This is a genomic window from Brevundimonas sp. TWP2-3-4b1 (assembly GCF_049897665.1).
Classification (GTDB): Bacteria; Pseudomonadota; Alphaproteobacteria; order Caulobacterales; family Caulobacteraceae; genus Brevundimonas; species Brevundimonas subvibrioides_B.
This window is the reverse complement of sequence record NZ_JAFCWQ010000001.1, coordinates 220,148-333,550: the sequence shown is the minus strand read 5'-3', so window position 1 is coordinate 333,550 and position 113,403 is coordinate 220,148. Positions and strand designations below refer to the sequence as shown.

At 68.0% G+C, this 113,403-nt stretch carries 107 protein-coding genes (2 of these 107 only partly in view); 44 read left to right on the top strand and 63 right to left on the bottom strand.

Going from position 1 to position 113,403, the window contains the following annotated elements:
- The 3 genes in view from hutI to ACP7A5_RS01655 are tightly spaced (at most 2 nt apart) and all read right to left on the bottom strand, a layout consistent with a single transcriptional unit that may run on beyond the window.
- Positions 1-513, bottom strand: the beginning of a protein-coding gene (hutI, locus tag ACP7A5_RS01665; RefSeq protein ID WP_426040276.1) for an imidazolonepropionase. It extends 693 nt beyond the left edge of the window; 513 of the gene's 1,206 nt are visible here — the first part of the coding sequence; it begins with the start codon at positions 511-513; its stop codon lies beyond the left edge, outside the window.
- On the bottom strand, positions 510-1,400 hold the full coding sequence (locus ACP7A5_RS01660) for an agmatinase family protein (protein ID WP_426040275.1): 891 nt from the start codon (positions 1,398-1,400) through the stop codon (positions 510-512). Before ACP7A5_RS01660 ends, hutI begins: the two co-directional genes overlap by 4 nt.
- Before the next feature lie 2 nt (positions 1,401-1,402).
- Positions 1,403-1,813, bottom strand: a complete 411-nt coding sequence (locus ACP7A5_RS01655; RefSeq protein WP_426040413.1) for a hypothetical protein — start codon at positions 1,811-1,813, stop codon at positions 1,403-1,405.
- Here ACP7A5_RS01655 and ACP7A5_RS01650 point away from each other — a divergent pair.
- Complete coding sequence (locus ACP7A5_RS01650) at positions 1,698-2,033, top strand: hypothetical protein (RefSeq protein WP_426040274.1); 336 nt, start codon at positions 1,698-1,700, stop codon at positions 2,031-2,033. The genes ACP7A5_RS01655 and ACP7A5_RS01650 overlap by 116 nt on opposite strands.
- A gap of 24 nt (positions 2,034-2,057) precedes the next feature.
- On the top strand, positions 2,058-2,372 hold the full coding sequence (locus ACP7A5_RS01645; RefSeq protein WP_426040273.1) for a hypothetical protein: 315 nt from the start codon (positions 2,058-2,060) through the stop codon (positions 2,370-2,372).
- Here ACP7A5_RS01645 and ACP7A5_RS01640 read toward each other — a convergent pair.
- The 12 genes from ACP7A5_RS01640 to ACP7A5_RS01585 are packed head-to-tail and all read right to left on the bottom strand — an operon-like array spanning position 2,324 to position 11,946.
- Positions 2,324-2,923, bottom strand: a complete 600-nt coding sequence (locus tag ACP7A5_RS01640; protein ID WP_426040272.1) for a response regulator — start codon at positions 2,921-2,923, stop codon at positions 2,324-2,326. The genes ACP7A5_RS01645 and ACP7A5_RS01640 overlap by 49 nt on opposite strands.
- Positions 2,924-2,927: 4 nt before the next feature.
- Entirely contained in the window at positions 2,928-3,269 is a 342-nt protein-coding gene (locus ACP7A5_RS01635; RefSeq protein ID WP_426040271.1) for a hypothetical protein, read from the bottom strand.
- Positions 3,269-3,808, bottom strand: a complete 540-nt coding sequence (locus tag ACP7A5_RS01630) for a chemotaxis protein CheD (RefSeq protein ID WP_426040406.1) — start codon at positions 3,806-3,808, stop codon at positions 3,269-3,271. The genes ACP7A5_RS01635 and ACP7A5_RS01630 overlap by 1 nt, the downstream gene beginning before the upstream one ends.
- Positions 3,808-4,197 carry a response regulator gene (locus ACP7A5_RS01625; protein WP_303693930.1) on the bottom strand — a complete coding sequence of 130 codons (390 nt, stop codon included), beginning with the start codon at positions 4,195-4,197 and terminating at the stop codon, positions 3,808-3,810. Before ACP7A5_RS01625 ends, ACP7A5_RS01630 begins: the two co-directional genes overlap by 1 nt.
- 9 nt (positions 4,198-4,206) lie before the next feature.
- A complete protein-coding gene (locus tag ACP7A5_RS01620) occupies positions 4,207-5,247 on the bottom strand; it encodes a protein-glutamate methylesterase/protein-glutamine glutaminase (RefSeq protein WP_426040270.1) in 1,041 nt (346 codons plus the stop codon).
- Positions 5,244-6,128: a CheR family methyltransferase gene (locus tag ACP7A5_RS01615; protein ID WP_426040269.1), complete on the bottom strand. Its 885-nt coding sequence runs from the start codon at positions 6,126-6,128 to the stop codon at positions 5,244-5,246. The genes ACP7A5_RS01620 and ACP7A5_RS01615 overlap by 4 nt, the downstream gene beginning before the upstream one ends.
- Positions 6,125-6,583, bottom strand: a complete 459-nt coding sequence (locus tag ACP7A5_RS01610) for a chemotaxis protein CheW (protein ID WP_426040268.1) — start codon at positions 6,581-6,583, stop codon at positions 6,125-6,127. Before ACP7A5_RS01610 ends, ACP7A5_RS01615 begins: the two co-directional genes overlap by 4 nt.
- Before the next feature lie 2 nt (positions 6,584-6,585).
- The gene (locus tag ACP7A5_RS01605; RefSeq protein WP_426040267.1) at positions 6,586-8,904 is read right to left on the bottom strand and encodes a chemotaxis protein CheA; all 2,319 of its coding nucleotides are present in this window, start codon (positions 8,902-8,904) and stop codon (positions 6,586-6,588) included.
- Positions 8,905-8,907: 3 nt separating this feature from the next.
- A complete protein-coding gene (locus tag ACP7A5_RS01600; protein ID WP_303693935.1) occupies positions 8,908-9,273 on the bottom strand; it encodes a response regulator in 366 nt (121 codons plus the stop codon).
- On the bottom strand, positions 9,270-9,548 hold the full coding sequence (locus ACP7A5_RS01595) for an STAS domain-containing protein (RefSeq protein ID WP_426040266.1): 279 nt from the start codon (positions 9,546-9,548) through the stop codon (positions 9,270-9,272). Before ACP7A5_RS01595 ends, ACP7A5_RS01600 begins: the two co-directional genes overlap by 4 nt.
- The gene (locus ACP7A5_RS01590; protein ID WP_426040265.1) at positions 9,548-11,359 is read right to left on the bottom strand and encodes a methyl-accepting chemotaxis protein; all 1,812 of its coding nucleotides are present in this window, start codon (positions 11,357-11,359) and stop codon (positions 9,548-9,550) included. The genes ACP7A5_RS01595 and ACP7A5_RS01590 overlap by 1 nt, the downstream gene beginning before the upstream one ends.
- Complete coding sequence (locus ACP7A5_RS01585) at positions 11,356-11,946, bottom strand: hypothetical protein (RefSeq protein ID WP_426040264.1); 591 nt, start codon at positions 11,944-11,946, stop codon at positions 11,356-11,358. Before ACP7A5_RS01585 ends, ACP7A5_RS01590 begins: the two co-directional genes overlap by 4 nt.
- Positions 11,947-12,480: 534 nt before the next feature.
- On the opposite strand from ACP7A5_RS01585, the gene ACP7A5_RS01580 reads away from it, so the two are divergent.
- The 16 genes from ACP7A5_RS01580 to ACP7A5_RS01505 all read left to right on the top strand — a co-directional run bounded on the left by ACP7A5_RS01580 (position 12,481) and on the right by ACP7A5_RS01505 (position 29,840).
- Positions 12,481-13,974: a PAS domain-containing sensor histidine kinase gene (locus ACP7A5_RS01580; RefSeq protein WP_426040263.1), complete on the top strand. Its 1,494-nt coding sequence runs from the start codon at positions 12,481-12,483 to the stop codon at positions 13,972-13,974.
- A complete protein-coding gene (locus ACP7A5_RS01575) occupies positions 13,971-14,582 on the top strand; it encodes a response regulator transcription factor (RefSeq protein ID WP_426040262.1) in 612 nt (203 codons plus the stop codon). Before ACP7A5_RS01580 ends, ACP7A5_RS01575 begins: the two co-directional genes overlap by 4 nt.
- A gap of 84 nt (positions 14,583-14,666) precedes the next feature.
- Positions 14,667-15,368: a pyrimidine utilization protein B gene (gene rutB / locus ACP7A5_RS01570; RefSeq protein ID WP_426040261.1), complete on the top strand. Its 702-nt coding sequence runs from the start codon at positions 14,667-14,669 to the stop codon at positions 15,366-15,368.
- Positions 15,369-15,761, top strand: a complete 393-nt coding sequence (gene rutC / locus ACP7A5_RS01565) for a pyrimidine utilization protein C (RefSeq protein WP_426040260.1) — start codon at positions 15,369-15,371, stop codon at positions 15,759-15,761.
- A gap of 50 nt (positions 15,762-15,811) precedes the next feature.
- A complete protein-coding gene (locus tag ACP7A5_RS01560) occupies positions 15,812-16,117 on the top strand; it encodes a DUF3147 family protein (protein ID WP_426040259.1) in 306 nt (101 codons plus the stop codon).
- Positions 16,105-16,914, top strand: a complete 810-nt coding sequence (rutD, locus tag ACP7A5_RS01555; RefSeq protein WP_426040405.1) for a pyrimidine utilization protein D — start codon at positions 16,105-16,107, stop codon at positions 16,912-16,914. Before ACP7A5_RS01560 ends, rutD begins: the two co-directional genes overlap by 13 nt.
- A 12-nt stretch (positions 16,915-16,926) precedes the next feature.
- On the top strand, positions 16,927-18,000 hold the full coding sequence (gene rutA / locus ACP7A5_RS01550) for a pyrimidine utilization protein A (RefSeq protein WP_426040404.1): 1,074 nt from the start codon (positions 16,927-16,929) through the stop codon (positions 17,998-18,000).
- Between the two features lie 3 nt (positions 18,001-18,003).
- Positions 18,004-18,837, top strand: coding sequence for an enoyl-CoA hydratase-related protein (locus tag ACP7A5_RS01545; protein WP_426040258.1), 834 nt, complete (start codon positions 18,004-18,006; stop codon positions 18,835-18,837).
- Between the two features lie 183 nt (positions 18,838-19,020).
- A complete protein-coding gene (locus ACP7A5_RS01540; protein WP_426040257.1) occupies positions 19,021-20,658 on the top strand; it encodes a TldD/PmbA family protein in 1,638 nt (545 codons plus the stop codon).
- A 22-nt stretch (positions 20,659-20,680) separates the two neighbouring features.
- The gene (locus tag ACP7A5_RS01535; RefSeq protein WP_426040256.1) at positions 20,681-22,009 is read left to right on the top strand and encodes a TldD/PmbA family protein; all 1,329 of its coding nucleotides are present in this window, start codon (positions 20,681-20,683) and stop codon (positions 22,007-22,009) included.
- A gap of 28 nt (positions 22,010-22,037) precedes the next feature.
- Positions 22,038-22,745, top strand: a complete 708-nt coding sequence (locus tag ACP7A5_RS01530) for a DUF4159 domain-containing protein (protein WP_426040403.1) — start codon at positions 22,038-22,040, stop codon at positions 22,743-22,745.
- A 31-nt stretch (positions 22,746-22,776) separates the two neighbouring features.
- Positions 22,777-23,775: an AAA family ATPase gene (locus tag ACP7A5_RS01525; protein WP_426040255.1), complete on the top strand. Its 999-nt coding sequence runs from the start codon at positions 22,777-22,779 to the stop codon at positions 23,773-23,775.
- An 8-nt stretch (positions 23,776-23,783) separates the two neighbouring features.
- Positions 23,784-24,671, top strand: coding sequence for a DUF58 domain-containing protein (locus tag ACP7A5_RS01520; RefSeq protein ID WP_426040254.1), 888 nt, complete (start codon positions 23,784-23,786; stop codon positions 24,669-24,671).
- Complete coding sequence (locus ACP7A5_RS01515) at positions 24,668-25,819, top strand: BatA domain-containing protein (RefSeq protein ID WP_426040253.1); 1,152 nt, start codon at positions 24,668-24,670, stop codon at positions 25,817-25,819. Before ACP7A5_RS01520 ends, ACP7A5_RS01515 begins: the two co-directional genes overlap by 4 nt.
- The gene (locus ACP7A5_RS01510) at positions 25,816-27,981 is read left to right on the top strand and encodes a DUF4175 family protein (protein WP_426040252.1); all 2,166 of its coding nucleotides are present in this window, start codon (positions 25,816-25,818) and stop codon (positions 27,979-27,981) included. Before ACP7A5_RS01515 ends, ACP7A5_RS01510 begins: the two co-directional genes overlap by 4 nt.
- Positions 27,978-29,840, top strand: a complete 1,863-nt coding sequence (locus tag ACP7A5_RS01505; protein WP_426040251.1) for a hypothetical protein — start codon at positions 27,978-27,980, stop codon at positions 29,838-29,840. Before ACP7A5_RS01510 ends, ACP7A5_RS01505 begins: the two co-directional genes overlap by 4 nt.
- Positions 29,841-30,026: 186 nt before the next feature.
- On the opposite strand, the gene ACP7A5_RS01500 is transcribed toward ACP7A5_RS01505, so the two are convergent.
- On the bottom strand, positions 30,027-32,474 hold the full coding sequence (locus ACP7A5_RS01500; protein WP_426040402.1) for a S9 family peptidase: 2,448 nt from the start codon (positions 32,472-32,474) through the stop codon (positions 30,027-30,029).
- A 161-nt stretch (positions 32,475-32,635) separates the two neighbouring features.
- On the opposite strand from ACP7A5_RS01500, the gene ACP7A5_RS01495 reads away from it, so the two are divergent.
- The 3 genes from ACP7A5_RS01495 to ACP7A5_RS01485 are packed head-to-tail and all read left to right on the top strand — an operon-like array spanning position 32,636 to position 35,823.
- On the top strand, positions 32,636-33,643 hold the full coding sequence (locus ACP7A5_RS01495; protein WP_426040250.1) for a cysteine synthase A: 1,008 nt from the start codon (positions 32,636-32,638) through the stop codon (positions 33,641-33,643).
- Positions 33,640-34,584 carry a transcriptional regulator GcvA gene (gcvA, locus tag ACP7A5_RS01490; RefSeq protein ID WP_426040249.1) on the top strand — a complete coding sequence of 315 codons (945 nt, stop codon included), beginning with the start codon at positions 33,640-33,642 and terminating at the stop codon, positions 34,582-34,584. Before ACP7A5_RS01495 ends, gcvA begins: the two co-directional genes overlap by 4 nt.
- 9 nt (positions 34,585-34,593) lie before the next feature.
- A complete protein-coding gene (locus tag ACP7A5_RS01485; protein WP_426040248.1) occupies positions 34,594-35,823 on the top strand; it encodes an NAD(P)/FAD-dependent oxidoreductase in 1,230 nt (409 codons plus the stop codon).
- A 21-nt stretch (positions 35,824-35,844) separates the two neighbouring features.
- On the opposite strand, the gene ACP7A5_RS01480 is transcribed toward ACP7A5_RS01485, so the two are convergent.
- The 9 genes from ACP7A5_RS01480 to ACP7A5_RS01440 all read right to left on the bottom strand — a co-directional run bounded on the left by ACP7A5_RS01480 (position 35,845) and on the right by ACP7A5_RS01440 (position 42,933).
- Positions 35,845-36,570 (bottom strand): alternative oxidase, encoded by a 726-nt coding sequence (locus ACP7A5_RS01480; RefSeq protein WP_426040247.1) that lies wholly within the window; start codon positions 36,568-36,570, stop codon positions 35,845-35,847.
- 147 nt (positions 36,571-36,717) lie between these two features.
- Positions 36,718-38,139 carry an NAD(P)(+) transhydrogenase (Re/Si-specific) subunit beta gene (locus ACP7A5_RS01475; RefSeq protein ID WP_426040246.1) on the bottom strand — a complete coding sequence of 474 codons (1,422 nt, stop codon included), beginning with the start codon at positions 38,137-38,139 and terminating at the stop codon, positions 36,718-36,720.
- A 37-nt stretch (positions 38,140-38,176) separates the two neighbouring features.
- Positions 38,177-38,563, bottom strand: a complete 387-nt coding sequence (locus ACP7A5_RS01470; protein WP_426040245.1) for a hypothetical protein — start codon at positions 38,561-38,563, stop codon at positions 38,177-38,179.
- A complete protein-coding gene (locus tag ACP7A5_RS01465; RefSeq protein WP_426040244.1) occupies positions 38,560-38,868 on the bottom strand; it encodes a hypothetical protein in 309 nt (102 codons plus the stop codon). The genes ACP7A5_RS01470 and ACP7A5_RS01465 overlap by 4 nt, the downstream gene beginning before the upstream one ends.
- Positions 38,868-39,212, bottom strand: a complete 345-nt coding sequence (locus tag ACP7A5_RS01460; protein ID WP_298160825.1) for an NAD(P) transhydrogenase subunit alpha — start codon at positions 39,210-39,212, stop codon at positions 38,868-38,870. Before ACP7A5_RS01460 ends, ACP7A5_RS01465 begins: the two co-directional genes overlap by 1 nt.
- Positions 39,212-39,454: a hypothetical protein gene (locus tag ACP7A5_RS01455; RefSeq protein WP_426040243.1), complete on the bottom strand. Its 243-nt coding sequence runs from the start codon at positions 39,452-39,454 to the stop codon at positions 39,212-39,214. Before ACP7A5_RS01455 ends, ACP7A5_RS01460 begins: the two co-directional genes overlap by 1 nt.
- Positions 39,451-40,584, bottom strand: a complete 1,134-nt coding sequence (locus ACP7A5_RS01450) for a Re/Si-specific NAD(P)(+) transhydrogenase subunit alpha (RefSeq protein ID WP_426040242.1) — start codon at positions 40,582-40,584, stop codon at positions 39,451-39,453. Before ACP7A5_RS01450 ends, ACP7A5_RS01455 begins: the two co-directional genes overlap by 4 nt.
- A gap of 180 nt (positions 40,585-40,764) precedes the next feature.
- Positions 40,765-41,028, bottom strand: a complete 264-nt coding sequence (locus ACP7A5_RS01445; protein ID WP_426040241.1) for an aa3-type cytochrome c oxidase subunit IV — start codon at positions 41,026-41,028, stop codon at positions 40,765-40,767.
- A gap of 201 nt (positions 41,029-41,229) precedes the next feature.
- On the bottom strand, positions 41,230-42,933 hold the full coding sequence (locus tag ACP7A5_RS01440) for a M3 family oligoendopeptidase (RefSeq protein ID WP_426040401.1): 1,704 nt from the start codon (positions 42,931-42,933) through the stop codon (positions 41,230-41,232).
- Between the two features lie 215 nt (positions 42,934-43,148).
- Here ACP7A5_RS01440 and ACP7A5_RS01435 point away from each other — a divergent pair, with 215 nt between their 5' ends.
- The 3 genes from ACP7A5_RS01435 (at position 43,149) to ACP7A5_RS01425 (ending at position 47,034) form a co-directional block, all read left to right on the top strand.
- Positions 43,149-43,622, top strand: coding sequence for a DUF1203 domain-containing protein (locus tag ACP7A5_RS01435; protein ID WP_426040240.1), 474 nt, complete (start codon positions 43,149-43,151; stop codon positions 43,620-43,622).
- Between the two features lie 52 nt (positions 43,623-43,674).
- Positions 43,675-45,468, top strand: a complete 1,794-nt coding sequence (locus ACP7A5_RS01430; RefSeq protein WP_426040239.1) for a DUF4153 domain-containing protein — start codon at positions 43,675-43,677, stop codon at positions 45,466-45,468.
- Between the two features lie 123 nt (positions 45,469-45,591).
- Positions 45,592-47,034, top strand: coding sequence for a sigma-54-dependent transcriptional regulator (locus tag ACP7A5_RS01425; protein ID WP_426040238.1), 1,443 nt, complete (start codon positions 45,592-45,594; stop codon positions 47,032-47,034).
- Here the strand turns inward: ACP7A5_RS01425 and ACP7A5_RS01420 are convergent.
- On the bottom strand, positions 47,018-47,512 hold the full coding sequence (locus ACP7A5_RS01420; protein ID WP_426040400.1) for a GNAT family N-acetyltransferase: 495 nt from the start codon (positions 47,510-47,512) through the stop codon (positions 47,018-47,020). The genes ACP7A5_RS01425 and ACP7A5_RS01420 overlap by 17 nt on opposite strands.
- Here ACP7A5_RS01420 and ACP7A5_RS01415 point away from each other — a divergent pair.
- Positions 47,453-47,746 (top strand): hypothetical protein, encoded by a 294-nt coding sequence (locus tag ACP7A5_RS01415; RefSeq protein WP_426040412.1) that lies wholly within the window; start codon positions 47,453-47,455, stop codon positions 47,744-47,746. The genes ACP7A5_RS01420 and ACP7A5_RS01415 overlap by 60 nt on opposite strands.
- An 87-nt stretch (positions 47,747-47,833) precedes the next feature.
- Positions 47,834-50,518, top strand: a complete 2,685-nt coding sequence (locus ACP7A5_RS01410) for a TonB-dependent receptor (RefSeq protein WP_426040237.1) — start codon at positions 47,834-47,836, stop codon at positions 50,516-50,518.
- Positions 50,519-50,598: 80 nt separating this feature from the next.
- Here the strand turns inward: ACP7A5_RS01410 and ACP7A5_RS01405 are convergent, their stop codons facing one another.
- The 9 genes from ACP7A5_RS01405 to ACP7A5_RS01365 all read right to left on the bottom strand — a co-directional run bounded on the left by ACP7A5_RS01405 (position 50,599) and on the right by ACP7A5_RS01365 (position 58,322).
- A complete protein-coding gene (locus ACP7A5_RS01405) occupies positions 50,599-51,129 on the bottom strand; it encodes a GNAT family N-acetyltransferase (protein WP_426040236.1) in 531 nt (176 codons plus the stop codon).
- A 133-nt stretch (positions 51,130-51,262) separates the two neighbouring features.
- Positions 51,263-52,183: a hypothetical protein gene (locus ACP7A5_RS01400; RefSeq protein ID WP_426040235.1), complete on the bottom strand. Its 921-nt coding sequence runs from the start codon at positions 52,181-52,183 to the stop codon at positions 51,263-51,265.
- An 801-nt stretch (positions 52,184-52,984) separates the two neighbouring features.
- Entirely contained in the window at positions 52,985-53,260 is a 276-nt protein-coding gene (locus tag ACP7A5_RS01395) for a DUF2312 domain-containing protein (RefSeq protein ID WP_303693971.1), read from the bottom strand.
- A 209-nt stretch (positions 53,261-53,469) separates the two neighbouring features.
- On the bottom strand, positions 53,470-53,595 hold the full coding sequence (ykgO, locus tag ACP7A5_RS01390; RefSeq protein WP_008263184.1) for a type B 50S ribosomal protein L36: 126 nt from the start codon (positions 53,593-53,595) through the stop codon (positions 53,470-53,472).
- 160 nt (positions 53,596-53,755) lie between these two features.
- Positions 53,756-54,412: an SMC-Scp complex subunit ScpB gene (gene scpB / locus ACP7A5_RS01385; protein WP_426040234.1), complete on the bottom strand. Its 657-nt coding sequence runs from the start codon at positions 54,410-54,412 to the stop codon at positions 53,756-53,758.
- A complete protein-coding gene (locus ACP7A5_RS01380; RefSeq protein ID WP_303693973.1) occupies positions 54,409-55,227 on the bottom strand; it encodes a segregation and condensation protein A in 819 nt (272 codons plus the stop codon). Before ACP7A5_RS01380 ends, scpB begins: the two co-directional genes overlap by 4 nt.
- A 9-nt stretch (positions 55,228-55,236) precedes the next feature.
- Positions 55,237-56,310, bottom strand: coding sequence for a beta-N-acetylhexosaminidase (gene nagZ / locus ACP7A5_RS01375; RefSeq protein WP_426040233.1), 1,074 nt, complete (start codon positions 56,308-56,310; stop codon positions 55,237-55,239).
- A gap of 4 nt (positions 56,311-56,314) precedes the next feature.
- Positions 56,315-57,055, bottom strand: coding sequence for an SPOR domain-containing protein (locus tag ACP7A5_RS01370; protein WP_426040232.1), 741 nt, complete (start codon positions 57,053-57,055; stop codon positions 56,315-56,317).
- A gap of 79 nt (positions 57,056-57,134) precedes the next feature.
- Positions 57,135-58,322 (bottom strand): deoxyguanosinetriphosphate triphosphohydrolase, encoded by a 1,188-nt coding sequence (locus ACP7A5_RS01365; RefSeq protein WP_426040231.1) that lies wholly within the window; start codon positions 58,320-58,322, stop codon positions 57,135-57,137.
- A 54-nt stretch (positions 58,323-58,376) separates the two neighbouring features.
- Here ACP7A5_RS01365 and ACP7A5_RS01360 point away from each other — a divergent pair, with 54 nt between their 5' ends.
- The gene (locus ACP7A5_RS01360) at positions 58,377-58,757 is read left to right on the top strand and encodes a HesB/IscA family protein (protein ID WP_426040230.1); all 381 of its coding nucleotides are present in this window, start codon (positions 58,377-58,379) and stop codon (positions 58,755-58,757) included.
- A 151-nt stretch (positions 58,758-58,908) separates the two neighbouring features.
- On the opposite strand, the gene ACP7A5_RS01355 is transcribed toward ACP7A5_RS01360, so the two are convergent.
- A complete protein-coding gene (locus ACP7A5_RS01355; RefSeq protein WP_426040229.1) occupies positions 58,909-59,937 on the bottom strand; it encodes a glycosyltransferase family 9 protein in 1,029 nt (342 codons plus the stop codon).
- A 129-nt stretch (positions 59,938-60,066) separates the two neighbouring features.
- Here ACP7A5_RS01355 and ACP7A5_RS01350 point away from each other — a divergent pair, with 129 nt between their 5' ends.
- The 4 genes from ACP7A5_RS01350 to ACP7A5_RS01335 all read left to right on the top strand — a co-directional run bounded on the left by ACP7A5_RS01350 (position 60,067) and on the right by ACP7A5_RS01335 (position 63,307).
- Positions 60,067-60,849 carry a YgfZ/GcvT domain-containing protein gene (locus tag ACP7A5_RS01350; protein WP_426040228.1) on the top strand — a complete coding sequence of 261 codons (783 nt, stop codon included), beginning with the start codon at positions 60,067-60,069 and terminating at the stop codon, positions 60,847-60,849.
- A 144-nt stretch (positions 60,850-60,993) separates the two neighbouring features.
- Positions 60,994-61,986, top strand: a complete 993-nt coding sequence (locus tag ACP7A5_RS01345; RefSeq protein WP_426040227.1) for a ferritin-like domain-containing protein — start codon at positions 60,994-60,996, stop codon at positions 61,984-61,986.
- 80 nt (positions 61,987-62,066) lie between these two features.
- Positions 62,067-62,651, top strand: coding sequence for a DNA-3-methyladenine glycosylase I (locus tag ACP7A5_RS01340; RefSeq protein WP_426040226.1), 585 nt, complete (start codon positions 62,067-62,069; stop codon positions 62,649-62,651).
- Positions 62,648-63,307: a ribonuclease HII gene (locus ACP7A5_RS01335; protein ID WP_426040225.1), complete on the top strand. Its 660-nt coding sequence runs from the start codon at positions 62,648-62,650 to the stop codon at positions 63,305-63,307. Before ACP7A5_RS01340 ends, ACP7A5_RS01335 begins: the two co-directional genes overlap by 4 nt.
- Here the strand turns inward: ACP7A5_RS01335 and ACP7A5_RS01330 are convergent.
- From ACP7A5_RS01330 to ACP7A5_RS01315, 4 genes are all read right to left on the bottom strand, one after another.
- Positions 63,304-63,576: a hypothetical protein gene (locus ACP7A5_RS01330; RefSeq protein ID WP_426040224.1), complete on the bottom strand. Its 273-nt coding sequence runs from the start codon at positions 63,574-63,576 to the stop codon at positions 63,304-63,306. The two genes, ACP7A5_RS01335 and ACP7A5_RS01330, sit on opposite strands and share 4 nt — an antisense overlap.
- A gap of 56 nt (positions 63,577-63,632) precedes the next feature.
- Positions 63,633-64,667, bottom strand: a complete 1,035-nt coding sequence (locus ACP7A5_RS01325) for a DNA adenine methylase (protein WP_426040223.1) — start codon at positions 64,665-64,667, stop codon at positions 63,633-63,635.
- A 144-nt stretch (positions 64,668-64,811) separates the two neighbouring features.
- A complete protein-coding gene (pyk, locus tag ACP7A5_RS01320; RefSeq protein ID WP_426040222.1) occupies positions 64,812-66,245 on the bottom strand; it encodes a pyruvate kinase in 1,434 nt (477 codons plus the stop codon).
- A 103-nt stretch (positions 66,246-66,348) separates the two neighbouring features.
- Positions 66,349-68,115 (bottom strand): alkaline phosphatase family protein, encoded by a 1,767-nt coding sequence (locus ACP7A5_RS01315; RefSeq protein WP_426040221.1) that lies wholly within the window; start codon positions 68,113-68,115, stop codon positions 66,349-66,351.
- A 127-nt stretch (positions 68,116-68,242) separates the two neighbouring features.
- Between ACP7A5_RS01315 and ACP7A5_RS01310 the strand changes: the two genes are divergently transcribed.
- Positions 68,243-68,674, top strand: coding sequence for a c-type cytochrome (locus tag ACP7A5_RS01310; protein WP_426040220.1), 432 nt, complete (start codon positions 68,243-68,245; stop codon positions 68,672-68,674).
- Between the two features lie 16 nt (positions 68,675-68,690).
- Here ACP7A5_RS01310 and ACP7A5_RS01305 read toward each other — a convergent pair whose 3' ends face one another.
- The 4 genes from ACP7A5_RS01305 to ACP7A5_RS01290 all read right to left on the bottom strand — a co-directional run bounded on the left by ACP7A5_RS01305 (position 68,691) and on the right by ACP7A5_RS01290 (position 73,818).
- Positions 68,691-70,199, bottom strand: coding sequence for a UxaA family hydrolase (locus ACP7A5_RS01305; protein WP_426040219.1), 1,509 nt, complete (start codon positions 70,197-70,199; stop codon positions 68,691-68,693).
- A gap of 34 nt (positions 70,200-70,233) precedes the next feature.
- Positions 70,234-71,430, bottom strand: a complete 1,197-nt coding sequence (locus ACP7A5_RS01300; protein ID WP_426040218.1) for a TMEM43 family protein — start codon at positions 71,428-71,430, stop codon at positions 70,234-70,236.
- Between the two features lie 109 nt (positions 71,431-71,539).
- Positions 71,540-72,508 (bottom strand): NAD-dependent epimerase/dehydratase family protein, encoded by a 969-nt coding sequence (locus ACP7A5_RS01295; protein WP_426040217.1) that lies wholly within the window; start codon positions 72,506-72,508, stop codon positions 71,540-71,542.
- 5 nt (positions 72,509-72,513) lie between these two features.
- Entirely contained in the window at positions 72,514-73,818 is a 1,305-nt protein-coding gene (locus ACP7A5_RS01290; protein WP_426040216.1) for a UDP-glucose dehydrogenase family protein, read from the bottom strand.
- 128 nt (positions 73,819-73,946) lie between these two features.
- Between ACP7A5_RS01290 and ACP7A5_RS01285 the strand changes: the two genes are divergently transcribed.
- Positions 73,947-74,816, top strand: a complete 870-nt coding sequence (locus ACP7A5_RS01285) for a WecB/TagA/CpsF family glycosyltransferase (RefSeq protein ID WP_426040215.1) — start codon at positions 73,947-73,949, stop codon at positions 74,814-74,816.
- Here ACP7A5_RS01285 and ACP7A5_RS01280 read toward each other — a convergent pair.
- The 4 genes from ACP7A5_RS01280 to ACP7A5_RS01265 form a co-directional block, all read right to left on the bottom strand.
- Positions 74,813-75,619: a metallophosphoesterase gene (locus ACP7A5_RS01280; protein WP_426040214.1), complete on the bottom strand. Its 807-nt coding sequence runs from the start codon at positions 75,617-75,619 to the stop codon at positions 74,813-74,815. The two genes, ACP7A5_RS01285 and ACP7A5_RS01280, sit on opposite strands and share 4 nt — an antisense overlap.
- Before the next feature lie 71 nt (positions 75,620-75,690).
- Positions 75,691-76,851, bottom strand: coding sequence for a glutathionylspermidine synthase family protein (locus ACP7A5_RS01275; RefSeq protein ID WP_303694249.1), 1,161 nt, complete (start codon positions 76,849-76,851; stop codon positions 75,691-75,693).
- Between the two features lie 141 nt (positions 76,852-76,992).
- On the bottom strand, positions 76,993-77,733 hold the full coding sequence (locus ACP7A5_RS01270) for a PspA/IM30 family protein (RefSeq protein WP_426040213.1): 741 nt from the start codon (positions 77,731-77,733) through the stop codon (positions 76,993-76,995).
- A 16-nt stretch (positions 77,734-77,749) separates the two neighbouring features.
- Entirely contained in the window at positions 77,750-78,445 is a 696-nt protein-coding gene (locus tag ACP7A5_RS01265) for a YjfI family protein (protein WP_426040212.1), read from the bottom strand.
- 94 nt (positions 78,446-78,539) lie between these two features.
- On the opposite strand from ACP7A5_RS01265, the gene ACP7A5_RS01260 reads away from it, so the two are divergent.
- Genes ACP7A5_RS01260 through ACP7A5_RS01250 form a run of 3 tightly spaced genes read left to right on the top strand, consistent with a single transcriptional unit; the run spans position 78,540 to position 80,256 of the window.
- Positions 78,540-79,202, top strand: a complete 663-nt coding sequence (locus ACP7A5_RS01260; protein ID WP_426040211.1) for a YjfK family protein — start codon at positions 78,540-78,542, stop codon at positions 79,200-79,202.
- Positions 79,203-79,232: 30 nt separating this feature from the next.
- Positions 79,233-79,643 (top strand): DUF350 domain-containing protein, encoded by a 411-nt coding sequence (locus ACP7A5_RS01255; protein ID WP_425992936.1) that lies wholly within the window; start codon positions 79,233-79,235, stop codon positions 79,641-79,643.
- Positions 79,644-79,650: 7 nt separating this feature from the next.
- Positions 79,651-80,256, top strand: a complete 606-nt coding sequence (locus tag ACP7A5_RS01250) for a DUF1190 domain-containing protein (protein WP_426040210.1) — start codon at positions 79,651-79,653, stop codon at positions 80,254-80,256.
- Between the two features lie 188 nt (positions 80,257-80,444).
- Here ACP7A5_RS01250 and ACP7A5_RS01245 read toward each other — a convergent pair whose 3' ends face one another.
- Together ACP7A5_RS01245 and ACP7A5_RS01240 are read right to left on the bottom strand one after the other, a co-directional pair.
- Positions 80,445-81,731 carry a sugar MFS transporter gene (locus ACP7A5_RS01245; protein WP_426040209.1) on the bottom strand — a complete coding sequence of 429 codons (1,287 nt, stop codon included), beginning with the start codon at positions 81,729-81,731 and terminating at the stop codon, positions 80,445-80,447.
- A 210-nt stretch (positions 81,732-81,941) separates the two neighbouring features.
- Positions 81,942-84,728, bottom strand: coding sequence for a TonB-dependent receptor (locus ACP7A5_RS01240; RefSeq protein WP_426040208.1), 2,787 nt, complete (start codon positions 84,726-84,728; stop codon positions 81,942-81,944).
- Between the two features lie 286 nt (positions 84,729-85,014).
- Between ACP7A5_RS01240 and ACP7A5_RS01235 the strand changes: the two genes are divergently transcribed.
- Together ACP7A5_RS01235 and ACP7A5_RS01230 are read left to right on the top strand one after the other, a co-directional pair.
- Positions 85,015-86,820 (top strand): alpha-amylase family glycosyl hydrolase, encoded by a 1,806-nt coding sequence (locus tag ACP7A5_RS01235; RefSeq protein ID WP_426040207.1) that lies wholly within the window; start codon positions 85,015-85,017, stop codon positions 86,818-86,820.
- A gap of 11 nt (positions 86,821-86,831) precedes the next feature.
- Entirely contained in the window at positions 86,832-88,469 is a 1,638-nt protein-coding gene (locus ACP7A5_RS01230; protein ID WP_426040399.1) for an alpha-amylase family glycosyl hydrolase, read from the top strand.
- Between the two features lie 185 nt (positions 88,470-88,654).
- Here ACP7A5_RS01230 and ACP7A5_RS01225 read toward each other — a convergent pair whose 3' ends face one another.
- Positions 88,655-89,668, bottom strand: coding sequence for a LacI family DNA-binding transcriptional regulator (locus tag ACP7A5_RS01225; protein WP_426040206.1), 1,014 nt, complete (start codon positions 89,666-89,668; stop codon positions 88,655-88,657).
- Between the two features lie 253 nt (positions 89,669-89,921).
- Here ACP7A5_RS01225 and ACP7A5_RS01220 point away from each other — a divergent pair, with 253 nt between their 5' ends.
- The 4 genes from ACP7A5_RS01220 to ACP7A5_RS01205 are packed head-to-tail and all read left to right on the top strand — an operon-like array spanning position 89,922 to position 96,821.
- Complete coding sequence (locus ACP7A5_RS01220) at positions 89,922-91,982, top strand: glycoside hydrolase family 97 protein (RefSeq protein WP_426040205.1); 2,061 nt, start codon at positions 89,922-89,924, stop codon at positions 91,980-91,982.
- Between the two features lie 53 nt (positions 91,983-92,035).
- Positions 92,036-93,502 carry an MFS transporter gene (locus ACP7A5_RS01215; RefSeq protein WP_426040398.1) on the top strand — a complete coding sequence of 489 codons (1,467 nt, stop codon included), beginning with the start codon at positions 92,036-92,038 and terminating at the stop codon, positions 93,500-93,502.
- On the top strand, positions 93,499-94,425 hold the full coding sequence (locus ACP7A5_RS01210) for an alpha/beta hydrolase (protein ID WP_426040204.1): 927 nt from the start codon (positions 93,499-93,501) through the stop codon (positions 94,423-94,425). The genes ACP7A5_RS01215 and ACP7A5_RS01210 overlap by 4 nt, the downstream gene beginning before the upstream one ends.
- An 11-nt stretch (positions 94,426-94,436) precedes the next feature.
- Complete coding sequence (locus ACP7A5_RS01205) at positions 94,437-96,821, top strand: glucan 1,4-alpha-glucosidase (RefSeq protein WP_426040203.1); 2,385 nt, start codon at positions 94,437-94,439, stop codon at positions 96,819-96,821.
- A 58-nt stretch (positions 96,822-96,879) separates the two neighbouring features.
- Here ACP7A5_RS01205 and ACP7A5_RS01200 read toward each other — a convergent pair whose 3' ends face one another.
- The 12 genes from ACP7A5_RS01200 to ACP7A5_RS01145 all read right to left on the bottom strand — a co-directional run bounded on the left by ACP7A5_RS01200 (position 96,880) and on the right by ACP7A5_RS01145 (position 109,452).
- A complete protein-coding gene (locus ACP7A5_RS01200) occupies positions 96,880-97,566 on the bottom strand; it encodes a TorF family putative porin (protein ID WP_426040202.1) in 687 nt (228 codons plus the stop codon).
- Positions 97,567-97,647: 81 nt separating this feature from the next.
- Entirely contained in the window at positions 97,648-99,114 is a 1,467-nt protein-coding gene (locus ACP7A5_RS01195; RefSeq protein ID WP_426040201.1) for an ammonium transporter, read from the bottom strand.
- A 192-nt stretch (positions 99,115-99,306) separates the two neighbouring features.
- Complete coding sequence (leuB, locus tag ACP7A5_RS01190) at positions 99,307-100,407, bottom strand: 3-isopropylmalate dehydrogenase (protein ID WP_426040397.1); 1,101 nt, start codon at positions 100,405-100,407, stop codon at positions 99,307-99,309.
- Complete coding sequence (gene leuD, locus ACP7A5_RS01185) at positions 100,407-100,997, bottom strand: 3-isopropylmalate dehydratase small subunit (RefSeq protein WP_426040200.1); 591 nt, start codon at positions 100,995-100,997, stop codon at positions 100,407-100,409. Before leuD ends, leuB begins: the two co-directional genes overlap by 1 nt.
- Complete coding sequence (gene leuC, locus ACP7A5_RS01180; protein ID WP_426040199.1) at positions 100,990-102,408, bottom strand: 3-isopropylmalate dehydratase large subunit; 1,419 nt, start codon at positions 102,406-102,408, stop codon at positions 100,990-100,992. The genes leuD and leuC overlap by 8 nt, the downstream gene beginning before the upstream one ends.
- A complete protein-coding gene (locus tag ACP7A5_RS01175) occupies positions 102,395-103,615 on the bottom strand; it encodes a 2-isopropylmalate synthase (protein WP_426040198.1) in 1,221 nt (406 codons plus the stop codon). Before ACP7A5_RS01175 ends, leuC begins: the two co-directional genes overlap by 14 nt.
- Positions 103,612-103,878, bottom strand: a complete 267-nt coding sequence (locus ACP7A5_RS01170; RefSeq protein WP_426040197.1) for an ACT domain-containing protein — start codon at positions 103,876-103,878, stop codon at positions 103,612-103,614. The genes ACP7A5_RS01175 and ACP7A5_RS01170 overlap by 4 nt, the downstream gene beginning before the upstream one ends.
- The gene (ilvG, locus tag ACP7A5_RS01165) at positions 103,878-105,620 is read right to left on the bottom strand and encodes an acetolactate synthase 2 catalytic subunit (RefSeq protein ID WP_426040196.1); all 1,743 of its coding nucleotides are present in this window, start codon (positions 105,618-105,620) and stop codon (positions 103,878-103,880) included. Before ilvG ends, ACP7A5_RS01170 begins: the two co-directional genes overlap by 1 nt.
- A gap of 33 nt (positions 105,621-105,653) precedes the next feature.
- Positions 105,654-106,664, bottom strand: a complete 1,011-nt coding sequence (gene ilvC / locus ACP7A5_RS01160) for a ketol-acid reductoisomerase (protein WP_426040195.1) — start codon at positions 106,662-106,664, stop codon at positions 105,654-105,656.
- Positions 106,665-106,667: 3 nt separating this feature from the next.
- Positions 106,668-108,407: a dihydroxy-acid dehydratase gene (locus ACP7A5_RS01155; RefSeq protein WP_426040194.1), complete on the bottom strand. Its 1,740-nt coding sequence runs from the start codon at positions 108,405-108,407 to the stop codon at positions 106,668-106,670.
- A gap of 99 nt (positions 108,408-108,506) precedes the next feature.
- Entirely contained in the window at positions 108,507-108,659 is a 153-nt protein-coding gene (locus ACP7A5_RS01150; protein ID WP_426040193.1) for a hypothetical protein, read from the bottom strand.
- A gap of 226 nt (positions 108,660-108,885) precedes the next feature.
- A complete protein-coding gene (locus ACP7A5_RS01145) occupies positions 108,886-109,452 on the bottom strand; it encodes a TetR/AcrR family transcriptional regulator (protein ID WP_426040192.1) in 567 nt (188 codons plus the stop codon).
- A 163-nt stretch (positions 109,453-109,615) separates the two neighbouring features.
- On the opposite strand from ACP7A5_RS01145, the gene ACP7A5_RS01140 reads away from it, so the two are divergent.
- A complete protein-coding gene (locus ACP7A5_RS01140; protein WP_426040191.1) occupies positions 109,616-110,830 on the top strand; it encodes an efflux RND transporter periplasmic adaptor subunit in 1,215 nt (404 codons plus the stop codon).
- A 10-nt stretch (positions 110,831-110,840) separates the two neighbouring features.
- On the top strand, positions 110,841-113,403 hold the 5' portion of the coding sequence (locus tag ACP7A5_RS01135) for an efflux RND transporter permease subunit (RefSeq protein WP_426040190.1). 710 nt of this gene lie beyond the right edge of the window; 2,563 of the gene's 3,273 nt are visible here — the first part of the coding sequence; the start codon lies at positions 110,841-110,843; its stop codon lies off the right edge, out of view.

Sequence of the window (113,403 nt, the reverse complement as noted above, 5' to 3'; positions counted from 1 at the left end):
ACCGAGGTAGGAGGTGCGGACGCGGACGCCGGCCTCGCGCCCGATGCGACGGGCGACGCGCAGCATCTTGAGTTCGGCATCGTGGTCGAGGCCGTAGCCGGACTTGATCTCGACGGTTGTGACGCCGGTCGCCTTGAGCCCCTCCAGCCGGGACAGGGCGGAGGCGTAGAGGTCGTCCTCGGACGCCGCACGGGTCGCGGTCATGGACGAGACGATGCCCCCTCCGGCGCGCGCGATCTCCGCATAGGTGGCGCCGTTGAGACGCTGTTCGAACTCGCCCGAACGGTCGCCGCCGAAGACGAGATGGGTATGGCAGTCGATCAGGCCCGGCGTGACCCAGCGGCCGTCGAGCCGGTGAATTTGCGCGGCATCGTGCGGGGGCTGATCGGCGCGCGGCCCGACCCAGGCAATGCGACCGTCACGGACAAGCAGCGCCGCGTCCTCGATGGCCCCGTAGGGCTCACCACCCTCGACCATAGTGGCGACGTGACAGTCGGTGATGAGGGTGGTCATCGCGTTTCGAACCCGGCCAGCAGTTCGCAGAACCAGCGTCCCGCCGTCAGGGAACCGAGGTCGCCGATGTCCAGCGACGGATCGTATTCGGTCAGGTCCACGGCGCGGACCTTCGGATGGGCGCCAATGACGCGCGTGGCGTCGAAGAAGTCGTGGACCGAAACGCCGCCCGGGCGGGCGCCGGGACTTGCGGGCCACTGGCTGCGGTCGATCACATCAATGTCGAAATCGATGTAGAGGACGTCGCAGAGGGCGGACAGTCGCTCCAGTTCCTCGGCGACGACGGCGACCAGACCGCGCTCGCGGCACTCACGCGCCATGCGGACGCTGATGCCCGCCACCCTGGCCTTCTCATGAGCGCGGCGGGTGTTGGCGAAAGGGGCGAGGCCCACCTGGCTGATGTGTTTTCCGTCCAGGCCGTCGTCGAGCAGGGCCTGGATCGGATTGCCGTTGGTCAGGCCCTGATCCGTATCGCGCAGGTCGAAATGGGCGTCGAGCGTCAGTGCCCCGACGCGGTCAAGACCCAGGCCATGGACGCCCGGTCGGGTAATGGCGTTATTGCCGCCGATGAGGATGGTCAGGCCTCGGTGCGCCTGGGCCTTCACCGCGTCGCGCACAGGGATGAAGGCGTCGGCGGGCGACACCGCCTTCAACGGCACATCGCCTGCGTCGTGCACCCGCAGGCCCAGCTCCCTGCCAGTCTCGACGTCATAGGTGGACAGGCGCGGCAGGACGGCCCGGAACGCTTTCGGACCGAGATCGCAGCGGCCGGGCGTCAGCGACCGTTCGTTCAGCGGCGCGCCGATCAAGGCCACGGGCGCATCCGGATGATCTCCGACCAGATCCGCGACGGAGCGCCAGCCGAGAGCTTCTGACGTATGGCTCATGATCATCCCTTGGTCGGAGAAAAGCGCGCCACCAGATCATAGGCGGCGCCGGGGAAGGTTTGGAAAGCCCAGGTCACGCCGAATAGAGCCGTCTCGGTCGGGACGCAGAAGCCTGGCCGCCACTCGCCCGAGGCGACACGACGCTCGATGTCGCCGGCAATCCGGCGGTGAAGCGGTTCAGGCGTTTGCGGTTCAGGGTTTTGCGGCGCGTGATCCATGCGCCGAACGTGCCGCTTGCCCGAATTAATGTCTAGACATAACACTGGGGACCACGACAGACAGCCTGCTGCAGGCCGCATGGAGGATTCGATGGCCGCCACGCGCAACACCCGTGTCGTCCGTGCCCCTCGCGGGACCGAGATGGCGGCCCGGACCTGGGCCTCTGGGGCGGCGCTGCGGATGCTGATGAACAATCTCGATCCCGAGGCGGCCGAGCGGCCGGAGGACCGAATTCCAGCCCCAAGGCTGACGGAGGGCGCCCTAGCGGCTCTGGTTGATCGAGCGCAGCCCGGCCAGCAAGGTCTCGCTGGTGCGTCCGGCGCGGCATCCGCTCGCCAGGATCAGGCGCAACGCCTGGGTGTGGACCCGGATCGACGGCCAGTGCCTGGTCTCGGCCTGGAGCATCCGGTCTGACACCTCGCACAGACTGTAGGCCGCATGGAAGAGCGGGCCGGTGTCGAAATAGCCCGCCACATCCACGATCGACGATGCCAGGGCGTAGACGGGCGGTCCGGCATCCATGGCCGCCTCGGCGCACAGGGCGTCGAGCGCGTCCAGCGTTGCGACCACGGCGGCCATGGCGTCGTCGCGATGAGTTTCCAGCCTTGCGGTCGCCTGCCGCTCGAGGTCGCGGACCTGGCTGCCGCCCGGATCCTGAAGTTGCCGCGCCAGCGTGCTCTTGATCTTGAACGTCCGGGCTTCGCTCACAGTGCGACCTTCATCGGCTTCATCAACATATCGATAGAGGACTGATCGATGTTCGCCTCGGTGGCGGCGCCAACGTGTTCGGACAGATCGCCGCTACGCCGGCCCGGCATTCCCACCGGCGGACCCAGGCTGCGCACCCGACGATCCGGCCCCACATAGGTGTCGCATTCGACCAGGTTCCGCTCGTCGGCGCCCAGCCACAGGATGCGTTGCAAGAGGACGTTCGGCGTCAGCGGCTTGGTGACGACGAAGCTCGCCCCGCAGTCGCGCCCCTTCTGCACCTTCGACTGGGCGGCGTGTCCGGTCAGCAGGATCACCGGCGTGTAGCGTATCGATGGGTTGGTCTCGCGCCGCAGCCAGCGCGTGAAGTCATAGCCGTCCATCTCCGGCATCGAACAGTCGATCAGGGCCAGATCGACGTCGCGCGTCTCAATGATCGACACGGCCTCGGGCGTGGACCCGCACTTGATCTGCTGCTTGACCCCGAAGCCGTGGAAGATCGAGCTCAGCATATCGAGCGAATTCTGATTGTGATCGACCAGGAGCACTTTCGAGCGCGCCAGGTTGACCCGGTCCGGGGTGGAAGGACGCGCCATGGCTTCAGTCGAACAGGGTCAGTTCGCCGGATGGCGCGGACATCGAGGGACGGATACCGGGGTCACCGACGAGACGGTCGTAGAGGTCCGAAAGGGTCAGGGCGTGCAGGGCAGTGGCCAGAGGCGCGCCGGCGCCCAGGGCGGCGGCCAGACCACTGAGTCCGTCGAGGCGCTGGATCAGGAGGTCGAAGTCCTGGACGCTGGACATGGCCTCGGCGCGGCGCTCGGCCGGGCAGTCCGTCATCAGCTCGGACGTCAGGTCCGCGAGGTCTTCGAGACGCTCGCGGATTTCCGCCAGTTCGTTGGAGACGGCGACCAGCAGGTCGCGGCTTTTAGGCTGGGACATCAGAACAGCTCCACGGCGCCGGTGGCGACCGGTTCGATGCGGGGGCGCGCCTGGACCGGCACATGGCCGTCCGTGACCGCGCGTTGCAGGGCCCGCCCGGTGGCGGGCCAGTAGTGAAGGCGGCGACCGCCCGGGCCGCGCAGGCTGCCGCCGACGACGGGAATGCCTTCGTCGCGCAGGAAGCGTTCGGCGAAGTCGGCGTTCTGCAGCCCGACGTCGCGCAGACTGTCGAACATCCGGCCGCCGCCGAACAGCTTGGCCTCCAGCCGGTCGCGACGCGCCCCGGCCTTCATCACATCGTTGATCAGCAGTTCCATCGCATAGGCGCCGTAGCGGCGGCCTGCGTCAGTGCCCGCCCCCGCGCCTTCCGGCAGCAGGAAGTGGTTCATGCCGCCGACGCCGGTATCGGGGTCGCGCAAACACATGGCAACGCAGCTGCCCAGGATGGTGGTCAGCATCACGTTCCGGTCGGACGTCACATGGTGCTCGCCCTGGCCCACGTGGATTCGCTGTTCGGTCGCCAGGGCGTCGGCGGACATCATGTCAGGGGCCCGAACACGCCTTCCAGCTTCTCTTTCAGCTGGGCGACGGTGAAGGGTTTGACCAGGTAGTTGTTGACCCCGAACTGAACGGCGCGCTGGACCAGTTCCTTGTCGGCCCGGCCGGTCAGCATGATGAAGGCGGCGCCCTGGGTCGGCGGGTGAGAGCGCACGGCGCGCAACAGGCCCAGCCCGTCTAGCTTGGGCATGTTGAAGTCGGAAATCACCAGGTGCGCGGGTTTGGTGATCATCTCGCGCAGGCCGGCTTCGCCGTCGGGCGCCTCGCGGAACTCACGAAAACCGATCTGTTGCAGGCTGTTGCGGATGAGGCTGCGCATCGACATCTGGTCGTCGACGATGAGGACATGAATGGCGGAAGCGGCGGGCATCAAAAATCCTCAGGCGATTGTCTGTGCGCGGGACGAGGCGCACAGATCGAGAATGGCGGATGAAAGACGGTTGAGCGGGAGCTGGCGTTCGACGGCGCTGATCTCGTGGGCGATGCGCGGCATGCCGTAGACGACGCAGCTGGCCTCATCCTGACCCAGGGTGTGGGCGCCGGCGTTGCGCATCTCGAGCAGACCTTGCGCGCCGTCGCGGCCCATGCCGGTCAGGATGACGCCGGTCATAGGTTTGCGCAGGCGGGCGATCGATCGGAACAGGACGTCGACCGACGGGCGGTGGCCGCTGACCGTGTCGCCCTGGCTCAGGCGGCAACGCGGCGTCGCGCCCGAAACCTCGAGATGGGCGACGCCGCCCGGGGCCAGATAGACGTGACCGGGCATCAGGGTCGCGCCGTCGACGGCCTCGCTGACCGTGGCGGCGGACATCTTGTCGAGGCGGGCGGCGAAACTGGGCGTGAAGGTCGCAGGCATGTGCTGGGTGATCACCGTCGCCGGGCAGTTGGCCGGGAAGGCGGACACGATGGTGATCAGGGCTTCCACGCCGCCGGTCGAGGCGCCGATGGCCAGGATATGGTCGGCGCCCGGGCGGTAATCGGTGCGCGGACGCGGCGCTTCGACGGCCTCGCGGGCCCGGACGCGGGAGCGGGCGGCGGTCTTCACCTTCAGGGTCAGTTCAGCGAAGGCCTCGACGGCGGTAACGCCGGCGCCGGGTTTGCCGACCGCATCGATCGCGCCCATCTCCAGCGCTCTGAGGGTGACCTCGGCGCCGGCCTGGGTCAGGGTCGAGACCATGACCACGGGCATGGGGCGCAGGCGCATGATCTTCTCGAGGAACTCCAGCCCGTTCATGTTGGGCATCTCGACGTCGAGCGTGATGACGTCGGGGTTCAGGTCCTTGATCAGGGCGCGGGCTTCCAGCGGATCGGCGGCCGAGCCGATGACCTCGATCTCAGGATCGCGACGCAGGGCGGCCGTGATCAGGCCGCGCATCGTGGGCGAGTCGTCGACGACCAGAACACGGATGGGCGCACTCATGGCGCCAGCCTGTAGGTTGTGAGGCCGGCGGGGGTCAGCTGGTTGACGGCGGACCCGCTGACCCGTTCCGAATGACCGATGTAGAGGGTGGCGCCGGGCGTCATCAACGGGGTGAACCGCTTCCACACCCGCTCCTGGGTCGCGTCGTCGAAATAGATCACCACGTTGCGGCAGAAGATGACGTCGAACTTGTGCCGCATGGGCCAGTTGCCGATCAGGTTCAACTCACGGAACGAGACGAGCTCGCGCAACGCGGCATTGGCCGACAGCATGTCGCGGCCCTGGGCCGGCGCCTTCTCGAAGAAGCGGTTGCGCAGCATCGGCGGCGCGGCGTCAAGATGTTCGGCGGAATAGACGCCGGCGATGCCCTCGGCGACCATGTTCGGATCGATGTCGGTGGCCAGGATGCGGAAGTCGAGATCGTTGGCTTCCGGCAGGACCGCCAGCGCGGTCATGGCCATGGAATAGGGCTCCTGCCCGTTCGAACAGGCGGCCGACCACAGGCGGACCCGCTCGCCCCGACGGGCGCGCTCGGCCAGACCGGGCATGACCTGGTCGCGCAGGTGTTCGAAATGGTGGGGCTCGCGGAAGAAGCGGGTGACGTTGGTCGTCAGGGCGGCCGTCATCAACTGGCGCTCGTCCACGCCGTCCACGCCCTGCACCAGTTCGCAGTAGTCGCGGAAGCTGCGCAGACCCAGGGTCCGCAGCCGCTTGGCGAGGCGCGAATAGACCAACGCGGCCTTGCCGTCGTTCAGGGCGATACCGGCATAGCTGTGCAGGATTTCGGCGATGTGGCGGAAGTCCTCGGCGGTGAAGACGAACTCGCCTTCGACCAGGGATTCACGCCCGGCGGCCCTTCGTGATCCTGAATCCGACGTCATGCGGCTTCGGCTTCGACTTCTGGAACGATCCGGTCGAGCTCGATCAGGCTGATCAGGCGGCCCTCGAGGGCGAACAGGCCTTTGACGAAGGACTTCACCTGTTCGCTGGCGACATCCGGCGTCGGCTGCAGCGCTTCGTCGATCAGCTGGATAATGTCCGACACGGCGTCGACCAGCAGGCCGACCATCCGGCCGCCGATATGGGCCACCATGATGACGTGGCGCTCGGACGGTTCTGAAGTGCGCAGGCCGAAGCGGGCGCCGAGGTCGATGATCGGCAGGACGGCGCCGCGAAGGTTGATGACGCCCTTCATGAAGCCGGGCGCGCGGGGAAGCGGCGTCGCCGGGGTCCAGCCGCGGATCTCCCGCACGGACATGATGTCCACGCAGAACTCCTGCTCTCCGATGCGGAAGGCGATCAGCTCACGGGCGGCTGCGTTGATGGCTTCGGTCATGATCAGCTCGCGATTCTCAGTTCGGAACGCGCCGCCTCGTGCCGCACGAACCGGCGGCGCGAACTGGCGACAATGGCGTCGACGTCCAGGATCAGGGCGACGCGGCCGTCGCCCAGGATGGTCGCGGCAGCGACGCCCTCAACCTGCTGGTAGTTGGTCTCAAGGCTCTTGATGACCACCTGGCGCTGGCCCTGGATGGCGTCGAACAGCAGGGCGGCGCGCGTGCCGCCCTCGGTCTCGATGACCACGGCGACGCCGGTGCCGGCCTCGACGGGTACGTCGCGGAAGCCCATGCCCAGGGCCACGTCGATCAGGGGCACGAACTGGTCGCGGAAGCGGATCACCGGGTCGTGGCCGCCGACGTAGTGGATGTCTTCCAGACGCGGGGTCAGGCTCTCGACGATGGCGGTCAGGGGGGCGACCAGGGTCTGGTCGGCGCCGGTGACGACCATGCCGTCCAGCACCGCGAGCGTCAGCGGCAGGCTAAGGGTAAAGGTCGAGCCCTTGCCCGGGGTGGAGGCGATCGTGATGCGGCCCCCCAGCGCCTGGATCGAGCGACGCACCACATCCATGCCCACACCCCGGCCCGAGACGTCGGAGATGACTTCGGCGGTCGAGAAGCCGGGCAGGAAGATCAGGTTGTCGATCTCGTCGTCGGTCAGGACCGCGTCCTCGGCGATCAGGCCGCGGGACACGGCGATTCCTTTCACCCGTTCGCGGTTGATGCCGCGACCGTCGTCGGAGATCTCGATGACGATCCGGCCCGAGCGGTGCAGGGCGGCGAGGCGCACCGTGCCTTCCACCGGCTTGCCGGCGGCGGCGCGATCTTCCGGTCCCTCCAGACCGTGGTCGATGGCGTTGCGCAGCATGTGGGTGATCGGTTCGGCCAGGCGTTCGACCACGGTCTTGTCGACCTCGGTGTCCTCGCCGGCGGTGACGAGGCGGACACGTTTGCCGGTCATCTCGCCGACTTCGCGGACGAGGCGCGGCATGCGCTGGAACACCGACTTCACCGGCTGGGCGCGGATAGCCATAACGCTGTCCTGGATCTCGCGGGTCAGCAGTTCGAGGTCTTCCAGACCGACCGAGATGCCGGACGACCGGGCCAGGCCGCTCTCGATCACGCGCTGGGCCAGCATGGCCTGCTGGATGACCAGTTCGCCAACGACGTTGATCAGGCGATCGACGCGGTCGAGATCGACGCGGATGGTGACGGCGGCGGGCGCAGCGGGCGCGTTGGCGGCACCCGGGGTCGCGGCGTTGGCGACGGTTGCGGCCGGGGCGGGTTCCGGGGTCGGCGCCAGCGCGGCGGCCGGCTGAACGACGGGGGCGACCTGGGCGACCGGGGCCGGCTCGGGCTCGGGCTCGGGCTCGGGCTCGGCGACCACAACGACCTCGGCCTGGGCGCGGGCCAGCAGGGCGGCGATGTCGGAGTCGGGAGCGGGCGCGGGCTCGGCTTCGACGGCTTCTGTTGCCGCAGAAGCCGGACGGATCGACAGGTCGCAGTCGCCTTCGACGAAGTCGAAGACGTTGTGGATCGCGGCCTCTCCGGCGTCGGTCGTCAGCTCGATGGTCCAGGACAGATAGGACTCCTCGGCCTCCAGGGCGTCCAGGTGCGGCACGGCGGAGACGTCCAGATCGACGGTCATCTCGCCGAGATGCGAGAGCTCGCGCAGCAGCAGGCCGGTCTCGTTGGCGTTGACGTACATCCGGCCGTGCGGACGGAAGACGATGCGCCAGGCGTTGGCGGCAGGGGCAGCGGCGGGTGCAGCCGGTTCAGCCGGCGTATCCAGAGCGGCGAAGTTGAAGGCGACGGGGCGGAAGCCGAACTCGTCGGCGCCGTCGTCCACCGGCGCGGCTGCGACCGGGGCGAAGGCGGGTTCGATGTCGGCGCCCCCGGCGATGGCGGCCGGGCCGGCCTCGCCGTGCGTCAGGGCCTCCAGTTCGGCCACCAGACCGGCCGAACGGGCCTCGTCGACTGGCGCGCCCTGACCGCGAGCGGCGGCGATATGGTCGGCCAGCACGTCCGAGGCGCGCAACAGGGTCTTGACCGTGACGTCGTCGCACGGCTTCCGCTCCGAACGGATCTCGTCCAGCAGGGTCTCGAAGACGTGGGCGAACCGCACCAGGGCGTCGAGGCCGAAGGCCCCTGCTCCGCCCTTGACCGAATGGACCGCGCGGAAGACGGCGTTGACCGTCTCCATGTCCGCGCTGCCCTGCTCGATGGCGAGCAGGCCCGTTTCCAGGTCGGCGAGAAGCTCGTCGCACTCCTGGAAGAAGACGACCTTGATCGCCTCGAAGGGATCGACCGCGTCAGTCATGGATCAGGCCGCCACGCGACGGACGGCGTCGATCAGCCTGGCCGGGTCGAACGGCTTGACGATCCAGCCAGTGGCCCCGGCATCGCGGGCGCGCTGCTTCTTCACGGCATCGCTCTCGGTCGTGAGCACCAGCACGGGCGTGGCGCGATGGTTGGGGTCCGCTCGGACGCCCTCGATCACGCCGAAGCCGTCCATGCGGGGCATGTTGATGTCGGTGATGATGACGTCGGCCCCCTCGGCCGCCAGCGTCTCCAGCCCGTCTATGCCGTCGACGGCCTGGATGACGCGGTAGCCCGCCTCGACCAGGGCCATCATCAGCATCTCGCGCATGGTGCGGCTGTCATCGATGGTCAGCACGGTCTTGATCACGAGAGGGCTCCCAGCGGGCGATCGGCCGAGGCCGCCCCGAATGCGTTCCATTGATCGGCGAACTCACGCGACACATCGCCGATCTTCATCACATGACCGTCGGTGGCCCAGGTCTGCTGCGCCGAGATCAGGACCTGGAGGCACAGACCGCCGAGACGCTCGACGCGCGAGGCGTCGATGACGACCGGCTGACCGCGCATCGGCAGCAGGGCCGCTTTCAGCGCGTCGGCCTGGGCCAGGTCGAGCACAGGCGGAAGGGACAGGGAGGCGCTCATCAGAACTCCTCCCAGCCGTCTTCGGACGCGACCGGCTGGGGCTTGCGGGCGGCGCCGCCGGACCCGACGGTGCGCATCTGGGCGACCGGACGATTGGCCGGGCGGGACTGGGGACGGGGCGCGCTACGCGCTGCCGGGGCCTCGGCCACGGCGCCGATCTGGAAGCGCGACACCGAGTTGGCCAGGGTCGCGGCTTCCTGCGACAGCGAGTGGCTGGCGGCGGTGGATTCCTCGACCATCGCAGCATTTTGCTGAGTGACCTGGTCCATCTGGTTGACGGCGGTGTTGACCTGCTGAAGGCCGGTAGCCTGTTCCTGGGCGGAGGCGGCGATCTCGGACACCAGGCCGTCGATCTCCGCGACGCGGCTGACGATGCGTTGCAGCGCCTCGCCCGTCTGGCCGACCAGGGCGACGCCGGCGTTGACCTGGCTGGTCGAGGCCGAGATCAGCACCTTGATCTCCTTGGCCGCCTCCGCCGAGCGCTGGGCCAGGGCCCGGACCTCGGAGGCGACCACCGCGAAGCCGCGGCCGGCGTCTCCGGCGCGCGCGGCCTCGACCCCGGCGTTCAGGGCCAGCAGGTTGGTCTGGAAGGCGATCTCGTCGATCACGCCGATGATCTGGCTGATCTCCTGGGCGGACTTCTCGATCGCGCCCATGGCGCCGACGGCGTCGCGGACGACATTGCCCGAGGTCTCGGCGTCGCCCTTGGCGGCCTGCACCGTATCGGAGGCCTGGCGGGCGCCCGAGGCCGTGCGGTTCACCGTGGCCGTGATCTCGTCCAGGGCGGCGGCGGTCTCCTCCAGCGAGGCGGCCTGTTGTTCCGTGCGGCGCGACAGGTCGTCAGAGGCCTGGGCAATCTCGCTGGCGCCGGAGCGGATGGCCGAGACATTGGTCATCACCACCGACATGGTGTCCTTCAGTGCGACCATGGCGGCGTTGAAGTCGTCCTGCAGTTTCGCATATTCGACCGGCAGGCCGTCGCTGACGCGGTCGGCCCGGGCCTTGGCCTCGACCAGATCGGCGTCGGCCGCGATCTTGGCGATGGCGGCGTCGCGGAAGACCACGACGGCGTCCGCCATCTCGCCCAGCTCGTCGCTCTGTCCGACGGCCGGGACGGTGATGCCGTTGTCGCCGTCGGCGAGACGTCGCATGGCGGCGGTCATGGCCTGCAGAGGGGCGGAGACGCGGTGCAGGACCACACGGGTGGCGAAGGCCAGCAGGCCGACCGCGAACAGGGCGATGACGCCCATCACGATCAGCGAGATCTCGAAGGCGCGGGCGGCGGCGGCGCCGTCCTCACGGGCGACCTGGACCTGGAGATCGACCAGGTGGCCGACATGAGCGCTGATCGGGTCGATGGCCGCGTAGAGTTGGGTGTCGATGAACGCGGACAACCCCGCCGTATCGCCGGAGCGCAGCAGGGCCTCAAGCCGGGCGACCGCGGCGTCGGCGGCCGGCAGGGCGGCGGTCGCCTGATCGACCAGTTCCTGCTCTGCCGGCGTCATCTCGGTGGACCGGTAGGCGTCCCAGTTCTCGGCGATCGTCGATTTGGCGGAGGTGATGGAAGCGAGAGCCTGGGTCGGGGTCACGGAGCCGGCCCGCGCCTTTTGGGCGGTATCGACGATGTTGACGGCGTACATGTCGACAGCGGCCTTGAGCTGCTGCATCGGCACGACGCGATCGGAGATGATCGACTGCATCCGGCGATCCATGATCGACGCAGAGACCCAGCCGCTGACGCCGATCGCCACCATGCCCACGGCAAGGGCTCCTAGGCAGATCAGGAGCCGTGCTTTGATGGTCAGCTTCATACCGAGTCCTCGTTCTTCGAACCACGGAAGATGGATCGTGCGCCGTAGCCATGGCCGTCGGTGTCGTACCAGCGCACGTCGAGGGCCAGATCGTGCGGCAGCTTGCGCTTAACGCCGACGTTCCAGGCCGTGTATTCGGCGGCGCGGTCCCCCGCTGCGGCCGTGGCCTTGGTGTTCTCGTCTCGCGCGATCCCGCCCTGGAATTCGACCCACCAGGCTTCCTTTGTCGAGACGAGTCCGTCCGCCGTGTAGTTGATGTGGAACCGCGTCGAGACCGTGCCGACCTGGCCTGAAAGGTCCGACGGATACCCGGTAATATCGAAGCCGTTGCGGGACAGTTCGATCGAGCCCGAGGCGCTCGCCTCGCCGTTGCTTCTTCCAACACCCTTGGAGACGTACTGGCTGGCCACGCCCAGGGTACCCGTGAGGCGTGGCCCGGCCGGAGCAGGCGCCGCGGTGGGGCCTTCTGCCAGAGCCGCGCCGGCGATCGACAGTGAGAAGACCGTCAGGGCCGCACCCGCGATACGACCCGCAAGCGGGCCCCCGAGCCGGCGTGGCGATCCGCCCCTGTTGATCGTCCCGTGCATCCAGCCAGCTCCAAAGTTGATTATGAAGTATGGTTTCTGGCTAGACCGATCTTGATTATCGTTGGTAAACAGTCGGTTAGGTATAAATACGTAATCGCAAGGCGGCCCGTTTACTCCGGAACAACCGGGCAGGGCGCGACCGGCCTGTCTGTGCGGACACCGGTTACCCGCATGCGGCCGCGAAAGCCGGGCCCCGTCCCTGCCCCAGGCCCGAATGACTGCGGCGCGAGACGGGTTCACCCACGGGGCGCGACGTCTGCCGACTGAGGCCCAGTTCAGCGATCCGCAACTTCCGCGATGGACGAATCAGGGTTCGTGCGGCCAACACTCTGATTATTCACCAAGGAATGAATGCCATGGGCCCGAACCCCCTCCAGCCGGACGTGGAGACCGCGCCGCTCTCGGGCTGTTCCCGGGAGGTTGCGCCGTGGGGTGACGGCGTCTTCGGCCCGCGATGCCGGTCAGGGACACGCCGCCTCGTGACGCGGACGAACTGCCGCAGGCCCCACAGCACCGAATGCGTTTAGCGGGATCATGGCTGAGTTGACCCGCCCCGGCCTCCGACGCGTCGACCGGCTCTGGCCGCGATTGACGGACGTCGTCGCCAAGGTCGTCCGCTGGGCGTCGCGGGGCGCAAACGGCTACATGCTCTCGACCGCTTCGGTCGCCCTCGGCGTTGTCGCCCTCCGCCTCGGGGTCGTGGGCCGGTTTCAGTATCTGCCGCTGATCCCCGCCGTCCTGGCGCCGGCGCTTCTGGGGTCGCGCGGCCCCACCATCCTGGCGATCGGGCTGGCGGTGATGTCCAACATCATTCTGGTTCAGCGCGAGGAATTGGGCGACACGATCGTCTACGCCCTGTCGTTCGCCGCCATCGGGCTGGCCGTCGGCGAGATGGCGACCGCGCGCCGCTCCGGGAAGGCCAGCGCAGCGGCGCTGGCGTCGGAGCTGAAGCGGCGCGACGCGACGCTCCAGGCCATGCTGGCCTCGACGCCTGTGGCGACCCTGGATGCGCAAGGCCTCGTCCTGACCATGAGCCGGCCGGCCTGCGCGCTTTTTCGGACAACCGAGCACGAGGCCGCCGGCCGGACCTTCAAGGATTTCGTGGCGTCCTTTGATGCCTGGGCAGCGGATACAGGCGGCAAGGGTGATTCCCCGCTGCGACGGTATTGGATGGCCCGCCGCTCCGACGGCAATCTTTTCCCGGTGGGAATCAGGGTGGCCTATGTCGATGCCCATACAAGGCCCTCCCGGGTCGTGCTGACCCTGACCGACCTCACCGACCGGCATGCCGCGGAGGCCAGGAATCAAGAGCTCAGCGAACAGCTGAACCAGGTCTGGCCTTTGAATTCCCTCGGCGAAATGGCCGCGATCCTGTCCCACGAGCTGAACCAGCCCCTGAGCGCCGCGGCGATCTACATGCAGGCGGCCCAGACCGATCTGGCGCGGACCCCTTTCATCGACAACGCCAGCCGCACCCTGGACCTGGCCAAGGGACAGGCCCTCCGGGCGGGCGAGGTCATCCGCCACGCCCGCGACCTGCTGAAGGTGGGGTCAAAGGCGCTGAAGCCCGAGCGCATGACGTCGATGCTGTTCGAAATCGGGCCCATGCTGAAGCTGATCGCGCCCGCAGCCGATGCGATGATCAGAATCGATATCTGTGGCGACAACGACCTCGTCATGGCCGATCGCATCCCGTTCCAGCAGGCTGTGATCAATCTTGTCCGAAACGCCGTCGAGGCGGTCAGCGGCCGCGATCGCCGCGAGGTCCATGTCCTCGGCCATGTCGTCTCGGCGACGCACTATGAGATCCGGGTCGAGGACAGCGGCCCCGGCGTGCCCCCCGAGGAGATCGAGCGAATCTTCACGCCGCTGACCACCACCAAGGCCGACGGCATGGGCCTGGGCCTGTCGGTCACACGGACGATCGTCGAGGCCCACCACAGCGCCCTGACCGTCGCGACCAGCCCCCTGGGCGGCGCGGTCTTCGCCTTTCGTCTCCAACGCGCGCAGGAAAGCCGGCAGCCATGATCTTGCCCTCTACCTTCGTGATCGAGGACGATTTCGCGGTCCGCGACGCCCTGGTGACCCTGCTCCGGGCCGAAGGCGTGCCGGCCCGGGGCTTTGCCAGCGGGACCGATTTCTTCGACCGGATGCCAGCCGACGCGGTCGCCTGCGTCGTCACCGATCTTCGCATGCCCGGACTGGACGGCGTCGAGGTCGTGCGCCGCGTCGCCGAAATGAAGGGCAATGCCTGGCCCATCATCGTCATAACCGGCCATGGCGACGTCGCCGCGGCGGTCGAGCTGATGAAGTCGGGCGTCGTCGACTTCATCGAGAAGCCGTTCGATCCCCCACGTCTGCTCGAAGCGGTGCGTGGCTGTCTGGTTCATCTGATGAACGATGGCGGCGCGCGTCAAATCCGGCAGGAGGCCGCCGGACGCATCGCCCAACTGAGCCAGCGCGAAAAGCAGGTGTTCCGCGCCCTGGTCGAGGGCCGGTCCAACAAGGAGATCGCGGCGGAACTGAGTATCAGCCCGCGCACGGTCGAGATCTTCCGCGCCAAGGTCATGACCAAGATGCAGGCGAACAGCCTGTCGGACCTGGTCCGGATGGGACTGGCGTCTCCGCCGGAATAGGGGTCAGGGCGCGCAGCCGATGCGCCACGACATAAGTCGCTCCAGCCGACTTGGCGTCGCCCGCGCATCTGTCATGGTGGAGGGATGGCCACCCTCGCCCTGCCCTGCCGACCCGAGCCGCTGGAGATCGATCCGGCGAAGACCGCGGTCATCGTCATCGACATGCAGAACGCCTACGCCTCGCCCGGCGGCTATCTGGATCTCGCCGGTTTCGACATCTCCGGCGCGGCCAGGGTGATCGAGAACACCAGGGGGGTGCTCGAGGTCGCGCGCCGTGCGGGCGTCCAGGTCATCTTTTTCCAGAACGGCTGGGACCCCGCCTATGTCGAGGCCGGTGGCCCCGGCTCACCCAACTGGCACAAGTCCAATGCGCTGAAGACCATGCGCGCCCGGCCCGAACTGGCGGGGACGCTCCTCGCCCGCGGAACGTGGGACTACGAACTGGTCGACGCGCTCAAGCCGCAGCCGGGCGACATCTGCCTGCACAAGACCCGCTACTCCGGCTTCTTCAACTCCCAGCTCGACAGCGTCCTGCGCTCGCGCGGCATCCGCAATCTCGTCTTCGTCGGCATCGCCACCAACGTCTGCGTGGAGTCCACGCTCCGCGACGGCTTCTTCCTCGAATATTTCGGCATTGTGCTGGAGGACGCCACCCATCAGGCGGGGCCGGAGTTCGTCCAGCAGGCCGCGATCTATAACATCGAGACATTCTTCGGCTGGGTCTCCAGCGTCGCCGACTTCAAGGGCGTCGTCGGTCAGATTCCGCCCAAATCACAGGAGGCCTGAATGCCCAAGACCGTCATTACCCCGCCCGGCGCCGTCACCCCGATCGCCCCCTTCTCGCCCGGCACGCTCGCCGATGGCGTGGTCTATGTCTCGGGCACCCTGGCCTTCGACAAGGACAACAACGTTGCCTGCGTCGGCGACGCCGAGGGTCAGACCCGCATCGTGCTGGAAACCATCAAGTCGGTGATCGAGACCGCCGGCGGGACCATGGACGATGTGACCATGAACCACATCTTCCTCAAGGACTGGTCAGACTACGCCGCCCTGAACAAGATTTATGCGGAGTATTTCCCCGGCGACAAGCCGGCGCGGTTCTGCATCGTCTGCGGCCTCGTCCGCCCCGACTTCCTCGTCGAGATCGCCACCATCGCCCACATCGGCAAACGCGCCTGAGCCCGCTCGCGACCCTGCTGATCAAGGCCGTCGTCTCCGCGATCCTGATCGTGGCGGCGTCCGAGGTCGCGCGGCGCCAGCCGGGCATCGGCGCCCTGATCGCGTCCCTGCCCCTGGTGTCGGTGCTGGGCATGATCTGGCTGTGGTCGGCCAAGCCCGATCCGGAGACCATGGCGCAGCACGCCCAGGCGACCTTCTGGTATGTCCTGCCGTCCCTGCCGATGTTCCTGCTGATCCCGATGCTGCTGAGGCGGGGGATGGCGTTCTGGCCCGCACTCGGGCTCGGCTGCGCCCTGACCATCGGCCTCTATCTGGCGATGACGACCGTCGGTCCGCGCTTTGGATTGAAGCTGTGAACAGCGGAACTGCCGACGGTCTCTATTGGGAAATGCACGACGGCCCGGCGGGCGCGACGTCAGTTTTACTGTCGGCGGGCCTCGGCGGATCGGCCGCCTTCTGGGCCCCGCAGATGGACGCCCTGACCGAGCGCTTCCGCGTCATCCTCTACGACCACCGCGGAACGGGCCGCAGCGACCGCAGCCTGAAACCCGGCCACTCTGTCGCCGCGATGGCCGAGGATATGGTCGCCGTCCTCGACGCCACGGACACGGCCAGGGCCCACATCGTCGGCCATGCGGCGGGCGGCAATGCCGGGCTGCAGCTGGCGCTCGACCATCCCGAACGGCTCGACAAGCTGGTCGTCGTCAACGGCTGGTCGCGGCCGGACCCGCATGTCGCCCGCTGCTTCGCCGCCCGCATTCGCCTGCTCGAGGCCTTTGGGCCCACCGCCTATGTCGAGGCCCAGGCGGTGTTCCTCTATCCGCCCGACTGGATCAGCGAGAACGACGCCCTGGTGAAGACGCAGGAACACCATCACATCCAGACCTTCCCCCGCACCGACGTCATGCTGGCCCGGATCGGCGCCCTGCTGGCCTTCGACATCGACGACCGGCTCGGAGAAATTCCGCACCCGGTTCTGGTCGCCTCCTCGGCCGACGACATGCTGGTTCCGCCGCTTCTGTCGCGGCGTCTGGCCGAGGGTTTGCCCAGCGCGACGCTCGATGTCGTTCCCTGGGGCGGACACGCCTTTACGGCGACGGTTTCCGGTGCGTTCAATGCGCGCTTGGTCGCCTTTCTGAACGGCGACGGCTGAGGGGCGATGATCATGGAAGTCGGCGTCTTCGTACCGATCAATAACAACGGCTGGCTGATCTCCGAGACTGCGCCGCAGTACATGCCCTCGTTCGACATGAACAAGCGCATCGCCCAGCGGGCCGAGCACTACGGCCTCGATTTCCTGCTTTCGATGATCAAGCTGCGGGGGTTCGGCGGCAAGACGGCGTTCTGGGAATACGGTTTGGAGAGCTTCACCCTGATGGCCGGCCTCGCGGCCGTCACCGACAGGATCAAGATCTATGCGACCTGCCCGACCCTGGTCATCCCCCCGGCCTTCGCCGCGCGGATGTGCAACACGATCGACTCGATCAGCCACGGCCGCTTCGGCCTGAACCTGATCACCGGCTGGCAGAAGCCGGAATACTCCCAGATGGGCCTGTGGCCCGGCGAGGAGCATTTCCGTAACCGCTACCAGATGCTCGACGAATACGCCCGCATCCTGCGCGAGCTGTGGGAGACGGGTCGCTCGGACTTCAAGGGCGACTACTACACGATGGACGACTGTCTGGTCCGGCCGACGCCGTCGACGGACATGAAGATCATCTGCGCCGGATCGTCGGACGAGGGCCTGGCCTTCTCGGCCCAGTGGGCGGACTACGCCTTCTGCCTCGGCAAAGGAGTCAACACGCCCAGGGCCTTCGCCTTCAACAACGAGCGTCTGGCCGAAGCCACGGCCAGGACCGGCCGCGACGTGAAGATGTTCGTCCTCGTCATGGTCATCGCCGCCGACACCGACGAAGAAGCCATGGCGAAGTGGAAGCTCTACAACGACGGCGTCGATGTCGACGCGATCAGCTGGCTCAAGGATCAGGGCGCGGCCGACAAGGTCAATGCCACCACCAACGTCCGCCAGCTGGCCGCGCCCGAGGGGGCGGTGAACATCAACATGGGCACCCTGGTCGGCTCCCATGCCTCGGTCGCGCGGATGCTGGACGAGATGTCGGAGGTGCCCGGCACCGGCGGCGTCCTGCTCACCTTCGACGCTTTCGAAAAGGGCATCGAGGACTTCGGCCAGAAGATACAGCCGCTGATGACCTGCCGCGCCAATGTGAAAGCCGCCTGAGCCTTGGCCAATTTCGAGATCACCCGCGACGGCCCGGTCGCCCACCTGCGTCTGACCCGTCCCGAGGCGTCCAATGCGCTCGACATGGATTTCTGGCGTCGCTTCGGGCCGGAGCTCAAGGCGCTGGACGCGACGGGCGAGGTCCGCGCCCTGGTCCTCTCCGGCGAGGGCCGGAACTTCTGCGCCGGCATGGACATCTCGGTCTTCTCGGGCGGCGCGATCCTGAACACCGACAAGTCCAGCGACCGCCAGGCCTTCCACCAGACCGCCCGAGACTTGCAGGAAACCCTGACCACCCTGGAAAAGGTGCGGTTCCCCGTCATCGCCGCCATCCAGGGCGCCTGCGTCGGCGGCGGGCTCGACCTGATCGCCGCCTGCGACATCCGGCTGGCGTCGCAGGATGCGTACTTCCGCATCGAGGAAATCAACATCGGCATGATGGCCGATATCGGCAGCCTGCAACGCCTGCCGAAGCTCATGCCCGAGGGCGTGGTGCGGGAACTGGCCTATACGGGCGCCACCTTGACGGTCGATCGAGCCGAACGGCTGGGCATGATCAACGCCGTCCTGCCCGACGCCGAGGCGGTGGTCACGGCGGCGCTCGACATGGCGAAACGGATCGCGACCAAGGCGCCGCTGGCGATCTCCGGGTCCAAGGCCGCCCTCAACCACGCCCGCGACCACAGCGTAGCCGAGGGGCTGGAATGGATCGCCGTCATGCAGGGCTCGCTGTGGAGCCCGGCCGATGTCATGGCCGCGATTCAGGCGCGCATGGCGCGGACGGAGGGCGAATTCGCCCCGCTCTCGCCGCTGCGGCCGTTTGACCCGGAGGTCTGAAAGCCCGCCAGCACTGGGGTCGGCGTGAAGATTTCGTAATGATCAGCCGGAATGGCTCCGATCATTTGACCTGTGTCATCCGCCTGTCAAAGATGCGGCCCGCGTGACGAGGGGGCTCTGTGCGATGCCCGCTCAACACCGCCTGTGCGCCCCCGCGGCAGGCCATTCGGGTGGAGAGAAGCCTTGGATAGACGTTCATTCCTCGCCGCTTGCGGCATCGGCGCGGGGGGGCTTCTGCTGCCCGGGTTCGCCGGACGCGCCATCGCGGAATCCCAGCTGGTCGAGACCATCGACATCGCGGTCAAGAAACGCCTGGCCGACGCCGGCCTGAGCGCCGCCTCGGCTGCCGGAGCCAGCTACTGCGATGTTCGCGTCGGCCGCTACCTGCGCCAGTTCGTGATCACCCGCGAAGCCAACGTCCAGAACATCGTCAACACCGAGTCCATCGGCACGGGCGTTCGGGTCATCGCTGACGGGGCCTGGGGCTTCGCCGCCACCAACGACATGACGGCCGAAGCCGTGGCAGAGGCGGCGCGCCTCGCCACCGCCATCGCCAAGGCCAACGCCCGGAACCAGACCCAGCCGGTCCAGCTGGCCCCCACGCCCGGCGTCGGCGAGGTCAGCTGGAAGACCCCAATCCGCCGCAACGCGATGGAAGTGCCGATCGCCGAGAAGGTTGAACTGCTGCTGGGCGTCAACGCCGCGGCGATGGCGGCGGGCGCCAACTTCGTCAACTCGCAGCTGTTCCTGGTCAACGAGCAGAAGTATTTCGCCAGTTCTGACGGCTCCTACATCGACCAGGACGTGCACCGCATCTGGGCCCCGATGTCGGTCACGGTCATCGACCAGACGAGCGGCAAGTTCCGCTCGCGTCAGGGGCTGTCGGCCCCGATGGGCCTCGGCTACGAATATCTGGAAGGCCGCGCCGAGGACAAGCTGGAGTCAGCCAACGGCGCCGTAATCAGCTACGGCATGTCCTACGACATGCGCGAGGATGCAGTCGCCGCCGCCCGTCAGGCGCGCGAGAAGCTGACCGCCAAGTCGGTGGAGCCGGGCCAGTACGACCTGGTCCTGGACCCCGATCACCTCGGCCTGACCATCCACGAGTCCGTCGGTCACCCGCTCGAGCTCGACCGGGTGCTGGGCTACGAGGCCAACTACGCCGGCACCAGCTTCGCCACGCTCGACAAGCGCGAGAGCCGCTTCCAGTACGGGTCGGAGATCGTCAACCTGTTCGCCGACAAGACCCAGCCCGGCAGCCTGGGCGCGGTCGAGTACGACGACGAGGGCGTCAAGACCAAGTCGTGGGATCTGATCAAGGACGGCAAGCTGGTCGACTACCAGGCGACCCGCGATCAGGTTCACATCCTGGGCAAAAACGCTTCGGACGGCTGCTCCTACGCCGACAGCTGGTCGACGGTTCAGTTCCAGCGCATGGCCAATGTTTCGCTGAAGCCCGGCACGCAGCCGATGACCCGCAACGACATGATCTCGAACGTCGAAAACGGCATCTACATCCTCGGCCGCGGGTCGTTCTCGATCGATCAGCAGCGCTACAACGCCCAGTTCGGCGGCACCCTCTTCTACGAGATCAAGAACGGCGAGATCACCCAGCCGCTCGAGGACGTCGCCTATCAGATGCGCACGCCCGAGTTCTGGAACGCCTGCTCGGCCATCTGTGACGAGAGCGACTACCGCATGTTCGGTTCGTTCTTCGACGGCAAGGGCCAGCCCAGCCAGGTGTCGGCGGTGAGCCACGGCTCCTCCTCCACCCGCTTCGACAAGATCAATGTCATCAACACCGCGCGTTCGCTCGGTTGATCGGACCCAAGGGAAAAATCACATGAGCATCATGACGGAAGCCGAGGCCAAGACGATCCTCGACAAGGTGATCGCACTGTCGACCGCCGACGAATGCACCGCGCAGCTGGACGGGACGATCGACGGAAACATCCGCTTCGCCCTGAACAACGTCTCGACCAGCGGCGTCATCTCCAACATCGACCTCAGCGTCCAGGTCGCGTTCGGCAAGCGCGTGGGCACCGCGACGATCAACGAGTTCTCGGACGCGGCCCTCGCCCGCGTCGTCAAGCGCGCCGAGGACCTGGCCAAACTGGCCCCGGAGAACCCGGAGTTCATGCCGGCGGTCGGTCCCCAGACCTATCGCGCCACGAACACCTTCAGCGCGGCGACGGCGGCCATCACGCCGGAGAACCGCGCCGAAATCGCCCGCGCCTCGATCGCCCCCTGCAAGGCGCAAAATCTGATCGCCGCCGGGTTCCTGAACGACAACCAGAGCTTCACCGCCTTCGCCAACTCGAACGGCGCCTTCGGTTATCAGCGCTCCACCGAGATGGACTACACCTGCACGGTGCGGACCGAGGACGGCACGGGATCGGGCTGGGTCGCCCGTAACCTTCAGGACGCCAGCACCTTCAACGTCGATACCGACATCCAGATCGCGATGCGCAAGGCCAGCGCCTCGCGCGACGCCCAGGCGCTCGAACCCGGCAAATACACGGTGATCCTGGAGCCGGCCGCGGCCGCGGGCCTGATCTCCTTCATGTTCAACTTCTTCGACGCCCGTTCGGCGGACGAGGGCCGCAGCTTCCTGTCCAAGGCAGGCGGCGGCAACAAGATCGGCGAACAGGTCTTCGACCCGCGCGTCAACGTCTACTCGGATCCCGGCCACGCCGAGACCCCGGCCCTGCCCTGGGACGGCGATGGCCTGCCCCGCGAGCGCGTCAACATCGTCGAGAACGGCGTCGTCCGGAGCCTGGGCTATTCGCGCTACTGGGCCGACAAACAGGGCAAGCCGCAGATGGCCCAGCCGGGCAACATCATCATGGAGGGGGGCTCCAAGTCGACGTCCGACCTGGTGCGCGAAACCGAGCGCGGCATCCTGGTGACCCGCACCTGGTACATCCGCATGGTGGACCCGCAGACGGTGCTGCTGACCGGCCTGACCCGCGACGGCACCTTCTACATCGAGAACGGCGAGCTGAAGTATCCGCTGAAGAATTTCCGCTTCAACGAGTCCCCCGTGATCATGCTGAACAACATCGACGAACTGGGCCGTTCGGTCCGCGTCGGCGATGACGGTCCGACCATGATGATCCCGCCGATGCGCGTGCGCGACTTCACCTTCACCTCCCTGTCCGACGCCGTCTGACCGGAGAGGGTGCGTGTCGCGTTCGAGTATGACACGCGCGGATGCCTTGCGACTGCTGACCGGCGGCGCGCTGGGGGCCCTGCTTGCAGGCTTCCCGCGCGCCGCCGACGCGCAGGCCACCTATGATTTCTGGTTCACCCGGTTGCGCTATGATTCCGGCGACTGGGACGTGGACCAGCGGATGCCGGCCAACATCCTGACCTCCCTGGTCGACTACACCAACCTGCGCGTCGATCCCGAAGAGCGGGTCGTGGCCCTGGCCGATCCGGCCATGCTGACCGCCCCGTTCTGCTACCTCGCCGGCCACAAGCTGGTCGAGTTCAACGCCGCCGAGGCGCGCAATTTCGAACGCTATGTGAGGAACGGCGGCTTCGTCTTCGTCGACGACTGCAACCACGACATCGACGGCCTGTTCGCCACGACGTTCGAGCGCCAGATGGCCTCGATCTTTGGCGCAGAGGGCCTGAAGAACCTGCCCAACGACCATGGCCTCTACTCGAGCTTCTTCGAGTTCGAGAACGGGCCGCCGGCGACCAGTTTCGAACTGAACGGCTGGGGCGACGACCTCATTCACGACTACCTCAAGGGCATCGAGATCGATGGCCGGCTGGGCGTGCTCTACTCCAACAAGGACTATGGCTGCGAGTGGGACTACGACTGGCGCAACAAGCGCTTCCTGGCCGAGGACAATACGAAGTTCGCGGTCAACATCATCCTCTACGCCCTGACGGCCTGACCTTCCGCCTCTCCTCCTCCCCGGAGCCTCTATGACCACGCCCACCCAAACCGAGATCGACGCCCGGCTGGCCCAGCTCGGCAAGCTGAAGGCCGCGATCGGCCAGGCCATCGTCGGCCAGAACGAGGTCGTCGAACAGCTGCTGATCGGACTACTGGCCGGCGGCCACTGCCTGATCGAGGGTGTGCCCGGCCTCGGCAAGACCCTGCTGGTCCGCACCCTCGGCCAGGCCCTGCATCTGGAGTTTCGGCGCGTCCAGTTCACCCCCGACCTGATGCCCTCGGACATCCTCGGCACCGAGGTGCTGGAGGAGGATCACGGCACGGGTCACCGCAGCTTCCGCTTCCAGCCCGGCCCGGTCTTCACCAACCTGTTCCTCGCCGACGAGCTGAACCGCACCCCGCCCAAGACCCAGGCCGCCCTGCTGGAGGCGATGCAGGAGCATACGGTCAGCTATGCCGGCGTGACCCACAAGCTGAACGAACCCTTCTTCGTCCTGGCGACCCAGAATCCGCTGGAACAGGCCGGCACCTATCCCCTGCCCGAGGCGCAGCTTGACCGCTTCCTGCTGAACATCCGCGTCGGCTATCCGACGGCGGAAGAGGAGCGCGCCATCCTGGTCCAGACGACCGGCTCCGGCGGCGGTGCGGTGCCCCAGGTCATGGTCGGCGAGGATATCGTCGCCCTGCAGAAATGGGTGCGCGAGGTCTATGTCGGCGAGGCCCTCCTGACGTGGATCACCGCCCTGGTCCGCGCCACCCGGCCGTCTGCGGACTCGCCGAAAGCCATTCAGGACTATGTGCGCTGGGGCGCCGGTCCGCGCGCCGGTCAGGCGCTGGTCCTCGCCGCCAAGGCGCGCGCCCTGCTGCATGGCCGTCTGGCCGCAACGCGCGAGGACGTCGTCGCCCTGGCCGCACCGGTCCTGCGTCACCGCATCCTCCTGTCCTTCGCCGCCGAGGCGGAGCGCAAGACGGCCGACGACGTCGTCGCCGCCCTTCTGGCCGCCCTGCCCGCACCCGCGCCCGACTGATCCACGGCATGTCCCCGCTCGACCTGCCCCCGGAGTTGCGCAGCCGCCTTCGTCGTCTGTCCATCGTCCCGCGTCGCGCGGCGGTGCTGGCGAGCGCGGGCATGCACGACAGCCGCAACAAGGGCGGCGGGCTCGAGTTCGCCCAGTACCGGGCCTATGAGCGCGGCGACGATCTGCGGGCCATCGACTGGAAACTCTACGCCCGCTCGGACAGGTTCTTCGTCCGAGACGCCGAGCGAGAGAGCCCCGTCGCCATCTGGATCGTCATCGACGCCAGCGCTTCCATGGCCCAGGCCGATCTCGCCCGCCCGGACTGGTCCCGCTTCGACGCCGCGCGCCGCCTCACGGCCAGCCTGATCGAGATCGCCCTGTATCAAGGCGACCGCTTCGGCGTGGTGGTCGAACGCGCCGAGGGGCCGATGGTCCTGACGCCGCACGCCGACGGCCGCCATCGCGACAGGGTGCTGCTGGCGCTGGCCCCGCTGAAGGCTGCGGGCGCGGCGCACTGGTCGCGCGACGTCGGTGTCTTCGGCGAACAGATCGGCGCGCGCGACCTGATCGTCATCCTGACCGACGGCTTTGACGAAGGCTGTATCGGGACTGCCGAACGGTTAGCCGCTTCTGGCCGCGATATCTGCCTCGTCCAGATCCTGACCAGCGACGAGCGCGATTTCCCCTTCGACCGGGGCTATCGCTTCCATGACCCGGAGACGGGAGCCGAACTGATCGGTGACGGCCGCTCGCTCCGCGCCGACTTCCTCGCCCGCTTCGCCGCCGCCCGCGCCGCGCTGGCCGCCCGGCTCGACGCGCGCGGCATCCGCCACGTCGAGCATTTCATCGACGAGAGCGCGGACATTCCGATCCGCACCCTGTTCCGTCCGACCGGCCGCCAATGAACCCGGCGCTGCTCCTCCCCGCAGGCCTCGCCGCCCTGCTCGCCCTGGCGATCCCGATCGTCATCCATATCGCGCGCCGCACCGAGAGCCGGACGATCGACTTCGCCGCCCTGCGCTGGCTCGATCCCCAGCCGAAGCCGCGTCGCAGCCTGACCATCGACGAGCGGTTGCTGCTGGCCGCCCGCCTCCTGCTGCTGGCCCTGATGGCCCTCTGGCTGGCCGCGCCGGTAGTGTGGAACGCCGCCGACGATCGCCCCGTCGTGGCCATCGCGCCGGGCGCCGACGCCGCGACCATCGCCGCCGCCACGGAAGAGGGCGACCGCGTCGTCTGGCTGGCGCCCGGCTTCCCCGAGCACGGCGCCCTGACTCCCGCAGCGCCCGGGGATGTCGCCAGCCTGATCCGCCAGCTCGACGCCGAACTGCCGCCCGGCGCCCCGGTCAAACTGGTCGTCCCCGGTACGCTCGACGGCGTCGACGCCGAGCGCCCGAAGCTGTCCCGCCGCGTCGGATGGACCGTCGGCGCCGAAGCGCCCGCGGCCCAGGTCGGCTCGCCCGCGCCGCCGTCCCTGACCGTCCGCTTCGCCCCGGAGGCCGGGGAGGCTGTCCGCTATTTCCGCGCCGCCGCCACGGCCTGGATCGCCGCCGACGTCGCGCCGACGTTCAACGCCGAACCGGTCGATCGCGCCGTCCCGAACAGCGCCCGTCATCTGATCTGGCTGGCGTCCGGCCCTGTCCCCGTTCCGGTCGAGCGCTGGGTCCGCAATGGCGGCGTGATCCTGACCGCGCTCGAGGCCCGCATCCCCGTCGAGGGCGAGACCGTTCCCGTGTGGCGCGGCACGGCCGGAGAGCCGCTGGCTGTCGCAGGCCGTCTGGGCCGGGGCCGCGTCATCCGCCTGACCCGCGCCCTGGAGCCCGCCGCCATCCCGCAGCTGGTCGAGCCGGACTTCCCCGACGCCCTTCTGGCCATGCTCGATCCGCGTCCGGCGCCCGGCCGCGTCGCCGCCGTCGATCATGCCCCCCTGACCGGCGCCGCCCCCTATGACCAGCCGCCGCTCGACCTGCGTCCGTGGCTGGCGCTGCTGATCGCCGTCGCCTTCGCCGGCGAGCGCTGGCTGGCCATGCGGCGCCAGAGGGCGGTCGCGCCATGACCGCCGTCCCTGTCCTGCTGAACCACCAGAGCGCCGCCCGCGCACGCGCCGGTCTCGACACAGTCGCCCTCGGCCTGCCCGGCGTTCTCGTTCTCGCCGCGCTGGGCTGGCGGCTGTTCGGAGTGACGGGCGCGGTCATCGCCGCCCTGCCCGGTCTGATCGCCCTCGCCGCCGTCGCCATCTGGCGCTCTCGCCGGTTCGACCTGCGCTGGCTGATCGGCGAGCTCGACGCCCGTATTCCCCGCTTCGAGGACAGCACCGCCCTGCTGTTCAGGGACCGCGCCGCCGTCGCCGGCCTCGCCGCCCTGCAACGCGACCGCCTCGAAAGCCGCGTCCACGAGGCCGCCGCCGTCGATCTCCGACCCGGCTGGTCCCAGCGGCCGATCCTGATCGCCTGGGGCGCCGCCGTCGTATTGATCGCCGCCGTCCTGCTCTGGCCCGCCGCCGACACCGCCGAGACGAAATCCGGCGCCCCCGGCCGTGCCGGCACAACCGGCTCCGCGCCCGTCCTGACCGGCGCCCGCCTGCGCATCACTCCGCCCGCCTACACCGGCCTGCCCGTCCGCGAGCAGACCGCGCTGGACGCCCGCGTGCCCGAGGGCTCGCGCGTCGAATGGCTGATCGACTTCGCGCCCCAGCCGTCCACTGTCGGTCTGGAGTTCCCGGAAAGCACCCCGGTCTCCCTGATCCGGGACGGCCGGCGCTGGACCGGGACCCGCATCGTCGACCGGCCCCTGCTCTACCGGATCGAGGCGACGGGTCTGGCCCGGCAGCGTCTGAATCGGCTCGACGCCGTCGCCGACGCCGCACCTGTCGTCCGCCTGGTCGAACCCGAAAGCCAGCTGGTCCAGCTCACCCCCGGCCAGACGACCTGGACGCCCGTCTTCGAGGCCAGCGACGACTACGGCGTCATCGAGACAGCGATCCTGCGCATCACTGTCACCAGGGGCGACGGCGAGAACATCACCTTCGAACAGCGCTCCATGCCGCTGCGTGGACAGGGCGCGGCGAAACAGCTGCGTTTCTCCACGACGCTCGATCTCGCCCGGGAGGGCATGGCGGCGGGCAGCGACCTGATCGTCCAGCTCGTCGTCAGCGATAACCGCGCGCCTGAACGCCAGCAGGTCGAGGGTCCCAGCGTGATCCTGAGATGGCCCGCCAACCTCGCCATGGCCGACGGGCTGGACGGCATGGCCATGCGCATCATGCCCGCCTATTTCGCCAGCCAGCGCCAGATCATCATCAACGCCGAGGCCCTGATCGCCGAGCGTCGTCGTCTGGAGCCTCGCGCCCTTCTGGACCGCTCCAACGTCATCGGCGAGGAACAGGCCGCGCTGCGTCTGCGCTACGGACAGTTCATGGGCGAGGAGGCGGAGGGCGGTGGAGGCAGCGGCATCATCCTGCCCACCAGCGACGCCCCGCCTGCCCGCCCGCCCCTGCCGACCAGCGACGCGCCCGCGCCCGCCCAGGCGCCCGCGCATGACGAGCATGACGATCACGACGACCATGGCGGTGAGGCCGCCGGCGGTGCCATGGGTTCCGAAGTCGATGTGCTGCACGAGTTCGGCCATGCCCACGACACCGGTGAGGCCGCGACCCTGTTCGCGCCTCAAACCCGATCCGCCCTCGCCCGCGCGCTGGACGCCATGTGGAGCTCGGAGCGGGAGCTGCGTCAGGGGCGGCCGGAACAGGCCCTGCCCTTCGCCAACGAAGCGCTGGAACTGCTGAAAGAGGCCCAGCGCGCGACACGCATCTTCCTCCCCAGACTCGGCAACGACCTGCCGCCCGTCGACTTCGCCCGCCGTCTGACCGGCAAGCGCGAGGACATCGTGGCCGAGACTGCCGAACGTCCCGAACGCAGTCCTGCAGACGCCGTCGCCGCCGACGCCTGGCGCGCGCTGGAGGAACGGCCCGGTTCGACCTCGGCGGCGCTGGCGCTCGGCGCCCTGGACCGCTGGGCGCGCGAGAATGGAGGCCGCCTCGCCGATCCACTGGCCCTGCGCGCCGCTATCGACACGGTCCGCAACGAGCCCGCCTGCCTCGACTGCCGTCGCCGCCTGCGCGCCCTGCTGTGGACCGCCCTGCAACGTCCGGCGCCGTCGCCCGGCCGCCGCGAGGCCCCCGACGCGCGCGGCCAACGCTATCTGGACGCCCTGCGATGAACGTCTCCAGCCCGGCTCTCTGGACGGCCCTGGTCATCGTCGCAGGGGTTGTCCTCGGCGTCATCCGTCTGCTCCGGTGGCAAGGATCCGCGGCTCCGAGGGCCCAGGCCCCGCGCTGGCGTCTGGCCGCGCTGATCGGCCTTCAGGTCGTCGCCGGCGCCCTCGTCTGGCTGACGCTGAACCCGCCCCCGTCCGTCATCCGCACCGGGACCCTGATCGTCGCCACGGGCGGTTCGCCCGCGACCATCCCGACCGCGCCCGGAGACATCCTGGTGGCCCTGCCCGCGGCCGGCCCCGTCACAGGCGCGATCCACGTCCCCGACCTCGCGACAGCGCTGCGACGCTACCCCACGCCGGTCCATATCCGGGTCCTGGGGCAAGGACTCACGCCGCGAGACCAGTCTCCCCTGCCTGTGCCGGTCGAGTTCTCCGCCCCGCCCCCTCCGCGCGGCCTGATCGACATCGCCCTGCCCGAGGTGACGGCGCCCGGCGCGACCTTCGTCGTCGGCGGACAGGTTGGAACGATGCCTGCGGGAACCGTCGAACTGGTCGATCCCGCCGACGTCGTCGTCGATCGCGCCCGCATCGCGCCCGGCGAGCGTTTCGCCCTGATGGCCGCCGCCCGCGCGCCCGGCCTCGCCCTGTTCGACCTCAGGCTCCGCGACCCAGCCGGCGCCGTCGTCGAGCGGATCGCCATCCCGGTCGAGACCATGGCGACGACGCCGCCGCGCGTCCTCGTCCTCGCCGGAGCGCCCACGGCCGAGACCAAATATCTGAAGCGCTGGGCCGAGGATTCCGGCGTCGAACTGACGCTCGACATCGACATCGGCGCGGGCGTCCGGCTCGGCGACGCACCCGTGCCGCTCAACGCCACGACCCTGAACGAACTGGATCTCGTGATCCTCGACGACCGCCGCTGGGAGAGTCTCGGCGGCGGCCAGCGTGCGGCCCTGACAGCGGCGGTGAACGGCGGCATGGGCCTTCTGTTCCGCCCGACCGGCCCGCTGTCGGCCGCGACCCGGCGCGACTGGGCCGGTCTCGGGGTCACCCTGACCGGCGGCGACGAAGCCGTTCCGCTGCGCCTCGACCTCCCTGCCGAAGAGGCCGCGCCCGGGGCCGAGGCCGAGCCGGCCGAAGAGACCGAGGCCCCGCCTGAACTGGCCCGTCGCGACCTGACCGACGAGGGCTCCGGCGCCGTGACCCTGTTGCGGGACGCCGACGGCGTCGCCCTGGCCAGCTGGCGCACGCGCGGCCGCGGCCGGGTCGGCGTCTGGACCGTGACCGACAGCTACGCCCTGGTGCTCACCGGCCGCCCGGATCGCTACGGCGAGATGTGGAGCGCCCTCTTCTCGGAGATCGGCCGCGCCGGAGACGACAGCCGCGCCGAGGTCGACGGCATCGCCCGCGTCGGCGCCCGAATTGCCGTGTGCCGCCTCGTCGGCCAGGCCAATGTCCTGGGTCAGGACGGCCGCGCCCACGGCCTGCGCGTTGATCCGGCCGTCGGCGACCGCGCCTGCGCCGCCTACTGGCCCGAACAACCGGGCTGGCACGTCATCCGCGACGGCGAGAACCGCCAGACGGCCTTCTATGTGCAGCCCGCGGACGCCGCGCCGTCGCTGGTCATGGCCGCGAACCGTTTAGCCACGCTGGCGCTCGCGGGGACGGCCCCGACCCGGGCGGCGCCGGCCTCGACCTCCGACGCGCCCGGCTCGCTCTGGCCATGGTTTGCCGGGCTGCTGGTGGTGCTGTCAGGGCTTTGGTGGTTCGAGCGGAACCGGGACGTCGGCGGATGGGTCGCGGCCCTGCGAACGCGCGTCGGCCGTCGCCAGAGCGGGTCCGCCACGCGACTCCGGAAATAGACTCGACAGAGTCGACAGAGTCGCGCCGCTTCGACGGGGTGATGATGAGACCTGTCAAAGACCGCAAGGATCAGATGGGAGCCTCGGCCTGACGCGCAAGACCTGGGCAGGAATAAATTCGCAACGCCCTTTGGCGCCGTGGCCCCCGGCAGGAGGGATCACCCTCCGCCGGAGGCCAGGCCGGACCTATTGCGATCCCACCGCCGGAGCGGTGGGGTTCTTGATCGTCTGGTCGAGCCAGCGGGTCATCTCCCACAGGGTGTGACCGACTGATTCCCGCGCGCGATAGCCGTGCGCCTCGAGCGGCAGGACGACGTAGCGGACCGTCGCCCCATTGCCCTTGAGCGCGGCGTAGAACCGCTCCGACTGGATCGGGAAGGTGCCCTGGTTGTCGTCCGCCTCGCCGTGGATCAGCAGGATCGGCTCGTTGACCTTGTCGGCATAGGCGAAGGGCGACATCTCGTTATAGGTCTCCGGCGCCTGCCAGTAGGTCCGCTGCTCGGCCTGGAAACCGAACGGCGTCAGGGTCCGGTTATAGGCGCCCGACCGGGCGATGCCCGTGGCGAACAGGTCGGTGTGAGCCAGCAGGTTTGCGGTCATGAAGGCGCCGTAGCTGTGGCCCCCGACGGCGATGCGACCCCGCTCGGCCACGCCCATTCCAACCACCGCATCGACCGCCGCTTTCGCGCTGGCGGCGAGTTGTTCGATATAGGTGTCGTTCGGCTCGGTCCCGTCCGCCCCCACGATCGGCATCGAGGGGTTGTCCAGAATGGCGTAGCCCTGGGTCAGCAGGAACAGGTGGCTGGAGCCGCCCGGACGCACGAACCGGTTGGCGGTATCCACAACCTGACCGGCCACGGCCGCGTCGGTGAACTCCGCCGGATAGGCCCACATCAGCAGCGGCAGGGGGCCGTCACGATCCTTGTCGTAGCCGGCCGGCAGATAGAGGGTGCCCGACAGCTGCACCCCGTCGTCGCGGGTGTAGGTGATCAGCTGCTGGGTCACGCCAGCCAGCTGCGGCGCCGGGTCGGGGAAGCTGGTCAGGGGCGTCACGTCGCCGTCCAGGTCGCGGACACGCAGGTTGGCCGGCTCGGTCCGGCTCTCGCGCACGGTGACCAGACGGCGGCCGTCCTCATCCAGCAGGCCGATGACGGTCTCGTACTCGCCGCTCGCCGACTGCCAGATCCGTTCGGTCAGCCCGGTCGAGAGGTCGAGCGTTCCGAGGAAGGGATACTCACCTTCCCGCGTGGCGCCGTCGCCCTCGACGAAGACGCGCGACCCGTCCGGGGTGAACTGGATCACCTCGCGGCCGGCGGCGTTGGCCTCGGTCGCGATCGAGCCCGGGTCGTTGTAGCGATCCTGATAGTTGCGATCGACGATGACGCGGCCAGCGCCCGGACGCGACGGATCGACGACCGACCGGGTCTCGTGCCGGGTGTTGAACCACTGGGTGTTGACCACGGCCACGTCCGACCGGCCCCAGGTCACGCCGGCGTAGCGTTCGGGCAGGTCGATCAGGGTCGTCGCCTGACCGTTGAACGGCGCATCCAGCATCAGGACGCGGTCGCGAACGGTCGCCGGCGTACGCGGATCACCGCCGTCCTGGGCCTCGACCCAGACCAGGGTCGATGGCGTGTCGGCGCGCCACTGGGCTGCGCGGGGGCCGGTCTCTACGGCGTCAAAGGGCGGCGGGATATTGTCGCGCAGCGGCAGGTCGGCGACCTCATGCACGACCCGGCCGTCCATGTCTGTCACCACCACGTCGCCGGGGAACAGGCGCGCGGGCACGACATAGCTGAACGGCCGCCTGGCCGTGGTCTGCAGCAGATAGCGGCCATCCGGCGACACTGAAGCGCCCAGGATCACGCCCGGCGCGCCGATTCTGCGGGCCTCTCCGGTCAGCGGGACGACAACCAGCTGCGCAGTGAAATAGTGGGCGAACAAGGCCTCATCGCCGGCATCGGCCAGCAGGTCCTGATAGGTGCGCACCGCCGCCGCGCGGCCGCCGCTCTCGGCGACCGTGGGCCCGGCCGGCGCGGCCGTCACGTCCGGCGCGGCGCCGCGATCAGCCGGCACGGCCCGGACCAGCAGGCCCGAACTGTTCGGCAGCCAGCTCATGCCGGCGCCCGTCGCGGCGTTCACGCGGGCGCCGAACACCTCGCGCGCCGTGGCCGTGCCGACATCGGCGACCCACAGGGCCATGCCTTCGGGCTGGTCCATCAGGAAGGCGACAGACCTGCCGTCGGGCGACCAGCTCGCGCCCGTGAAGCGCGCGCCTTCGGGCAGGGCGACGGCGCGCGCCGCGCCGCCTTCGATCGACTGGAAGCTCAGGCCCGTCACCCAGGAGATGCGGCTGTTGGCCGGTCCGTTATTGCGCGGGTTGATCCGATAGCCGGCGAGGCGGAGCATCGGCTCGGCCAGTTCGGCGATCGTCGGCAGGTTGGACCGCTGGAAAAGGACCAGGGTCTTCTGATCGGGGCTGACGCTGGCGCCGGGCGTCGGCCGGGCGTCCAGGATATCCGCAATCGGCGCGGGCGGCTGCTGATAGGTCAGCGCGCTACCGGCCGTCTGGGCCAGAACGGGCGTCGCGAACAGCATCAGCACAGTCGGCGCCACATGACGCATCAGTCGCATCTTCATCGGAAACTCTCACCCAGACAGGACAAGGCGGGCCCCTCCGGCGCGCCGGGCCGGACAGTAACCCCGCATTTCGCCCTGGTCACCAAGGCAAACCTCCCTTCCCGTGCGACCAAAGAGATTCTAAAAGCGGCCTCGTTCAGATGGAGCATCTCCCCGTGCCGATCGCCTCCGATATTCTTTCCCTGATCGGCTCCACGCCGATGATCCGCCTGCGCGCGGCGTCCGCCGCGACGGGCTGCGAGATCCTGGGCAAGGCAGAGTTTCTCAATCCGGGCGGGTCGGTGAAGGACCGCACCGCACGCGGCCTGATCCTCGACGCGAAGGCCTCCGGCGCCCTGCGACCCGGCGGGACGATCGTGGAGGGAACAGCCGGCAATACCGGCATCGGCCTCGCCCTGGTCGGCGCCGCGCTCGGCCATCCCGTCGTCATCGTCATGCCGCGCAGCCAGAGCGAGGAAAAGAAGAAGGCCGTCCGCCTGCACGGCGCCCGCCTGGTCGAGGTCGATCCGGCCCCCTTCTCCAGCCCCAACCATTTCGTCCATTTCTCGCGCCGCCTCGCCGCCGAGCTGAATGAGAGCGAGCCCAACGGGGCCTTCTACGCCGACCAGTTCGACAACACCGCCAACCGCCGCGCCCATTTCGAGACTACAGGCCCGGAGATCTGGGACCAGACCGGAGGCCGCATCGACGGTTTCGTCTGCGCCGCCGGCACCGGGGGCACACTGGCCGGCACGTCCGCCTTCCTGCGCTCGAAGAACGCCGCCGTCCGCATCGCCCTCGCCGATCCGCCCGGCGCCGCCCTGCATGCCTGGTTCACCGAAGGGGAGCTGAAGGCCGAGGGCTCATCCGTGACCGAGGGCATCGGCGTCAACCGCATCACCGGCAATCTTGAAGGCGTCACGGTCGATCATTCCTTCCGCATCGAGGACGCCGAGGCCCTGTCGGTCATCTTCGATCTGGCCAGGGACGAGGGCCTGACCCTGGGCCCGTCCAGCGGGGTCAATGTCACCGGCGCCGTCCGACTGGCCCGCGAACTCGGCCCCGGCCACACCATCGCGACCATCCTCTGCGATCCCGGCCAGCGCTACACCGGCAAGATCTACAACCCCGCCTTCCTGCGCTCCAAGGGCTTCGACGTGCCCGCCTGGCTGGAGGGCGTATGAGCGACGCAGGCGACGCGGGACGCCGCCTCCCGCCCCTCAACTCTCTGAAGGCCTTCGAGGCCGCGGGTCGTCGGCTCAGCATCTCGCTCGCCGCGCGCGAACTGGGCGTCACCCCCGGCGCCGTCAGCCAGCAGATCAAGGTGCTGGAAGATCATGCCGGCGGCCCCCTGTTCCGTCGCGACGGCGGCGCCGTGGCCCTGACCGAACTCGGCGCCCGGCTTCAACCCGTGCTGCGCGACGCCTTCGAACAGCTGAAGCGCGCCGCCGATATCGTCTATGGTCCTACCGGTCGTAGATCGCTCGCCGTCAGCGTGCCCCCCTCCTTCGCCGCCCGCTGGCTGGCCCCGCGCATGGTCCGCTTCTCGGCCGAACATCCGGAGATCGAGGTCTGGGTCTCGGCCGACATGCAACTGGCCGACGTGGCCGGCGGCCGGGTCGATGTCGCCGTGCGCTACGGCGTCGGCGGCTATCCCGGTGTCCGCTCTGAACTTCTGTTCGAGGCCGGCGTCGTGCCCGTGTGCAGCCCCGCCCTCCTGACCGGCCGCTCACCACTCCAGAAGCCTGCCGACCTCGCCCGCCACACCCTGATCCACGTCGGCAACGGGCATGTCGAGGAGCCGCGCCCCGACTGGGCCGCCTGGCTGAAGGCGCGCGGCGTGACCGGCGTCGACGCCTCGGCAGGGTCCCGCTACGACCAGACCGCCTTCGCCATCGAGGACGCCGCCAACGGCCGGGGCGTGGCCCTGGCCCCGCGCGCGTTCGTCGCCGCCGACCTGGCCTCGGGGCGGCTGGTGACGCCGTTCGCCGACGGCTACCTGCCGACCGACATGGCCTATCACGTCCTGACCCGGCGCAACGGCGGCCGCGAGGAGGCCCGCACCTTCGTCGCCTGGCTGAGGCGCGAAGCCGATGCCGACGACGGCACGGTCGATGAGCTGTAGGAGACCCGCATGACTGTTCCGGATCGAGGCGTCGTCATCGTCGGCGCGGGCCACGCAGGCGGCACGGCCGCCGCCCTGTTGCGCCAGTACGGCTATGACAAACCCATCACCCTGATCGGCGAGGAACCGCTGATCCCGTACCAGCGTCCGCCCCTGTCCAAGGCCTGGCTCAAGGGCGAGGCGGAGGGCGACAGTCTGGCCCTGCGCCCGCGGGCCTTCTACGCCGAACACGAGATTGACCTTCGCCTCAGGGTCGAGGTCACCGGTATCGACCGGACGGCCCGGACCGTCGGCCTGTCGGACGGCGCGACTCTGGCCTACGACCATCTGATCCTTGCGACTGGAGCGCGGGCCCGCCGGCTCGACGTCCCCGGCGCGGACCTCGTCGGCGTCCACGTCCTGCGCACCGCCGCCGACGCCGAGGCGATCAAGGCCCAGCTGGGCGAGGGCCGCACCCTGGCTGTCGTCGGCGGCGGCTATGTCGGGCTGGAGGTCGCCGCCTCCGCCCGCGCCCTGGGCGCCGGGGTCGTGGTGCTGGAGCGCGAGCCGCGCCTTCTCGCCCGCGTCGCCTGTGATGTCCTGTCGACCTTCTTCCAGACCTATCACGAGGATCGCGGCGTCCGCTTCGAACTGGCCGCCGAGGTCACGGGCTTCGCCGGCGACGGTCCCCGGGTCGCGGGCGTCACCCTGGCCGACGGCCGCACCATCCCTTGCGACAGCGCCGTCGTCGGCGTGGGCGCCATTCCCAACGACGCACTGGCGGTCGCGGCGGGGCTCGACGTGGAGGGCGGCATCCTCGTCGATCTGGAGGCCCGCACCTCCGACCCCGCCATCTTCGCCATCGGCGACGTCACCCGCCGCCCCATGCCGATCTACGGCCGGATGTTCCGCATGGAGAGCGTCCCCAACGCCCTGGAACAGGCCAGACAGGCCGCCGCCGCCATCACCGGCCGCCCCGCCCCCGCCGGCGAGACCCCCTGGCAGTGGTCGGACCAGTACGACCTCAAGCTCCAGATCGCCGGCTATCCCTTCGACTCGGACCGCATCGTCGTCCGCGGCGACCCCGCCACCGCCAGCTTCGCCGTCTTCCACCTGTCCGGCGACAGGGTGCAGGCGGTGGAGGCCATCAATGCCCCGCCGGAATTCATGATGGGCCGGAAGCTGATCGGCGAGCGGCGGGCGGTGGATGTCGAGAAGCTGGCGGACAAAGGCGTGTCGATGAAGGAGGTGGGGGTCTGATGCCTCTGCCGTTCCCCGCCTCTAGACGGCGCCTTTAAGCTCGGTGGCGTGAGGAGGATAGGCGGCGGCCGGCGTCAGGCTGCGCGGCTCCTTGGACAACTGGCTTGCGAAGCCGTGGTTGACGTCGCGGTGATGCGCCTCGTCGGCCCGCACGACCACAACGACGTCGCGCAGCGTCGCGTCTGCGGGCAGCTTCCAATAGTGGATGGCGATGGCGGGCGCGGGGACGTTCGGCGAGCGACCTTCGTCGATTTCCTTCAGATACAGGTCGTAGCTGATGACGGCCTCCTCCTCGAAGTAGCCGACCACCCGGTGCGCCGTGCGGGACGAGATCAGATAAAGCAGGAAGAACCCGACGTAGAACACCGCCTGGGCCAGCTGGATCACCAGCCGTTCGAAATAGGTCGGCTGGGCCACCTCGATGAAGGTCATCAGGTGCATCCGCTCGTTCTCCGCTTCCTCCATCAGGGTACGGATCCAGCCCTCGTCGTCCTTCATTTGGCGCAGGCATTTCAGGTGCGTCAGCGTCGCCCCGACCATGCCCGGCACCGCAGCGACGGTTTCCAGAACGATGGCCCGGTGCCCGTAGCGCTTGGCGAAGAAGGTGTCGGCGCTGAATCGCAGCAGCTTGGTGAAACCCAGGGCGAAACGGTCGGAGAAGCCCTTTGGAACGTGATGGATGACAGGCTGGGCCGCCTTCTCCTCCGCCAGGGCCCGGGGATCGGGGGCGAGGACTGTGTTGGCCATGTCATGCGTCCAGAGCGGAGGCTCGCGAAGCGAAAGCCATACCCAGCCCGGTTGTCAGAGGAAGTCGCGCCAACGGGGAGCGTCACGGAAAAAATCCCTAGGCTCTCTAGGGTTATTTCACAAGAGCTATCTAACTGTTAAGCTTGACTAAAGCCCCTTCACAATCCCCTCGACCATCTTCTTGGCGTCGGCGAACAGCATCATTGTGTTGTCGCGGAAGAACAGTTCGTTCTCGACGCCGGCATAGCCCGCCGCCATGCCGCGCTTGATGAACAGGACGGTGCCCGCCTTTTCTACGTCCAGGATCGGCATGCCGTAGATGGCGGAGGTCGGGTCCGTCTTGGCCGCCGGATTGGTGACGTCGTTGGCGCCGATGACGAAGGCGACGTCGGCGGTGGCGAACTCGGCGTTGATGTCCTCCAGCTCGAACACCTCGTCATAGGGGACATTGGCCTCGGCCAGCAGGACGTTCATATGGCCCGGCATCCGGCCCGCGACGGGGTGGATGGCGTATTTCACCTCGACGCCTTCTTCCTTCAGCTTGTCGGCCATCTCGCGCAGGGCGTGCTGGGCCTGGGCCACGGCCATGCCGTAGCCGGGGACGATGATGACCTTGGAGGCGTTCTTGAGGATGAAGGCGGCGTCTTCGGCCGAGCCCTGTTTGACGGGGCGGGTTTCCGCCGCTCCCGCTGCGCCCGCCGGACCCGTGTCGCCGCCGAAGCCGCCCAGGATCACGCTGATGAAGCTGCGGTTCATCGCCTTGCACATGATGTAGCTGAGGATCGCGCCCGATGAGCCCACGAGGGCGCCGGTGATGATCAGGGCGATGTTCTCCAGCGTGAATCCAAGCGCCGCCGCGGCCCAGCCGGAATAGGAGTTCAGCATCGACACCACGACCGGCATGTCGGCCCCGCCGATGGGGATGATCAGGGTCGCGCCGAGGATCAGGGCGATGGCGAACACGCCCCAGAAGGCCCAGACCGCCGTGCCGCCCGTGCCGATCAGGATACCGATCAGGAAGACCAGCCCCAGGGCCAGGCCGATGTTGATCAGGTGCCGCGCCGGCAGGATGATCGGCGCGCCCGACATATTGCCGTTCAGCTTGGCGAAGGCGATTACCGAGCCGGTGAAGGTGATGGCGCCGATGGCGACGCCCAGGCTCAGTTCGATGATCGAAATGGTCTTGATGCCCACGCCGTCCGCATTGAGGATGCCGAAGGCTTCGGGCGCATAGACGGCTCCGATGGCGACCAGACAGGCGGCCATGCCGACGAGGCTGTGGAAGGCCGCGACCAGCTGGGGCATGTCGGTCATGGCGACCCGTTTGGCGATCAACGCCCCGCCGCCGCCGCCCACGATCACGCCGCCGGCCAGCAGGGCCAGGGTCACCGGATCGAGCGCGCCCGAGGTCCCCAGCGTCAGCAGGGTGATGCCGACCGCCAGCCCCATGCCGATCATGCCGAAGGTATTGCCCTGACGGCTGGTCTCCGGGCTCGACAGGCCCCGGAGCGAAAGGATGAACAGGACGCCCGACGCCAGATAGGCCAGCGCCGCGATGGATGCGTTCATGTCGTTTCCCCCGAAATCGTCTTCTTCAGTCGTGTCATCACAGGAAGCCCACCGCAGCCGGATGGGCCGTATCGTTGGTGGCGTCGGACAGGACCTCGCCGTCCTTGACCATGGCGATGCCGACCGGTCCCGGCCCGCCGGTCTTCTTCACGGTGCAGCGTCCGTCCTGATGCGGCAGACGCCCCCGGGCCGCGCCCGTTCCGGTCGTCGCGATCTTGTTGGTCCAGTGGCGCTGGTCCCACTGGCTGGCCTCATAGGTCACCGGTGCGAACCGGCAGACCAGCGACCAGCTGGCGCCCTGGGGCGCCGCCACCGACCAGGGCAGGCCGCCCTCGACATTCGGACCGACATGGACCTGGGCCGAGGCGGCGGACGCGACCGCCGTAACGGCGAGAACAAGAAGGCCGGCGAACCCACGCATCATCGGGGGTCCGTCCCGGCGCCCGCCGCCGTCCGCGCCAGTCGCCACAGGGCGGCGGCGATGAACAGCGGGCCCAGGAAGACCATGGCCCAGTCCACGGCCATCATCGGCCGGTCCTGCACCACGATCCGCGCCAGAATGCCCGAGAACAGCAGCACCACGCCGCAGTCGCGCAGGCGCAGCTTCTGGATCGGGCTCTTCTCGCCAACCCAGCTCCACACCCACATGCCGAGACCGATGCCCGTGGCGATCCACGAGCCGGTCCAGGCAATGCTGGCAGGTGCGAGGTTCAGGTCGGCGAAGGACATCAGGCCTTGGCCGCCTCGGCGGGCTTCGCGGGCCGTTCCTTCTTCTTGTACATGGCCAGCATCCGTCGCGTGACCATGAAGCCGCCGAAGATGTTGACGCTGGCCAGGGTCACGGCCGCGACGCCGGCGCCCTTGGCGATCCAGGCGTTCGGCCCGGTCGCCTCGCCCGACACGGCCGCCGCCGCGATCAGACCGCCGACGATGATGACGCTGGAAATCGCGTTGGTCACGGCCATCAGCGGCGTGTGCAGCGCCGGGGTCACCGACCAGACGACATAGTAGCCGACGAAGATCGCCAGCACGAAGATGGCCAGGCGAAAGACGGTGGGATCAACGTGTTCCATCAGGCGGCTCCATCCCTGTGAGACAAGTGACTTTCAATTCGAACCAGCAGCAAGACGATGACGCCAATCCCGGCGAACATCATCATTTGCGGGCCATAGTTCACGATGAGAGCAAGAAACCCTCCGAACAGCCCGCCGATCTGAACGCCGCTCACGGCAGCCAAGGCGCCGATCAGGACAAGCGTTGGCGCGACGAACACGAGGGCCAAGCCAACGCCGCGAACGATCGAGATTTCTCTCACCCCCACACCCCTTCGTGCACCACGACCCCGCCGTTGGTGACCACCGCCGCCTTAAGGATCTCGTCCTCCAGATCCACCGCCAGCGCCCCGTCCTTGATCAGCAGGCCCGCGAAAGCGACGAGGTTCTTGGCGTAAAGCGACGACGCGTCCGACGGGATCCGGCCCGGCAGGTTGGTGTAGCCGACGATCGACACGCCGTTCGCCGTCGTCACGACCTCGCCCGGCTTCGACCCTGCGACATTGCCGCCCGCCTCGACAGCGAGGTCGATCAGCACGCTGCCCGGCTTCATCGAGGCCACCTGTTCGGCGCTGACCAGAACCGGCGCCGCGCGTCCGGGGATCAGGGCGGTGGTGATGACGATGTCCTGTTTCTTGATGTGTTCGCCGGTCAGGGCCGCCTGTTTGGCCTGGTACTCGGGGGACATCGGCTTGGCGTAGCCGCCGGCGGTCTGGGCGTTTTTGAACTCCTCGTCCTCGACGGCGAGGAATTTGGCGCCGAGCGATTCGACCTGTTCCTTGGTCGCCGGGCGCACGTCGGTGGCCGTGACCACCGCGCCCAGACGCCGCGCCGTCGCGATGGCCTGCAGGCCCGCGACGCCGACGCCCATGATGAAGACCTTGGCCGGGGCGACCGTGCCCGCCGCCGTCATCATCATCGGGAAGCCCTTGCCATAGGCATAGGCACCCTCGATAACGGCGCGGTATCCGGCCAGGTTCGCCTGGGACGACAGGGCGTCCATCACCTGGGCCCGGGTGATCCGGGGCACGAACTCCATGGCGAAGGCGGTGACGTTGGCCCCGGCCATGGCCGCGACCGTGTCCTTCTCGCGATAGGCGTCCAGCAGGGCCACGACGATCGCGCCCGGCTTCATCGCCGAGATTTCCTGCGCCGTCGGACCGCGCACCTTCAGCACCAGATCGGCGCCGTCCAGGGTCGCGCGGGTGTCCGGCTTCACCGTGGCGCCGGCCGCGACATACTCGCTGTCGGGAATGGACGAGCCCAGGCCCGTGCCGGCCTCGACCGTCACGGTCGCGCCCAGGGCGGTGAACTTCTTCACGGTCTCGGGAGTGACGGCGCAGCGGGTCTCGCCCTCACGGCGTTCCCGGGTCACGGCGATGGCAACGGCCAAGCGAATCTCCCCATCCAGACTGGATCGGAGAACGTTAGGCGCTGGGATACGGATGCGTCAAAGGCGGAAAGTCGGCAAGGTTCAATCAGAACGCCGCGCGGCGAAGGGTCGCCCGCGCACGGGCCGACCCGCGCTCAAGTCGCGAGCCGCTGCTCGGCGAGCGATAGCGCGCCCAAAAAGTTAGTGGCTCTTGCCGCCCTTCAGGAAGACGAAGCCGGCGACGGCCAGAACCCCGCCGCCGAGGGCGCCGGCGATGAAGCTGCCGCCCGGCTGGAACCACAGCGTCAGGAACAGCAGCACCGCGGCGACCACCAGCGAGCCCCACTTGGCCAGGTTCATGAACAGGCTGTAGGTCGCGGTCTGCTCCTCGACCGTCATCTTGCCGTGGACATAGGCATCCGCGTCGTGATCGGCGTGTTCGGTCGGGGAATGATGGTCGGCCATGAGTCTGCGTCCGTCGGAGAGGCGATTGCGCGCTCTTATAGCGATGCGGGGGTTTGGCTCAAGGCGCCCAGCGAAATCCTCCCCCGTTGGGGGAGGTGGCATGAAGCGAAGCGGAGTGACGGAGGGGGCCTGCCGCGAAACCGGTGTCTGAGGCTGCGCCCCTCCACCGCTTCGCGGTCCCCCTCCCCCGATGGGGGAGGATTACGATCCCAGAGCCTCGAACTGATCGATCAGTCGTTCCAGCCGTTTCGTGCCGATGGTCCAGAAGGACGGGTCGCGCGGATTGAGGCCGAACGGCTCCAGCGCCTCGACATAGGTCTTGGTCCCGCCGGCCGCGAGCAGCCCGCGATACAGCGGCGCGAACCCGTCCGGGTCGGCCCGCCGCGTCTCCATCAGGGCCGCCACCAGCAGGTCGCCGAACGCATAGGCGTAGACATAGAAGGGCGAGTGGACGAAGTGGCTGACATAGCTCCACCACGCCTCGTAGCCGGGGTTCAGGGTCACCGCCGGGCCGAGCGAGGCCCCCATTTCCTGAAGGAACAGTTCGCCCAGCCGGTCGGCGGACACCTCGCCCTTCACCCGCTCGTCGTGGAACCGCGTCTCGAAGCGGTGGAAGGCGATCTGGCGGACGACGGTGTTCAACCCGTCCTCGATCCGCCCGGCCAGAAGACCCCGCTGCTCGGCCCTGGGCGCCGTCGCCAGCAGCCGGTCGAACGTCAGACCCTCGGCGAAGATCGACGCGGTCTCGGCCAGCGTCAGCGGCGTATCGGCCAGCAGCGTCCCCTTCTCCGCCGCCAGCGTCTGGTGCACCCCGTGCCCCAGTTCATGCGCCAGGGTCAGCACGTCGCGCCGCTCGCCCATCCAGTTCAGGAAGACATAGGGGTGGCGGTCGGCCGTCACCGGATGGGCATAGGCGCCCGACTGTTTCCCGGCTCGCGCGCGTCCATCGATCCAGGGCTTGTCGAAGAACCGCCCGGCCGCCTGCGCGAACTCCCCGCCCAGATCGCCGAAGCTTTCCAGCACCAGTTCGCGCCCCTGGGTCCAGTCGAAGCCGCGCGGCGCCGTCGTCTCCAGCGGCGCATTGCGATCCCACTGGTCCAGCTTCGCCTTGCCCAACGCCCTGGCCTTCAGCGCATAGTAGCGGTGCGACAGTTTCGGATAGGCGGCGGCGACCGCATCGGCCATCGCATCCACGGACTCGCCGTCGACCTCGTTGGCCAGGTGGCGACTGTCAGCGGGGCGTTTGAAGCCGCGCCAGCGGTCCTCCATCGCCTTGTCGGCCGCGACGGTATTCAGCACCAGTGCGAGTGTCGAGGTCCGCGCCGCCAGCGCCGTGTTGAGCCCCTCGGCCGCTGAACGTCGCTTCGCCGGCCTGGGGTCGGAAAGCTGGTTCAGCGCCTCGGCCAGGGTCAGGCTCTCCTTGCCGCTCTCGACCCGCAGCGCCGCGCACGTCTCGTCGAACAGCCGGGGCCATTGCGCCGCGATCGGCATCCGCTCGGCGATGAAGGTCTCCAGTTCGCCGGACAGCTCGTGCGGCTTCATCGCCCGCACCCGCCGCAGCCACGGCTTCCACTTCCTTGCGCCATCATCAGCCGCCAGCGCCGCCTCGATTTCGGCCTCCTCCAGCTGGTTGATCTCCAGCGTCAGCCACACGGTCGGGGTGGCGATGGCGGTGATCCTCTCGCGCAGATCGGCCTCGAACCCCTGCGCCCCTGCATCCGCCCGGTTGGTCGAAGCGGCGAGGAAGGCATAGGCGCCCAGGGCGCCGAGCTTTTCCGAGGCCTGTTCGTACAGGGTGATGGCCCGGTCCAGCGTCGCGCCCAGCGCTTTCGCATCGGCGCGCTCGCCGACGAACCGGCCCTGCAGCCCGTTCAGTCCGGCGACCGCCGTCCGCGCCGCCTCCAGATCAGCGGCGATCCGCGCATCCTCGCGCGACGCATAGAGATCGGACAGGTCCCAGAGAGGCGGTTCGGCGGGATCGACGGGATGGGGCGGGGCTTTGAAGGGGGCGTTCATGCCCTTCGTTGTGGGGTCGCCGAGGCCGTGGCGCAACGGCCGAAACCCGCCAGACGCGCGGCGCGGTTCGTCGCATCTCTCCCGGCGAACACGGAGAGACGCCCATGACCTACCGCATCGAAGCCCTGCCGCTGGAACCCTTCACCGCCTATTTCGCCATGACCGACGCCGAACTGGCCGAGGTCGGCGCCCGCCGCTGGGTCGCCGATGCCCCCGGCCGGGCACCCTGCCGCGTCAGCCTCCAGGACGCCGACGCGGGCGAGGCCCTCGTGCTCGTCAACCACGCCCACCTGACCGATCCCGCCTCGCCCTATCGCGCCTCGGGCCCGATCTTCGTGCGCGAGGCCGCCGTCAGGGCCGCACCGGCGGCCGAGGCGCCCGAGATGCTGCGCAAACGCCCCCTGTCCCTGCGCGTCTATGACCGGCGCAACATGATGATCGAGGGACAGGTCATCGACGGCGCCGAGCTCGACGACCGACTGGCGCAATGGTTCGCGAACCCGGCCGTCGCACAGGCCCACATCCATTTCGCCCCGCGCGGCTGCTACCTCGCCCGCGCCGTCCGTCAGGAAACGTAGCTTCCCCGACGCCTCACCCCGGTTCATGGTCACGCTCCGGGGGAGACACGACATGACCGACCAGACAGACACTGCGGGCCGCAGCGACCTGGGCCAGAGCGACCGCCTCGTCGGTCTGGTCCGGCTGGTGATCGGTTTGGCGCAGGGGATCGCCCTTTATCTCCTGGTCCGCGCCTCCGAGGGCGAGGGCGCGACCTGGTCCTCGCGCTTCCCCGAGACCTTCGGCCCCTTGGTGCTGGTCGCCCTCTTCCTGCCGCCGCCCCTGCTGGCCGGCGTCGGGCGGTTGCGCTGGCCGACCCTGGCGATCTGGGGCGTCGTCGCGGCGGCGGCCCTGGCCTTCCTCGCCTGGCACGACGTGGCGCGTCAGGCCGGCGACGTCGGCCGCGAGATGACCTTCCCCCTGTTCGCCTTCTCGGCGGCGGCCCTGTTCATCGCCCATCATCTGATCGTCCCGGCCGATCGCGAGCGCAAACTGATCGCCTCCTTCCCCGCCTATTTCGACGCCGCCTGGATGGCAGGCGTGCAGCTGGTCCTGTCGATCGCCTTCGCCGGCGCCTTCTGGCTGCTGCTGTTCCTCGGGGCCGCCCTGTTCAACATCATCGGCCTCAGCTTCCTCGGCGACCTGATCGAGGAGGGCTGGTTCTCCCTGCCCCTGACCGGTCTCGCCTTCGCCACGGCCGTCCATCTGACCGACGTCCGCGACGGCCTGATCCGGGGCGTGAGAACCGTCGCCCTGATGCTGCTGTCCTGGCTGTTGCTGGTCCTGACGGTTCTGGTCGGAGGCTTCCTCGCCGCCCTGCCCTTCACCGGTCTCGACGGCCTGTGGGAGACCGGCAGCGCGACCGCCCTGGTCCTGTCGGCCGCGGGCGGCCTGATCATCCTCATCAACGCCGCCTATCAGGACGGCCGCGCCGACAACCTGCCGCCCGCCGTGCTCAGGATCGCCGTCCGCGTCGCCTCGGTCCTGCTGACGCCCCTGGTCCTGATCGCCTTCTGGGGTCTCAGCCTGCGTATCGGCCAGCACGGCCTGACGCCCGACCGGATCATCGCCGTCGCCTGCGCTCTCGTCGGCGCCGCCTACGCGATCGGCTACGGCATCGGCGCCCTGGTCCCCTTCGTCCGCAAGGGCTCGCCGTGGATGAAGGCGCTGGAGATGACGAACGTTGTCACCGCCGTCCTCGAGGTCGCCGTCATCCTCGCCCTGTTCACCCCGCTGGCCGATCCCGCCCGCCTGTCGGTCGCGGATCAGGTCGCCCGGCTTGAAGGCGGCAAGGTCGCGCCCGACAAGTTCGACTACGCCTTCCTCCAGAATGGCAGCGGCAAGACTGGCCGCGCCGCCCTCGCCCGTCTCGCCGGCTCGGATGACGCCGACGTCGCTGAGCGCGCCCGGCAAGCCCAGGCCGACATCTTCCCCGTCGCCGACGCTCCCGCTGATGAGGCCTTCAAGCCGACGATCGCCACCCTCCCCGGCGCCCCCGCCCTGCCCGAGGTCTTCTTCCAGCCGGTCACCGACGACGACGCCCGTCGCGAATGCCGGGCGGACGGCGACTGTCTGGCCACGGTCGGCGAGGCCATCGGCTTCCAGCCGAACACCGTCCTGCTGGTCCAGTCCTACCGGGTCACGATCTATGGCGAGGACGCCGAGTTCGGGACCTATATCCCGCTCGGAACCTACGTCCCCGTGCGGTGCGGCGACGAGACGGCGACCACGGACGCGCGCGACCTGCTGCGTCAGGGCAAGCTCAAGGCCGGTTACAGCGACAACCTGCCCGACCTCGACACCGGCGGAGAGCGGCAGTCACCCCTGTCGCCCGCCGCCCCATTCGCCTGCCCGCCCGCCCGTTAACCCACCGCACACCACGCCCTCTCACCCGATCTTCACCGCATCGGGGCTAAAACCGTCCCGAAACGGGTCAGTCGCGCACCTCGAACGCGACCCCCCATCGGTGATGACAAAGGGCGCCCGCACATGGCCAAGACCGTTCTGGTGGTCGACGACGATCCGACCCAGCGCCGCCTCGTCCAGGCGGTTCTGGATCGCGAAGGCTATATCGTCGTCCACGCCGAATCCGGCGGCGAGGCCATCGACCGCCTGACCAAGGGCGGCGGGGCCGACGTGGTCCTGCTCGACCTCGTCATGCCGGGCATGAGCGGCATGGAGGCCCTGGCCGAGATCCGTACCGCCGGCGTCACCACCCCCGTCATCGTCCTGACCGCCAACGGCGGCATCGAGACCGTGGTCAAGGCCATGCAGGCCGGGGCCCAGGACTTCTTCATCAAGCCCGCCAGCCCGGAACGCATCCTGGTCGGCATCCGCAACGCGCTGCAGCTGACCCAGCTGACCGCCGAGGTCGGCCGTCTGAAGAAGCATGTCGCCGGCCGCGTCACCTTCGCCGATCTGGTCGGCGACAGCCGTCCGATGCAGATGGTCAAACAGCTCGGCGCCCGCGCGGCGAAGTCGTCCATCCCGGTCCTGATCACGGGCGAGAGCGGCGTCGGCAAGGAGGTCATCGCCCGTGCCCTGCACGGCGCCAGTGACCGCGCCGGCAAGCCCTTCGTCGCGGTCAACTGCGGCGCCCTGCCCGCCAACCTCGTCGAGTCCATCCTGTTCGGCCACGAGAAGGGCTCCTTCACCGGCGCCTCCGACAAACACCTCGGCAAGTTCATGGAGGCCAACGGCGGCACCCTGTTCCTCGACGAGATCGGCGAACTGCCGCTGGACATGCAGGTCAAGCTGCTGCGCGCCCTGCAGGAGGGCGAGATCGACCCGGTGGGCTCGAAGCGCGCCGTCAAGGTCGACGTCCGCATCGTCTCGGCCACCAACCGCGACCTTTCGACGGCCGTGGCCGAGGGCCGGTTCCGCGAGGACCTGTTCTATCGCCTCAACGTCTTCCCCATCGAGGCCCCGTCCCTGCGCGAACGCCGCGAGGACGTGCCCGCCCTGATCGACCACTTCATCGGCCGCTTCAACGTCGAGGAAGGCAAGCGGATCGCCGGTGTCGCGCCCGAGACCCTGGCCCTGCTGACCGCCTTCGACTGGCCCGGAAACGTTCGCCAGCTGGAGAATACCATCTATCGCGCCATCGTCCTGGCCGATGCCCCCTTCCTGCAGCCGCACGACTTCCCGGCCATCTCGGGCGTCGCCATGCCGCTGGAGGCCGAGGCGCCGTCGGCCGCGATCATGAACTACGCCGACCTGCCGCCCCTGCCGGACCAGCCGATCAGGATCCTCGACGAGCGCGGCCATCTGCGCACGCTCGAGGACATCGAACGCGACCTGATCCAGCACGCCATCGAGGTCTATGCCGGCCATATGTCGGAGATCGCCCGCCGCCTCGGCATCGGCCGCTCGACCCTTTACCGCAAGGTCCGCGAACAGGGGCTGGAAGGCGTGCTCAGGGAGGCGGGGTGATCTCTGCGGTCCCGGGGGACCTCGTCAGGGCGTAGCAATCGTTGGGCCCCGCCGCTTCCCCGAGCTGGGGACGGGCGTCCCAGTTGGCGAGCGTCGCCTCGTAAGTCAGTCCGGCCCTGCGGAGGACAGCGGCGGAAGCGACGTTTTCCGGATGGCAGGTCGCCCACACGCGAAAGATTCCGGGCTGGGCGATCGCCCATGCGACCACCGCCGAAGCCGCCTCGCCCGCGAAACCCTGACCCCAGAACCGCTCTCCAAGGATATACCCCAAGTCGGCTCTGGGCGGCTTCAGTCTGAGCTCCAGAGCGCCCATGAACTGTCCCGTGACCCTGTCGGTGACCGCCCAGGGAAAGGCGGAGCCGGAGCGCCAGCAAGCCTCGCAGAAGTCCGCGAACGTCACGCTTTCAGCCACATCGCGATGGCGTGGAAAGTTCATGAACTGCATCGGCCCAGCCTGTCCGGCGTAGGTTCGAAAGATGTCCGCTGCATCCGCTCGCGCAACGGGACGGAGACGCAGGCGATCGGTCTCGAACTCTTCTGGCGCTCGCATGCGGCGATGATGCGTGGCCGACCGGGCGCGCGCAACGGCTTTGTTCCCGCGCAGATCGACGCTGGAGCCCAGCCGATGCGGCTCGAAAACCACAGTTTTCCTTCGCGACGCAGGGCTGCAACAAAGCGCCACATTGCGGCCGCGACGGATCATGATGACTGAGCCGTATAACCAGGCCGTCGGATTGATCGCAGCGCTGCGCGTTCGCCTCCCGACGGGCGTTTCCCCACGCCTCGTTCGGATTGTTGAATGACCATCGCCGCCGCCCTGCTCTATGCCCTCGCCTCGGGCGCCATCCAGACCGCGCCCCCGCCGCAGACGACAGTGCCCCCCGCGCAGGCCACGCCCCAGACGACACCTCCGGCGACTCAGGATGACGATCAGGAGGACCTCCCGACAGGCGCGCCCGCCGGAGACGCCGACGTGGTCGACGACGTCCTGGTCGACGGAACCCGCCTGCGCGGCGGCGTCCAGGGCGACGTCCCGCCCGATCTCGTCCTGGATGCCGAACAGCTGCGCGCCTACGGCGCCTCCAACATTGCCGAGCTGCTGACGGCGCTGGAGCCCCTGACCCGCAGCTCACGCGGTTCCGGCGGCCCCGTCATCCTGCTGAACGGTCGCCGCACCTCCGGCTTCCAGGAAATCCGCAACATCCCGTTCGAGGCCATCGAACGTACCGAGATCCTGCCGGAACAGGTCGCCCTGACCTACGGCTACACGGCGGATCAGCGGGTCGTGAACATCGTCCTGAAGGCCCAGTTCCGCCAGGCGACGGCCGAGCTGTCCAACCGGGCCCCGACCCAGGGCGGCCGCACCTCGACCGAGGTCGAAACCAGCTATTTCAACATCATCGACGGCTCGCGCATCAACGTCAGCCTGGAGCGGCTGCATGACACTGCCCTGTTCGAAAGCGAACGCGACATCACCCGCGATCCGGGTTCCCAGCCCTTCGACCTGACCGGCAACGTCGCCGGCATTCCCTACGGGACCCGGATCGACCCGGCCCTGGCGGCGGTGGTCGCGGCCAACCCCGGCGTCGCCAATCCGACGCTCGCCCAGTTCGCCGCCGGCGCGAACGCTCCGCGCACCGGAAATCTCAGCGACTATCGCACCCTCCTCCCGCGCGGCGACACGACGACGCTGAACGCCTCGCTCGCGCGCGACCTCAACTCGACGACCAAGGGCACAGTCAGTCTCAATCTGGTCGAGGCCTCGAGCTTCGCCTACGGCGGACTGCCCGGGGTGACCCTGATCGCGCCGGCCGGCCGCAACGGTTCGCCCTTCAGCCGCGACGTCGCCGTCTACCGGTTCATCGGCGACGCCGGCGCCCTGACACGCGACACCGACACCTCGACCGCCAACCTCGGCCTGTTGCTCGACGGCTTCGTCGGCGAAAACTGGCGCTGGACCCTGCAGGGCGCCTACGACCGGGTCGAGACCGACACCACGACCGGCCGCGGCCTCAGCGCCACGGCGGCGCAAACCGCCGTCACCGCTGGCATGCTGAACCCCTTCGGCGCCCTCTCCGCCTCCAGCTTCACCCGCCTGACCGACACCGCCAACTCCGTCGCCAGCGGCGGCCTGCTGGAAGGCGTCGTCATGGGCAACCTGCTCCAGGCGCCCGCCGGCGGCCTCTATTCGACCTGGAAGGTCGGCGTCGACACCCGCGACCTCAACTCGCAAAGCACTCGGGGCGGCGTCTTCTCGGAGCGCGCCATCGGCCGCGACCGCGCCTATGGCACGGTCAACTTCTCCCTGCCGATCGCCAGCCGCAGCCGCGAAGTTCTCACGGGGCTCGGCGACCTCTCGATCACGGCCAACGCCGGCTATGACGAGGCCTCCGACATCGGCGGCCTCGTCACCCTGGGCGCCGGGGCGAGCTGGTCGCCGATCGAAGCCCTGTCCCTGAGCGCCAGCTACAAGGATGAAGAGGGCGCTCCGACCATCCAGCAGCTCAACGATCCGACCATCTCGACGCCCAACAGTTCGGTGTTCGACTTCCGCACCGGCCGGACGGTCCAGATCACCCGCGTCAGCGGCGGCAACGCGAACCTCAGCCCCGAGGATCGTCAGGTCCTCGCCCTCGGAGTGAACTTCCGGCCCTGGTCCGAGCAGGACTTCTCCGTCAGCTCCAACTACACCCGCACGATCGTCAACGACGCGATCATCGCCTTCCCGACGATCACCGCCGACCTCGAGGCGGCCCTGCCGGAGCGGTTCACCCGCGACGCCACGGGCAATCTGATCGCCCTGGACGCCCGGCCGTTGAACTTCGCCCGCACCGAGCGGGCCGAGCTTCGCACCGGCTTCAACGTCTCGCGCGCCTTCGGCACGCCCACCCCGCCGGCGGCCATGGGCGGCGGACGGGGCGGCATGGCCGGCGGCGGCATGATGATGATGATGGGCGGCGGCCGTCCCGGTGGGGGACGCGGCGGCGGCATGCAGCCCGGCCAGGGCCGTTTCAACCTGTCAATCTATCATACGGTCCGGTTCACCGACACGGTGAGCATCCGTGACAGCCTGCCCGAGCTGGACCTGCTGGACGGGGACGCCATCGGCGCCCGGGGCGGCACCTCCCGCAACGAGTTCCAGGTCCAGGCCGGGGTCTTCCGCAACGGATTCGGCTCGTTCATGAACGCCAACTGGCGTCAGGCGACCCGCGTCGACGGCGGCGCGGGCGGTTCGGACCTGGCCTTCAGCGACCAGACCACGGTCAACCTGAACGTCTTCGCCGACCTGACCCAGCGGACCAGCTGGGTCGAGAAATTCCCGATCCTGAAGGGCACGCGCCTCAACTTCGGCATCCAGAACCTGTTCGACAGCCGCACCGAGGTGACCTCCTCGACCGGCACGGTCCCGCTGAACTACCAGCCCGACTTCCTCGACCCCCAGGGCCGCGTCTTCTCGATCAGCCTGCGCAAAATCCTGTTCTAGCCGCCAAGACCACCGTGCACTCCGGCGCAGGCCGGGGTGCACGGCCTCGATTGGCGCCGCCAGCAGACCTTGATCGCCGCTCAATCGAGCGGCTTCTCCATGAAAACCAGATAGGGCATCAATCGCTCTGGATACGTCTGGTAAGGCTCGATGGGCCTGAACCCCATCGATTCATACATGGCGATCGCCTCGGTGAGGCGATTGCCGGTGTCCAACTGCATGGTGGAATAGCCATCGGCGATTGCCGCGCCGATCAGGGCGTCCGACAGTTTTCTGCCCAGACCCAAGCCTCTTGCCCCATCCGTCACGAACAGCCGCTTGAGTTCGCAAACCGTATCCGACAGCCGCCGGTAGGCCCCACCCGCCACGACCCCATCCTTGCCCATGACCAGCAGGGTGCGCCCCGCGGGTTGACCGTATTTATGCGCCAGCTCCTTCAGCTCTTCTTCCAGATCCTGATAGCCGAAGACCTCTTCGACGAACCAGGGCATGTCGCCGTAACGCTCGCGGCACCATTCGACATACGCCCGGCAGACGCTTCCAAAAGCCTCGAAATCCTCAGGGGTTTCCGCCACGACCAGAGTCGGCTCGGTCACAGGTTTTTGCACCATACTGAGGTCCCTCGAAGTTCAACCGCGTGATCATACCGTTCGGCGGATCAAAACGGACTGCAATCGCATGCATCCAATGCTGCAGTGGGTGGGGAGCGGACGCCTCACTCATCAGGGTTACAGCCGATCTCACCTAGCGGTAGCGACGGGCGGCAGCGTCCAGGCGTCGGTCACCGGTCTCCAGGCCCGAAACCGCGCCAGGGACCTGCTGCGACAGATATTGGCACCGGGACTTCAGGCGCGGGTACATGTCGCGCAGTAGGCGACGCGCCTCCTGCGGCGTCACGCCGGCCGCATTCATGACGATACCCACCTCGGCGCGTTCCACCTCGCGGCCCCGGTCATAGGCCGCGGTCTGTCGTTCGTCCGTCCAACCGGCCTCTCGTGAGCGCCGCTCGAAATCGTCGGCGAGGCGGTGCCCGACGGCGATATCAACGGTGTAGTAGGGCTCACACAGCGCGAACAGGGTCGATAGCCGCCCGAGGTGTTCACCCTCCGTTGTAAGGGCATCTGCCGCAGCGTCGGGCGGGTTATCGAGGTGCGGGGCGCAGGTCGGCACGGTATCGTCGGAGCGCTGGAGCCCCCCGATCACGACCTGGATGATGGGCTCCGGCCAGTGCTCATAAGTGGCCATTCCTGGCGGAACGGTACACACCGACGTCGGGTCGGGACCGCGCGCCTGTCCGCCGACGTAGCGCACGATGAACCCTGAATAGGCGAGCCCCTGGGACTGGCCGTTCTCAACCTTCAGTATGGAACCGACATCCTGGCGACTTTCCAGGGCGAACCTCAGGGTTCCGGCGTCCGCATCGTTGACGGCCGCAGTCGATCGGTCCGTCGGCGGCAAGACGTCTCGCATCTGGATCCGGTCGACCCGGATCAGGTCATAGGTTCCATCCGCGTTCTGACGCAGGGTAGCCCGCTCGCCTGAGGCGACATTGAGCGTTCCCTGGACGTAAGCAGAGCGCCGGTTTCGAAACTGCTGCGGCGTCTCAGGATGGGCGACAGGCGCGTCCTGAAAGACCATCGCGGACAAAAGGGAGATCAACAACATAGCGCGCTCCGGTTGTGGCGGCGTCAGTTAGCTCTCGCCAGCCAACCTTCGTCAAGCTGAGCCGCGGGGTGTCTTTCTCCTGGCTGTGGACATGCCGACCGTCTGCAACGGGTCGAAAGCTATCATCCCCGAATACCAGGTCGCGGCGATATAAATATGAGTTTATTCCTACTCACGTCTTGCGGCCTCGCGACCGTCTCCCCACCTTTTCGTCGGGTCTTTGACAATCATCGCGCCGCGCGCGGGCGGAACGCCCGGCTCCCTGGCGAACGGACGAAACAGGGGTCGCGTCAGATTTTTGAATCGAAACGACTTTTCTCTCGTTTCGTCCGCTTCGTCCGTTTCGTCAGCCTGTTTTTCGTCTGGACGATCCGGACGTTGGGGATCAGGCTTCGCCGGACGGCGGCGTCTTGCGACTCCATCGCCGCTTCGGCTCTTCGCCGTTGGCCTTGGCCGTGATCTCCTTCAGCTTGCGGCCCTGCATCGACGACAGGGCCTGACCCGGCGCGCCCTTCTCCGGGTCGCCGAAGGCGCGGCCGTAGGTCTTGATGCGGTCAGAGACGCCTTCGATGAACTCCCCCTCCCATTCGGACAGGGCGATCCCCGCCTTGTCGGCGGCGCGTTTGGCGCGTTTGAGGGCGTTCAGCGCCTTGCGACGCGCAGCCTCACGCTCGGCCTCGAACGGGCTGGGCGGCGGCGCGTCTTTGGTCTGGAAGCCCGCCCCCGGCTTGAGCCCGGTCGAGCGCTTGAGTGACCCTGCAGGGCCTTTCGGACCGCCCGGGAGGGGCGTCCGCTTCAGGATCAGATCTCGCCGAGCGCCGACAGATACAGGTCCAGGATCGCGTCCTCTTCCTGACGCTTGGCCTTGTCCTGTTTGCGGATGCGGATGACCTTGCGCAGGATCTTGACGTCGTAGCCCTCGCCCTTGGCTTCGAGGAAGACCTCCTTCATGTCAGCCATGATCGCGGCCTTGTCCTCTTCGAGACGCTCGATGCGCTCGATGATGGTCCGCAGGCGACCCTGGGCCGTGGCGTTCATGACGTCCGGCGAGGCGTCGAAAGTGGCGTCGTCGGCCATGGGAGGTCTCCGTGTATCGGGCTGGCCGCCCTCAGGTCGCCAAAGGGGGCGGCAGGGCAACAAAGAAGAGCCGGGACGCTAACCATGCCAGAGGCACAGGCTCAACGCCGGGCACGAAAAAGGTCGCGGACAAAGTCCGCGACCTGTGGGTAGTTCTCAGCTCAAGCAGGCGACGACCGCGTCGTCGCCGTTAGCGAACCGGAATGCCCTTAGCCCTGCTTCGCCTTGAAGCGCGGGTCCGTCTTGTTGATCACGAAGACGACGCCCTTGCGGCGAACGACCTTGCAGTCGCGGTGACGGGTCTTGAGCGACTTGAGCGAGCTGCGGACCTTCATGGTCTGAAATCCTTGGTGGCGCTGACGCTTGCCGCTCGGCGGCTCGCTGCTCAGCGCAGGCTGGAGGCAAATAGAAATAGAAAAGCCGCGCGGAAGCCCGGCGGCGGAGGCGTGCGTATAGCCAGACACCCCCCGGACGTCAACCCGAGTCGGTCCCGGATCAGTCGCCCACGAAGTCCTGGGCGAACTCGGGCGCATCCCCGTCCTCGATCGGGTCCTCATCCTCCGGTCCCGACCGCGACGGGTCCGGAACCTCGAACCCGACGGGCAGGGACAGGTCCAGCAGCCCCGCCGCCTTCATCTCCGCCGCGCCCGGCAGCTCATAGAGGCTGGCCAGGCCGAAATGCTCGAGGAACCGGTCTGCCGTCGCATAAGTCACCGGCCGCCCCGGCGTCCGCCGACGGCCCCTCAGCCGCACGAACCCCATCTCCAGCAGCAGGTCCAGCGTCCCCCGGGAGATCGACACGCCCCGCACGCTCTCGATCTCGGCCCGGGTGACGGGCTGGTGGTAGGCGATGATGGCCAGGGTCTCCAGCGCCGCCCTCGACAGCCGGCGCGGCTCTTCCCGCTCCTCGGTCATCAGGAAGCCGAGGTCGCCCGCCGTCCGGAAGCTCCACCGGTCGGCGACGCAGACCAGCTCCACTCCCCGGCTCTCATAGCGGGCCCGCAGACCCGCGATGGCCCGCCCCACTTCCGCGCCCTCGGGCAACCTTCGGGCGATATCCGCCGCCGACAGCGGCCCGGCCGCCGCGAACAGCAGGGCCTCGACCCGCCGTTCGATCTCGCCTTCGTCGGGCGCGAACTGGACGCCGCTCACGGCGTCAGCTCCAGCGGCTGGCCCTGCCCGCGCCGCTTCAGCCAGACCTCGTCGAAGGCCTTCTCCTGACGCACATCCATCGCGCCCTCCTTGACCAGCTCCAGGCTGGCCGACAGGGTCGAGGCGGTCAGACTGGCCTGGCTCGGCCCCTCGCCGTCCCGGACAGGCGCGACCCGCTCCAGCGGCGTCCAGTCGGCCATACGCGGCAGGATCTCGCGCAGCCAGTCCCGCGCCGCCTCCAATGGATAGGCCTCGACCCTCTGGCCGGGATTGTAGTGCCGGGCCTGCTCCCGCCGCCGCTGGCCGACATAGGCCGCCATCAGCTCGTACAGGCTGGCGTCGATCCGGTCGGACGGGACGATGACCGTCGCCTGCGGGTCGCCCCGCGTGAACACGTCGCGCTTCAGCTGCGGCCGGGCCAGCAGGGCGTCGGAGGCCTTCCGCATCGCCTCGAGCTTCTGCAGCCGGAAGGCCAGGGCGGCGGCCATTTCCTCCGCCGGCGGCTCGTCGCCCTTGCCCTTCTCGGTCCGGGGCAACAGCAACCGCGACTTCAGATAGGCCAGCCATGACGCCATCACGAGATAGTCGGCGGCCAAGGAGAAGTTCCGCCGCCGGGCCTCATGCACGAAGGCCAGATACTGTTCCGCCAGCCGGGTGATCGACAGCTTCAGCAGATCGACCTTCTGCGTCCGCGCCAGGGCCAGAAGGACGTGCAGCGGTCCCTCGTAGCCATCGAGATCGACCACGAAGGCGTCGCGCGCATCGACCTCCTGCGCCGCCGTGAAGTCCAGATTGGGCTGGAAGGCTTCCGACATTCTCTTTGCCTACCGCGCGTTCGCGCGACTTGAGGCGGGGGCCTGCGCCTCGCCCACGTCCGGTCCCTTCGAGGCGTCGAGCCGACCGCCCAGCAGGGCGTCGAACCGGTCGCGCGCCTCGCGGACATCCAGCGGCTCCGGCGTGTGAACGATCCGGGCCAGCGCTACCTCCGCTCGTTTCGCCGCCCCGCCCTTCAGCCGGTGCACGCCCTCGGCCACCTGACGCATCTCGGCCATGTCGCCGGTCCAGTGGATGACGAGGTCGCATCCGGCCTTCAGCGACCGCTCCGCCCGCTCCGTCAGCGTCCCCGACAGGGCGTTCATGCAGAGATCGTCGGACAGCAGCAGGCCCCCGAAACCCAGATGGTCGCGGATCAGCTTGATCGCCTTCTTTGACTGGGTCGCCGGCCGCTTATTGTCGATGGCCGTAAAGACGATATGGGCCGTCATTCCGATGGGCATGTCCGACAGGGCCTTGAACGGTGCGAAGTCCCAATTGTCGAGCGCATCCAGATCCGCATGAACGGTCGGCAGTTCCTTGTGGCTGTCGGCGAAAGCACGGCCGTGGCCCGGCATGTGCTTGATCACCGGCAGGACGCCTCCGGCCAGCAGACCTTCCGCCACCGCCCGGCCCATCTGGGCCACCGTCGCCGGATCCCTGGCGTAGGCGCGGTCGCCGATGATGTCGTGGGCGCCCGGCGTCGGGACGTCGAGAACGGGGGCGCAGTCGATGTTGATGCCGACCGCTTTCAGGTCATGGGCCATCAGCCGGCCGCCCAGCCGCGCCAGTTCCCGGGCTGCGAGCCAATCGTTGGTCGCCTTCAGATAGGCATCACCCGGCGGGTATTTGCACCAGTGCGGCGGCCCCAGACGCTGGACCCGACCGCCCTCCTGATCGACCAGCACCGGCGCGTCCCAGCCTACGCTGTCGCGAAGGTCCGACGTCAGGCGCAGGACCTGCTCCGGGTTGTCCACATTCCGCCGGAACAGGATGAAACCCCACGGCCGGACGTCGGCGAAGAAGGTACGCTCCTCCTCCGTCAGCACGGGCCCTGAGCAGCCATAGATGGCGGCGCTGTTCAAATCCCTATCGCACCAGGCAGTCGCCGCCGCCGCTTTCGATGGCGGAGCAGAAGGCGCGGGCGTCTTCGCGGCTGAGGCCCGTGAAGGTGGTGCGATAGACGGTCGAGCCGTTCGACGCCGTGACTTCCTGCACCCGCTTGGTGGCGTTGCGGGCGAACTGCGGGAAACGGGCGGCGACCGAGGCGTACTCCCGGTCGGCGATGGCTGTTGAGGAGAAGGCCCCGATCTGGACCGCAGCCGCTCCGCCGGCGCCGTTGGCGACCGGAGCGGGCGTTGTGGCGGCCGGAGCAGCCGGGCGTGAGGGAGCGGGCGCCGCAGGACGAACCGGCGCGGTCGCCTCGGCGGTCTCGATGGGACGTGGGGCCTGACGGGGCAGAGGTCTTTCGGGCGGCGGCGTGAAGGCCGGGGCCGTCGCGGTGTCCTCGGCCTGATCGTACAGGCCGACGCCGGTTTCCGGATCGATTGGCTGGGCCTCCTCGGGCGCCTCCACCTTTAGCTGGGCGATAGGGGTGCCGACAGCCGGCGGCGCATCGGTCGAAGAGCGCAAGCCCGACCGATAGAACAGGACCACCGCAATGATCAGCACCAGCAGGACGCCGGCGCTGACAATCAGGGTCACCGGCGGGGCCTTGGCGGGCGGACCGCGACGGGCGTCGAAACCACCGCGGTTGAACGGCAGGTCGTCATCCGTCGGCGGCGTATAGGCGCCGCGGTCGCGGGGGCGTTGGTCGTCGTCATAGGACATGGTCGTCGCCTTCTCGGGGACCAGAGCGCGAATCGACGCTCCGGCCTGACAGTCTAGCCCCTGCAGCGTCTCTTTCGAATCACAGATCGAGGGCGAGGTCGAGGTTGAACAGCTTTCGGTGCTCCTCAATCGCATAGCGGTCGGTCATGCCCGCGATGTAGTCGCAGACGGCGCGCGCTCGCTTCTGCAGGTCCCCGGTTGCGGCCAGCTCGCCCCATTCCGTCGGCATGACCTCTGGCTCGGCCATGAACAGCTGGAACATGTCGGCCAGGATGCGCCGCGCCTGGCTGCGGGTCCGGTTGACACGGTAGTGGCGATACATTCGCTCAAACAGGAACCGGCGCAGGACGCCGAGGTCCGCCATCATCGGATCGGAGAACTGGACCAGGGTCCGACGGGCGGTCCGAACCTCCTCGACGGACCGGATGTTATCGTCGGCCAGGCGCTGTTCGGTCTCTGCCAGGACATCCTCGACCATGACCCCGATCATGCGTCGCACGGCCTCCAGCCGGATCATCCGCTCGTTCAGATCGGGCCAATCGCGGCGGGTCTGATGCAGCACCGGGCCGATCAGGGGCACGTCGGCGAGGTCGGCCAGGGTGAACAGGCCCGCCTGAACCCCGTCGTCCACGTCGTGGTTATTGTAGGCGATGTCGTCAGCGACGGAGGCGGACTGGGCCTCCAGAGAGGCGAAGCTGTCGAGCCGCAAGTCCCAGCCCGGCGCGAAGTCGGCGATAGCGCGCCAGGCGGGCTGATCCAGCATGTGCGAGACCGGCCCGTTGTGCTTGACCACGCCTTCGACCGTTTCCCAGCTCAGGTTCAGGCCGTCGAAGGCCGGGTAGCGGGTCTCAAGCCTGGTGACGACCCGGAACGTCTGAACATTGTGATCGAAGCCGCCCCAGGGCTCCATCCGGGCCTGAAGTTCGTCCTCGCCGGCATGGCCGAAGGGCGGGTGACCCAGATCGTGGGCCAGGGCGACGGTCTCGGCCAGTTCGCCATCCAGCCGCAAGGCGTGGGCCAGGGAACGGGCGATCTGGCTCACCTCCAGCGAGTGGGTCAGGCGGGTGCGGTAGTGGTCACCCTCGTGCGCCACGAAGACCTGCGTCTTTCCCTTCAGGCGGCGGAAGGCGGTGGAATGGATGATCCGGTCGCGGTCGCGGGCGAAGGCGTTGCGCGTGCGGCTCGGCGCCTCAGGAACAAGGCGTCCGCGCGAGTTGGCGGCCAGTTCGGCGTAGGGCGCACGGGCGTCGGTCTGGCTCAAGCGCAATGTTCTCGCGGACGGCCTTTGCGTACAGGCCTGTGCAGCCTCATATAGACAGGCATGACCTCCGTCCAACCGGCCCCGACTGAACTGAAGATCGCGAAACGCGCGCCGGAGGGCATCGTGCTGGCCGAAAGCGCGGCAAGGCGACTGGCCCGGCTGGCGGAGGTCGAGGGCCATCCCGTCCTGCTGCGTGTGGCGGTGGACGGCGGCGGCTGCTCCGGCTTCCAGTACCGGATGGACCTCGTCGAGACGGGCGAGGCGGACGACCTGCGGATCGAGACCGACGGTCAGGCGGCGCTCGTGGACCCGATCTCGGTTCCATTCCTGAAGGGCTCCGAGATCGCCTGGGTCGATGAACTGGCGGGCGCCCAGTTCGTGATCCGCAACCCGAACGCGGCGACCAGTTGCGGCTGCGGCGTCAGCTTCTCTATCCTCTAGACCGGCAACGTTTCCTGGAAGCGGACCGGGCGGCCTTGGCCGAGCCGATCAGTTCCTCGTTGGACGTGACGACCCGGCCACGGACGATCAGGTCAAAAGTCTGGGTCCTGGGCGCGGTCCGGTCGTCAAAAACACCGTCCGAAGCGCCCGATCAGTCCGAAGCGTCCGGATCGTCGAAGCTTTCGCCGCTATTATATTTAAGGTTTGAGGGCGCCGGGTTCGTAACCGGATTTTTTTTCGCCAGCAGGCCGCGCGCGGCGCGCAGGACCCGGTCGGCGGGCAGGCCGAGCATGTGGTGGATGGCCTGGTTCAGACGCGGATCGACGGCCTTGAACTCGTCCAGAGACCGCTCGCCCCGGATCGAGACGCCCTGCCAGGGGCCGACGAGGCTATCGTCCGATGGGCCGAACACGGCGACCGAGGGCACGCCCGCAGCGACCGCTAGCTGGGTCCAGATCGAGTCGCCGCCCACATAGAGGGTGGCGCGCGACAGAGCGGCGGCCGTCTGGAGCCGCGTCAGCTTGCCCTGCAGCTCGATCACCCGTTTGCGGGGAACCGCGAGGCGGATGGCGTGGGCGGCGTCACGATCGGCCTCCTCGCCCACGATCATCAGACGGCCGCCCGCGAGCGGGCCGTCATCGGCCAGAAGCGGCGCGGCGACCTTGGCGAACCGTTCGGCCGGCCAGCGCTTGCCGATCCAGTCGGCGCCGGGACCAACCGCCAGCAGCGGGGCCGTGTCGGGCCCGATCAGGGCGTCAGCAGCGGCATGGGTCTCCTCGCTGAAGAAAAGACGCGGCGCGGGGATGTCGTCGAGCTGAAGGATGCGAGCGGCCTGTTCGACCGCGTGCAGGCCCGGCAGGTCCGGGCCGCGCACGGCGCGCCTCTGGCGGCGCAGGCGTTCGGAGAATTTCGTGCCGCGCATGTCGACGACGAGACCCCAGCGGGTGTCGCGGACCTGGTTCCACAGGGAGATCCAGTCCCAGCGACCGGTCTTGTCGAGGACGATCAGGCGATGCAGGCGGGGGGTGTCGGCGAACAGGGGCGCGGAGGCGGCCGAGCCGACGATGGTGAAGTCCGCGTTCGGAACGGCATCGACGAGATGCGCCAGGGCGCCGGACGAGAGCACAGCGGCCTCCGCGTCGGCTTCGGCGATATAAAGAATGGGGAAACGCACGTTCATGGGCACACCGTATACGGATTCTCTCGTGGCGAGTGTGAGGCGGTTGTGGCGTCGTTCTCCCTCACCGTTCAGGGAGGGAGACGGATCACTCCCCTCCCCTTCTCGCCTCGCACCCCCTATCTCTCGCCCATGACCGAACTCATCGCCCGCCTCGACAGTCGCGCCCTGGTGAAGGTCAGCGGCCCGGATGCCCGGCACTTCCTGCACAACCTGCTGACACAGGATGTGGAGACCCTCGAGCCGGGCTCCCTGCGGTTCGGGGCGATGCTATCGCCACCGGGGCGGCTGCTGTTCGACCTGTTCCTGTGGGGCGACGAGTATGGGGTGGTGCTGGACGTGGCGGCGGAGAAACGCGACGCCCTGATCCAGCGGCTGTCGATGTACAGGCTGAGGGCGAAGGTCGAGGTCGCAGCCGATCAGCGGCCGGTGTCGGTCAGTTGGCCGGGCGTCGCGGGCGGCTTCACCGCCGATCCGCGCACGGCGGGGCTCGGCGGGCGTGCCGTCGGCGAGCGTGGCGCGAACGCGAGCGAGCATGACTGGCAGGCGCACCGACTGGCGGTCGGGGTCCCCGATCCAGCGCGGGACGTCGATGACGGGACTTATCCGATCGAGGCCAATTTCGACCTGCTGAACGGCATTGACTTCGCCAAGGGCTGTTTCGTCGGCCAGGAGACCACGTCGCGGATGAAGCGGCGGGGCGAGATCAAGAAGCGGATGCTGCCGCTGACTTTCGACGGCCCGGCGCCGGCGGCCGGGACAGAGGTGCTGAACGGCGAACTACGCGCTGGCGAGATCCTGACCGGTCGCGATGGGGCTGCGATGGCGCTGGTGCGGCTTGACCGTCTGGACGGAAATTTGTCCGTCGATGGGCGTCAGGCAGCGGTCTACCGTCCAGCTTACTTTCCAGTCTGACACGCGTATTCAGCCAAAGCTGAAACGATAAGTCCTGCTAAATAGTGGAAAAATTTAGGCAATTGCCCAAGGCCGGACGCAACCAAACGTCACGGTCACGAGTATCTTTCTGCGGAACGGGCTCATAGACGCAGGATTTTCGGCATGTCCAAGACAGACCTCATCATCGACGCCCTCGACCAGCGGGTCGAACGCCGCAACGACCGGCGAAAATTCTTCAAGTGGGGCGGCGGCTTCGCTGTCGGCGCCGTCGGCGGCGCAGTTCTGGGCGCCTGTTCCAGCTCCAGTGACACGGCCGTGGCCCAGAACCCGCCGGCGGGGGCGCCCAACCTGGATATCGAGATCCTGAACTTCGCGCTCCAGCTCGAGTATCTGGAGGCCCAGTTCTACTCCTTCGCCGCCTTTGGCACTGGCCTGCCGCAGAGCTCGTTGAGCGGCACCGGGACGCAAGGCGCGGTCATCGGCGGACGTCAGGTCGCCTTCTCCGATCCGCTGGTTCGCCGCTACGCCAATGAAATCGCAGCCGATGAAGTGGCGCACGTCAACTTCCTGCGCACCGCGCTAGGCAGTGCGGCCGTGGCCCAGCCGGCGATCGACGTCGGAGGGACTGATCCCAACGGCGCCTTCTCCAGCGCCGCGCGCGCCGCAGGTCTCGTCGGACCGGGTCAGGCCTTTGACCCGTATCTGAACGACAACAACTTCCTGCTCGGCGCGTTCATCTTCGAAGACGTGGGCGTGACCCTGTACAAGGGCGCTTCCCCGCTGGTCACCAGCAAGGTGTTCCTGGAAGCCGCAGCCGGCCTGCTGGCCGCCGAGGCCTACCACGCGGGTCTGATCCGCACGGTGCTGTCGGCGAAGGGTGTTGCTGCTCCGACGCTACTGACCAGCGCGGATGCGATCTCGAACGCACGCGACAGCCTCGACGGCGCTACCGATCTGGATCAGGGCATCAGCCCGACCGGCACGGGCAATGCGCAGGCGTCGAACATCTTCCCGGGCGATGCCAACGCCCTGGCGTTCAGCCGCACCGTGCAACAGGGCCTGAACATCGTCTACCTCAAGCCGGGCGCGGGCCAGACCAGCGGCGGCTTCTTCCCCGCCGGCATGAACGGTCCGGCCGGTTTCCGCACCACCTGATCGCCGTAGAGACTCAAGGAGCCCCGCCCGTGGAAACACGGGCGGGGTTTCGCTTGTCCGGGACGTGGTAGGCTGCGGGCATGACCGAATCTCCCGGACGCTGCGCCTGGTGCGGGACGGACCCGCTGTATGTCGAATATCACGACACCGAATGGGGCGTGCCGGAGTACGACGCCCGCGCCCTGTGGGAAAAGCTGGTGCTGGACGGGTTCCAGGCCGGGCTGGCGTGGATCACCATCCTGAGGAAGCGTGAGACGATGCGCGCCGCCTTCGCCGGGTTCGACCCGGATCTGGTGGCGAAGTTCGGCGACGACGATCGGGCGCGGCTGATGGCCGATCCGGGTATCATCCGCTCGCGCGCCAAGATCGAGGCGGCGATCAAGGGTGCCCGGATCTTCGTCGAGATGCGCGACAGCGGCGAGGATTTCTCGGCCTGGCTGTGGTCCTTTGTGGACGGGGCGGCGGTGCAGGGCGAGCGGGTCGGCTGCGATATCCCGACCCAGACCGAACAGTCGGTGACGATGGCCAGGGCGCTGAAGACACGGGGCTTCAACTTCTGCGGCCCGGTGATCGTCTATGCGTTCATGCAGGCGACCGGGATGGTCAACGACCACGTCGCCGGATGCTTCCGCTGCGAGGACGTCCGGACTATGGGCGCGTCGTGACCGGCACGACGACAGCGAAGACGGCGGCCCCCCGGGTCGCGAAAGCGTTCCCGACGCTGGTGCTCGAGACCTTGTTGTCGCAGCGGGTCGGCGGGCTCGTGTGCGGCGTGGACGAGGCGGGACGCGGGCCGTGGGCCGGGCCGGTCTCGGCGGGGGCGGTGATCCTGTCGGCCGACGACATCCCCGAGGGCATCAACGATTCCAAGGCCCTGACGGCGGGACGGCGCGAGGTGCTCGCGGTGGAGATCAAGCGCTGCGCCGTCGCCTGGGGCGTCGGGTTCGCTTCGCCTGAAGAGATCGAGGACCTGAACATCCTGCAGGCGACGGGCCTGGCCATGTGCCGGGCGATCGAGGCGATGAGCGTGCAGCCGAAGGCGGCGCTGGTCGACGGCAACTACCGGTTCAAACTGCCCTGCGACGTGGAGACGGCGGTGGGCGGCGACGGCCTGTCATTGTCGATCGCGGCGGCCTCGATCCTGGCCAAGACGGCGCGCGACCGGATCATGATCGAGATGGACGCCAAATACCCCGGCTACGGCTTCGCCTCGCACAAGGGCTACAATGCGCCGATCCATCAGGCGGCGCTGAAGGCCATGGGACCCTGCGCCATCCACCGGCGGAGCTGGTCGCCGATCCGGGCGCTGCTCGAAACCTAGACGGACATCATCCCGCCCAGAAGGGCGCCGAGCAGGGCCGCGACGATGCAGCCGATGGCGACTATGATCCAGCGAGGCATCTCTTCCATCTCGGCGGGTTGCACCGGATAGGTCGTCGGCGCGATGACTTCCGCGCGCGACAGGAAGTCGTTGGCCGGACGGCTGTCGAACCGGGTCGCGGCGGGTGCGCGCCAGGCGGCGGTCTGATAGGCGCTCAAAGCGTCGCGAACGGCGCCGGGACGCGTAGGATTGACGGGGCCCTGGGTCACGATCAGCTCTTCCATGCCGCTGTAACGACGCAGTGAGCCCCTCGTTCCCTGAACGGTCAAGCTGCGAGTGCGACGGGCCGTGCGGTGACCACGAACAGGTATTCGACATTGCGCAGACGTCCCACGGCGCCGACCTTCTCGCCCTTGGGATTATGGATGCCGATCCGGGCGCCGACGTAGCGGGGGCGCGGGATTTCCATGACCTGCACATGGCCGCGCGCCGACAGCATCTCGACCAGCTGATCGCGGCTCAGATAGCCTTCGTCGTTGAAAGAGACGATCAGGTTGGGCGCGCGGATCGCCTCGATCACCGCCTGCAACGCCGGGCCGATGCCGGGGCGGGAGTTGAAGGCGCTCTTCCTCGTCTTTACGTCGATCCGCTTGTTGGCGATCCCGTAGGTCTCGGGCCGGTCCCACAGGATCAGGCTTTCCCAGACATGGTAGTTCCCGAGGTAGGAGTGCTGATTGTAGGGCGGGTCGAGATAGACGAGCTCGCCGTCGAAGGCCGAGGCGATCTCGAGCGCATCGGCCTGTGTCGCCTGGCAACGACCGGCGGCGACGGCGGGCTGGAGCGCCGGCATCCGCAGCGTCAGGGGTTTCAGCGCCCGCGCGGCCCAGGACTTCATATAGGCCATCTGCAACCCGGCCGTGGAATCGACCCGGTCGGCGGCCTCCATCAGGCTGACAAGGGCGATGGCCTTGAGTTCGGGCTCCAGACCCATGGCCTCGATCCGGTCGCGCATGGCGTCGATGCGGGCGCCGTTCCCGGGCGTGAAATAACGGGCGTCCTCGCAGAAGGCCCTGGTGAACCAGCCGGCGGCGGGGGGCGTAGCGGAGAGGTCGGCGAGGACGGCCTCGGCTCTGTCCGCCCAGACGTCGCGGTCGACCTGGACATAGGCGGTTGCGAGGGCGTGGGCATAGGCGTTGTGATCGTTCGACCAGACCTGGAAGCCGGCGCCCTTCAGGGCATGGCCGACGCGGGCCGTGCCGGAGAACAGGTCGCAGACGTGGCCGCCCTCCGGCAGCAGGGCACGGACGGCGGCGGCGATCGGATCCAGCAGGGCTCGCTTGGAGCCGAGGTATTTGATCATTCGCCCTCGCTAATCCTCCCCCGTCGGGGGAGGCGGCGCGGCGCATCTTCGCGCCGTGACGGAGGGGGCTTACGACGAGTGCGGTGTCCGGGGTTGGCCCCCTCCACCGCTTCGCGGTCCCCCTCCCCCTACGGGGGAGGATTGCTACTTGCGCGCCTTCTTCATCGGAGCATGCGCCAGTCGCAGGAGATTCGCAGCCCCCGGGGCGCCGAAGGGCGTGCCGGCCAGGATCAGGATGCGCTGACCGGGCTCGGCGAGGCCGTATTCCATGGCGGAGTTGACGGCGTCGTCGGTAACATCCTCAAGGCTGGTCGGCTCCTTGCCGAGGCGCGGTTCCAGACCCCAGACCAGCGACAGGCGGCGCGCGGTGTCGGGGTTGGGGGTCAGGGCCAGCACCGGCTGGAGCGGGCGTTCGCGCGACATGCGGCGCGCGGTGCCGCCGAGCGTCGTGAAGACGACGATACAGGCGGTGGACTGGGCCTCGCCGGCCTTGCGGGCGGCGGCGACAAGCGCGTCGGCGTCGATGTCGTCCATGCCCGTGTGTTCGGCGTCCATCAGGCTGGGCCACAGGGGGTCGGCCTCGACCCGCTCCATGATCCGGTTCATGATTCCGACGGACTCCAGCGGATAGTCGCCGGACGCCGTCTCGGCCGACAGCATCAGGGCGTCGGCGCCTTCATAGACCGCATTGGCGACGTCTGAGGCCTCGGCCCGGGTTGGCGCGGGCGAGGTTGTCATCGATTCCAGCATCTGGGTGGCGACTATGACCGGCACGCCGCGCTGGCGGGCGGCGCGGATGATGCGCTTCTGGGCGACGGGCACCTCTTCCGGCTCCATCTCGACGCCCAGGTCGCCCCGCGCGACCATGACGCCGTCGCAGTAGTCGAGGATGCTTTCGAGGGCGTCGAGCGCCTGGGGCTTTTCGATCTTGGCGAGACAGGCGGCGCGGCCCTTCACGATCGCCTTCAGCTCGGCCATGTCCTCGGCCTTCTGAACGAAGCTCAGGGCGACCCAGTCGACGCCGATGCGCAGGGCGAAGGCCAGATCCTCGCGATCCTTGGCGGTCAGGGCCGAGACGGGCACCACGGCCTCGGGCACGGCGACCCCCTTGCGATCCGACAGCTTCGAACCGCTCTCGACGGTCACATCGGCCCATTCGTCGGTGCGCTTGCCCACCCGCAGACGGACCCGACCATCGTCGAGCAGCAGCAGCATGCCTTCGCGGAGGGCCTTGAAGATTTCCGGGTGCGGCATCTGAACCCGCGTCGCGTCGCCGGGCGTGGGATCGAGGTCGAAGCGCATCTTGTGACCCAGCTTCACCGAGATCTCGACGTCGGCGAACCGGCCGAGGCGCAGCTTGGGGCCTTGCAGGTCGGCGAGGACGCCCAGCGGACGCTTCAGCGCCAGTTCGGCGCCGCGCACGGCCTTCAGGTTGGCGGCGTGATCCTCATGCGAGCCATGACTGAAGTTCAGCCGGAAGACATCGACGCCGGCCTGGGCCAGGGCCTTGACCATGCCGGGAGCCCGGCTGGCCGGTCCCAGGGTGGCGACGATGCGCGCGCGGCGTGCTCTGTTCATGATGGTCCCGTTGGCCGGTCGCGTTTCCTGAGACGACGTTGTGCCACGAAACGCGCCGGGAGGAAGGACGGCTCCCTCACGGGAAACGAGAAGTGAGTCTCTGTTACCTGGCGCCGAGTCGACGAGCCATCCCGGTCACCGTGCGCTGGAGGGCGGAGGGGCGACGTTCGGCCGCCGACGCCGCCGGAGCGACGACAGGGCAAGCGCCGGCCCCGAACAGTCCCAGATCCATGCAGCGACCCTCGACCGTTGTCGGGGTCTCGACGCCGACGATATTGGCCAGGGTCGGGGCGATGTCGATGGTGCGGATGGGGAAGAACCGCTCCTGGCCCTGCATGTTCGGAGACCAGAAGACGATGGGCACGCCGCGATCATAGTCCCAGGGCGTGCCGTGGGTCGACAGGGTGCCCCCGACGCGGCCCGGAACCGTGGTGGTGTTGGGCCATTGGGCCACGACGATGTCGGGCGAGCGGCCTTCGACGGCGCCGAGGCGGTGGCGCTGGAGCAGGGTCAGTTCCTGGGGGCTCAGGTTGCGCGGCGGCAGGGGCGAGGCCAGCACGTCCTCGATCGTCCAGGCGCCGGCGACATTGGGCTCGGCGCGCAGCAGGGCGACGGCGGCGGCCGCGATCTGGTCCCGGCGACGGTCGGCCAGCTCGACATTGCCCGCACCCACGACCATCAGGCCGGAGCCGCCATAGGACAGCGGATCGACGGTCAGGTTGAAGCGGTCCCGGAGCGCCGTATTGATGCGGCCCAGCAGGGCGGGGTCGCCGCGCACCGCGTCCTCATAGCCGCGCTCATGCATCCGCTCGGGGAAGTCGGAGCCGCCATGGTCGGCGGTCAGGACGACGACAACGCCGCCCGGCAGCTGGGACAGGCGATCCATGAAGACGCCGAGGGCGGCGTCGAGCCGGTACATCTGTTCGCACATCTCCGGCCCCTGGGTGCCGAAGGCATGGCCAATCCGGTCGGTGGCCGAGAGGCTGACGCCGAGGATGTCGGTGACGCCGCGCCGCCCTAGCGACTGGGTGTCCAGCAACTCGGTCGCGGCCTCCAGCGTCAGCTCGTCGAGAATCGGGGACGTGTCCAGCTTGAAGCCCGTGGCGGGCGGCAGGGCGGCGTGGAAGGTCTCGGTTCCGATGGTCCAGTCACCTTCCAGAGCGCGGCACTCGGCGCGGGTGTAGGTCCAGGTCGGCGGAGAGGCGGCCAGACGGGCGTTGATGCGGGCGTTCAGGGCGGCGACGGGCGCCAGCTTCGCCTCGGCCGTCTGGCCCGGTTCGACGTAGGTGGTGAAGCCGAAGCCATCGGTCATCCAGAAGGCGCCGTCGCCATGGTGGCCGGCCAGGTTGATGGCGCCGCGGTCCTTGCCGGAGACCGCGAAGATGCGGCTGGTCGGGCTCCCGGCCTTGAGCCAGTCACCCAGGGTCGTGGCGAGCAGCTGATCCGGGCCGACCGGGCCGTTGTCGGTGATGCGGCCATGCGCCAGCGTGTTCTGCGGCGCGGCAAGACAATAGACCTCCGCGCCGGTCGCGCGGTCGATCCAGTCATTGGCGGGGATGCCCGCACTGGCCGGGTTGACGCCGGTCAGGATCGTGGCGTGACCCGGGCAGGTCTCGGTCATGGCGTGCTGCTGGAAGCCGTTGGCATAGACCAGACCGGTCGAGGCCAGGGCATGCAGGCCGCCGGTGAAGCGGTCGCGGTACTGGTTGAACAGATTCGAACTGAGCTGATCGACGACGATCGTCACGACCAGCGACGGGCGCTCGGGCGGCGGGCCGGGAGTCGCCGACGACGGAGTCTGGGCCATTGCCGCCGGGGCGATGAGGCAGGTCGCCAAGGTCAGCAGCAGGGGGGCGGACAGTCGGGACATCAAGAACACCGGAGCAGTTGCGATGGCCCCGCTTAGACCCGCTTCGTTACGTCTCCAAGACGCGCGTCGCGTCGCGTTGACAGGGCTGTGGACCACAGCCTAGGTCCGCTGCGAAACGAGGGCGTCCATGAATAGATTGCAAGTCCTGATGCTGCTGGGCGCCAGCCTGCTGGCGGCCTGTTCTGGCGAACCCGCTCGGCCGGACAAGCCTGAGGCGCCCGTCGTTCAGGTCGCCGATGTAACCCGACTGACGGGCGATGCCGAGGCGGGCCGGGTCGGCTTCGGCCAATGCCGCAGCTGTCATGCGGTCGAAGCCGGGGTGAACCGGGTCGGGCCGAGCCTGCACGCGATCGTCGGGCGACCGGTCGGGACGTTGGGGGACTATCGCTACAGCACCGCCATGGCCGCAGCGGGCGGAGCCTGGGACGAACAGCGGCTGTACGACTTCCTCGAGAATCCGCGCGAGCATGTGTCAGGCACGAAGATGACCTTCGTCGGCATCAAGGACGGCCAGCGCCGCGCCGACATCATTGCGTATCTGAAGACCCAGGCGGACTAGGTCCGCCTGTCGGGGCCTACATCGTCGCGCCGAGGCGCCAGGGCTGGATCTCGTCCTCACCGAAGCCCAGCGACTCAGAGGCCGTCACCCTGCCCGAGGCTGTGGCGATGATGGTCTCAAAGATCTCGGCGCCGAGGGCGTCCAGCGACATCCCCTCGTCCAGCACGCGGCCGCAGTCGATATCGATGTCGTCCGGCATGCGGCGGGCCAGGGCGCTGTTGGTGGCCAGCTTCAGGCTGGGGGCCGGCTTCGCGCCGAAGACCGAGCCACGGCCTGTGGTGAAACAGATCAGGGTCGCCCCGCCCGCGATCTGGCCTGTGGCCGAGACGGGATCGTAGCCGGGCGTGTCCATGAAGACGAGGCCGTGGGCCGTGACGGACTCGGCATATTCGTAGACGGCCGCCAGGGACGCGGAGCCTGCCTTGGCCACCGCGCCCAGCGACTTCTCGAGGATGGTCGTCAGGCCGCCAGCCTTGTTGCCTGCCGAGGGATTGTTGTCGAGCGAGCCGCCGGTCGTCTCGACGTGCTTCTCCCACCACGCGATCCGGCCCATGAGTTTGGCGGCGACCTCGGGTGAGGCGCGGCCGGTCAGCAGGTGTTCGGCGCCGTAGATCTCGGGCGTCTCCGACAGGATCGCCGTGCCGCCGTGGGCGACCAGCAGATCGACGGCGCGGCCGAGGGCCGGGTTGGCGGTCATACCGGAATAGCCGTCCGAGCCGCCGCACTGCAGACCCACAATCAGTTTCGACACCGGCTGGGGCGTACGCTCAAGCGAGGCGGCGCGGTCGGCCATCTCCATCAGCCGGTCGATGCCGCGCTGAATGGTCGAGGCGGCGCCGCCCTCGTCCTGGATGGCCATGACTCCGAGGTCAGGGGACCCCGCCATCTGCTCCGCCTCCATCAGGCTCGAGATCTGGTTGGTCTCGCAGCCGAGGCCCAGCATCAGAACGCCCGCGACATTGGGATGTCGCGCATAGCCCGACAGGGTCCGGCGCAGGATGTCCATGCCCTCGCCTTCGGAGGCCATGCCGCAGCCCAAGCCGTGGGTGATGGCGACGACGCCGTCGATGTGGGGATAGCGGTCGCCAAGCCGCGCCTCGGTCTCGCGCGCGATGCGGCGGGCGACCATGGCCGAGCAATTCACCGAGGTGACCACCGCCAGATAGTTGCGTGTTCCCACCCGTCCGTCGGCGCGGAGGTAGCCGTCGAAGGTGCGCGGCTCATTGGCGACGGAGACGACCCCGGCCGGGATACCGGTGTCAGCGCGGGCCGAAATATCGCCGATGCCGAGGTTCTGGACGTGAACCCAGTCGCCGGGCGCGATGGCGGCGGTGGCGGCGCCGATGACCTGACCGTATTTGCGGACCTGGCCGCCGACGGGGACCGGCTTGAGCGCGATCTTGTGGCCGGCGGGGACATCGGTCGTGGCGGTGACGCCATCGACGGTCTCGCCGGCGGTCAGGGCGCGGACGGCGACGGCGACGTCGTCGTCAGGATGGAGGCGGAGAACGGACGGGGAGGACATGGTCCTCCCCGCCTAGCATGAGGCAGCAGAAACGTCAGGCCGCAGGTGCGGCTTCGGCTTCGGCTTCAGCAGCGAGCTTCTTCTTCGAACGCCCGCGACCGAATCGGTAGACGGCGAAGGCGATACCGCCGCCGATGGCCAGGATGATGATGGTGGTGATCGGACGGAAGGCCAGCCAGGCCAGGGCGATGGTCACCGTGCCGACGATCAGGCCGAGCACGAAGCCGATCAGGCCCGTGCCCATCCGCACGATCGTTCCGGCCAGGGGCAGGACGTCGGCCAGCACCCCGAACGGCGCCAGGATCAGACCGAAACCGACCATCAGCAGGACCATGCCGACGACGCGGATGATCCAGGCGATCATGTTGTTGGCGTCCTGGGCGGACTGAAACATGTCGCCGGCGGGCACGTCGCCGTCCGCGACCAGCAGGAATTCCGAGCCGTTGCGGGCGCGGTAGTCGAGGAAATTGTCACCGTTCTGACGGGCGACGACGCTGATCTCCGACGCCGGGGTGACCTCGTATGAGACGCGGGTGTCGCCGATGACGGGCGTCTGTGCATTCTCGCCGAAGAAGATCGTGCCTTGCGACACCGTATGGCTGGACGCCTCGCCGGCGGCCGCGTCGATGGCGTCGGTCTGTTCTGTCAGGTTCACGGCCTCGGCGCCGCCGACCTGGCTGAGGACGTTTTCCTCCAGCCGATAGTCACCCAGCGTCGCGTCAGTCGCATAGATGTCGGCGCTCTCGACCGACATCTCCGGATTCTCGTGGCCGGCCGGGGTGTTGAAGGCGCTGGAATCGATCGCGGTCGAGGACCAGGCCTTGGTGTAGGTGTAGGTGGTGACGGTCTCTTCGCCGCCGCCGAGCTTGGTACGGCTCTCCGACTTGGACTCCTCCTGCCACTGATACATCTCGGCGGTGCGCGACAGCTTCAGGCCGGTCGCGGCGACGCCGTACTGATTGTCCTCCAGCGGCGCGGTGACGACGGTCTGGCCGGTGACGTGGACCAGCTTCTGGTCGTTGGCGGGATCGATCGGAGAGGCGGGCGCCTCAACCACGGCGCCGGCGCCTTCGGTCAGGCCGCGCGCGACCTTGACGGCATTACCCTCGTTCCAGGCCAGGCCCCACACGCAGGCGAAGATCAGGACGATGCCGACCAGAACGCCGGCGAAGGCCGAGCCGATGCGGCTGAACCAGCCTTGGTTGGTTGTGACTGTGACTTGATCCGGCATGTGAGCCCCCCACGAGCTATCCGGCCGAAACCCGGCCGTCAGGCGCGCAGATATAGCACCGCTTCATCGCTGAGATAGCGATGGCGCGCATACGGAAGCTGACGGCGCCCTACAGCCCGCGCCAGTCCCGCCACCAGGTCACGAACCGGCCCAGCCCCTCGGCCAGGGCGACCTTGGGCGCATATCCAGTCAGGGCGGTCAGCCTGGACACGTCGGCCCAGGTGGCGGTGACGTCCCCCGCCTGCATCGGGCGCATGACCTTGACCGCCTCGCGACCCAGCGCCGTTTCGAGCGTGGAGATCATCTCCATCAAGCCCACGGGGCTGGAATCGCCGATGTTGTAGATCTCGTGCCCGCCGTGCGCCGGCGGCTTGTCCAGCACGCCCATGACGCCGTCGACGATGTCGTCGATGAAGGTGAAGTCGCGCGCCATCCGGCCCTCACCGAAGACCTGGATCGGCTCGCCCGCCATGATCTTCTCGGTGAAGCTGAAATAGGCCATGTCAGGCCGGCCCATCGGCCCATAGACGGTGAAGAACCGCAGGCCCGACTGGGGTAAGCCGTAGAGCGAGGCGTAGCTCTGGCTCATCAGTTCGCAGGAGCGTTTGGTGGCGGCATAGAGCGAGACGGGGCTGACCGTCGGATCGTCCTCGCGGAAGCCCTGCCCGGCCAGCGGCCGGTCGCCGTAAACCGAGCTGGAGGAGGCGTAGACCAGGTGCTCGACGCTGTTGTGGCGGCAGGCCTCGAGGATCGACAGGTGGCCCTGCAGGTTCGAGCGCTGGTAGGCGAAGGGATTCTCGATCGAGTAGCGGACCCCGGCCTGGGCGGCGAGATGGACCACCCGTTTCGCGCCCGATGAGCGGACCAGTTCGGCCATAGCCTCGGCGTCGGCGATATCCGCGCGCACCATGCGGAAGCCCGGGTAGGTCGCCAGCCGCCCTGCCCGCAGCTCTTTCAGGGCGACGTCGTAATAGGCGTTGAAGTCGTCCACGCCGACGACGGTCTCGCCGCGTTGCAGCAGGCATTGCGCCACGTGCATGCCGATAAAGCCGGCCGCCCCGGTGACAACGACGGTCATGAGGCTCAGCCCCGTCCGATGCTGGTGTAGGCGAAGCCGCGGGCGCGCATTTCCGCCGGACGATAGATGTTCCGCAGGTCCACGATGACCGGCGCCCGCGCCATCAGCTTGATCCGGTCGAGATCCAGGGCGCGGAACTGATCCCATTCCGTCAGAATCACGATCGCGTCGGCGTCCTGTGTCGCGCTGTAGGCGTCGTCCCGGTAGTCGACGTCAGGCAGAAGCTTCCGCGCCTCGTGCATGCTCTCGGGGTCATAGGCCTGGACCTTGACCCCGGCGGCGATCAGGGCGGGCACGATGTCGAGGCTGGGGGCGTCGCGCATATCGTCGGTGTTGGGCTTGAACGCCAGGCCCAGGATGCCGACGGTCTTGCCCGCGCCGGAGCCGCCGAGGGCCTCCAGAACGCGGTCCGCCATGGCCTTCTTACGGGCGTCGTTGACCTCGACCGTGGTCTCCACCAGGCGAACGGGTGCGCCGTACTGCTGGGCCGTGCGGACCAGGGCGACGGTGTCCTTGGGGAAGCAGGAGCCGCCGTAGCCGGGGCCGGCGTTGAGGAATTTCGATCCGATCCTTCCGTCCAGACCGATGCCCTTGGCGACCTGCTGCACGTCGGCGCCGACCTTTTCGCACAGGTCGGCGATCTCGTTGATGAAGGTGATCTTCAAAGCGAGGAAGGCGTTGCCGGCGTATTTGATCAGCTCGGACGTCCGGCGCGAGGTATAGATGACGGGGAAATCGTTGAGGCTCAGCGGACGATAGACCTCGGCCATCACGGCCTTGGCGCGATCATCGTCCGTACCGACCACGACGCGGTCCGGGCGTTTGAAGTCCTCGATCGCGGCGCCTTCGCGCAGGAACTCGGGGTTCGAGACCACGGCGAAGTCGGCGTCCGGATTGACGCGGCGGATGATGGCCTCGACCTCGTCGCCGGTGCCCACGGGAACCGTCGACTTGTTGACGATGACGGTAAAGCCCTGGATCAGGCCCGCGATCTCCTCGGCGGCCGCATAGACGTAGGACAGGTCGGCATGGCCGTCGCCGCGCCGCGTCGGCGTGCCCACGGCGATGAAGACGACATCCGCCGAGCGGATCGCCTCAGCGCCGTCCAGGGTGAACTCCAGACGGCCGGCCCTGACGTTGTCGGCCACCAGCTGTTCCAGGCCGGGCTCGAAGATCGGGATCTCGCCCCGATGCAGCCGCTCGATCTTCGAGGGATCCTTGTCGACACAGACCACTGTGTGGCCGAAGTCGGCGAAACAGGCTCCGGACACCAGGCCGACATAGCCGGTGCCAATCATCGTGACGCGCATCAAAACATTCCCAGCGAGAGCGCGGGCAGCCTTAGCCCAGTCATCCCGGCGGCGCAAAAGACGGGCGATACGCCCTGTTAAGCCTGTCCCCTTACCCGATCTTGAGCCGGACCGTTCAGGGTAGACGCATGACCGACGCCTCCCGCTTCTCCCTGCCCGAAGCTGTTGCGACCGATCGCCGCCAGCAGGTGCGGGCGCCCTTCCGCAAGGCGCGGCGCGAGCGCGAGCGTGTTCGCCTGCTCGGCCAGACCGTGGATCTGGTGCGCCCCGAAGAGGTGCTGCACCACGTGGAGACCTGGGTCGAGGCGCGCCGTAAGGTCCTCATCGCCAATCACAACCTCAACAGCCTCGCCCTGCTTCAGAAGCACCCAAGGCTTCAGCGCTTCTATGATCGGGCCGATCTGGTCGAGGTCGACTCCACGCCGCTGATCCATTTCGCAAGGCTGCTGGGCCTTCAGGGCAAGGCGTTTCACCGCTGCACCTATCTGGACTGGCGCGACCACTTCTGGAGCCTGGTCGACCGCAAGGGCTGGCGCGTGATGTACATCGGCGGTGCGCCGCAGGTGGTCGAGCGGGCGCGCGGCCGTCTGGCTTCTGAGTACCCGAACGCCGACATTCGCGCGCGTGACGGCTTCTTCGTCGCCACCCCGGGCTCGCGCGACAATGAGGTCGTGGTCGCCGAGGTGAAGGCCTTCGATCCGCACATCCTGTTCGTCGGCATGGGCATGCCGCGTCAGGAGCTGTGGATCCTCGACAATCTGGACGCCCTGCCCGACTGCGCCGTTTTCTCGGTCGGCGCCGCGTTCGACTATGAGGCCGGTGAGCAGAAGGCCGCGCCGCGCTGGATGGGTCGGATGGGCCTCGAATGGCTGTTTCGCCTGGTCCATGACCCGAGGCGGCTGGCGCGCCGCTATCTGATCGAGCCGTGGAGCCTGAGCCATCTGATCGTCGCCGATGTCTGGACGGCGATCCGGACGAAACGGTTCGGCCGGGCCTAGACCGCCAGGGGCGAGGTGGTGATCGCGACGCGGCCCCCACGGCCCGTTGCCTGCACCTGGGTCCGCGTCTCGCCCTCGAGCCGGACCGCCGACAGCACATTGGTCGCATAGGCGCCGGTGTCGACGCCGATCCGGCGCGCATCGGAGTGGACCCCCTCGGCGGGGGTGTGGCCGTGCACGACCACCTGTTCGAACAGGCCTGCGTGATCCAGGAACGGCTCACGAATCCTCATCAGATCTTCGGGCGACTGGACTGCCAGGGCGACGCCAGGCCGGGCGCCGGCGTGGGTGAAGAAATAGTCGCCGATCGAAATCCACATCTCCTGGCTGGCCAGCAGCTCGCGGTGGGAGTCCGGCAACGCCTCGTCGAGCGCTCGCGAGGCATCGGCCCAGGCCAGCGTATCGCCGCGCATCGGGGGCGGACTGACGCCGTAGGACACCAAGGTGTCGCGGCCGCCGTCGTCGCACCAGGACGGCCCGACCTGGGGATCGCGCAGGAAGGCCTCCATCTGGTCCTCGTGGGCGCCGCGGATTAAGCGGACCTCCAGCCCCGGATCGGCCGCGAGATTGATCAGCTGATTCAGGACCCCTTTTGAGTCGAGACCGTGATCGACCGAGTCGCCGAGGAAGACGACGACCTTGCGCTTGACCTCGGCCGCATACAGGTCGGCGCGGATGGCCTGGATCAGCCGGTCGGCCAGATCGGAACGCCCGTGGATGTCGCCCACCGCCCAGATGACGCAGTCGGGCGGCGTGCGCGACGCCGGCCGTGCAAGCCGATTGGGGAACAGGCGGGAGAGCATGCCGATCACATGCCTCCTCGCCTCCCCGCGTTCAAGCTGAAGCCGGGGGTGACGACCTTAACGCCGGAGGATCAGTCGTGGATGAAGTGGGGAACGAAGCGCGAGACGTTGCGCGTGATCCGGCCTTCGTCCTCGCGCACCGACATGCCGGCCGGTTCCTCGCCAACCACCCATGAGCCGATGATGGCGTGACGGCCGTCGAACACGGGCGGAGCGTGGACGGCCTGGAGGATGGCGCGGCCGTCGTAGCCGCCGTCCTTTCCCTGTTCCGTACCGCCGGGCTCGACGATCGAGATGTTGTCGCCCTCGCGGGAGAAAAGCGGCTTGCGGACGTGAGCGGAGGACAGGGCCGAGGCTCCGGGATCGTCCTCGAACCAGCTCTCCAGCAGGTTGGGGTGACCGGCATGGCGTTCCCACAGCAGCGGCAGGATACCCTTGTTGGACAGGATCGATTTCCACGCCGGCTCCAGCACCGTGATATCGGCGTGGGGCAGAGGCTCGGCGTAGTCGTCGCGCAGCATCTGTTCCCACGGGTAGAGTTTGAACATGGCCTGGATCAGCCAGTTCTGCTCGTCCACAAACCGCCCGTCGGCGTTCAGGCCGATGTCGCCGATGGCCACGAATTTCGGGTCGAGACCGGCCTGTCTGGCGATATCCTCAAGGAAGCGGACGGTCTGGCGATCCTCGACGAAATCGGGGTCCGACGAGAAATGCACGAACCCGCCCATCGGGAAGATGGCGCGGAAGCGGGCGACCAGTTTCTCATGCAGGCTGTTGAACTGGTCGGCGGCGGCCGGGATCGAGCCGTCGGCGATCCGGTCTTCCAGCCACAGCCACTGGAACACCGCGCTCTCATAGATCGAGGTCGGGGTGTCGGCGTTGTACTCATAGAGCTTGGCGGGGCCCTGGCCGTCGTAGGCGAAGTCGAACCGGCCGTAGAGCGACGGGTCGCCCCGCTTCCAGCTGTCGGCGACGTAGTCCCTGAGCTTTTCCGGGATGTCGAGCAGGCCCATCAGCCGTTCGGACTTCACCGCCTCGTCGACGAGATCGAGACACATCTGATGCAGTTCGGCGGTCGGCGCCTCGATCCCCTCCTCCACTTCCTGGAGCGTCAGGGCGTAGGCGACCTCGTCGGACCAGTAGGGATCGCCCGACGTGTGGTGCCAGGTGAAGCCGAGGCTGTCGGCCTTGGCCTGCCAGTCGGGACGTTCGGGGAGGATGAGGCGTTGCATGTAATCTCCAATCCTCCCCCGTCGGGGGAGGTGGCGCGGCGCCACTTCAGCGCCGTGACGGAGGGGGCCAGCCGCGAATGCGGTGTCTGGGGCCAGCCCCCTCCACCGCTTCGCGGTCCCCCTCCCCCAAAGGGGGAGGATTTAGGCTGGGTCTTTATCCGGCGTCGACTGGCCGATGCGCGGCGTGACCACCGTAACGTCCTGTTGCGTCAGCCGCGCCAGCACGTCGTCGGCCGACGAATGCCCGGGCAGGATGCCGGCCTCCTTCAGCTTGGCGTCGAGGTCGGCGCCGGTGCGCTTGTCCTCGAACTCCTGACCGACACGGAGGCGCTCTTCCTGAACCGCCTGGCGCTGCTTGATGCGCTGCAGGCTGTCGGCGGCGGAGCCGATGCGCGAATGGGCGCCGGCCGACTGCAGGGCGACCGAGGTCTGGGCGCGCTGGACGCTCTCGTTAACCTTCACGATATCGATCTCGCGACGCAGGGTCTCGATCTTCTGGTCGGTCGAGGCGATGGCGGTGCGCAGACGCGCCTCGGCGGCCTTCATGTTGTCGATCAGCGGACCGCGCGTGCCGATCTCGGATTCCAGTTCGGCGATCCGGCCTGCGACCTCGCGGGCCAGATCGGTCTTGCCCTGGCCAAGCGCGGCGCGGGTCGAGCTTTCATATTTGCCGATCTGGTCGCGGAACGAGGCCATCTCGCTTTCGGCCATGCGGCGGCGGGCGACGAGGCCGGCAAGGTCGTCGCGGGCCTTGCCTTGGGCCGTGTCGGCGTCGCGGATTTCCTGATCCAGGATCTTCAGGGCGTTGGCGTCAACCACCGACTGGGCGGTATCATGGGCGGTGCCGCGGAACAGGGCGGAGAGTTTGCTGAGCATGGACATGGGTCTGGTCTCCGGTTCAGGCGGCGGCTTCGGTGCCGAAGGTTTCGCGCAGGTCGGTGGCGTCGATGGCGTTCTCGGCCAGGGTGCGCAGTTCAATCAGGATGGTCTGGAGCGTGGTCTTGGACGACAGTTCGCCCATCAACTCATAGACGTCCTGGTCGCCGACGGTGGTGATGGCGAAGTTCGACAGGGGCACCAGTCGCTGCGCCTTCAGCAGGAATTGGTTGAACCGGGCCGTGTCGGCCTGCTCCGCCACCGGCCACAACAGGACCGAACAAACGATCTGGGCGCCGCCGACGCTGAGGTAGACCGGCAGGTCGCCGTACTCATGCATGGTCGCCAGAAGCACGGGGTCGGCCCCCTCCAGCACGCGCAGGGTCATTTCCCCCTCGCGGACCAGGGCGGACTGGTCCAGCGCCGCCTTGATGGCGGGCACGGTCCAGGCGGTTTCGATGACGGCGTCCATGTGAGGTTCGGCTCCGGTTGATGTAGAGGTGGGACGTGGGCGACGCGGCGCAAGCTGTGATTTGAGCAAGGCGGGGCCCCGGGTCGAGTCGGTGACGATGGCGTGCACGGCGGCGCGGACATCGTCCCGGCAGCCCTGTGGCACCCAGAACTCCAGCTTGATCATGCCGGCATCGCGGCGCGCCTGTCTCCAGGCCCGAATGCGATCGGTCCCGGAGGATGCAGTGATATGCGCGGCGTCGGTCATGTTGCATGTAACGCGTAACATGAACACTTGACCTGCGACAAGCAGGATGCGAATTTCGTTCGTGGCCGCGCCGGAGCGGCGTAAAGACCGAACCATGTTCAAGCGTCTCTTCGGCGGACAGCCTGCCTCGGAACCCGCCAATCGGCTGGCGGTCGTGCGCAACATCACCGTGGGACGGACGGTGTCGCTGGACCCGCTGGCCTGGCGCCGGCTGCAGCCCGAGACCGTCTTCAACCTGGACACCGACACGCTGGAGATCACGGCGCAGGGCACGATCGCCCTGGACAGCGGCCAGCATGTGCACCGCTTCTACACCGACGACCATGTGATGCTGCAGGCCATGAGCGACGACGCCACCGGCGCCGAGGCCTATGATTTCTCCCTGTTCATTCCCTGGACGAGCGCCTACCCGCCCGGTCCGCGGGAGCGCCGAATCTGGACCGACCGGCTGAGCGAGCCCGTGTTCGACGGGACGGCGGAGGAACTGCCGTCCTACCCCCGTTACTGGTTCGCCGAGAGCGACGCGCGCCAGCCGCCGGTGACGTTGTGGGAATCGATCTGCGACGACCGCACCGCGACCGTCCCTTACGGCCGGATCTTCCAGACCTGCATGCTGTATGCGCGGGACCTGTCGGGCGGACGCGAACTGATGCTGGCGCTGGAGATGGAGCCCGAGAAGGCGGCAGGGAAATCCGCCGACATCAGCCACGAGATCATGGTCGGCATCCCCCTGGAAGTCGGCGAGTTCACGGCGTGAGCCGTCCCACGACAATGGAGCACTGAGACGATGGACTGGTTTGCATTCCAGACGGGGGCCACGGCCTTCGTCATCGCCTTCGCCGCGGCGGGAGCCTTCACCGTGGCGTTCAAGCTGATCTACCAGTGGGTCACGCCCTATCACGAGCGGACCCTGATCCGGGACGGCAATCCGGCGGCGGCCATTGCCCTGGGCGGCGCCCTGATCGGCTACGTCCTGCCGCTGGCCTCGGCCCTGTCGCACACGGTCAGCCTGATGGAGTTCGCCGCCTGGGCGACGCTGGCGGGCGTGATCCAGATCGGGGTTTTCGTTTTAATCAGCCGCCTGGCGTTCCGAAACCTCGCGACGCGGATCGAGGCGGGCGAGATCGCCGCCGCCATCTATCTGGCCTCAATTTCCATCTGCGTCGGCTTGCTGAACGCCGCCTGCATGACGACGTGAGGGAGACATGAGCGACCTTCCCGAAACCACCACCATCCGCCGCCTCAAGCGATCGCGCACGCTGCAGGTCACCAGTCTGATGGCGACGGCCTCCTTCTCGCTCGCCGCCTGCGGCGCGCCGCAGGTCGCTGTGCCGGAGCCCGTGCCGGCCCTGGCCTATACGTCCCTGGACGAGTGCAAGGCCGCCAATGACATCAGCGACACGGAGTGCGACGCCGCCGAGGCCAACGCCCGCACCCAGGCCGAAACGACCGCGCCGCGCTATGCGACCCAGTCGGAATGCGAAGGCCAGTGGGGTCCGGACCAGTGCCGTCCGAACAGCTCCGGCGGCTCGTTCTTCACGCCCCTGCTGACCGGGTTCGTCATCGGCCAGATGCTGAACGGCGGCGGCTATCGCGGCGGCGGCGGCCTGTACCGCGACCGCAACGGCAATTTCCAGAACGGCTATGGCGGCGGATATCTGAGCCGCGACTATCGCACCGGTCGTCAGGTCGCCAACGGCCGCGACTACGGGACCGACGTCGCGCGTCAGGCGCCGAGCCGCGTGCAGAGCCGCACGACCGTCGTCTCGCGCGGTGGCTTCGGCGGCGGCGGACGGGGTTACGGGGGGTAGGCCCCTCTCCCCTTGCGGGAGAGGGCTTGAGCGCCCGAGAGCGAAGCGAACGGCCTCGCGCGAAAGGGTGAGGGGTCGAGATGCCTCTCCGGTCAGCGCCCCGCGTCACCCCTCACCTGACCGCGCCAGAACGACGGCTTCGCCGCCGTGCGCGATCTCCCTCTCCCGCAAGGGGAGAGGGTCTTGTTCTAGTGCCCGCCACTCACCGTTGCCGCGACCTCGCCCCGCACCTTGGTTCGGGCCGCTGCGATGGCGAACACCGTCAGCGCCACATAACCCAGCAGCGGCACCCAGAAGGCCGGGTTCAGCACCCCGCCCGCGCCGTCCGCGATCCGCCCCGCGAGGAGCGGCAGGACGGCGCCGCCGATGATGCCGAAGACCAGCAAGCCTGAGGTCGCCGAGGTCGGGGCTGAGGACCGCTCCAGCGTCAGGGTGAAGATGGTCGGGAACATGATCGAGTTGAACAGGCCGATCGACAGGGCTGCATAGGCGGCCGTGGTCCCGCCGGTCTGGATGACGACGAAGCACAGGATGCCTGCGGCCACGGTGCACATAGCCAGCAACCAGCCGGCGGGAATGAAGCGCAGCAGGAGCGTGCCGACGAAACGGCCGATCATGGCGCCGCCCCAGTACAGGGCGACAAGCTTGCCGGCCTCCTCCAGCGGACGGTTGAGGATGCTCTCCGAGGCCAGGAAGTTGGTCATCAGCGAACCGATGGCCACCTCGGACCCGACGTAGATGAAGATGGCCACGGCGCCGAAAATCGCCCAGGGCGAGCGGAAGGCGGTCAGGAAGTTGGAACCGGCCGCGTCGGTCACCGGAGCGGCCGCATTGATCTGTTTCCGCGCCGAGAAGATGAAGGCGGCGACCAGGGCGAAGAAGCCGCCCAGCGCCAGGAAGGCCAGGTCGATAGCGCGCATGGACTCGCCGCGGGTGGCGACGGTGACCACCGCGCCGACCGCGAACACGCCGCCGGTCAGGAGGACGTGCGACCCCAGCCACGGCCCGATCGTCGTGCCGAGCGAGTTGAAGGCCTGCGACAGGGTCAGCCGCAGATGCGAGCTCTTCTTCGCCCCCAGCTCGGCGACCAGCGGATTGGCGGCGACCTGCAGCAGGGTGACGCCCGAGGCGATGACGAACAGGGCGATCAGGATGCCGGGATACCAGTCGGCCATGGTCGAGAGCGGCACGATCAGACAGCCCGCCACCATCGTCGCCAGAGCCGCCAGGATGGCCCGGCTGTAGCCGAGGCGAGCGAGGACCGCGGCCGCCGGCAGGGAGGCGACCCCATAGGCGATGAACCAGGCAAAGGTGGTCAGGAAGGCCTCGGTGAAGCTAAGATCGAACACCCGCCGCACAGCCGCGATCAGCGGATCGATCAGCGAGGTCGCGAACCCCCAGGCGAAGAACAGCGTCGTCACATAGGCGAAGGCGAGGGTCGTGCCCTTCGTCGGGGTCGTGGTGGTCTCGGTCATCCTGGCCTCGTTTCCTCTCGGGCATTGGTCGCCCGTAACCGCTTACGTCTCATGGGTCACGCGGATCGTCCGCGCCGTCCAGTGCGATCTTCCGCCCGTAACGAAAAGTGGCCGTGCAGGCGGACCCGCACGGCCAGTTTCACGCCTCAGGAGGCGGCGGCCACACCCCTTCCCCTCGGGGCAAGGGGAAGGGGGCGACCAATCATCGGATCAGTATTTGTAGTTCACACCGATCAGGAAGGTCCGGCCATAGGTCTGATAGTCGATGACCTGACGCTCGTCGCCGTTCTGGAAGGTCTGGAACGGCTCGTCGGTCAGGTTATTGACCTGGAACAGCACCGAGGCGCCCTCGAGCATGCCCGACTGGAACTCGTAGCCGACCTGGGCGTCGACGACGTTCTCGGCGGCGACGCTGCGCAGGGTACGGCCGTTGCCGAAGCCGGCGACCTCGCCGAGGAAGTCGGAGCGATAGCGGTTCGAGATGCGCGCCTGGAAGCCGTTGGCCTCGTAGTAGACAGTCAGGTTGGCGACTGTTTCCGACAGGCCTGGCAAGGCCGTCGCGGCCTGGCCGTCCGGCTTGATCTCGCTGGAGGTCTGCGAGACCGAGGCCTGCATACCGAAGCCTTCCAGCGCCGGGTGGACGATGTCGAACGGCATCGACAGGGCGAACTCGATGCCCGAGATATAGCCGCCCTCGCCGTTGTCCGGAGCCGAGACCACGCCCTGGTTGATTACCGGGACCACGGAGCCCGATGGGTAGCCGCTGAAGTCGAAGATCTGGTTCCGCGTAAAGACGAAGGTCTCCAGGTCCTTGTAGAAGCCGGCGATCGAGACATAGCCCTGACGGTCGGCGAAATACTTCTCGAACGAGATGTCATAGACGTTGGCGATGGTCGGCATCAGGTCCGGATTGCCGCCCGAGCCGCTCCAGGGCGAGTTGAGGTCCGGACGCGCCGCCGGCGTGTTGTTCGTCACGTTGAAGCTGAAGTTCCGCGACGCGCGCATATCGTCCATCCGCGTCCGGGCCAGGGTGCGGGCCGCGGCGAAGCGCAGGAACATGTCCTCCTGAACTTGCAGGATGAAGTTGGTGGAGGGCAGGAACTCCTCGTACTCCCGACCGCCGGACACGGCCCTCGAGACGGTCGATGCGCCGCTGCCCGAGGCAGCGAACCCGTTCGAGCTCTGATCCGTGCCAATGTACTGCAGGCCGATATTGCCCGTCAGAGGCAGGGAGCCCAGCATGTGATCGATGTTCAACTGGACGTAGGCCGTGTTGACCTTCTCGGTCACTTCCCAGTTGCCCGAACGCACATCGGCGTTGGGGTTGCGGACCCGGTTGTAGAAGCCGGAGTTCACCAGGCCCAGCGCATCATAGCTGATGACGCCGCCCAGGCCGAGGTATGTCAGCTGGGTCGCCGGCAGCAGGAAGGCGGTCGGCACGACGGCTGAGGCGCCGCCCGGAACGCCGAGGAAGAACTGGTCATTGACGAAGGTCTTCTCGCGCTCGGAGATGTTGACGCCGAACTTGATCGAGGAGAACGGACCTTCCCCGTTGAACTGGTGGCGAGCTTCGAGGCGCACAGCCTTGAGCTCGTCGTCGATGCTCGGGTTGTTCAGGTAGCCGTCCTGACCGCCCGGAATGATATCGCCGCCCCAGCCTTGCGGGCTGGTCAGACGGATCAGGTTCGGATCGGCATAGTTCAGGTTGTGGGAGAAGACGGGGACGTTGTTCTCATCCAGGCGGAAACCGAGCGTGTCCAGCGCGCCGGCGACGTCGCGTCCGGTGCCGGAATAGGTTTCCAGCACGACGTCCTCGCGCTCGACCTTCGAGTAGCTCAGGTCGGCCATGAACGACCAGTCGTCGGTCGCGTCGAAAACGGTATTCCAGCCCAGCGACGTGATGTTGCTGTCGCGGGTGTTCACGTCGTTGCGGATGACGCCCTTCACGTTGCTGACCGTTCCGGCGGTCAGGAAGCCATTGGCCACCGTGGAGCCTGCCTGTAGGGTCGGGCCGGGGCGGCAGGTCGGGGTCTGGACCTGGGGCGTGCCGCAGGCTCCGGACGATCCTCCCCAGGCCAGCGGGAATTCGATGCCGCGCAGGATCTGGGTGTTCCGGAACTCGGAATAGAAGGCGTCGATGGTGGAGTGGAACCGGTCGTTCGGCCGGAATTCGACCGTTCCCATGAAGCCGTCGCGCTCCAGCTCCGACGACATCACATAGGGCTTGACGCCGCCCAGTGCGAAGGACCCGCCGGGCCCAGCGTTCGGATAGCCCCAAGCGTTGTAGCGCTCGGACTGATAGGGGCTGGTGATGTGGGCGTAGCCCAGGGCGATGCCGATTGTGTCGTCCGCGAACTGGTCGATGTAGGACACGCTGTAGCGGACGCCGCTGTCCTCGGTGCCCGAGTTGAGCGCGCCGATGTCGTTCTGCTCGTAGCGGACGTTGGCGGCGATGGCGCGACGGCCGTAGGCCAGCGGGCGGATCGTCTGCAGGTCGACCGTGCCGGCCAGGCCCTGACCGATCAGCTGGGCGTCCGGGGTCTTGTAGATGGTGACGCCGCTGAGCAGTTCCGACGGATACTGGTCGAATTCGACGCCGCGGTTGTCGCCGGTGGTGACCTGCTCGCGACCGTTCAGCAGGGCGGTGGTGAAGTCGGGACCGAGGCCGCGGATCGAGATCAGCTGACCCCGGCCGTCCAGGCGCTGGACCGTCAGGCCCGGCAGGCGCCCCAGGGATTCGGCGATGGAGACGTCCGGCAGCTTGCCGATGTCCTCGGCCGTGATGACCTCGACGATAGAGGTGTTGCGGGCCTTGGCGGCGATCGAGCTGGCGATCGAGCCACGGATGCCGGTGACGATGACTTCTTCCACGTGGGTGGCGTCATCGTCCTGTGGAGCGGCCTGGGCCTGCGCGCCGCCGGTGATAACCAGCATTGCCAGGACGCTCGCCGCGCCTCCGGCCATCAGATGCGCACGCGTGTTGAAGCGGTTCCTCATCGTCTTCCTCCCTGCGGCCATCTCGCGTTTCTGACGAAGCGATCCCGACCTGTTACGCAAATCTATGCAAACTCTGCGCAACCTTGCAAGCCTGTAATGCGAGGGTTCGAAATAAGGCGAACCTAAAATCCAGCGATTCCGCCCAATATTGCAGCGCACCATATACACAGCCTAGCCGAAGGAGCGCTACCGTTGCTGCATTGACACGGCGAACCGGGCCTGCAAAATCTTGCAAAGAGTTCTGCCGGGCCTTGGATCCGGCGACGAGGAAGGGAGGAGAAGAGCGATGACGACATCACCCCGTCGCGTCCGGAGCATGGCTGGTCGCCTGACCCTCGGTCTCATGACGACGCTGCTGGCCTCCACCGCGCTTGCGCAGGCGCCGGACTATCGGGCGCGCCTGCCGCAGGACGAGGTGATCTATTTCCTGATGCCGGACCGGTTCGACAACGGCGATGCGTCCAACGACACGGGCGGCATGTCCGGCGGACGTCTGGACCACGGCTTCGACCCGACGCACGAAGGCTTCTATCATGGCGGCGACCTGGCCGGGGTCGAGCGTCGGCTGGACTACATCCAGGGCCTCGGCGCGACGGCCATCTGGATGGCTCCGATCTTCAAGAACAAGCCGGTGCAGGGCGAGCCGGGCCGCGAGTTCGCCGGGTCGCACGGCTACTGGATCACCGACTTCACCCGCGTCGATCCGCATTTCGGCGACGAGGCGGCGATGCGCGCCCTGGTCGAGGCCGCCCATGCGCGCGGCATGAAGGTCTATATGGACATCGTCGCCAACCACACCGCCGACGTGATCCGCTATCGCGAGTGCCCGGCCAACGACTGCGCCTATCGCAGCCGGGCTGACTATCCGTTCACCCGTCGGGGCGGCTTGGAGGAAGAGTCGATCAATGACGGTTTCGACGGCTCGAGCTTCGATCGACTGACCCGCCCGGACTACGCCCACACGCCGTTTATCCCCGAGGGCGAGGAGACGGTGAAGGTCCCGGCCTGGCTCAACGACCCCGCCTATTACCACAACCGTGGCGACACGACCTTCCGGGGCGAGAGCTCGCTGGACGGCGACTTCGCCGGCCTCGACGACCTGATGACCGAACACCCGCGCGTGATCGAGGGTATGATCGAGATCTTTGGCGACTGGATCGACCGCTACCAGATCGACGGCTTCCGTATCGACACGGCCCGGCATGTGAACCCCGAGTTCTGGCAGGCCTTCGTCCCGGCGATGATCGCTCGCGCGAAGGCCAACGGGATCCCGAACTTCCACATCTTCGGCGAGGTCTACGACGTTGATCCGGCGGTTACGGCGCGGTTCACGCGAGTGGACGGCTACCCGGCGGTGCTCGACTTCGGCTTTCAGTACACAGTGACGGACATCGTCGCCCGCGACGCGCCGCCCGATCGCCTGGCCAGGGTGTTCGCCTCGGACGCCCTCTACGAAGGCGGAGAGGTCGGCGCGCTCGGCCTGCCGACCTTCCTCGGCAACCACGACATGGGCCGGATCGGCGGCTTCATCCTGACGGCCAAGCCCGACATCTCGGATGACGAACTGCTCCAGCGCGAGACCCTGGCCCACGCGATGATGATGTTCTCGCGCGGCGCCCCGACCCTCTACTACGGCGACGAACAGGGCTTCTCCGGCGACGGCGGCTACGGCAGCGCGCGTCAGGACATGTTCGAGACCCAGGTGGCCTCCTACCGCGATGACCGGATCGTCGGCGGCGCCCAGCCGACCTTCTCGACCGAGGCCCCCCTCTACCGAGCGATCGCCGGGATGGCCCGCCTCCGCCAGGCCGATGTCCGCCTGCGCCGGGGTCTGCAGACCGTGCGTTTCGCCGCCGAGGCGCCGGGCCTTCTGGCCGTATCGCGCCGCATCCCGGACACGGCGGGCGAGACCCTGATCGTCTACAACACCTCGACCGCGCCGATCACGGCGAACATCGAGGTGGACGCAGCCTCCGCCGACTGGTCCTCTTTGCGGCGTGATTGCCCCATGTCGGCGACCGCCCCCGCCAGTATCCGGGTCACCGTGCCCGCGCTCGATTATCTGATCTGTAGTTCCGAAGGTGTGCGTTGACTGCTGAACCCCTGAGCCAAGACCTGCACGCCGTCCCCGGGGGCGAGGCCGCGCCGCATCGCGAATGGTGGCGCGGGGCCGTCATCTATCAGGTCTATCCCCGCAGCTTCGCCGACACCAACGGCGACGGAATCGGCGACCTGCCGGGCATTACCGCGCATCTGGGGCATGTCGCCTCGCTGGGCGTGGACGGGGTCTGGCTGTCGCCCTTCTTCACCTCGCCGATGAAGGACTTCGGCTACGACGTCGCCGACTATGTCGGCATCGATCCGATCTTTGGCACGATGGAGGATTTCGACCGGCTGGTGGCCCGGGCGCACGAACTGGGCCTGAAAGTCATCATCGACCAGGTCTATTCCCACACCTCGGACCTGCATGAATGGTTCCAGGAAAGCCGCCGGGACCGGACCAATCCCAAGGCCGACTGGTTCGTCTGGGCCGACGCCAGGCCGGAAGGCTCGCCACCGTCCAACTGGCAGTCGGTGTTCGGCGGCCCGGCCTGGACCTGGGATGCACGCCGGCACCAGTACTACATGCACAACTTCCTCAAGGAGCAGCCGCAGCTGAACGTGAGGAACGCCGAGGTCCAGGAGGCTCTGCTGGGCGTTGCCCGCTTCTGGCTGGATCGGGGGGTGGACGGCTTCCGCTGCGACGCCCTGAATTTCTCGATGCACGACCCCGCCCTGACCGACAATCCGCCGGTCCTGACGCCCGGCAAGCGCACCCGGTCATTCGACTTCCAGCACCACGACCACAACCAGTCGCACCCTGACATCCTGACCTTCCTAACCCGGCTGCGTCAGACGACCGACTCCTATGACGGGGACCGGTTCCTGGTGGCCGAGGTCGGGGGCGAGAAGGCCAACGAGGAGATGAAACTCTACACCGAGGGCGCCGACCGGCTGCATTCGGCCTATGGCTTCCTCTATCTGTATGCCGACAAGCTGACGAGCGATCTGGTCGATCGCGGCCCGGCAATGTGGCCGGGGACCGAGGGCGAGGGCTGGCCGTCCTGGAGCTTCTCCAATCACGACGCGCCACGCGCCCTGTCGCGCTGGGCCGAGGGTCGCGACCCCAAGGCCTTCGCCGAGATGGCGCTGCTGCTGCTCATGTGCCTGCGCGGCAACGTCTTCGTCTATCAAGGCGAGGAGCTGGGCCTGACCCAGGCCGAGGTGCCGTTCGAGCGTCTGGTCGATCCCGAGGCCATCGCCAACTGGCCCGACACCCTGGGCCGCGACGGCGCCCGCACGCCCATGCCGTGGAAGAGCGACAACGGCTTCGCCGGTTTCTCGGAGCACGAGCCCTGGCTGCCGGTCGATCCACGCCATCGCGCCCTGGCAATCGAGGTGCAGGAGAAGGATCCCGGATCGACCCTGCATCTGGCGCGCAGTTTGATCGCGCTGCGCCACGGCCATCCAGCGTTGCGCACTGGCTCCATGACCATGCTGGACGGGCCGGGGGAGCTCCTCAGGTTCAGACGCGAGGGCGAGGGCGAGACCCTGCTGTGCGCCTTCAACCTGGGTCACGATCCGATCGCCTGGACCCCGCCCGCCGGCTGGTCCGTGGTCGAGGCGGTGAACCAGCCGGACGCACGATCCGGTCAGCTTGCGCCGATGGCGGGGCTGGTGCTGAGCGAGCCTGCGGGATGATGACGAGGGCGCATCGTCCTTCTCCCCTTGCGGGAGAAGGTGGCAGCCGAAGGCTGACGGATGAGGGGTCACACCGGCGGCTGGAATGGACGGAAGCAACGCCAGTCGTTCAGGTCAGCGTGACCCCTCATCCGACCTCGCTGCGCTCGGCCACCTTCTCCCGCAAGGGGAGAAGGGAGACGCAGTTACCCCCCGCACGTCTCCCTGACGATCAGGTCGGTGGGGATGCGTTCGGAGCGCCCGCCGCCCTCGCCGGCGTGGTCGAGCAGTTTGGAGACCATCAGCCGGCCGGCCTTCATCGTGTCCTGGGCGATGGTCGACAGGGCCGGACGGCTGTAGCGACTGAAAGGCACGTTATCGAAGCCGATCACCGACACGTCCTCGGGCACCCGTTTGCCGGCATGAAGCAGGGCGCGCACCGCGCCGAGCGCGATCAGGTCGGACGCCGCGACGATGCCGTCGAAATCCAGGCCCCTGCGGATCATGGAATCGACCGAAGCCTCCGCGCTCTCGACCTCGAAATGCGCGGGGACGATCAGGTCGGGATCGACGCCCAGCCCCGCCGCCTCGACCGCCTCGGCATAGCCGCGCTGACGTTGCATGGCCTCGGGCGGTTCGAGGTCGCCGAGGAAGACGATGCGCTTGCGCCCCAGCCGCGCCAGATGCGCCGTGGCCCGGCGTCCGCCGTTGATGTTGTCCGATCCGATCGAGCAGTAGTTCTGGTCCGGCAGTTCGGCGCCCCAGACCACAAACCGGCCGTCCGTCTCCGCCATCCGGTTGAAGGCCGAATGCAGGGTCGACTGACCGAGAAAGATCACGCCGTCCGCGCGGCTGGTGTTCATGGCCGCGTTCAGATCATCGATGTTCGCCGGCGAGACGTGGCTCATCACCAGGTCGCAGCCGCGCTCGCGCGCCGCCTCCCCCACCCCGGCCAGAAGCTCCAGGAAGAAGGGATCGCTCAGACGCCCTTCCCGCCCCTGCGGTCGCGGCGTCACCAGGGCGATGGTGCCCGAGGCGCCGATGGGGCCGGCTGGCATGTAGCGGCGGAACGGATAGTCATGCTCGCGCGCCAGCTTCCAGATCGCCTGTTTGGTGCGCGCGTTCACCGCCGGGCTGTCGTTCAGCGCCCGCGAGGCGGTGGAGATCGACACCCCGGCCAGGGTCGCGATGTCTTCCAGACGGGTGGATCGCTTGCTCATACCTCTTGTCCCCTCCCTGTTCGCCGCTTGGCGAATGGGGAGGTGGCGGCGAGCCCTTGCGAGCCGACGGAGGGGTTCTTCGTGCGGCAAGAGCCCCTCCGTCTCTTCGCTTCGCTGCGAGCCACCTCCCCACGCCTTCGGCGCACGGAGGAGACTGCAAATTTTGCTGCAAACCACGTCATCGCCGCATCTGCATCCGTTGCGCGGCGCTTGGCAAGGGCTTCGATCCAGAAGCTTTAGAGGAGTGAAGCCGATGCGTATTCCATTGCTTGTGCTGGCGCTGGTCGCCCTCTGTTCGCCGGCCCTCGCGCAGACCCCGCCCCCGGCGCAGGCGACCGTCTCCTCGCCCGACGGGTCGCTGACGGTCAGTGTCACGACCGACGGCGACGGCCGCCCGAGCTACGCCGTCAGCCGCCTCGGCCGCCCTGTGATCGCCCCTTCGCGCCTCGGCTTCATCCTGACCGATGCGCCGAAACTGGAGCGCGGACTGGTCGTTTCGGCCGAACCCGCCACCGATCACGACGATACCTGGGAGCAGCCTTGGGGCGAGCGCCGGTTCATCCGCAACCACTACCGGGAACTGCGCGTCCACCTGCGCGAACGCACCGCTCTGGCGCGCGTCTTCGACGTGGTGTTCCGCGTCTATGACGACGGTCTCGGTTTCCGCTACGAGTTCCCGCAGCAGGACGCCCTGCCCACCGTCCGCATCGGCTCGGAGCTGACCGAGTTCAACATCGCCGAGGACGGCGAGGCCTGGTGGATCCCCTCGCACGAGTGGAACCGCGAGGAATATCTGTATCACCGCACCACGATCCAGGAGGCGTCGAACACCCAGACGCCGATGACGATGCGGCTGGACTCGGGTCTGCATGTCTCGATCCACGAGGCGGCCCTGATCGACTATGCCGGCATGAACCTGCGACGCGCCGAGGGCCGTCGCTTCGTCGCCGACCTGACGCCCGGCTTCACCAATGCGGCGGTGGAACGCGAGGCGCCGTTCAACACCCCGTGGCGCACCCTGCAGATCACCGACACGGCCGGCGGTCTGGTCGAATCCGCCCTGATCCTGAACCTGAACGCGCCCAATGCGATCGGTGACGTCAGCTGGTTCCGGCCGATGAAATACGTCGGCGTCTGGTGGGAGATGCACCTCGACCTGAAGACCTGGAACGCCGGTCCCCGTCACGGCGCGACCAATGAGAACACCCGCCGCCACATCGATTTCGCCGCCGACAACGGCTTCGGTGGGGTGCTGGTCGAGGGCTGGAACGTCGGCTGGGACGGCGACTGGTTCGGCAACGGCTGGGACTATTCCTTCACCGAAGCCTATCCCGATTTCGACATCGAGGCCCTCGCCGCCTACGCCCGCGAGCGCGGCGTCCAGCTGATCGGCCACCACGAGACCGGCGGCAACGCCTACCACTACGAACAGCAGATGCAGGCCGCCTTCGATCTGGATCAGCGGCTGGGCATCACGACGGTCAAGACCGGCTATGTCGCCGACGCCGGGGGGGCGCGGGTCACCGGCCCGGACGGGCAGCCGACCTTCGCCTGGCATGAGAGCCAGGCCATGAGCAGCCACCATCTGGCCGTCGTGCGCGAGGCCGCCGAGCGCCACGTCGCAATCAATGCCCACGAGCCGTTCAAGGATACGGGCCTGCGTCGCACCTACCCGAACATGATCTCTCGCGAAGGCGCGCGGGGCACGGAGTTCAGCGCCTGGGGCCAGCCGGGCAATCCGCCCGAGCACGAGGTCAACCTGGTCTTCACCCGCCTTTTGGCCGGGCCGATGGACTATACGCCGGGCATCTTCGGCATGGTCACCCGCGCGCCCGACGGCATCGCCACGACTTGGGCGAAGCAGCTCGCGCTGTATGTGACGATCTACAGCCCGATCCAGATGGCGGCCGATCTGCTCGACAACTACGAGGCCAATCCGGCCCCCTTCCAGTTCATCAGGGACGTCGCTGTCGACTGGGACGAGACCCGGGTTCTGAACGGCGAGGTCGGCGACTTCGTCACCATCGCGAGGAAGGAACGCGGGACCCGCGAGTGGTTCCTGGGCTCGATCACCGACGAGAACCCGCGCGTGCTGCAGGCGTCACTGAGCTTTCTTGAGCCTGGGGTCCGCTATCGCGCGGAGATCTACCGCGACGGCCCCAACGCCAACTGGCGCGACGGAGACGGCCGCAGCCGCACCGACATCGTCATCGAGCAGCAGGAAGTGACCTCTGCCGAGACCCTGACCCTGCGCCTCGCACCCGGCGGCGGCCAGGCCATCCGGTTCGTGCCGCTCGGGAGCGCGCGCCGGTGACCGCCCCCTCCGCCCTCCTGACCCTTCGCCCGCGCCTGAACGCCCTGGCGATCATGAACATGTGCGTGGGGTTCTTCGGGATCCAGATCGGTTTCGGCCTGCAGAACGCCAACACCAGCCGAATCTTCCAGACCCTGGGCGCCGAGGTCGACAGCCTGGCCATCCTGTGGATCGCCGCGCCCCTGACGGGCCTGCTGGTCCAGCCGATCATCGGCCATCTCAGCGACAAGACCTGGACGCCGCTGGGCCGTCGGCGACCCTATTTCCTGGTCGGCGCGGTGCTGACGTCAATGGCTCTGGTGGCGATGCCGAACAGTCCGACCCTGTGGTTCGCGGCCGCCATGCTGTGGATCATGGACGCCTCGATCAACATCACCATGGAGCCGTTCCGCGCCTTCGTCGGCGACCTGCTGCCCGACGAGCAGCGGACCGCCGGCTATGCGATGCAGAGCTTCTTCATCGGCACGGGCGCGGTGTTCGCGTCCTGCCTGCCGTGGATCCTGTCAAACCTCGGCGTCGCCTCCGTCGCGCCCGAGGGGATCACCCCCGACAGCGTCCGCTGGGCCTACTATATCGGCGCCGCCTGCCTGTTGTCGGCCGTGCTGTGGACCGTCTTCTCGACGAAGGAATACAGCCCCGAACAGGTCGCCGCCTTCGATGCCCACCGCGCCCTGCCCGGCCAGCTTCCCGACGGTGAACAGGCCCCTGCGCGGTCATCGAAATCCTACATCCTCGGCGGTCTGGTCTGGGCCGCCATCGGCTTCGCGGGCTTCATCGGCGTCGCGGTGACCGGGCTGGAGAAGGAACTCTATATCGCCGCCGGAGGCATCGCCGCCTTCGGGGTTTTGCAGATCGCCGTCGGAGCCCTGCATGCGGCGAAGGCCTCGAACGGCGTGACCGAGATCGTCGATGACATCTTCCGCATGCCCGAGGCCATGCGCGGCCTGGCCGTGGTCCAGTTCTTCAGCTGGTTCGCCCTGTTCGCCATGTGGATTTACACCACCGCCGCGGTCACGGCCGTCCACTACGGCACGAGCGACACCACCTCGGCGGCCTACAACACCGGAGCGAACTGGGTCGGAGTCCTGTTCGGCGTCTACAACGGCGTGGCGGCGCTGGCGGCCTTCGTCATCCCGGTGCTGGCCCGGAGGACCGGCCGCCGGGGCGCGCACGCCATCAACCTGGTGCTGGGCGGACTGGGCCTGATCGGCATCGCCATGATCCGCGACCCGGCCCTGCTGTGGGTTCCGATGATCGGCGTCGGCTTCGCCTGGGCCTCGATCCTGTCGATGCCCTACGCCATCCTGTCGGGCGCCGTGCCGGGGCGAAAGATGGGCGTCTATATGGGCATCTTCAACATCTTCGTCGTTGTGCCCCAGCTTCTGGCCGCGACCATCCTGGGCCTGACGCTGAAACACTTCTTCGGCGGCGAGGCGATCTGGGCCCTGGTCATCGGCGGCGGGTCGTTCTTCATCGCGGCCGTGTGCGCCCTGTTGGTCAGGGAGCCCGGGACGACATGACCCTCGATCGCCGCACCCTCCTGTCCGTTCTGGCCGCCATGCCCTTCGCGGGTGGGGCGCGAGCCGATGCGCCCGCAGGAGGGCGGTTGTTCGAATACCCGCAGATGGCCTCGGCCCATGCGGCGACGCGCAACGTCACCGTCTGGCTGCCACCTGGATATGATGAGAGTGCCCGGCGATATCCGGTCCTCTACATGCACGACGGCCAGAACCTGTTCGACGCCACGCGCTCCGCGTTCGGCGAATGGGGCGTGGACGAGCATCTGACGCGGCTGGCCGAGACCGGTCAGGTCCGCCTGCCGATCGTGGTCGGCGTCTGGAACACGCCGTTTCGGCTGCGCGAATACGTCCCGGCCGGCCTGATCGCCGCCCTGCCCGACGAGGTCCGCTCCAGCCTGCTCGGCATGTATGGCGGCGAGCCTCTGTCCGACGGCTATCTGCGGTTCCTGGTGGAAGATCTGAAGCCGATGATCGACAGCGCCTGGCGTACCCTGTCCGGACGCGACGACACGGTCATCGCCGGCTCCAGCATGGGCGGGCTGATCTCGCTCTATGCGATGATGAAACATCCCGAGGTGTTCGGCGCGGCTGGCTGCCTGTCGACCCACTGGCCGCTGCGGCTGGAGCGGCTGGAAGGCGGGGCATTGGAAACCTGGCGCGAGGCCGTGGTCCAGTCCTGGTCAGATGTGATCCGCGCCGGCCTGCCCGACCCGGCGACGCACCGCCTCTACATGGACCGTGGCGACGAGACGCTGGACCAGTTCTACGCCTTCTTCCAGTCGCGCATCGACACCGTGATCCGAGCTGAGGGCTGGACTGCCGATCGTTTCCGGACCCTGGTCTTCCCGGGCGCCGAACACAACGAGAAGAGCTGGAACAGCCGGCTCGACGTCACCCTGACCTTCCTGCTTCCGCCCCAGTGAAAGTGATCCCGATGCGTAGTCTGACCGCCGCCCTGATGCTGAGCGCCGCCCTCCTGCCGCTTGGCGCCTGCGCGTCGTTGAGCGCGGCCCCTGTCGCCGTCGCGCCGCAGATCGCCGAAGTGTCAGCGCCCGGCGCGCCGGGCGCTGTTCCGACCTGGTCCAGCGCCGTCAAACAGGGCGTCGGGGCCTCCTACGAGGCCTATGTCGACGGCCAGTATCGCGACGGCGGCCGCACCGGGAGCGTCTCCCGCGTCTGGTTCTCGATCGCCGACGGCGTCCTGACCGAGACCATGTACGGCCTGATCCACGAGGCCCAGATCAAGCAGATGCGCTTCGCCGTGATGACCGGAACCGGTCTGTCCGTCGAAGGAACCGACACCACTTCGCGCATCGAATACCTGCACACGGACGCGGAAGGCCGCCCCCTGTCGCCCGCCTACCGCGTGATCACCCGGGACAGGCAGGACCGGTTCGAGATCGAGAAGCGTGTCTACACCGACCCTGAACGCCAGAGCCTGGTCGTGCGCACGACGATCCGCGCCCTGTCCGGCCCGGTCACCCCCTATCTGCTGCTAGAGCCGCATATGGCCAATACGGGCGTCGGTGATCGCGGCGCGGCGTCGACCCGGTCCCTCAGCGCTATCGAGGGCGACGTCGTCCTGAGCCTCGTGCCCAGCGCGCCGTTCGAGGCGGCCAGCGTCGGGTTCGTGGGTGCGTCCGACGGCCTGACCGACCTCGCCGACGGGCGTCTCGACCACGCCTATGCCGCCACCGGGTCCGAGCCCGGCAACATCATGCTGACCGGCGCCCTGCCGACGGTGGGCCGGGGCCAGACCCTGAGCCGCGATTACGTCATCGGCTTCGGCGAGAACGCGGCCGGCGCCGAGGCCCAGGCGGCCGGGACCCTGACCGACCTCGACGGCGCGCTGGAGGCATTCAACGGACAGGGCGAAGCCGTCGGCTGGGAGGACTGGATCGGCTCCCTGACCGAACTGCCGCGCCTGGCGGAACAGTCCTCCGACGGCGGCAAACTGGCCTACGCCTCGGCCCTCATGTTGAAGGTGCAGGAAGACCGCACCCATGCGGGCGCCCTGATCGCCTCCCTCTCCAACCCGTGGGGCGACACGGTCGACGCGACCAACGGCTCGACCGGCTACAAGGCCGTCTGGCCTCGTGACTTCTATCAGGTGGCCATGGCCCTGATGGCGCTGGGCGATGCGGAGACGTCCGTCGCCGCCTTCCGCTACCTGCCCCAGGTTCAGGTGACGGCCGAGACGCCGGGCAATACCGGCGCGACCGGCTGGTTCCTGCAGAAGACCCATGTCGACGGCCAGATCGAATGGGTCGGGGTCCAGCTGGACCAGACCGCCATGCCGATCATGCTGGGCTGGCGGCTGTGGAAGGCGGGCGAGGTGTCCGACGCAGAGATGGCGCAGATGTACACCCGGATGATCAAGCCGGCCGCCGACTTCCTGGTGGACGGCGGCACGATCGCCCTCAACTGGAACGACCGGACCATCACTCCGCCGTGGTCGCAGCAGGAGCGCTGGGAAGAACAGGAAGGCTATTCCCCCTCGACCACAGCCGCCGTTATCACCGGCCTGACCGTCGCCGCCGAGATCGCGCGGGCGTCCGGCGACGCCGCCTCCGCCGACCGGTACCAGGCCGCCGCCGACGATTATGCGTCGAAGGTCGAGGCGCGGATGTTCACCACCGAAGGGACGCTGGGCGACGGCGACTATTTCGTCCGCCTGAGCCGCAACGAGGACCCGAACGACCGCGCCCCGCTGGGCGAGAACAACGGCCAGGCCGCCCTGCCGGAGGATCAGATCATCGACGGCGGCTTCCTGGAACTGGTGCGGTATGGCGTGCGCCGGGCTGACGCGCCGTCGGTTCTGGCCACCCTGCCCGAATACGACGACCAGACGCGCGAGGATCGCCTGCGCGTCCGCTACGACGTCGGCGGCGCGCCAGCATGGAGACGCTACGGCAACGACGGCTACGGCGAAAACATGGAGACCGGCGGCAACTACGGCCTGGGCGGCATGACGCCGGGCCAGCGCGGTCGCCTGTGGCCGATTTTCACCGGCGAGCGGGGTCACTACGAGCTGGCGCGGGCGCTTCAGGGCGGCGCGTCCGAGGCCGAGATCCGCGCCATCCGCAAGACCTATGTCGCCGGCATGGAGGCCATGGGCAACGACGGCTACCTGTTGTCCGAACAGATCTGGGACGGGGTCGGCGATCCGACGGCCCACCGTTATCAGCCCGGCCAGGGCACCAACTCCGCCACCCCCCTGGCCTGGAGCCACGCGGAGTACCTGAAGCTGTTACGGTCGCTGGCGGACCGGGCGGTCTGGGATCGCTACGCTCCTGTCGCAGAACGCTACAGCCGATAACGAAAACGCCGCCACGGATCGCTCCGGGGCGGCGTCTTCGGGCTGGTTCAGAGGGAGACTAGAACAGGACTTTCAGCGTGGCGACCGCGCGGCCGTCGTACAGCGGCGCGTTGTCGACGTCAGTGTCGTGATAGCGGACGTCGAAGACCAGGCTATCGGTGAAGGCGTAGGCGGCGCCCACGTTCCAGGTGACGTAGTCGCCGGTGACGTCCAGCCACTGCTTGCCGACGGCGCCGGAGACCGTGACCTTGTCGATCGGCGTGAACGCCACATTGCCTTCGACGTAGGTGGCGGTCTCGTCCACGCCGAAGAAGTCCGGCGAGTAATAGACGGCGACGCCGGCGGTCACCGGGCCGATCGCGCGGGACGCAGCGGCCTTCACCTCGACGTAGTCGTAGTCGGAGGCCTGGTCGTCATGAGCGTAGAAATAACCGACCGCGCCGAGGTCGAAGGCAAAGCCCTGCGCTTCGAAGCGGAAGCCGCCGTAGGCGTCGATCTCGGCCGACGTGTCGTCGCCGAAATCGACGGTCGAGGCCCAGACGCCGCTGTAAAGGCCGCCGATGGTCATATCGACACCGCCCGAGAGGGCGAAGTTCTCGTTTGACTGGCTGGCGCCGCGGAAGACGTAGTCGTTGGTCGCCGCCGCGTTGAAGGCGAACTCCGCGTCCTGGGCCGAAGCGGCGCCGGCTGTGGCAAGGGTGGCGATCGCGGCGGCCAGGGCCGCGCAGGTTGCTTGCAGTCTCATCTCGGTATCCCCGTGTGTTCTGTTTGAATCTGTCAGATTGGCCGCCGGACGCGAGGAGAGTCGCGCCCGGCGGAACCGTCGTCAGTGTTCCAGGGCTTCGCCGTGGAGGGTGGTGTCGAAGCCTTCGGCTTCCTGCGCATCCGTCACGCGAAGCCCGGTCGTGAACTTGCAGATGATCAGGATGATGAAGGTGCCGACCGCCGAATAGGCGATGGTCCAGGCCAGGCCAAGGGCCTGGGTCGGGATGTTGGCGCCTTCACCCAGGCTGTTGATCGCGGTCGTGGCGAACACGCCGGTCAGCAGGGCGCCGATCAAACCGCCTGCGCCGTGGATGCCGAAGGCGTCCAGGGAGTCGTCATAGCGGAGCAGTTTCTTGATCCACACCGAGGAGATGTAACAGACCGGTCCGGCGATCAGACCGATGATGACCGCCCCCTTTGGATCGACGAAGCCGGCGGCGGGGGTGATGGCGACCAGACCGGCGACGACGCCGGACAGCATGCCGATCAGCGACACCTTCTTCTTCTCGATCACCTCGACGATCTTCCAGGTCAGGGCGGCGGCGGCGGCGGCCAGGATGGTGTTCAGCAGGGCGACGCCCATCAGCTCGTTGGCCGCGCCCGCCGAACCGGCGTTGAAGCCGATCCAGCCGACCAGCAGCAGCGAGGCGCCGATCATGGTCAGGACAGGGTTGTGAGCCGTGATGACGTCGGTGCCGTAGCCCTTACGACGACCGAGGAAGAGGGCGCAGACCAGGCCCGCGACACCCGAGTTGACGTGGACTACCGCGCCGCCAGCGAAGTCCAGCACGCCGGCCGAACCCAGGAAGCCGCCGCCCCAGACCCAGTGGCAGATCGGTGCGTAGATCAGCAGCGACCAAAGGGCGGTGAGCAGCAGCAGGGCCGAATATTTGAACCGCTCGGCGAAGGCGCCGGTGATCAGGGCGGGCGGGATGATGGCGAACGTCATCTGGAAGGAGATGAACAGGAATTCGGGAATCCCGGGCAGCAGGGCGTTGGCCGTCTGCAGGGAAATGCCGTTCAGGAACAGGGCGTCGAAGCCCCCGATATAGGGCTGGAGCGCTGGGTCAGCGTTGGCGCTGAAGGCGATCGAATAGCCGGCGATGAACCAGACCAGGGTCACGACGGCGAACACGCCGACCGACTGGGTGATGGTGGCCACGACGTTCTTGCGACGGACCATGCCGCCGTAGAACAGGGCCAGACCGGGGAGGGTTATTAGCAGGACCAGGGCGGTCGAGGTGCCCAGCCAGCTGGTGCCGGCGGCGTCGAGCTCGAGCGCGGCCTGGTGGGCCAGAAGCGTGGGAGCGGCTGCTTCTTCTTCGGGAACGACGGCCTCGGCTACCTCGGTGGCGGCGGCTTCGACCGCAGCGGCGGCCTCCGCGACCGGCGTCGCCGGAACTGCGGCCTCGGTGATCGGGGCCGGCGCAGCGGCGTCCTCGGCGAAGGCGCCCCCCGCGTAGAAGAGTCCGATCGTTAGAAGACAGAGGGCAAGGATGCCCGGTAGGCGATTGAAGAACTGCGACATGAATGCATCCCCTGTGTGATCTCGCAGTTGCGAACTGTTTACCGCAAACGCGAGAGACGCAAGGGGTTGCGCCGTATCCGGCGCAATTTTCGTGTGCTTGTCGTGGGCTAAACACCCATAAACGGGAAAATATTACCTCTACTTTAGCTGCAGCGCACAATCGTTTCGCGCGCCACAACCATGATGAAAAGGTTAACCCCAGTGCATCTGAACCCTGTGCGCGGCGGCCCAGTGGATGGCCCGGATTGCGTCGATGATCGCCTCCGCCGCCGCCCGTGTGCCCAGTTCGCCACCCAGGTCCGCCGTCGTGGCGCCAGCGGCCAGCACGGCCGCAACGGCCGCCTCGATCGACGAGGCCTCGTCATCCAGGTTCAGGCTGTGACGCAGCATCATCGCCACCGACAGGATGGCTCCGACCGGGTTGGCGAGGTCCTGCCCGGCGATGTCCGGCGCCGAGCCGTGGATCGGCTCGAACAGGCCCGGTCCCGATTCGCCCAGCGACGCCGACGGCAACAGGCCGATCGAGCCGCCCAGCACGGAGATCTCGTCAGACAGGATGTCGCCGAACATGTTCTCGGTCAGGATGACGTCGTATTCGCGGGGCTTGCGGATCAGGTGCATGGCCATGGAGTCGACCAGGGCATGCGCAAGCTGGACCTGCGGGAACTCCTCGGCATGGATGCGGGTCACGACCTCTCGCCACAGCCTTGAGGTTTCCATGACGTTCGCCTTGTCGACGGACGTCACCTTGCCGCGCCGTTGCAGGGCGGTCTTGAACGCGGCGCGGGTGATGCGCTCGATCTCGGGCACGGTGTAGATGCACAGGTCCGAGGCCATCGTATCTGTGCGGGTCTTCTCGCCGAAATAGACCCCGCCGGTCAGCTCGCGGAAGACGATCAGGTCGACGCCCTCGACGATCTCCTTCTTGAGCGGCGAGCGGTGCGCCAGGACCGGCGATACCTGCAGCGGACGCAGGTTGGCGAACAGCCCCATCGCCTTGCGGATGCCAAGCAGTCCTTCTTCCGGACGACGCTTGCCGCCGTCCCACTTCGGCCCGCCGACCGCGCCCAGCAGAACGCCGTCGGCGGCCAGACAGGCTGCGGTCGTCTCGGGCGGCAGGGGATCGCCGGTCTCGTCGATGGCGGCGCCGCCGATCAGATGCTCCTGGAACTCGAACCTGTGGCCGTAGAAATCGGCAATGACGCGCAGCACGTCCCTGGCCGCTGAGATCACCTCCGGCCCGACCCCATCACCGGGCAACAGGACGATGTTGTAGGTCTGGGTATTCGGCATCACGCGGGCTCCGGGGAATGGGTACGCTCGTAGGACTCAATGTCAGGCATGTGTTTCTGGAGCCAGCCCAGGGTGTCGACGCCGTCCAGCAGGCACTGGCGCGCGAAGGGCTCGACCACAAAGGTGACCGGCGCATGGTTGCCCCGGCGGACCTCTCCAGCCTCCAGGTCAATGGTTACGACCTGTTCCGGGTTGGCGACCAGATCCTCCCACGTCGCCTGATCGACGACGACGGGCAGGAAGCCGTTTTTCAGGGCGTTGGAGGTGAAGATGTCGGCGATCGAGGTCGAGATCACGGCCCGGAAGCCGTAGTCGTACAGAGCCCAGGGCGCATGCTCGCGCGACGAGCCGCAGCCGAAATTGTCGCCGGCGACCAGGATGCGATGCTCGGCCGGATCGATCCGGTTCAGCACCGCTTCGGGCCGCGCCGAGCCGTCGGCCTCGTAGCGCCAGTCGTAGAAGGCCTTCTGACCCAGACCCGTGGTCTCGGTCGTGGTCAGGAACCGCGCCGGGATGATCTGGTCGGTGTCGATGTTTGCTTGCGTGAGGACCAGCGTCCGCGAGGTCAGGACTTTCAGGGGTTCAGGCATGCGCGGCCTCGCTCAGATACACACGCGGATCGGTCAGCATCCCGACAATGGCCGAGGCCGCCGCCGTCGCCGGACTGGCCAGGATGGTGCGGGCGCCCTTGCCCTGACGGCCTTCGAAATTGCGGTTGGAGGTCGAGACGGCCAGCTGGCCCGGCGCGACGAAGTCCCCGTTCATGGCGATGCACATCGAACAGCCCGGGATGCGCCATTCGGCGCCCGCCTCGGTGAAGACATGGTGCAGGCCCTCGGCCTCCGCGTCGCGCCGCACGGCCTCCGAGCCCGGCACGACCAGCATGCGCACGCCCGGCTTCACCTTGCGCCCCCGCAGCACTTCGGCCGCCGCGCGCAGGTCGGGCAGCCGACCGTTGGTGCAGGAGCCGATGAAGACCACGTCGACCGCCTGGGTCGTCGTCGTCTCGCCGGCCTCGAAACCCATATAGGCCAGGGCCTTGCGGTCGCTGTCGGATTTGGGCTCGGGCACGCGCGACCCGATCGGCGAACCCGCGTCCGGCGTCGTGCCCCATGTCGCCATCGGGCGGATGGCGGCGCCGTCGATGAAGATCTCCGCGTCGAAGACCGCGCCCGGATCAGTGACCAGCGCCAGCCACTCGGCCGCCTTCGCCTCATAGGCCTCGCCTTGGGGGACGTGCTTGCGTCCCCGCAGCCAGTCGATGGCCACGGCATCCGGCGCGATCATTCCCGCCCGCGCGCCGGCCTCGATCGACATGTTGCAAAGGGTCATTCGCCCTTCCATGTCGAGAGACCGCACCGCCTCGCCGGCGTATTCGATGACGAAGCCGGTGCCGCCGCCGAAGCCCAGCTCGGCGATGACGGCCAGAGCCACATCCTTGCCCGACACGCCCGGCGTCAGGGCGCCGGTGACCGTGACCCGCATGGCCTTCGACTTGCGCTGCAACAGGCACTGGGTCGCCAGCACATGGCCAACCTCCGACGTGCCGATGCCGAAGGCCAGGGCCCCGAAGGCGCCGTGCGTCGCCGTATGGCTGTCGCCGCAGACGACGGTCATCCCCGGCTGGGTCAGGCCCAGCTCCGGTCCCATGACATGGACCACGCCGCGATCCGGCGAACCCCAGCCGGCCAGGTCGATGCCGTGCCGCTCGCAGTTCTCTTCCAGCCGATGCACCTGGGCCTCGGCCTCGGCGGTGACATAGGGCTTAAGCCCGTTCAGCCCGGCCGGCAGGGTCGGGGTCGAATGGTCCAGAGTCGCGAAGGTCTTGTCAGGGCGACGGACCTTCAGGCCCCTCGCCTCGATCTCGGTGAAGGCCTGCGGGCTGGTGACCTCGTGGACCAGATGCAGGTCGATATAGAGGACGCCCGGGGTCTCGGCCGTCTCCGGCGTCACGACGTGGGCGTCCCAGACCTTGTCGAACAGGGTCCTAGGCGGCGACATGCGCATCCCTCTGCGTCGCCGTGCAGATGGCGATCAGTTCGGCGTCGTCGATCTCGCCGATCTCGTCCGCCCGCGTCTTGAAGGCGGCGAAGGCGTCGTTCAGGGGGTCGCCGATCAGCGGATAGCCCAGCACCTCGGCCCGCTTCTGCACCGCCGTCCGGCCCGAGTGCTTGCCCAGCACGAAGAAGCTGCCCGAGAAGCCGACATCCTCGGGACGCATGATCTCATAGGTGCGGGCATCGGCGTACATGCCGTGCTGGTGGATGCCGGCCTCATGGGCGAAGGCGTTGATGCCGACGATGGCCTTGTTGCGCACGATCGGCGAGTGGGTGACCTCGCTCAGCGTGCGGCTGGTTTCCAGCAGCTTCGTGGTGTCGATGCCGGTCGTCACGCCATAGCGTTCGGCGCGGACGCGCAGGGCCATGACGACCTCTTCCAGCGCGGCGTTGCCGGCGCGCTCGCCGATGCCGTTGATGGTCGATTCGACCTGACGCACGCCGGCCTCGATCGCCGACAGGCTGTTGGCGACGGCCAGACCCAAGTCGTTGTGACAATGGGTCGAGAAGACGACGTGGGGGAAGCGCGGACGGATCCGCGCGATCAGGAAGCGGTACAGGGACGCAATCTCGTCCGGCGTCGCATAGCCGACCGTATCGGGCACATTCAGGGTGGAGGCCCCCGCTGCGCTGGCGGCTTCCAGCACCTCTGCCAGGAACTCGGGTTCGGTGCGGATCGCATCCTCGGCCGAGAACTCGACGTCGTGAAAGTGAGTGCGGGCATATTCGACCGCCCGCACGGCCTGGGCCAGCACCTGATCGGGTGTCATTCGCAGCTTGGCCGCGCGGTGGATCGGGCTGGTGCCGATGAAGACGTGGCAGCGGCGGCGCTTGGTCCCGCGAAGGGCCCGGTACGAGGCGTCGATGTCCGCCTCGTTGGAGCGCGACAGCGAGCAGAATACCGGACCGCTATCGTCCTCGGCCATCTCGCCGACCACGGCACGGATGCAGTCCTCGTCGCCCGGCGAGGCGGCGGCGAAACCGGCCTCCATGACATCGACGCCCAGGGCCTTCAGCTGGTGGCCCATCCGCACCTTGTCGGCCGGGGACATCGAGAAGCCCGGGGCCTGCTCGCCGTCGCGCATGGTCGTGTCGAAGACGATGAGCCTGTTCGGGTCGGGCGATACTCGATCGGATACGGAGCCGCTCATGCTGCCACGCTGCCCTGATAGGCGTAGCTCGAACCGGTGAATCCGACCCGCGTCGCGCCGCACAGCTTGTCGATCTGGCGACCCAGGTTTTCCGTGCAGCGGCCCGCATCGCGCCCGCGCACCTGCAGCTGGACACGGCGCATCGCACCCTCGTCCGACAGGCTCATGCCGTCGATGTGAAAGCCGCGGCGCTCCACGAGACCGATGAGACGCTGGAGCGAGCCGTCGGCCCGGTCGATCTGGATATGGATGGTGTCGCTCATCACATGTCTCCTTCGTCAAATCGCGTGTCGTGCATCATTTCGCCGTTTGACTTGCCCGGAGGGACAAGCGGCCAGACGTTCTCTTTGGGGTCGATCAAGACGTGCATCAGGCACGGACCGGGCGCGGCCAGCAGGCGGGCGATGCCGTCGGTGACCTGGTCGCGCCGGTCGATCATGAAGGCCTCGATCCCGAAAGCCTGGGCCACGGCGACGAAGTCGGGATTGTCCGACAGGTCGACCTCGGAATAGTTCTCGGCGAAGAACAGCTCCTGCCACTGGCGCACCAGTCCCAGGGAGGCGTTGTCCAGCAGAACGATCTTCAGGGCCACGCCGTAGCGACGCAGGGTCGCCAGCTCCTGAATGTTCATCATGAAGCTGCCGTCGCCGGAGATGGTGACGACGTGGGCGTCGGGTTTGGCCAGCTTGGCGCCCAGGCCGGCCGGCAGGCCGTAGCCCATCGCGCCCAGGCCGCCAGAGGTCAGGTGGGATTCAGGACGCGAAAACGCGCAGTGCTGGGCCACCCACATCTGATGCTGGCCGACATCGCAGGCGGCGATAAAGCTGTCGCCCGCCGTCTTCGACAGTTCGTTCAGCAGGGCCGGGGCATAGACCCCCTCGCCCGGCGCGTCGTAACGGAAGGCGTTCCGTTTCGCGTTCGTGGTCGAGCGGATGATCCACGGATCGATGGCCAGAGACGCGCCCCCTCTTTCTGGGCCAGCCATGCGCCCGGTCAGGGTCTCGATGCCCGCCTTCAGGTCGCCGATGACAGGAACGTGGGCGGCGCGCAGTTTGCCGATCTCGGCCGGGTCGATGTCGAAATGGACAACCTTCGCATGCGGCGCGAACTCGTTCAGCTTTCCCGTGGCGCGGTCATCGAACCGGGCGCCGAAGACGATCAACAGATCCGAGTCCTGGACCGCCTCGTTGGCGGCGCGCGTGCCGTGCATGCCCAGCATGCCCAGGAAGCCCGGCGCGTCGGTGCGGATCGAGCCGAGGGCGTTCAGGGTCGAGACGGAGGGGATGCCGGTGCGTTCGGCGAAGTCGCGCAGGGCCTCCACGGCGCCGGCGATCTTCACCCCACCGCCGATATAGATCAGCGGACGTTCGGCGGCGCGGATCAGGGTCTCCGCCTCGGCGATCGCGGCGTGATCCAGCGACGTGACGTCGTTGGGATAGTGGAAACCGAAGTCGTCCGAGGTCATGCCGACCTGCACGTCCTTGGGCAGATCGACCAGGACCGGACCGGGGCGGCCCGAGCGGGCGACGTGGAAGGCTTCCTCGAGGACAGCGGGGACGTCGGCCGGGTTTCGCACGACCCACGAATGCTTCACCAGCGGCAGGGTGACGCCCAGGATGTCGATCTCCTGAAAGGCGTCGGTCCCCATCAGATGGGTTGCGACGTTGCCGGTGATGCAGACCATCGGCACCGAATCCATCATCGCATTGGCGATGCCAGTGATCAGGTTGGTCGCCCCCGGACCCGAGGTCGCCATACAGACCCCGACCTTCCCGGTCGCCCGGGCATAGGCGTCGGCGGCGAAGGCCGCGCCCTGCTCGTGACGCACCAGGATGTGCTTCAACTTCGACCCCGTCAGGGCGTCGTAGACCGGCATGATCGCGCCGCCCGGATAGCCGAACACCACCTCGACGCCCAACCGGTCCAGGGTGGAGACGAGCAACCGTGCGCCGCTCTGGGGAGCGGCTGCGGCCTTGGCGCTGATGGCGGTGGCGACTGCGGACATTGCGGTTCTGGGACTGACTTTTTTGCGGTTCGACTATGCGGCTTCGGCGGTCTTGGGGGCGTGCAGCCAGGCCATCCGCTCGCGCAGACCCTTGCCGACCGATTCGATCAGATGCTCGCTGTCGGCCTTGACCAGGGCGTCATAGGCGCCCTTGCCGGCTTCGTTCTCGGCTATCCATTCGCGGGCGAAGGTGCCGTCCTGGATCTCGGTCAGGATCTCCTTCATCCGCGCGCGGGTCTCGGCGTTGATGACGCGCGGGCCGCTGACGACCGAACCCCATTTGGCCGTCTCCGATATGAACTCGTTCATCTTGGTGATGCCGCCCTCGTAGAACAGGTCCACGATCAGCTTCAGCTCGTGCATGCACTCGAAATAGGCGATCTCGGGCTGGTAGCCGGCTTCGACCAGGGTGGTGAACCCGCTCATGACCAGTTCCTTGGCGCCGCCGCACAGGACGGCCTGTTCGCCGAACAGATCGGTCTCGGTCTCTTCCTTGAACGAGGTTTCCAGCAGGCCGCCGGTCGCGCCGCCGATGCCCTTGGCATAGCCCATGGCCCGGTCGCGAGCCTTGCCGGTCGCGTCCTGCTCGACGGCGAACAGAGCTGGGACCCCGCGTCCGCGCGCGTATTCGCGACGGACCAGATCGCCCGGCCCCTTGGGCGCGACCAGGATGACGTCCATGTCCTTACGCGGGGTGACGCGGCCGTACAGGATGGAGAACCCGTGGGCGAACAGGATGGCCGCGCCCTTCTTCGCATTGGGCTCGATGACCGTCTTGTAGATTTCGGCCTGGGCCATGTCGGGCGTCAGGACGGCGATGATGTCCGCCCCCTTCACGGCCTCCGAAGGCTCGGCCGTGGCGATGCCGTCGGCGGTGGCGTTCTTCCAGCCCTTGCCACCGTGACGGACGCCGGCGACGACGTCGTGGCCGGACTCCTTCAGGTTCTGCGCGTGGGCGCGGCCCTGGGAGCCATAGCCGATGACGGCGATGCGCTGACCGGCGATGACGCCGGGACGGATGTCGTCGTTGGTATAGATTTCCATGGCTCAGGCTTCCTGCGTCTGTCGTTGGTCCGCCCGGACTTGCGCGGGCGGCGGGTTGGGAATGGTGACGGCGCCCTGGGCGGCGGAGGCCACCGAGGCGCGGTATTTGGCGAAGACGCCGGTCGCGGCGTTCAGCGGCGGGGCGACGTGGCCGGTCCGACGCGCGGCCAGGTCGGCGGCGACGTCGATGCGGCGCGCGGTGACGTCGATGGTGATGCGATCGCCGTCGCGGATCAGGCCGATCGGGCCGCCCGCGGCCGCCTCCGGCGACACATGGCCGGCGACGAAGCCGTAGCTGGCGCCCGAGAACCGGCCGTCGGTGATCAGGGCCACGTTATGGATGCCGCGCCCTTTCAGGGCGGCAGTGACCTGCAGCATCTCGCGCATGCCGGGGCCGCCTTGCGGACCTTCGTAGCGGATAACGATGACGTCGCCCTCGCCGACCGAACCGTCCTGCACGGCGTGGAAGGCGTCTTCCTCGGAATCGAACACGCAGGCGGGGCCCTCGAACCGGTCCACCTTGTGGCCGGTCAGCTTGATGACGGCGCCGTCCGGGGCGATGTCGCCATAGATCACGGCATAGGAGCCGCGCGGGCTGAAAGGCTCGGCGACCGTCGAGACGACCTGCTGACCCGGGGTCTCCTCAGCCTCGGCAGCCTCGGCGAAGAGGCTGCGGCCCGAGACGGTGGGCGCGTTGACGATCTTGCCAGCCTCGGCCAGCCGCTGGGTCACCAGTCGGGTGCCGCCGGAGGCGTACAGATGCGAGGCTAGAAACCGGCCGCCCGGCTTCAGGTCGCAGATGACCGGCGTGTCCTCGCAGGCCGTGTTGCAGTCCTCGACGCCGAACTCGATACCCGCCTCGATGGCGATGGCGGTCAGGTGCAGCACCGCATTGGTCGACCCGCCCGAGGCGGAAACGGCGGCCGCCGCGTTCTTCAGCGAGGCGCGGGTGATGTATTTGCGCGCCGTGTCGCCGGCGAAGACGCGCTCGACGATCAGTTCGCCGCAGCGATGACCCTGGGCCCCCTTCATCGGATCGACGGCCGGGACGTCGTTCGCTCCCATGGGAGACAACCCCATGACCGACAGGGCCATGGCCATGGTGTTGGCCGTGAACTGACCGCCGCAGGCGCCCGCGCCGGGACAGGCCGCGCTCTCGACCCTCTTCAGCTGTTCGTCGTCGATGGTCCCGGCGCCGCGGGCGCCGATGGCCTCGAACACCTCCTGGATGGAGATCTCCTTGCCGCCGATGACGCCCGGCATGATCGTTCCGCCGTAGTAGACCAGACCCGGGATATCCATCCGGGCCAGGGCCATGGCTGCCGCCGGGATCGTCTTGTCACAACCGACGATGCAGACGACGCCGTCCAGCTGATGCCCCTGGACCGCCAGTTCGATCGAGTCGGCCACGACCTCGCGGCTGATCAGCGAGGCCTTCATGCCCGGCGTGCCCATGGAGATGCCGTCGGTGACGACGATGGTGTTGAAGTCGATCGGGAAGCCGCCGGCCGCGACGATGCCGGCGCAAACGTCCCTAGCCAGCCGGTCCAGGTGCATGTTGCACGGCGTCACCGACGACCAGGTGTTGACCACCGCAATCATCGGCTTCTCGAAATCAGCGTCGTCCATGCCCGCGGCCCGCAGATAGCTGCGGGCCGCGGCGCGGTTGGCTCCTGCGGTCACGACGGCGCTCCGTCGCTGTGGCGACGGGGCCGTATCTTCCGGGGTGAAATCTTGCGTCATGGTCTTGAGGCGTTCCGAGAAGGGTCCCGGATCGGCGCAATAAAAAACCCGCTTCCTTTCGGGAGCGGGTGGCTGCGTCGATCCTGATTTTGCTTGGGTTCAGGTCGGTTGCATCCACGCCGCTCCAGAGAGCAGGCCAAGGAGTACGCTGACAATAAGGGTGGTCAGGGCGGCGGGCGTGACAACAGGGCGCGTCGCGGCGACGGCGCGGGCCGTGTGGCGGATCGGGGTGTGACGGGTCTCGTGGCTCACGGCCAACTCCTCATTGCAGAGACATAGAGCCAGAAATCGCTGCGCTGCACAACCCGCTTTTGGAATAAACTTCCAATATCTGCTCGCCTGGATATCCAAGGGGTAATTATAACCGACGACTGAAATGCGTCGGGTGAAATCCACCGCATGCGCAGTAGTTGTGGGTCGAAACGCCGCGCGCTGCTCCTACCCAGATCGGCCGGCACTAGCCGGACGAGAGACGGAGTTAGCCATCCACCAATTCCTGCAACATGGGGGCAAGGCGCGCCTTCATGCGTTCGCATTCGTCGGCCGACAGCTTCATGCCGCCGGACAGATCGCGGCCCACAGCTACGCCCATCAGGATACCGGCCAGGATTCGGGCCCGGATCGGCGCGTCCTTGCCGCCGAGCCACTCTGTGAGCGGCTGGTAGAAACACTCGGTCGACAACTGCTGAACGATCTCCGCCGCCTTGGGCGAGCCGGCTGACTTCAGCATGATCAGCAGCCACGCCAGGTCATCGTCCTTGGCCGGGCCATAGACCAGGTTGTCGGCCATCCGTTCGCCAAACGTCGAGCGGTCGCCTTCCATGAGGTCCTTACCGTCGCAGTCGTCGAGCACGGCCCGGAACAGCTCTTCCTTGGAGCCGAAATAGCGGGAGATCAGGGCGGGATCGACGCCGACATCCTTGGCGATGTCTCGCATCCCTACCTGATCATAACTCTCGGCCGTGAACCGTTTGCTGGCCGCGTCGAGGATAGCGCTGCGCGTGGCCGCTGCGTTCCGGGGTCGATGGCAAACGGCGAAACTCAATGTGATCTCCAATAGCCGTAGGAAAGGTATGGCTATGTCATCGGCTGTTGACAAGAGCAGTCGATGGACACAAGTAAGTCATCAGGCGATGACCGGGAGCTCCTCCCCCGTGATACCGGTCGCGCCCGACAGGGAATTTGCCCCCTCAAGGGAGATTGCGCGCATGCGCAGGCTGAAGATCATCGCCGTGTCCGTCCTCGCGACGGGCGCGCTTTACGGCTGTTCACAACGTTCGGAAGCGCAGGGCCCGCCGCCGGCCGCGCCCGTCACCGTGGCCGTGCCGCTGGCTGAACGCGTCGTCGACTGGGACGATTTCACCGGTCGATTCGAGGCCACCTCCTCGGTCGAGGTTCGGGCCCGCGTCGGCGGCTTAATCCAGGCCGTACACTTCCGCGACGGCGCCTATGTCCAGCGCGGCCAGCTGCTGTTCACCCTCGATCAGCGTCCGGCCCAGGCCCAGCTGGCCTCGGCCCGCGCCGCCCTCAACCAGGCCCAGGCGCAGCTGACGCTTGCCCGCACCAACCTGGCCCGCTCGGAAGGCCTGCTGGCCAGCCAGGCCGTCAGCCAGGCCGAGGTCGACACCAACAGGGGCGCCGTCCAGATCGGCGAGGCCTCCGTCGCCTCCGCCCAGGCCGCCGTCAGAGCGCGCCAGCTGGAGCTCGAGTTCACCCGCGTCACCGCCCCGGCCTCGGGCCGCGTGTCGGACCGTCGCGTCGATCCGGGCAATGTCATCGCCGGCGGATCGTCCGCCGCCGACGTCCTGACCACCATTGTCTCCTCCTCGCCGATCTACTTCGTCTTCGAGGGTTCCGAAGCCCTGTTGCTGAAGTATCAGCGCGACGCCCGCGCCGGCCGCTCCGCGCCGGTCCGCATCCGTCTGCAGGACGAGAGCGACTTCACCCGCACAGGCACGCTCGACTTCACCGACAACGCGGTCGACGCCGCCTCGGGCACCATCCGCCTGCGGGCAGTCATTCCGAACGGCGACGGCTTCCTGAAACCGGGCATGTTCGCCCAGGCCCGCGTCGCCGGCGCCGGCGCCTATGACGCCCTGCTGGTGCCGGATTCGGCCATCGGCACGGATCAGGCCCGCCGCGTCGTCTCGGTCGTCGCCGCCGACGGTTCGGTCACCCCGACCCCGGTCCAGCTCGCCCCGCTCGTCGATGGCCTGCGCGTCATCCGTTCGGGCCTCCGTCCGACCGACCGGGTCATCATCGATGGTCTGCAGCGCGCCATGCCGGGCATGAAGGTGGCCCCCGCCAACGGCCGCATCACGCGCCAGCCACGCCCGGAATCCGTCCCGACCACCTATGCGCCGCCAGCGGCGACGGGCACCCCCGCCGGCGCCCTGACGCAATCCGTCTCCGTCGGCGACTGAGGCCAGACGCATGAACATCTCTCGCTTCTTCATCGACAGGCCGATCTTCGCGGCCGTCCTGTCGGTGTTCATCACCCTGGTCGGGATCTTCGCCTATCCGCTGCTGCCGCTCGCGCAGTATCCGGAGATCGCGCCCCCCACCATCACCATCAACACCGCCTACGCGGGCGCCTCGGCCGAGACCCTGGCCGAGACTGTGGCCGCCCCGATCGAGCAGGAGGTGAACGGCGTCGAGGGGATGCTCTACCTCTTCTCGTCCTCGACCTCCGACGGCGCAGTGTCGATCACCGTGACCTTCCAGCCCGGCACGGATCTCGATTCGGCCCAGGTGCTGGTCCAGAACCGCGTCGCCCTGGCCGAGCCCCGCCTGCCCGAGGCCGTGCGCCAGGTCGGCGTGATCGTGAACAAGCAGGAATCCGGATTCCTGATGATCCTGGGCCTGACCTCGCCCGGGAACGTCCTGAACAACGACTATGTCGGCAACTACGCCAACTCGACCCTGCGCGACCGGCTGTTGCGCATCGAGGGCGTCGGCAACGTCACCGTCTTCGGCGGCGGCAACTATTCGATGCGCGTCTGGATCGACCCGGCCAAGGCCGCAGCCCGCAGCCTGAACGCCACCGACATCGTCGGAGCCCTGCGCAGCCAGAACATCCAGGCCGCCGCCGGCTCCACCGGTCAGCCGCCGTTCGCAACCAACGCCTCCGCCTTCCAGCAGCCGATCCAGGTCCAGGGCCGTCTGTCCAACCCGGACGAGTTCGCCGAGATCGTCATCAAGACCGACGCCGAAGGCAGGGTCACCCGGGTTCGCGACGTCGCCCGCGTCGAACTCGGCGCGCAGGATTACGGCATCCAGGGCTATTTCGACGGCGTGCGCGGCGTCGGCATCGCCGTTGTTCAGCAACCGGGAGCCAACGCCCTGGGTACCGCCGAACGCGTCCTGGCGGAGATCGAGAAGATCAAGGCCGACGCCCCCCAGGGGCTCGAGATCGGTGTCCGCTACAATCCGACGGAGTTCGTCGCCGCCTCGGTCGAGTCGGTGCAGCACACCCTGATCGAGGCGATCATCCTCGTCGTGCTCGTCGTGCTGATCTTCCTGCAGTCGTGGCGCGCCGCGATCATCCCGATCGTCGCCATCCCGATCGCCCTGGTCGCCACCTTCGCGGTCCAGCTGGCGCTCGGCTATTCGATCAACTCCCTGTCGCTGCTAGCCCTGGTGCTCGCGGTCGGGATCGTGGTCGATGACGCCATCGTCGTGGTCGAGAACGTGGAACGCTACATTCGCGAGGGCCTGTCGCCCAGGGAAGCCGCCTACAAGTCCATGCAGGAGGTGTCGGGAGCCCTGATCGCCATCGGTCTGGTGCTGGTCGCGGTGTTCGTTCCGACCATGTTCGTGCCCGGGATTCCGGGCATCTTCTACCGCCAGTTCGCCGTGACCATCGCGGCCGCCTCGGTGACGTCGCTGTTCGTCTCCCTGACGCTGTCGCCGGCCATGGCCGCCCTGCTGCTGAAGCCGCACGACGAGCATGACGAGAAGGCGGCCCGTCCGACGACCGTTCTGGGCAAGGCCCGCTACTATGGCGGTTGGGCGGGTCGGAAATTCAACGAGGGCTTCGACTGGTTGTCCCAAAAATACGGCCGTCTGACCGCTCGTCTGGTCCGCACGGTCGCCGTTGTTCTGGTCGTCTATGTCGGCCTGCTCGGCCTCACCGCCTGGCGCCTGATCGACACCCCGTCGGGCTTCATCCCGGACCAGGACCAGGGCTTCCTGATCGGCGTGATCCAGCTGCCTGCCGGCTCCTCGCTGGAACGCACCAATGCGGTGATGACCAGCGCCCGCGAGATCATCGAGAATACCGGGGGCGTCGACGGCACCGTGGCCTTCTCCGGCCTGGACGGCACCAGCTTCTCGTTCGGCTCCAATGCCGCGACCATCTTCGTCCGTCTGAACGACTTCCACGACCGGACGACGCGGGAGACGACCGCTGCAGCCCTTGCCGGCGCAATCACCGGCGCGGCGCAGGGAATCCAGAACGCGAACATCTTCGTCATCGCCCCGCCGTCCATCCAGGGCCTGGGCACCGGCAACGGTTTCGCGATGATGATCCAGGACAGGTCGGGCGCAGGCTATGGCGCGCTCGAGGGCGCGACATTCGCCATGATGGGCGCCGCGGCCCAGGCGCCGACCGAGGTTCAGCAGGTCTTCTCGACCTACAACACTGCCTCGCCGCGCGTCGAAGCCGACGTCGATCGCGACCGCGCCCTGATGATGGGGGTCCAGCCCTCCGACGTGTTCAACACGATGGGAATCTATCTGGGCTCATCCTACGTCAACGACTTCAACATGCTGGGCCGCACCTTCCGGGTGACGGCGCAGGCGGAGCCGGCCTATCGCGACGACATGGCCGACATCGCCAATCTGAAGGTTCGTTCGGCCTCGGGCGCCATGGTGCCCCTGGGTTCGGTCGCCACGTTCCGCGAGAGCGCGGGTCCGTCCCGGATCGTGCGCCACAACCTGTTCCCTGCAGCCGAGCTGCAGGGTCAGGGCGCGCCGGGCGTCTCATCCGGCATGG

Coding starts and splice junctions, on each gene's coding strand:
- ACP7A5_RS01660 (WP_426040275.1), bottom strand. CDS start 1,400: ATGAGCCATACGTCAGAAGCTCTCGGCTGGCGCTCCGTCGCGGATCTG.
- ACP7A5_RS01650 (WP_426040274.1), top strand. CDS start 1,698: ATGGAGGATTCGATGGCCGCCACGCGCAACACCCGTGTCGTCCGTGCC.
- ACP7A5_RS01645 (WP_426040273.1), top strand. CDS start 2,058: ATGGAAGAGCGGGCCGGTGTCGAAATAGCCCGCCACATCCACGATCGA.
- ACP7A5_RS01640 (WP_426040272.1), bottom strand. CDS start 2,923: ATGGCGCGTCCTTCCACCCCGGACCGGGTCAACCTGGCGCGCTCGAAA.
- ACP7A5_RS01635 (WP_426040271.1), bottom strand. CDS start 3,269: ATGTCCCAGCCTAAAAGCCGCGACCTGCTGGTCGCCGTCTCCAACGAA.
- ACP7A5_RS01630 (WP_426040406.1), bottom strand. CDS start 3,808: ATGTCCGCCGACGCCCTGGCGACCGAACAGCGAATCCACGTGGGCCAG.
- ACP7A5_RS01625 (WP_303693930.1), bottom strand. CDS start 4,197: ATGCCCGCCGCTTCCGCCATTCATGTCCTCATCGTCGACGACCAGATG.
- ACP7A5_RS01620 (WP_426040270.1), bottom strand. CDS start 5,247: ATGAGTGCGCCCATCCGTGTTCTGGTCGTCGACGACTCGCCCACGATG.
- ACP7A5_RS01615 (WP_426040269.1), bottom strand. CDS start 6,128: ATGACGTCGGATTCAGGATCACGAAGGGCCGCCGGGCGTGAATCCCTG.
- ACP7A5_RS01610 (WP_426040268.1), bottom strand. CDS start 6,583: ATGACCGAAGCCATCAACGCAGCCGCCCGTGAGCTGATCGCCTTCCGC.
- ACP7A5_RS01605 (WP_426040267.1), bottom strand. CDS start 8,904: ATGACTGACGCGGTCGATCCCTTCGAGGCGATCAAGGTCGTCTTCTTC.
- ACP7A5_RS01595 (WP_426040266.1), bottom strand. CDS start 9,548: ATGAGCGCCTCCCTGTCCCTTCCGCCTGTGCTCGACCTGGCCCAGGCC.
- ACP7A5_RS01590 (WP_426040265.1), bottom strand. CDS start 11,359: ATGAAGCTGACCATCAAAGCACGGCTCCTGATCTGCCTAGGAGCCCTT.
- ACP7A5_RS01585 (WP_426040264.1), bottom strand. CDS start 11,946: ATGCACGGGACGATCAACAGGGGCGGATCGCCACGCCGGCTCGGGGGC.
- ACP7A5_RS01580 (WP_426040263.1), top strand. CDS start 12,481: ATGGCTGAGTTGACCCGCCCCGGCCTCCGACGCGTCGACCGGCTCTGG.
- ACP7A5_RS01575 (WP_426040262.1), top strand. CDS start 13,971: ATGATCTTGCCCTCTACCTTCGTGATCGAGGACGATTTCGCGGTCCGC.
- rutB (WP_426040261.1), top strand. CDS start 14,667: ATGGCCACCCTCGCCCTGCCCTGCCGACCCGAGCCGCTGGAGATCGAT.
- rutC (WP_426040260.1), top strand. CDS start 15,369: ATGCCCAAGACCGTCATTACCCCGCCCGGCGCCGTCACCCCGATCGCC.
- rutA (WP_426040404.1), top strand. CDS start 16,927: ATGGAAGTCGGCGTCTTCGTACCGATCAATAACAACGGCTGGCTGATC.
- ACP7A5_RS01535 (WP_426040256.1), top strand. CDS start 20,681: ATGAGCATCATGACGGAAGCCGAGGCCAAGACGATCCTCGACAAGGTG.
- ACP7A5_RS01530 (WP_426040403.1), top strand. CDS start 22,038: ATGACACGCGCGGATGCCTTGCGACTGCTGACCGGCGGCGCGCTGGGG.
- ACP7A5_RS01525 (WP_426040255.1), top strand. CDS start 22,777: ATGACCACGCCCACCCAAACCGAGATCGACGCCCGGCTGGCCCAGCTC.
- ACP7A5_RS01520 (WP_426040254.1), top strand. CDS start 23,784: ATGTCCCCGCTCGACCTGCCCCCGGAGTTGCGCAGCCGCCTTCGTCGT.
- ACP7A5_RS01515 (WP_426040253.1), top strand. CDS start 24,668: ATGAACCCGGCGCTGCTCCTCCCCGCAGGCCTCGCCGCCCTGCTCGCC.
- ACP7A5_RS01510 (WP_426040252.1), top strand. CDS start 25,816: ATGACCGCCGTCCCTGTCCTGCTGAACCACCAGAGCGCCGCCCGCGCA.
- ACP7A5_RS01505 (WP_426040251.1), top strand. CDS start 27,978: ATGAACGTCTCCAGCCCGGCTCTCTGGACGGCCCTGGTCATCGTCGCA.
- ACP7A5_RS01500 (WP_426040402.1), bottom strand. CDS start 32,474: ATGCGACTGATGCGTCATGTGGCGCCGACTGTGCTGATGCTGTTCGCG.
- gcvA (WP_426040249.1), top strand. CDS start 33,640: ATGAGCGACGCAGGCGACGCGGGACGCCGCCTCCCGCCCCTCAACTCT.
- ACP7A5_RS01485 (WP_426040248.1), top strand. CDS start 34,594: ATGACTGTTCCGGATCGAGGCGTCGTCATCGTCGGCGCGGGCCACGCA.
- ACP7A5_RS01480 (WP_426040247.1), bottom strand. CDS start 36,570: ATGGCCAACACAGTCCTCGCCCCCGATCCCCGGGCCCTGGCGGAGGAG.
- ACP7A5_RS01475 (WP_426040246.1), bottom strand. CDS start 38,139: ATGAACGCATCCATCGCGGCGCTGGCCTATCTGGCGTCGGGCGTCCTG.
- ACP7A5_RS01470 (WP_426040245.1), bottom strand. CDS start 38,563: ATGATGCGTGGGTTCGCCGGCCTTCTTGTTCTCGCCGTTACGGCGGTC.
- ACP7A5_RS01465 (WP_426040244.1), bottom strand. CDS start 38,868: ATGTCCTTCGCCGACCTGAACCTCGCACCTGCCAGCATTGCCTGGACC.
- ACP7A5_RS01460 (WP_298160825.1), bottom strand. CDS start 39,212: ATGGAACACGTTGATCCCACCGTCTTTCGCCTGGCCATCTTCGTGCTG.
- ACP7A5_RS01445 (WP_426040241.1), bottom strand. CDS start 41,028: ATGGCCGACCATCATTCCCCGACCGAACACGCCGATCACGACGCGGAT.
- ACP7A5_RS01435 (WP_426040240.1), top strand. CDS start 43,149: ATGACCTACCGCATCGAAGCCCTGCCGCTGGAACCCTTCACCGCCTAT.
- ACP7A5_RS01430 (WP_426040239.1), top strand. CDS start 43,675: ATGACCGACCAGACAGACACTGCGGGCCGCAGCGACCTGGGCCAGAGC.
- ACP7A5_RS01425 (WP_426040238.1), top strand. CDS start 45,592: ATGGCCAAGACCGTTCTGGTGGTCGACGACGATCCGACCCAGCGCCGC.
- ACP7A5_RS01415 (WP_426040412.1), top strand. CDS start 47,453: ATGGCGTGGAAAGTTCATGAACTGCATCGGCCCAGCCTGTCCGGCGTA.
- ACP7A5_RS01410 (WP_426040237.1), top strand. CDS start 47,834: ATGACCATCGCCGCCGCCCTGCTCTATGCCCTCGCCTCGGGCGCCATC.
- ACP7A5_RS01405 (WP_426040236.1), bottom strand. CDS start 51,129: ATGGTGCAAAAACCTGTGACCGAGCCGACTCTGGTCGTGGCGGAAACC.
- ACP7A5_RS01400 (WP_426040235.1), bottom strand. CDS start 52,183: ATGTTGTTGATCTCCCTTTTGTCCGCGATGGTCTTTCAGGACGCGCCT.
- ACP7A5_RS01395 (WP_303693971.1), bottom strand. CDS start 53,260: ATGGCCGACGACGCCACTTTCGACGCCTCGCCGGACGTCATGAACGCC.
- ykgO (WP_008263184.1), bottom strand. CDS start 53,595: ATGAAGGTCCGCAGCTCGCTCAAGTCGCTCAAGACCCGTCACCGCGAC.
- ACP7A5_RS01380 (WP_303693973.1), bottom strand. CDS start 55,227: ATGTCGGAAGCCTTCCAGCCCAATCTGGACTTCACGGCGGCGCAGGAG.
- ACP7A5_RS01370 (WP_426040232.1), bottom strand. CDS start 57,055: ATGTCCTATGACGACGACCAACGCCCCCGCGACCGCGGCGCCTATACG.
- ACP7A5_RS01360 (WP_426040230.1), top strand. CDS start 58,377: ATGACCTCCGTCCAACCGGCCCCGACTGAACTGAAGATCGCGAAACGC.
- ACP7A5_RS01355 (WP_426040229.1), bottom strand. CDS start 59,937: ATGAACGTGCGTTTCCCCATTCTTTATATCGCCGAAGCCGACGCGGAG.
- ACP7A5_RS01350 (WP_426040228.1), top strand. CDS start 60,067: ATGACCGAACTCATCGCCCGCCTCGACAGTCGCGCCCTGGTGAAGGTC.
- ACP7A5_RS01345 (WP_426040227.1), top strand. CDS start 60,994: ATGTCCAAGACAGACCTCATCATCGACGCCCTCGACCAGCGGGTCGAA.
- ACP7A5_RS01340 (WP_426040226.1), top strand. CDS start 62,067: ATGACCGAATCTCCCGGACGCTGCGCCTGGTGCGGGACGGACCCGCTG.
- ACP7A5_RS01325 (WP_426040223.1), bottom strand. CDS start 64,667: ATGATCAAATACCTCGGCTCCAAGCGAGCCCTGCTGGATCCGATCGCC.
- pyk (WP_426040222.1), bottom strand. CDS start 66,245: ATGAACAGAGCACGCCGCGCGCGCATCGTCGCCACCCTGGGACCGGCC.
- ACP7A5_RS01315 (WP_426040221.1), bottom strand. CDS start 68,115: ATGTCCCGACTGTCCGCCCCCCTGCTGCTGACCTTGGCGACCTGCCTC.
- ACP7A5_RS01310 (WP_426040220.1), top strand. CDS start 68,243: ATGAATAGATTGCAAGTCCTGATGCTGCTGGGCGCCAGCCTGCTGGCG.
- ACP7A5_RS01305 (WP_426040219.1), bottom strand. CDS start 70,199: ATGTCCTCCCCGTCCGTTCTCCGCCTCCATCCTGACGACGACGTCGCC.
- ACP7A5_RS01300 (WP_426040218.1), bottom strand. CDS start 71,430: ATGCCGGATCAAGTCACAGTCACAACCAACCAAGGCTGGTTCAGCCGC.
- ACP7A5_RS01295 (WP_426040217.1), bottom strand. CDS start 72,508: ATGACCGTCGTTGTCACCGGGGCGGCCGGCTTTATCGGCATGCACGTG.
- ACP7A5_RS01290 (WP_426040216.1), bottom strand. CDS start 73,818: ATGCGCGTCACGATGATTGGCACCGGCTATGTCGGCCTGGTGTCCGGA.
- ACP7A5_RS01285 (WP_426040215.1), top strand. CDS start 73,947: ATGACCGACGCCTCCCGCTTCTCCCTGCCCGAAGCTGTTGCGACCGAT.
- ACP7A5_RS01280 (WP_426040214.1), bottom strand. CDS start 75,619: ATGCTCTCCCGCCTGTTCCCCAATCGGCTTGCACGGCCGGCGTCGCGC.
- ACP7A5_RS01275 (WP_303694249.1), bottom strand. CDS start 76,851: ATGCAACGCCTCATCCTCCCCGAACGTCCCGACTGGCAGGCCAAGGCC.
- ACP7A5_RS01270 (WP_426040213.1), bottom strand. CDS start 77,733: ATGTCCATGCTCAGCAAACTCTCCGCCCTGTTCCGCGGCACCGCCCAT.
- ACP7A5_RS01265 (WP_426040212.1), bottom strand. CDS start 78,445: ATGACCGACGCCGCGCATATCACTGCATCCTCCGGGACCGATCGCATT.
- ACP7A5_RS01260 (WP_426040211.1), top strand. CDS start 78,540: ATGTTCAAGCGTCTCTTCGGCGGACAGCCTGCCTCGGAACCCGCCAAT.
- ACP7A5_RS01255 (WP_425992936.1), top strand. CDS start 79,233: ATGGACTGGTTTGCATTCCAGACGGGGGCCACGGCCTTCGTCATCGCC.
- ACP7A5_RS01250 (WP_426040210.1), top strand. CDS start 79,651: ATGAGCGACCTTCCCGAAACCACCACCATCCGCCGCCTCAAGCGATCG.
- ACP7A5_RS01245 (WP_426040209.1), bottom strand. CDS start 81,731: ATGACCGAGACCACCACGACCCCGACGAAGGGCACGACCCTCGCCTTC.
- ACP7A5_RS01240 (WP_426040208.1), bottom strand. CDS start 84,728: ATGAGGAACCGCTTCAACACGCGTGCGCATCTGATGGCCGGAGGCGCG.
- ACP7A5_RS01235 (WP_426040207.1), top strand. CDS start 85,015: ATGACGACATCACCCCGTCGCGTCCGGAGCATGGCTGGTCGCCTGACC.
- ACP7A5_RS01225 (WP_426040206.1), bottom strand. CDS start 89,668: ATGAGCAAGCGATCCACCCGTCTGGAAGACATCGCGACCCTGGCCGGG.
- ACP7A5_RS01220 (WP_426040205.1), top strand. CDS start 89,922: ATGCGTATTCCATTGCTTGTGCTGGCGCTGGTCGCCCTCTGTTCGCCG.
- ACP7A5_RS01215 (WP_426040398.1), top strand. CDS start 92,036: ATGAACATGTGCGTGGGGTTCTTCGGGATCCAGATCGGTTTCGGCCTG.
- ACP7A5_RS01210 (WP_426040204.1), top strand. CDS start 93,499: ATGACCCTCGATCGCCGCACCCTCCTGTCCGTTCTGGCCGCCATGCCC.
- ACP7A5_RS01205 (WP_426040203.1), top strand. CDS start 94,437: ATGCGTAGTCTGACCGCCGCCCTGATGCTGAGCGCCGCCCTCCTGCCG.
- ACP7A5_RS01200 (WP_426040202.1), bottom strand. CDS start 97,566: ATGAGACTGCAAGCAACCTGCGCGGCCCTGGCCGCCGCGATCGCCACC.
- ACP7A5_RS01195 (WP_426040201.1), bottom strand. CDS start 99,114: ATGTCGCAGTTCTTCAATCGCCTACCGGGCATCCTTGCCCTCTGTCTT.
- leuB (WP_426040397.1), bottom strand. CDS start 100,407: ATGCCGAATACCCAGACCTACAACATCGTCCTGTTGCCCGGTGATGGG.
- leuD (WP_426040200.1), bottom strand. CDS start 100,997: ATGCCTGAACCCCTGAAAGTCCTGACCTCGCGGACGCTGGTCCTCACG.
- leuC (WP_426040199.1), bottom strand. CDS start 102,408: ATGTCGCCGCCTAGGACCCTGTTCGACAAGGTCTGGGACGCCCACGTC.
- ACP7A5_RS01175 (WP_426040198.1), bottom strand. CDS start 103,615: ATGAGCGGCTCCGTATCCGATCGAGTATCGCCCGACCCGAACAGGCTC.
- ACP7A5_RS01170 (WP_426040197.1), bottom strand. CDS start 103,878: ATGAGCGACACCATCCATATCCAGATCGACCGGGCCGACGGCTCGCTC.
- ilvG (WP_426040196.1), bottom strand. CDS start 105,620: ATGTCCGCAGTCGCCACCGCCATCAGCGCCAAGGCCGCAGCCGCTCCC.
- ilvC (WP_426040195.1), bottom strand. CDS start 106,664: ATGGAAATCTATACCAACGACGACATCCGTCCCGGCGTCATCGCCGGT.
- ACP7A5_RS01155 (WP_426040194.1), bottom strand. CDS start 108,407: ATGACGCAAGATTTCACCCCGGAAGATACGGCCCCGTCGCCACAGCGA.
- ACP7A5_RS01140 (WP_426040191.1), top strand. CDS start 109,616: ATGCGCAGGCTGAAGATCATCGCCGTGTCCGTCCTCGCGACGGGCGCG.